The sequence below is a fragment of the Burkholderia semiarida genome (genome assembly GCF_029268935.1).
Classification (GTDB): domain Bacteria; phylum Pseudomonadota; class Gammaproteobacteria; order Burkholderiales; family Burkholderiaceae; genus Burkholderia; species Burkholderia semiarida.
The window spans coordinates 106,422-220,448 of record NZ_JAHLCL010000007.1; the positions used below are offsets into that span (position 1 = coordinate 106,422).

98 protein-coding genes, 8 tRNA genes and 2 pseudogenes (1 of these 108 cut by a window edge) are annotated in these 114,027 nt (G+C 66.2%); 78 read left to right on the forward strand and 30 right to left on the reverse strand.

Features of this window, described 5'->3' with window-relative positions:
- A protein-coding gene (locus KPB06_RS13430) for a rhodanese-like domain-containing protein (protein WP_059583291.1) crosses the window boundary here: on the reverse strand, positions 1-39 show its start. It extends 426 nt beyond the left edge of the window; only the first 39 of its 465 coding nucleotides appear in the window; it begins with the start codon at positions 37-39; its stop codon lies beyond the left edge, outside the window.
- Positions 40-443: 404 nt separating this feature from the next.
- Here KPB06_RS13430 and glnA point away from each other — a divergent pair, with 404 nt between their 5' ends.
- The 4 genes from glnA to KPB06_RS13450 all read left to right on the forward strand — a co-directional run bounded on the left by glnA (position 444) and on the right by KPB06_RS13450 (position 6,923).
- Complete coding sequence (gene glnA, locus KPB06_RS13435) at positions 444-1,859, forward strand: type I glutamate--ammonia ligase (protein ID WP_059583292.1); 1,416 nt, start codon at positions 444-446, stop codon at positions 1,857-1,859.
- 161 nt (positions 1,860-2,020) lie between these two features.
- The gene (gene glnL, locus KPB06_RS13440) at positions 2,021-3,163 is read left to right on the forward strand and encodes a nitrogen regulation protein NR(II) (protein ID WP_059583294.1); all 1,143 of its coding nucleotides are present in this window, start codon (positions 2,021-2,023) and stop codon (positions 3,161-3,163) included.
- 36 nt (positions 3,164-3,199) lie between these two features.
- Positions 3,200-4,726 (forward strand): nitrogen regulation protein NR(I), encoded by a 1,527-nt coding sequence (ntrC, locus tag KPB06_RS13445; RefSeq protein ID WP_059583296.1) that lies wholly within the window; start codon positions 3,200-3,202, stop codon positions 4,724-4,726.
- Between the two features lie 88 nt (positions 4,727-4,814).
- Positions 4,815-6,923 carry a prolyl oligopeptidase family serine peptidase gene (locus KPB06_RS13450; protein WP_059583297.1) on the forward strand — a complete coding sequence of 703 codons (2,109 nt, stop codon included), beginning with the start codon at positions 4,815-4,817 and terminating at the stop codon, positions 6,921-6,923.
- A 22-nt stretch (positions 6,924-6,945) separates the two neighbouring features.
- On the opposite strand, the gene xth is transcribed toward KPB06_RS13450, so the two are convergent.
- On the reverse strand, positions 6,946-7,722 hold the full coding sequence (gene xth, locus KPB06_RS13455) for an exodeoxyribonuclease III (protein ID WP_059583299.1): 777 nt from the start codon (positions 7,720-7,722) through the stop codon (positions 6,946-6,948).
- A 183-nt stretch (positions 7,723-7,905) separates the two neighbouring features.
- On the opposite strand from xth, the gene KPB06_RS13460 reads away from it, so the two are divergent.
- Positions 7,906-7,982: transfer RNA gene (locus tag KPB06_RS13460), tRNA-Met, on the forward strand.
- Between the two features lie 246 nt (positions 7,983-8,228).
- Here KPB06_RS13460 and KPB06_RS13465 read toward each other — a convergent pair.
- Complete coding sequence (locus tag KPB06_RS13465; RefSeq protein ID WP_059583301.1) at positions 8,229-8,921, reverse strand: aspartate/glutamate racemase family protein; 693 nt, start codon at positions 8,919-8,921, stop codon at positions 8,229-8,231.
- A gap of 217 nt (positions 8,922-9,138) precedes the next feature.
- Here KPB06_RS13465 and dinB point away from each other — a divergent pair, with 217 nt between their 5' ends.
- The gene (gene dinB / locus KPB06_RS13470; protein ID WP_059583303.1) at positions 9,139-10,311 is read left to right on the forward strand and encodes a DNA polymerase IV; all 1,173 of its coding nucleotides are present in this window, start codon (positions 9,139-9,141) and stop codon (positions 10,309-10,311) included.
- A 58-nt stretch (positions 10,312-10,369) separates the two neighbouring features.
- Here the strand turns inward: dinB and KPB06_RS13475 are convergent, their stop codons facing one another.
- The 4 genes from KPB06_RS13475 to fixL form a co-directional block, all read right to left on the reverse strand.
- Complete coding sequence (locus KPB06_RS13475) at positions 10,370-12,457, reverse strand: M3 family metallopeptidase (protein ID WP_059583305.1); 2,088 nt, start codon at positions 12,455-12,457, stop codon at positions 10,370-10,372.
- 293 nt (positions 12,458-12,750) lie between these two features.
- On the reverse strand, positions 12,751-13,611 hold the full coding sequence (folD, locus tag KPB06_RS13480; RefSeq protein WP_059583307.1) for a bifunctional methylenetetrahydrofolate dehydrogenase/methenyltetrahydrofolate cyclohydrolase FolD: 861 nt from the start codon (positions 13,609-13,611) through the stop codon (positions 12,751-12,753).
- A gap of 243 nt (positions 13,612-13,854) precedes the next feature.
- Positions 13,855-14,493, reverse strand: coding sequence for an oxygen response regulator transcription factor FixJ (gene fixJ, locus KPB06_RS13485; RefSeq protein ID WP_006493245.1), 639 nt, complete (start codon positions 14,491-14,493; stop codon positions 13,855-13,857).
- On the reverse strand, positions 14,490-17,006 hold the full coding sequence (fixL, locus tag KPB06_RS13490) for an oxygen sensor histidine kinase FixL (RefSeq protein ID WP_275906099.1): 2,517 nt from the start codon (positions 17,004-17,006) through the stop codon (positions 14,490-14,492). The genes fixJ and fixL overlap by 4 nt, the downstream gene beginning before the upstream one ends.
- 273 nt (positions 17,007-17,279) lie before the next feature.
- Here fixL and aceE point away from each other — a divergent pair, with 273 nt between their 5' ends.
- From aceE to lpdA, 3 genes are all read left to right on the forward strand, one after another.
- The gene (gene aceE, locus KPB06_RS13495) at positions 17,280-19,976 is read left to right on the forward strand and encodes a pyruvate dehydrogenase (acetyl-transferring), homodimeric type (protein ID WP_059583310.1); all 2,697 of its coding nucleotides are present in this window, start codon (positions 17,280-17,282) and stop codon (positions 19,974-19,976) included.
- Between the two features lie 69 nt (positions 19,977-20,045).
- A complete protein-coding gene (gene aceF, locus KPB06_RS13500; protein ID WP_059583312.1) occupies positions 20,046-21,692 on the forward strand; it encodes a dihydrolipoyllysine-residue acetyltransferase in 1,647 nt (548 codons plus the stop codon).
- 287 nt (positions 21,693-21,979) lie between these two features.
- On the forward strand, positions 21,980-23,746 hold the full coding sequence (lpdA, locus tag KPB06_RS13505; RefSeq protein WP_059583314.1) for a dihydrolipoyl dehydrogenase: 1,767 nt from the start codon (positions 21,980-21,982) through the stop codon (positions 23,744-23,746).
- Positions 23,747-23,937: 191 nt separating this feature from the next.
- Here lpdA and KPB06_RS13510 read toward each other — a convergent pair whose 3' ends face one another.
- Positions 23,938-24,504 (reverse strand): phasin family protein, encoded by a 567-nt coding sequence (locus tag KPB06_RS13510; RefSeq protein WP_034188948.1) that lies wholly within the window; start codon positions 24,502-24,504, stop codon positions 23,938-23,940.
- A 654-nt stretch (positions 24,505-25,158) separates the two neighbouring features.
- Between KPB06_RS13510 and pbpG the strand changes: the two genes are divergently transcribed.
- Positions 25,159-26,325, forward strand: a complete 1,167-nt coding sequence (gene pbpG, locus KPB06_RS13515; RefSeq protein WP_059583315.1) for a D-alanyl-D-alanine endopeptidase — start codon at positions 25,159-25,161, stop codon at positions 26,323-26,325.
- A 117-nt stretch (positions 26,326-26,442) separates the two neighbouring features.
- On the opposite strand, the gene KPB06_RS13520 is transcribed toward pbpG, so the two are convergent.
- Positions 26,443-27,252 carry an IclR family transcriptional regulator gene (locus KPB06_RS13520; RefSeq protein ID WP_006478384.1) on the reverse strand — a complete coding sequence of 270 codons (810 nt, stop codon included), beginning with the start codon at positions 27,250-27,252 and terminating at the stop codon, positions 26,443-26,445.
- A gap of 183 nt (positions 27,253-27,435) precedes the next feature.
- Here KPB06_RS13520 and KPB06_RS13525 point away from each other — a divergent pair, with 183 nt between their 5' ends.
- The 12 genes from KPB06_RS13525 to iscX all read left to right on the forward strand — a co-directional run bounded on the left by KPB06_RS13525 (position 27,436) and on the right by iscX (position 36,558).
- A complete protein-coding gene (locus KPB06_RS13525) occupies positions 27,436-28,158 on the forward strand; it encodes a (Fe-S)-binding protein (protein ID WP_059583317.1) in 723 nt (240 codons plus the stop codon).
- Positions 28,159-28,191: 33 nt separating this feature from the next.
- Positions 28,192-29,604 carry a lactate utilization protein B gene (locus KPB06_RS13530; protein ID WP_059583318.1) on the forward strand — a complete coding sequence of 471 codons (1,413 nt, stop codon included), beginning with the start codon at positions 28,192-28,194 and terminating at the stop codon, positions 29,602-29,604.
- Between the two features lie 128 nt (positions 29,605-29,732).
- Entirely contained in the window at positions 29,733-29,960 is a 228-nt protein-coding gene (locus tag KPB06_RS13535) for a hypothetical protein (RefSeq protein ID WP_059583320.1), read from the forward strand.
- A 102-nt stretch (positions 29,961-30,062) separates the two neighbouring features.
- Positions 30,063-30,545: a low molecular weight protein-tyrosine-phosphatase gene (locus tag KPB06_RS13540; protein WP_059583321.1), complete on the forward strand. Its 483-nt coding sequence runs from the start codon at positions 30,063-30,065 to the stop codon at positions 30,543-30,545.
- Positions 30,546-30,662: 117 nt separating this feature from the next.
- The gene (gene iscR, locus KPB06_RS13545; protein ID WP_006401955.1) at positions 30,663-31,202 is read left to right on the forward strand and encodes a Fe-S cluster assembly transcriptional regulator IscR; all 540 of its coding nucleotides are present in this window, start codon (positions 30,663-30,665) and stop codon (positions 31,200-31,202) included.
- A 65-nt stretch (positions 31,203-31,267) separates the two neighbouring features.
- Positions 31,268-32,491 (forward strand): IscS subfamily cysteine desulfurase, encoded by a 1,224-nt coding sequence (locus KPB06_RS13550; RefSeq protein WP_059583323.1) that lies wholly within the window; start codon positions 31,268-31,270, stop codon positions 32,489-32,491.
- Between the two features lie 67 nt (positions 32,492-32,558).
- Complete coding sequence (gene iscU, locus KPB06_RS13555) at positions 32,559-32,966, forward strand: Fe-S cluster assembly scaffold IscU (protein WP_006478389.1); 408 nt, start codon at positions 32,559-32,561, stop codon at positions 32,964-32,966.
- 62 nt (positions 32,967-33,028) lie between these two features.
- Positions 33,029-33,352, forward strand: coding sequence for an iron-sulfur cluster assembly protein IscA (gene iscA, locus KPB06_RS13560; protein WP_011885413.1), 324 nt, complete (start codon positions 33,029-33,031; stop codon positions 33,350-33,352).
- Positions 33,353-33,448: 96 nt separating this feature from the next.
- Positions 33,449-33,976, forward strand: a complete 528-nt coding sequence (gene hscB, locus KPB06_RS13565; protein WP_006491598.1) for a Fe-S protein assembly co-chaperone HscB — start codon at positions 33,449-33,451, stop codon at positions 33,974-33,976.
- A 54-nt stretch (positions 33,977-34,030) separates the two neighbouring features.
- Positions 34,031-35,899, forward strand: coding sequence for a Fe-S protein assembly chaperone HscA (gene hscA, locus KPB06_RS13570; RefSeq protein WP_059583395.1), 1,869 nt, complete (start codon positions 34,031-34,033; stop codon positions 35,897-35,899).
- Positions 35,900-35,987: 88 nt separating this feature from the next.
- A complete protein-coding gene (gene fdx / locus KPB06_RS13575; RefSeq protein ID WP_059583325.1) occupies positions 35,988-36,329 on the forward strand; it encodes an ISC system 2Fe-2S type ferredoxin in 342 nt (113 codons plus the stop codon).
- A 19-nt stretch (positions 36,330-36,348) separates the two neighbouring features.
- On the forward strand, positions 36,349-36,558 hold the full coding sequence (gene iscX / locus KPB06_RS13580) for a Fe-S cluster assembly protein IscX (protein WP_059583326.1): 210 nt from the start codon (positions 36,349-36,351) through the stop codon (positions 36,556-36,558).
- Positions 36,559-36,713: 155 nt separating this feature from the next.
- Here iscX and KPB06_RS13585 read toward each other — a convergent pair whose 3' ends face one another.
- The 5 genes from KPB06_RS13585 to KPB06_RS13605 form a co-directional block, all read right to left on the reverse strand.
- Positions 36,714-37,442 (reverse strand): glycine zipper 2TM domain-containing protein, encoded by a 729-nt coding sequence (locus tag KPB06_RS13585; RefSeq protein WP_059583328.1) that lies wholly within the window; start codon positions 37,440-37,442, stop codon positions 36,714-36,716.
- Between the two features lie 347 nt (positions 37,443-37,789).
- Entirely contained in the window at positions 37,790-39,316 is a 1,527-nt protein-coding gene (lysS, locus tag KPB06_RS13590) for a lysine--tRNA ligase (RefSeq protein WP_006478395.1), read from the reverse strand.
- A gap of 74 nt (positions 39,317-39,390) precedes the next feature.
- Positions 39,391-40,495 (reverse strand): peptide chain release factor 2 gene (prfB, locus tag KPB06_RS13595; RefSeq protein ID WP_099316561.1). Its coding sequence is split into 2 segments (ribosomal slippage): positions 39,391-40,413 and positions 40,415-40,495, totalling 1,104 coding nucleotides; the frame shifts between segments, so codons are not numbered across the junction.
- Between the two features lie 151 nt (positions 40,496-40,646).
- Positions 40,647-42,344 (reverse strand): single-stranded-DNA-specific exonuclease RecJ, encoded by a 1,698-nt coding sequence (recJ, locus tag KPB06_RS13600; RefSeq protein ID WP_104012026.1) that lies wholly within the window; start codon positions 42,342-42,344, stop codon positions 40,647-40,649.
- A gap of 13 nt (positions 42,345-42,357) precedes the next feature.
- Complete coding sequence (locus tag KPB06_RS13605; RefSeq protein ID WP_275906101.1) at positions 42,358-43,434, reverse strand: regulator; 1,077 nt, start codon at positions 43,432-43,434, stop codon at positions 42,358-42,360.
- 158 nt (positions 43,435-43,592) lie between these two features.
- Between KPB06_RS13605 and KPB06_RS13610 the strand changes: the two genes are divergently transcribed.
- From KPB06_RS13610 to ftsB, 9 genes are all read left to right on the forward strand, one after another.
- A complete protein-coding gene (locus tag KPB06_RS13610; RefSeq protein ID WP_275906102.1) occupies positions 43,593-44,846 on the forward strand; it encodes a lipoprotein-releasing ABC transporter permease subunit in 1,254 nt (417 codons plus the stop codon).
- Between the two features lie 58 nt (positions 44,847-44,904).
- A complete protein-coding gene (gene lolD / locus KPB06_RS13615; RefSeq protein WP_059583336.1) occupies positions 44,905-45,600 on the forward strand; it encodes a lipoprotein-releasing ABC transporter ATP-binding protein LolD in 696 nt (231 codons plus the stop codon).
- 65 nt (positions 45,601-45,665) lie between these two features.
- Entirely contained in the window at positions 45,666-46,454 is a 789-nt protein-coding gene (locus tag KPB06_RS13620) for a TatD family hydrolase (protein ID WP_059583338.1), read from the forward strand.
- Between the two features lie 57 nt (positions 46,455-46,511).
- Positions 46,512-49,019: a DNA internalization-related competence protein ComEC/Rec2 gene (locus KPB06_RS13625; RefSeq protein WP_059583339.1), complete on the forward strand. Its 2,508-nt coding sequence runs from the start codon at positions 46,512-46,514 to the stop codon at positions 49,017-49,019.
- 163 nt (positions 49,020-49,182) lie between these two features.
- The gene (locus tag KPB06_RS13630; protein ID WP_059583341.1) at positions 49,183-50,040 is read left to right on the forward strand and encodes an alpha/beta fold hydrolase; all 858 of its coding nucleotides are present in this window, start codon (positions 49,183-49,185) and stop codon (positions 50,038-50,040) included.
- A 179-nt stretch (positions 50,041-50,219) separates the two neighbouring features.
- Positions 50,220-51,878: a CTP synthase gene (locus tag KPB06_RS13635; RefSeq protein WP_059583343.1), complete on the forward strand. Its 1,659-nt coding sequence runs from the start codon at positions 50,220-50,222 to the stop codon at positions 51,876-51,878.
- Positions 51,875-52,729 (forward strand): 3-deoxy-8-phosphooctulonate synthase, encoded by an 855-nt coding sequence (kdsA, locus tag KPB06_RS13640; protein ID WP_059583346.1) that lies wholly within the window; start codon positions 51,875-51,877, stop codon positions 52,727-52,729. Before KPB06_RS13635 ends, kdsA begins: the two co-directional genes overlap by 4 nt.
- Before the next feature lie 106 nt (positions 52,730-52,835).
- Positions 52,836-54,119, forward strand: coding sequence for a phosphopyruvate hydratase (gene eno, locus KPB06_RS13645; RefSeq protein WP_006478406.1), 1,284 nt, complete (start codon positions 52,836-52,838; stop codon positions 54,117-54,119).
- A gap of 81 nt (positions 54,120-54,200) precedes the next feature.
- A complete protein-coding gene (gene ftsB / locus KPB06_RS13650; RefSeq protein WP_059583348.1) occupies positions 54,201-54,626 on the forward strand; it encodes a cell division protein FtsB in 426 nt (141 codons plus the stop codon).
- Between the two features lie 89 nt (positions 54,627-54,715).
- Here ftsB and KPB06_RS13655 read toward each other — a convergent pair whose 3' ends face one another.
- The 3 genes from KPB06_RS13655 to KPB06_RS13665 form a co-directional block, all read right to left on the reverse strand.
- The gene (locus KPB06_RS13655) at positions 54,716-55,081 is read right to left on the reverse strand and encodes a hypothetical protein (protein WP_059583350.1); all 366 of its coding nucleotides are present in this window, start codon (positions 55,079-55,081) and stop codon (positions 54,716-54,718) included.
- A 148-nt stretch (positions 55,082-55,229) separates the two neighbouring features.
- Entirely contained in the window at positions 55,230-56,180 is a 951-nt protein-coding gene (gene hslO / locus KPB06_RS13660) for an Hsp33 family molecular chaperone HslO (protein ID WP_059583351.1), read from the reverse strand.
- A gap of 25 nt (positions 56,181-56,205) precedes the next feature.
- Positions 56,206-56,730, reverse strand: a complete 525-nt coding sequence (locus KPB06_RS13665; protein WP_034183575.1) for a gamma carbonic anhydrase family protein — start codon at positions 56,728-56,730, stop codon at positions 56,206-56,208.
- A gap of 145 nt (positions 56,731-56,875) precedes the next feature.
- Between KPB06_RS13665 and KPB06_RS13670 the strand changes: the two genes are divergently transcribed.
- The 10 genes from KPB06_RS13670 to KPB06_RS13715 all read left to right on the forward strand — a co-directional run bounded on the left by KPB06_RS13670 (position 56,876) and on the right by KPB06_RS13715 (position 65,937).
- Complete coding sequence (locus KPB06_RS13670) at positions 56,876-57,733, forward strand: ferritin-like domain-containing protein (protein WP_104012027.1); 858 nt, start codon at positions 56,876-56,878, stop codon at positions 57,731-57,733.
- A gap of 176 nt (positions 57,734-57,909) precedes the next feature.
- On the forward strand, positions 57,910-58,800 hold the full coding sequence (locus tag KPB06_RS13675; protein ID WP_059583355.1) for an alpha/beta fold hydrolase: 891 nt from the start codon (positions 57,910-57,912) through the stop codon (positions 58,798-58,800).
- Positions 58,801-58,882: 82 nt separating this feature from the next.
- Entirely contained in the window at positions 58,883-59,713 is an 831-nt protein-coding gene (locus KPB06_RS13680) for a 3',5'-nucleoside bisphosphate phosphatase (RefSeq protein WP_041492088.1), read from the forward strand.
- A gap of 72 nt (positions 59,714-59,785) precedes the next feature.
- Positions 59,786-60,418 (forward strand): L-threonylcarbamoyladenylate synthase, encoded by a 633-nt coding sequence (locus tag KPB06_RS13685; protein ID WP_059583357.1) that lies wholly within the window; start codon positions 59,786-59,788, stop codon positions 60,416-60,418.
- Positions 60,419-60,465: 47 nt separating this feature from the next.
- Positions 60,466-61,128 carry a site-2 protease family protein gene (locus tag KPB06_RS13690; RefSeq protein ID WP_059583358.1) on the forward strand — a complete coding sequence of 221 codons (663 nt, stop codon included), beginning with the start codon at positions 60,466-60,468 and terminating at the stop codon, positions 61,126-61,128.
- An 8-nt stretch (positions 61,129-61,136) separates the two neighbouring features.
- Positions 61,137-62,339 carry a tryptophan--tRNA ligase gene (locus KPB06_RS13695; protein WP_006487046.1) on the forward strand — a complete coding sequence of 401 codons (1,203 nt, stop codon included), beginning with the start codon at positions 61,137-61,139 and terminating at the stop codon, positions 62,337-62,339.
- A gap of 8 nt (positions 62,340-62,347) precedes the next feature.
- Entirely contained in the window at positions 62,348-62,950 is a 603-nt protein-coding gene (locus KPB06_RS13700; protein ID WP_275906104.1) for a class I SAM-dependent methyltransferase, read from the forward strand.
- A 46-nt stretch (positions 62,951-62,996) separates the two neighbouring features.
- Positions 62,997-63,899: a 4-hydroxy-tetrahydrodipicolinate synthase gene (gene dapA / locus KPB06_RS13705; RefSeq protein ID WP_059583362.1), complete on the forward strand. Its 903-nt coding sequence runs from the start codon at positions 62,997-62,999 to the stop codon at positions 63,897-63,899.
- A 111-nt stretch (positions 63,900-64,010) separates the two neighbouring features.
- Positions 64,011-65,156: an outer membrane protein assembly factor BamC gene (bamC, locus tag KPB06_RS13710; protein WP_275906105.1), complete on the forward strand. Its 1,146-nt coding sequence runs from the start codon at positions 64,011-64,013 to the stop codon at positions 65,154-65,156.
- A 4-nt stretch (positions 65,157-65,160) separates the two neighbouring features.
- Positions 65,161-65,937, forward strand: a complete 777-nt coding sequence (locus KPB06_RS13715) for an MBL fold metallo-hydrolase (protein ID WP_059583365.1) — start codon at positions 65,161-65,163, stop codon at positions 65,935-65,937.
- 114 nt (positions 65,938-66,051) lie between these two features.
- On the opposite strand, the gene KPB06_RS13720 is transcribed toward KPB06_RS13715, so the two are convergent.
- From KPB06_RS13720 to KPB06_RS13725, 3 genes and pseudogenes are all read right to left on the reverse strand, one after another.
- Positions 66,052-66,315, reverse strand: a complete 264-nt coding sequence (locus KPB06_RS13720; RefSeq protein ID WP_021162672.1) for a hypothetical protein — start codon at positions 66,313-66,315, stop codon at positions 66,052-66,054.
- Positions 66,245-66,491 (reverse strand): annotated as a pseudogene (locus tag KPB06_RS34485) (hypothetical protein). Before KPB06_RS34485 ends, KPB06_RS13720 begins: the two are co-directional and overlap by 71 nt.
- Before the next feature lie 56 nt (positions 66,492-66,547).
- Complete coding sequence (locus KPB06_RS13725; RefSeq protein ID WP_104012028.1) at positions 66,548-67,768, reverse strand: cupin domain-containing protein; 1,221 nt, start codon at positions 67,766-67,768, stop codon at positions 66,548-66,550.
- 32 nt (positions 67,769-67,800) lie between these two features.
- On the opposite strand from KPB06_RS13725, the gene KPB06_RS13730 reads away from it, so the two are divergent.
- Complete coding sequence (locus tag KPB06_RS13730; protein WP_059643952.1) at positions 67,801-68,343, forward strand: FKBP-type peptidyl-prolyl cis-trans isomerase; 543 nt, start codon at positions 67,801-67,803, stop codon at positions 68,341-68,343.
- Here the strand turns inward: KPB06_RS13730 and KPB06_RS13735 are convergent.
- Both KPB06_RS13735 and mutS read right to left on the reverse strand, forming a co-directional pair.
- On the reverse strand, positions 68,323-69,594 hold the full coding sequence (locus tag KPB06_RS13735; protein WP_275906106.1) for a hypothetical protein: 1,272 nt from the start codon (positions 69,592-69,594) through the stop codon (positions 68,323-68,325). The genes KPB06_RS13730 and KPB06_RS13735 overlap by 21 nt on opposite strands.
- Positions 69,575-72,232 (reverse strand): DNA mismatch repair protein MutS, encoded by a 2,658-nt coding sequence (gene mutS, locus KPB06_RS13740; RefSeq protein ID WP_059583370.1) that lies wholly within the window; start codon positions 72,230-72,232, stop codon positions 69,575-69,577. Before mutS ends, KPB06_RS13735 begins: the two co-directional genes overlap by 20 nt.
- Before the next feature lie 344 nt (positions 72,233-72,576).
- Here mutS and KPB06_RS13745 point away from each other — a divergent pair, with 344 nt between their 5' ends.
- Together KPB06_RS13745 and KPB06_RS13750 are read left to right on the forward strand one after the other, a co-directional pair.
- Entirely contained in the window at positions 72,577-72,810 is a 234-nt protein-coding gene (locus tag KPB06_RS13745; protein ID WP_059583372.1) for a hypothetical protein, read from the forward strand.
- A gap of 208 nt (positions 72,811-73,018) precedes the next feature.
- Positions 73,019-73,369 carry a hypothetical protein gene (locus KPB06_RS13750; protein ID WP_275906107.1) on the forward strand — a complete coding sequence of 117 codons (351 nt, stop codon included), beginning with the start codon at positions 73,019-73,021 and terminating at the stop codon, positions 73,367-73,369.
- A 407-nt stretch (positions 73,370-73,776) separates the two neighbouring features.
- Here KPB06_RS13750 and KPB06_RS13755 read toward each other — a convergent pair whose 3' ends face one another.
- Both KPB06_RS13755 and KPB06_RS13760 read right to left on the reverse strand, forming a co-directional pair.
- Positions 73,777-75,399: an NAD(P)/FAD-dependent oxidoreductase gene (locus KPB06_RS13755; RefSeq protein WP_060310075.1), complete on the reverse strand. Its 1,623-nt coding sequence runs from the start codon at positions 75,397-75,399 to the stop codon at positions 73,777-73,779.
- 304 nt (positions 75,400-75,703) lie between these two features.
- On the reverse strand, positions 75,704-76,507 hold the full coding sequence (locus tag KPB06_RS13760) for an inositol monophosphatase family protein (RefSeq protein WP_059608913.1): 804 nt from the start codon (positions 76,505-76,507) through the stop codon (positions 75,704-75,706).
- Positions 76,508-76,789: 282 nt separating this feature from the next.
- On the opposite strand from KPB06_RS13760, the gene KPB06_RS13765 reads away from it, so the two are divergent.
- Together KPB06_RS13765 and cysE are read left to right on the forward strand one after the other, a co-directional pair.
- The gene (locus tag KPB06_RS13765) at positions 76,790-77,614 is read left to right on the forward strand and encodes an RNA methyltransferase (RefSeq protein ID WP_104012030.1); all 825 of its coding nucleotides are present in this window, start codon (positions 76,790-76,792) and stop codon (positions 77,612-77,614) included.
- 283 nt (positions 77,615-77,897) lie between these two features.
- Positions 77,898-78,671 (forward strand): serine O-acetyltransferase, encoded by a 774-nt coding sequence (gene cysE, locus KPB06_RS13770; protein WP_059583378.1) that lies wholly within the window; start codon positions 77,898-77,900, stop codon positions 78,669-78,671.
- A 51-nt stretch (positions 78,672-78,722) separates the two neighbouring features.
- Here the strand turns inward: cysE and KPB06_RS13775 are convergent, their stop codons facing one another.
- The 4 genes from KPB06_RS13775 to KPB06_RS13790 all read right to left on the reverse strand — a co-directional run bounded on the left by KPB06_RS13775 (position 78,723) and on the right by KPB06_RS13790 (position 81,468).
- On the reverse strand, positions 78,723-79,523 hold the full coding sequence (locus KPB06_RS13775) for a UDP-2,3-diacylglucosamine diphosphatase (protein ID WP_089464936.1): 801 nt from the start codon (positions 79,521-79,523) through the stop codon (positions 78,723-78,725).
- Positions 79,524-79,550: 27 nt separating this feature from the next.
- Positions 79,551-80,042: a peptidylprolyl isomerase gene (locus KPB06_RS13780; protein WP_059583381.1), complete on the reverse strand. Its 492-nt coding sequence runs from the start codon at positions 80,040-80,042 to the stop codon at positions 79,551-79,553.
- Between the two features lie 88 nt (positions 80,043-80,130).
- Positions 80,131-80,706, reverse strand: coding sequence for a peptidylprolyl isomerase (locus KPB06_RS13785; protein WP_059583382.1), 576 nt, complete (start codon positions 80,704-80,706; stop codon positions 80,131-80,133).
- Between the two features lie 39 nt (positions 80,707-80,745).
- On the reverse strand, positions 80,746-81,468 hold the full coding sequence (locus KPB06_RS13790; RefSeq protein ID WP_059608914.1) for a tetratricopeptide repeat protein: 723 nt from the start codon (positions 81,466-81,468) through the stop codon (positions 80,746-80,748).
- Positions 81,469-81,702: 234 nt separating this feature from the next.
- Here KPB06_RS13790 and cysS point away from each other — a divergent pair, with 234 nt between their 5' ends.
- The 16 genes and pseudogenes from cysS (at position 81,703) to cyoD (ending at position 99,571) form a co-directional block, all read left to right on the forward strand.
- Entirely contained in the window at positions 81,703-83,100 is a 1,398-nt protein-coding gene (cysS, locus tag KPB06_RS13795) for a cysteine--tRNA ligase (RefSeq protein ID WP_059583386.1), read from the forward strand.
- Between the two features lie 43 nt (positions 83,101-83,143).
- Positions 83,144-83,971 carry a DNA-3-methyladenine glycosylase family protein gene (locus KPB06_RS13800; RefSeq protein WP_059583387.1) on the forward strand — a complete coding sequence of 276 codons (828 nt, stop codon included), beginning with the start codon at positions 83,144-83,146 and terminating at the stop codon, positions 83,969-83,971.
- 103 nt (positions 83,972-84,074) lie between these two features.
- Positions 84,075-85,046: an acetyl-CoA carboxylase carboxyltransferase subunit alpha gene (locus KPB06_RS13805; RefSeq protein WP_059583390.1), complete on the forward strand. Its 972-nt coding sequence runs from the start codon at positions 84,075-84,077 to the stop codon at positions 85,044-85,046.
- A 46-nt stretch (positions 85,047-85,092) separates the two neighbouring features.
- A complete protein-coding gene (gene tilS, locus KPB06_RS13810) occupies positions 85,093-86,514 on the forward strand; it encodes a tRNA lysidine(34) synthetase TilS (RefSeq protein ID WP_059583391.1) in 1,422 nt (473 codons plus the stop codon).
- A 342-nt stretch (positions 86,515-86,856) separates the two neighbouring features.
- Positions 86,857-88,110: an aspartate kinase gene (locus KPB06_RS13815; protein ID WP_012492698.1), complete on the forward strand. Its 1,254-nt coding sequence runs from the start codon at positions 86,857-86,859 to the stop codon at positions 88,108-88,110.
- A gap of 110 nt (positions 88,111-88,220) precedes the next feature.
- Positions 88,221-88,314, forward strand: a tRNA-Ser gene (locus tag KPB06_RS13820).
- A 318-nt stretch (positions 88,315-88,632) separates the two neighbouring features.
- Positions 88,633-88,961, forward strand: a pseudogene (locus KPB06_RS13825) (IS30 family transposase); the annotation flags it as partial.
- Positions 88,962-90,200: 1,239 nt separating this feature from the next.
- Positions 90,201-90,671 carry a hypothetical protein gene (locus tag KPB06_RS13830; RefSeq protein ID WP_275906108.1) on the forward strand — a complete coding sequence of 157 codons (471 nt, stop codon included), beginning with the start codon at positions 90,201-90,203 and terminating at the stop codon, positions 90,669-90,671.
- A gap of 257 nt (positions 90,672-90,928) precedes the next feature.
- Positions 90,929-91,204: a DNA/RNA non-specific endonuclease gene (locus KPB06_RS34570; protein ID WP_373453004.1), complete on the forward strand. Its 276-nt coding sequence runs from the start codon at positions 90,929-90,931 to the stop codon at positions 91,202-91,204.
- Positions 91,185-91,505, forward strand: a complete 321-nt coding sequence (locus tag KPB06_RS13835; RefSeq protein WP_081066511.1) for a hypothetical protein — start codon at positions 91,185-91,187, stop codon at positions 91,503-91,505. Before KPB06_RS34570 ends, KPB06_RS13835 begins: the two co-directional genes overlap by 20 nt.
- Positions 91,506-91,570: 65 nt before the next feature.
- Positions 91,571-93,322 (forward strand): ShlB/FhaC/HecB family hemolysin secretion/activation protein, encoded by a 1,752-nt coding sequence (locus tag KPB06_RS13840; RefSeq protein WP_373453008.1) that lies wholly within the window; start codon positions 91,571-91,573, stop codon positions 93,320-93,322.
- Between the two features lie 595 nt (positions 93,323-93,917).
- Entirely contained in the window at positions 93,918-95,447 is a 1,530-nt protein-coding gene (locus KPB06_RS13845) for a complex I subunit 4 family protein (protein WP_059573654.1), read from the forward strand.
- 285 nt (positions 95,448-95,732) lie between these two features.
- Positions 95,733-96,620, forward strand: a complete 888-nt coding sequence (gene cyoA / locus KPB06_RS13850) for a ubiquinol oxidase subunit II (protein ID WP_059608796.1) — start codon at positions 95,733-95,735, stop codon at positions 96,618-96,620.
- Between the two features lie 3 nt (positions 96,621-96,623).
- Positions 96,624-98,630 (forward strand): cytochrome o ubiquinol oxidase subunit I, encoded by a 2,007-nt coding sequence (cyoB, locus tag KPB06_RS13855; RefSeq protein ID WP_060966294.1) that lies wholly within the window; start codon positions 96,624-96,626, stop codon positions 98,628-98,630.
- The gene (gene cyoC, locus KPB06_RS13860; protein WP_059573657.1) at positions 98,630-99,238 is read left to right on the forward strand and encodes a cytochrome o ubiquinol oxidase subunit III; all 609 of its coding nucleotides are present in this window, start codon (positions 98,630-98,632) and stop codon (positions 99,236-99,238) included. Before cyoB ends, cyoC begins: the two co-directional genes overlap by 1 nt.
- Entirely contained in the window at positions 99,239-99,571 is a 333-nt protein-coding gene (gene cyoD, locus KPB06_RS13865; protein WP_059573658.1) for a cytochrome o ubiquinol oxidase subunit IV, read from the forward strand.
- Positions 99,572-99,676: 105 nt separating this feature from the next.
- Here cyoD and KPB06_RS13870 read toward each other — a convergent pair whose 3' ends face one another.
- A complete protein-coding gene (locus KPB06_RS13870; protein WP_059573659.1) occupies positions 99,677-99,976 on the reverse strand; it encodes a DUF4148 domain-containing protein in 300 nt (99 codons plus the stop codon).
- A 218-nt stretch (positions 99,977-100,194) separates the two neighbouring features.
- Here KPB06_RS13870 and KPB06_RS13875 point away from each other — a divergent pair, with 218 nt between their 5' ends.
- From KPB06_RS13875 to KPB06_RS13915, 9 genes are all read left to right on the forward strand, one after another.
- Entirely contained in the window at positions 100,195-100,869 is a 675-nt protein-coding gene (locus KPB06_RS13875; RefSeq protein WP_059573726.1) for a response regulator transcription factor, read from the forward strand.
- 11 nt (positions 100,870-100,880) lie between these two features.
- Positions 100,881-102,272 carry a sensor histidine kinase gene (locus KPB06_RS13880; RefSeq protein ID WP_059573660.1) on the forward strand — a complete coding sequence of 464 codons (1,392 nt, stop codon included), beginning with the start codon at positions 100,881-100,883 and terminating at the stop codon, positions 102,270-102,272.
- A gap of 19 nt (positions 102,273-102,291) precedes the next feature.
- Positions 102,292-102,987, forward strand: coding sequence for a response regulator transcription factor (locus tag KPB06_RS13885; protein ID WP_275906109.1), 696 nt, complete (start codon positions 102,292-102,294; stop codon positions 102,985-102,987).
- 238 nt (positions 102,988-103,225) lie between these two features.
- On the forward strand, positions 103,226-103,582 hold the full coding sequence (locus KPB06_RS13890; RefSeq protein WP_060310064.1) for a hypothetical protein: 357 nt from the start codon (positions 103,226-103,228) through the stop codon (positions 103,580-103,582).
- 141 nt (positions 103,583-103,723) lie between these two features.
- Entirely contained in the window at positions 103,724-105,598 is a 1,875-nt protein-coding gene (locus KPB06_RS13895; protein WP_059573663.1) for an extracellular solute-binding protein, read from the forward strand.
- Between the two features lie 51 nt (positions 105,599-105,649).
- Complete coding sequence (locus KPB06_RS13900) at positions 105,650-106,693, forward strand: microcin C ABC transporter permease YejB (RefSeq protein WP_059573664.1); 1,044 nt, start codon at positions 105,650-105,652, stop codon at positions 106,691-106,693.
- A gap of 48 nt (positions 106,694-106,741) precedes the next feature.
- On the forward strand, positions 106,742-107,839 hold the full coding sequence (locus KPB06_RS13905) for an ABC transporter permease (RefSeq protein ID WP_059573665.1): 1,098 nt from the start codon (positions 106,742-106,744) through the stop codon (positions 107,837-107,839).
- A complete protein-coding gene (locus tag KPB06_RS13910) occupies positions 107,836-109,458 on the forward strand; it encodes an ABC transporter ATP-binding protein (protein ID WP_059573666.1) in 1,623 nt (540 codons plus the stop codon). Before KPB06_RS13905 ends, KPB06_RS13910 begins: the two co-directional genes overlap by 4 nt.
- A gap of 128 nt (positions 109,459-109,586) precedes the next feature.
- A complete protein-coding gene (locus tag KPB06_RS13915; RefSeq protein ID WP_059573667.1) occupies positions 109,587-110,261 on the forward strand; it encodes a C40 family peptidase in 675 nt (224 codons plus the stop codon).
- A 154-nt stretch (positions 110,262-110,415) separates the two neighbouring features.
- On the opposite strand, the gene KPB06_RS13920 is transcribed toward KPB06_RS13915, so the two are convergent.
- Positions 110,416-111,333: a patatin-like phospholipase family protein gene (locus KPB06_RS13920; protein WP_059573727.1), complete on the reverse strand. Its 918-nt coding sequence runs from the start codon at positions 111,331-111,333 to the stop codon at positions 110,416-110,418.
- Positions 111,334-111,612: 279 nt separating this feature from the next.
- On the opposite strand from KPB06_RS13920, the gene gltX reads away from it, so the two are divergent.
- The 7 genes from gltX (at position 111,613) to KPB06_RS13955 (ending at position 114,026) form a co-directional block, all read left to right on the forward strand.
- Positions 111,613-113,022 (forward strand): glutamate--tRNA ligase, encoded by a 1,410-nt coding sequence (gene gltX / locus KPB06_RS13925; RefSeq protein ID WP_059573668.1) that lies wholly within the window; start codon positions 111,613-111,615, stop codon positions 113,020-113,022.
- A 127-nt stretch (positions 113,023-113,149) separates the two neighbouring features.
- A tRNA-Ala gene (locus tag KPB06_RS13930) sits at positions 113,150-113,225 on the forward strand.
- A gap of 137 nt (positions 113,226-113,362) precedes the next feature.
- Positions 113,363-113,438: transfer RNA gene (locus KPB06_RS13935), tRNA-Glu, on the forward strand.
- A 78-nt stretch (positions 113,439-113,516) separates the two neighbouring features.
- Positions 113,517-113,593 (forward strand) — tRNA-Asp (locus tag KPB06_RS13940).
- Positions 113,594-113,656: 63 nt separating this feature from the next.
- A tRNA-Glu gene (locus tag KPB06_RS13945) sits at positions 113,657-113,732 on the forward strand.
- Positions 113,733-113,811: 79 nt separating this feature from the next.
- A tRNA-Asp gene (locus KPB06_RS13950) sits at positions 113,812-113,888 on the forward strand.
- Between the two features lie 65 nt (positions 113,889-113,953).
- Positions 113,954-114,026 (forward strand) — tRNA-Glu (locus KPB06_RS13955).
- The last annotated feature ends 1 nt before the right edge of the window (position 114,027 follow it).

Genomic DNA, 114,027 nt, shown 5'->3' on the forward strand with positions numbered 1-114,027 from the left:
TTCGTCGGCCTTCGCGTAAAGCTGGTCGAGCGTACTCATGGCAGGGTCTCCGTATCGGTCAAACGAGCATTCTAGCGCGGCGGCGTCGCGCGGATGCCGGCGTGAGCGGTGGTGCAGGCACGGACCACGCGTTCACCAAAAAAGTGCAAAATGGCGCGAATGCACCAGGATGATTCGGCTGCGCCGCCGTATCCGCACGAGCGCACCATTTCGGTGCGCCCCCGCCAGCGCCAGTACGGCGGAGAGCCCTGCAATTGCGCAGGCGAGCCCCGCCAGGGCGCGGGCTGGCGTGATCCGCGTCGGTTTTGCGATGGTTGGCACGGAAGCTGCTATATAGAATTCGGTCGAATCGGGGCGCGCTGCGCCAAAGCAAGACCCCGGTCAGCTCGATAAACGAGGCGGTTTCCCAGTCCGCCGGAATTGTTCAATCAGGAGAAGAGGTTATGAGTAAAACCGTCGCCGACGTCATGCAGCTCGTGAAGGACGAGGACGTCAAGTTTGTCGATTTCCGCTTCACGGATACGCGCGGCAAGGAGCAGCACGTGTCGGTGCCGGTTTCGGCGTTTGACGAAGACAAGTTCGAAAGCGGGCATGCATTCGACGGTTCGTCGATCGCGGGCTGGAAGGGCATCGAGGCGTCGGACATGCTGCTCATGCCGGACCCGAACGCAGCGTTCGTCGACCCGTTCTACGAAGAGTCGACCCTCGTGCTGACCTGCGACGTGGTCGAGCCGGCCGACGGCAAGGGCTACGAGCGCGATCCGCGTTCGCTCGCGAAGCGCGGTGAAGCGTACCTGAAGAGCACGGGCATCGGCGACACGGCCTACTTCGGTCCGGAACCGGAATTCTTCATTTTCGACTCGGTCCAGTGGAACACGGACATGTCGGGCTGCTTCGTGAAGATCAACTCGGAAGAAGCGCCGTGGTCGGCAGGCAAGGAATTCGAAGGCGGCAACACGGGCCACCGCCCGGGCACGAAGGGCGGCTACTTCCCGGTCGCGCCGGTCGACACGTTCCAGGACATGCGTTCGGAAATGTGCCTGCTGCTCGAACAGCTCGGCATCCCGGTCGAAGTGCACCACCACGAAGTGGCGGGCCAGGGCCAGAACGAAATCGGCACGAAGTTCTCGACGCTGGTTCAGCGCGCCGACTGGACGCAATGGTCGAAGTACATCATCCATAACGTCGCGCACTCGTACGGCAAGACGGCGACGTTCATGCCGAAGCCGGTCGTCGGCGACAACGGTTCGGGCATGCACGTTCACCAGTCGATCTGGAAGGACGGCCAGAACCTGTTCGCGGGCAACGGCTATGCCGGCCTGTCGGAACTGGCGCTGTTCTACATCGGCGGCATCATCAAGCACGCCCGTGCACTGAACGCGATCACGAACCCGACGACGAACTCGTACAAGCGTCTGGTCCCGCACTTCGAGGCACCGGTCAAGCTCGCGTACTCGGCGCGCAACCGTTCGGCATCGATCCGCATTCCGCACGTGTCGAACCCGAAGGGCCGCCGTATCGAAACGCGCTTCCCGGATCCGATGGCGAACCCGTACCTGTGCTTCACGGCGCTGATGATGGCCGGCCTCGACGGGATCCAGAACAAGATCCATCCGGGCGAAGCAGCGGACAAGAACCTGTACGACCTGCCGCCGGAAGAGGATGCCAAGATCCCGACCGTGTGCGCGGGCCTCGACCAGGCACTCGAAGCGCTCGACAAGGATCGCGAGTTCCTGACGCGCGGCGGCGTGTTCACGGACGGCATGATCGACGCGTACCTCGCGCTGAAGGAGCAGGAGCTGGCGAAGTTCCGCATGACGACGCACCCGATCGAGTTCGAGATGTACTACTCGCTCTAATCGGCGATGGCGCTTCGATTCAGCGCCGTCATGCCGGTTCGTTCCCGTCGCGCGGCTTGCGGCGGGAACGGCGGAGTCTGAAAGGGGACGGCGTCCGGCCGTCCCTTTTTTGTTCCGACGATTTTCATTTTCTGGCCCGGTGAGGCGCGACAAGCACGCAGATGGTTCTGAAGAATCTGATCAAGGCGAAAACGGGGCAGCCCGAACGACTGACGGACGACGAGCGGCTCGCGCGCTCGGGTCTGCTGGCGGGGCTCGAAGCGCTGCCGACGGTCGTGATCGTGCTCGACCGCAAGACGCTGCGGGTCGCGTTCGCGAACCCGTCCGCGGAGGCGATGCTCGACATCTCGCGGCGGCAGCTCGCGCAGCGGCCGTGGGGCGAGATTTTCCCGAACGCGAACGAGCTCGCGTCGACGATCACCGCGATCGGCCAGGAACGCTTTCACGCGACGCACCTCGATACCGTGCTCGACCGGCCCGGCCGCGAACCGCTGCATGTGCATGCGATCGTCGGCTTCCTCGAGAACGCGCCCGATTTCGTGCTCGTCGAGCTGTTCGAGAACGAACGGCAGTCGCGCACCGACCGCGAAGAGCGCATCCACGACCTGACCGCGGTCAACAAGCAACTGATCCGCAACCTCGCGCACGAGATCAAGAACCCGCTCGGTGGCATTCGCGGCGCAGCCCAGCTGCTCGAATTCGAACTGGGCGAGCGCGAGCGCGGCGAGTTGCGCGAATACACGCAGGTGATCATCAAGGAGTCCGACCGCCTGCAGACGCTCGTCGACCGGTTGCTGGAGCCGCACCGGCATCCGCATATCGTCGGCGACGTGAACATTCATGAAGTGTGCGAACGCGTGCGCGCGGTGATGCTCGCGGAATTCCCGCGCGGGCTCACGATCGAGCGCGACTACGACGTGAGCGTGCCGGACCTGCGCGGCGACAAGGAGCAGTTGATCCAGGCGCTGCTGAACATCGTGCGCAACGCCGCGCAGGCGCTGCGCGAACGAATCGCGCAGGGCGACGCGAAGATCGAGCTGCGCACGCGCATCGCGCGCAAGGTGACGATCGCCAAGCGCCTGTACCGGCTGGCACTGGACTTGCACGTGATCGACAACGGGCCCGGCATTCCGGAAGAGATCCGCGACCGGATCTTCTATCCGCTCGTGTCCGGGCGCGACGACGGCAGTGGCCTCGGCCTCACGCTCGCCCAGACGTTCGTGCAGCAGCACGACGGGATGATCGAGGTCGAAAGCCGGCCCGGCCGTACCGAATTTCAGATTCTGTTGCCGCTCGACCATTGAGCGGCGACATGCGATTCACCCATACCTGACCGACCTATGAAGCCGATCTGGATAGTAGACGACGACCAATCGATCCGCTGGGTGCTTGAGAAGGCACTCGCCCGGGACAGCTTCGCGACGAAGAGCTTCGCGAACGTGCGCGACGCGCTGGCCGCGCTCGACCACGAGACGCCGCAGGTGCTCGTGTCCGACATCCGGATGCCGGGCGGCTCGGGCCTCGAGTTGCTGCAGGCGATGCACGAGCGCCTGCCGGGCCTGCCCGTCATCATCATGACGGCGTTCTCCGATCTCGACAGCGCCGTCGCGGCGTTCCAGGGCGGCGCGTTCGAATACCTCGCGAAGCCGTTCGACGTCGACAAGGCCGTCGAGCTGATCCGCCGCGCGGTGGAAGAAAGCCTGCGCGGCGGCGCGCCGCAGGACGAGCGCGTGGCCGAGGCGCCCGAGATGCTCGGGCAGGCGCCCGCGATGCAGGACATGTTTCGCGCGATCGGCCGGCTGTCGCATTCGGCCGCGACCGTGCTGATCACCGGCGAGTCGGGCACCGGCAAGGAGCTCGTCGCCCGGGCGCTGCACCGTCACAGCCCGCGCGCGAACGGGCCGTTCATCGCGCTGAACACGGCGGCGATTCCGAAGGATCTGCTCGAATCCGAACTGTTCGGCCACGAGCGCGGCGCGTTCACCGGCGCGCAGACGACGCGGCAGGGCCGCTTCGAGCAGGCCGAGAACGGCACGCTGTTCCTCGACGAAATCGGCGACATGCCGTTCGACCTGCAGACGCGCCTGTTGCGCGTACTGTCGGACGGGCAGTTCTATCGGGTCGGTGGCCACAACCCGCTGCGCGCGAACGTGCGCGTGATCGCCGCGACGCACCAGAATCTCGAGTCGCGCGTGCGGCAGGGGCTGTTCCGCGAGGACCTTTACCACCGGCTCAACGTGATCCGGCTGCGCCTGCCGCCGCTGCGCGAACGCAGCGAGGACATCGCGCTGCTCACGCGCCACTTCCTGCAGAAAAGCGCGCGCGATCTCGGCGTCGAGCCGAAGCGCGTGTCCGACGACGCGCTCGCGTACCTGAGCTCGCTGCCGTTTCCCGGCAACGTGCGGCAGCTCGAGAACCTCGCGAACTGGCTGACCGTGATGGCGCCCGCGCAGACGGTCGAGATCAAGGATCTGCCGCCCGATCTCGTGCCGGCCGGCGCGCCCGCTGCGCCGGCCGCCGCGACGGGCGACGGCACGGAAGCGCTCGGCAGCGGCGGCCATGCTGCGGCCGTGCCTGCCGCGGTCGGTGCCGCGCCGGCGGCGTCCGCGCCCGTCGCGAGCGCGGCGAACGGCGGTGCGCCTGCCGGCTACCCGGTGTGGGAGCACGGGTTGCGCACCGAAGTCGCGCGGCTGTTGCGCGAGAACTCGGCCGACGTGATGGACGAGCTCGCGCGCCGCTTCGAGGCGGCCGTGATCCGCGAGGCGCTCGACTTCACGCGCGGCCGCAAGGTCGAGGCCGCGGAGCGGCTCGGCATCGGCCGCAACACGATCACGCGCAAGATCCAGGAACTCCATCTGGAGCCCTGAGCTCGATTCATGGCATGCGCGGGCCCGCGCATGCCGCGATCGGACATAATCGCGGTTTGCACGCAGTTTGCCATTCCGCCGCTCCTCCATGTCCGATTCCTTCCGCTGGCCCGCCGGGGCCGACCCGTTCCGTTTCCTCGAAGCGCTCGACAGCAAGCGCGCCCGCACGTGGGTCGACGAGCAGAATGCGCGCACGCGCGCCGCGCTGCGCGACGACGATGCCTATCGCGCGCTGACCGCGCGTCTCGCGAAAGCGTATCTGCCGCGCGAACGCCCGGTGATTCCGACCCGCTGGCGCGACTGGGCGTACGACCTGTGGCAGGACGATCTCCACCCGAAGGGGCTGTGGCGCCGCACGCGCTGGGACGACTGGCGTGCCGGCCGTCCCGACTGGGAAACGCTGCTCGATATCGACGCCCTCGGCGCCGAAGAGGGCGAGTCGTGGGTGTTCGAGCAGGAGGCGATCCTGTATCCGGACGGCGATCGCGCGCTGCTGTCGCTGTCGCCGGGCGGCGCCGACGCGGTCGTCGTGCGCGAATTCGATCTCGTCGAGCGCCGGTTCGTCGATGGCGGCTTCACGATCGACGAACCGGGCCATCACACGGTCGGCTGGATCGATCGCGACACCGTTTACGTGAGCTGGGATCGCGGCGAAGCGCATGCGACCGCGGCCGGTTATCCGTATGAAGCGCGGCGCTGGGTGCGCGGTACGGCGCTCGCCGACGCGCCGGTCGTGTTCAAGGGCGAGCCGGACGACATCAGCGCGGGTGCGTGGTTCGATCCGATCGACGGCCGCCACGTCGCGTGGCGCAGCGTCGATTTCTTCGATGCACACGCGTACCGGCTGACCGACGCGGGCGAATGGGCGCGCTACGACGTGCCGACGCACGTCGAGGTCGGGTTCTGGGAAGGCTGGCTCGTGCTGGAGCCGCGCCTCGACTGGGATTGCGACGGCGCGCGCCACGCGGGCGGCTCGCTGCTCGCGATCCGCGAGCAGGCGTTCCTCGCCGGCGCGCGCGACTTCACGACGCTGTTCGCGCCGCAGCCGACGACGTCCGCCTGTACGTGGACGCACACGCGCACGACGCTGATCGCAAGCTGGCTCGACGACGTGCACAACCGCACGATGCTGTGGCAGCCGCGGCAGCGCGACGACGGGTCGTGGACGTGGGATGCGCGGCCGTTCGAATGGCCGGGCGATGCGCAAATCGACGTCGAGCCCGTCGAAGCGACGCTGAACGACGAGGTGTACGTCGACGTCGATACGTATCTCGATCCGCCCGAATGCTGGCTGGCCGATCTGGCCGACCGCGCGGACGATGCGGGCGCGCGCCGCGTGCTGCTCGACCGGCCGCCGGTGCAGTTCGATGCGGCCGGGCTCGTCGTACGCCGCGCGAGCGCGCGTTCGCGGGACGGCACGGTGGTGCCGTACACGCTGATTGGGCCGCGCGATGCGCTCGACCCGACGGAGGGCATGGCGCGGGTCGCGCGGCCGTGCCTGTTGTCGGGCTACGGCGGCTTCGCGATCCCGAACCTGCCGGGTTACAGCGATGCGTTCGGCATCGGCTGGCTCGAACGCGGCGGCGTGATGGCGTTCGCGCACATCCGCGGCGGCGGCGAATTCGGGCCGCGCTGGCACGTCGACGCGCAGCGCGAACACCGGCAGCGTTCGTTCGACGATTTCATCGCGGTCGCCGAGGATCTGGCCGCGACCGGCGTGACGACCGCCGCGCAGCTCGGAATCGAGGGCGGCAGCAACGGCGGGTTGCTGGTCGCCGCGTGCATGATGCAGCGGCCGGAGCTGTTCGGTGCGGTGCTGTGCCGCGTGCCGCTGCTCGACATGCAGCGCTATCCGAAGCTGCACGCGGGCGCCGCATGGCTCGACGAATACGGCGACCCGGACGATCCGCGCGAGGGCGCGGCTCTGGCCGCGTATTCGCCGTATCACCGCGTGCGCGAAGGTGTCGTGTACCCGCCGTTGTTGCTGACGACGTCGACGCGCGACGACCGCGTGCATCCCGCGCATGCGCGCAAGATGGCCGCGCGCATGCAGGCGCTCGGTCACGAACGGGTGTGGTACTGGGAGAACACCGACGGTGGCCACGGCACTGCGGACGATCTCGAACGTGCGGAAGCCGACGCAGCCGAATTCGGTTTCCTGTGGGCCCATCTCGGGCCGGCGCCCGCGCGGCGCTGATCGCGCGCGGGCGCGTGCGCGATCAGCCGACGATCGCGACGACGGGCGTGTGGTCGGACGGCTGTTCCCACGTGCGCGGCGTGCGATCGACTTCGCACGACGCGCAGGTCGCCGCGAGCGCCGGCGACAGCAGGATGTGGTCGATGCGCAGCCCCGCGTTGCGGCGGAACGCCATCATCCGGTAGTCCCACCACGTGAAGGTTTTTTCCGGCTGTTCGAAGCGGCGGAACGCATCGACGAAGCCGAGTTCGATCAACTGCTTGAAGTGCGCGCGCTCCTGCGGCGACACGAGGTTCTGGCCTTCCCATTTCGCGGGATCGTGCACGTCGCGGTCTTCCGGCGCGATGTTGTAGTCGCCGAGCAGCGCGAGCTTCGGATAGCGTTGCAGCTCGGTGCGCAGCCACGCCTGCAGCGCGTCGAGCCATTGCATCTTGTAGACGAACTTGTCGGAGTCGAGCGCCTGGCCGTTCGGGAAGTACGCGGATACGATGCGCACGCCGTCGACCGTCGCGGCGATCACGCGCTGCTGCGGATCGTCGAAGCCGGGGATGTTGCGCACGACGTCCGATTCGTCGACGGCGAGCGTGTCGCGCACGAGGATCGCGACGCCGTTGTAGGTCTTCTGGCCGGCGAACCAGCTGCGGTAGCCGATCGCCTCGAGATCGGCGCGCGGGAATTTCTCGTCCGGCAGCTTCAGTTCCTGCAGGCACAGTACGTCGGCTCCGCTTTGCGCGAGCCAGTCGAGCACGTGCTGTTTACGGACGTTGAGCGAGTTGACGTTCCAGGTGGCGATTTTCATGAACGGGAGAGTGCGTGCGGCGTGAATGCGAAGGCCGCCATCTTACCGCGAGCATGGGGTGCGAACGCGCGCGTCATGCGATGCGTGCCTGGGGCCGCGCATCGTCGCCCGGGCAGCGGAAGCAGAAACTGTGACAAAGGTATTGACGTGAGTACTTCCTCACCCTATAATTTATTTCTCTGACGCGGGGTGGAGCAGTCTGGCAGCTCGTCGGGCTCATAACCCGAAGGTCACAGGTTCAAATCCTGTCCCCGCAACCAAGCACACCAGACGATGTGCCGCGCAATTGACCGATGCGCACTTCGTCTACGAAAAACCCGGCTCCATGCCGGGTTTTTTGTTTTCCGCGCCCGCCCGTTATTTCGGTGCGCCCGCGTGAAGCGAGTCGCGTGATTCGCGGGCGGGGCGCGCGGCGACGCGCCCGCCGGGAGCGTGAATCCTGCCGCACGGAACAATGCGGCGATGCTCTCGGGCGGCAATTGTCGATCCGCGCCGGCGCGCGTCGTTCAGCGCGCCGCCCACTCGACGGCCGCCTTCGCGTGCAGCGCGGTCGTATCGAAGACCGGCAGCGGCGAGTCGTCCGCGCCGATCAGCAGCGTGATTTCCGTGCAGCCGAGGATCACGGCCTGCGCGCCGCGCTTCGCCAGTGCGTCGATGATCGACACATACGTCGTGCGTGATTCCGCCGAAATGACGCCGTGGCACAGCTCGTCGTAGATGATGCGGTGCACGTCGTCGCGCCCGCGCTCGTCCGGCACGAGCACGTCGAGCCCGAACTTTTCGCGCAGCCGCGCCGCATAGAACGGCAACTCCATCGTGTAGCGCGTGCCGAGCAGCGCGACGCGCTCGACGCCCGCGTCGCGCAGCGCGCTGCCGGTCGGGTCGGCGATGTGCAGGAACGGCAGCGTCACCGCGGCTTCGATCGCGTCGTGCACGCGATGCATCGTATTGGTCGTCAGGACCACGAGATCGGCGCCGGCCGCTTCGAGCTGCCGGGCGGCGTCGGCCATCCGTTCGCCGAGCGCGGCCCAGTCGTGCGTGCGCTGCAGCGCTTCGATTTCGGCGAAGTCGACCGTGACCAGCACGCTCTTCGCGTTGTGATGCCCGCCGTGCAATGCCTTCGAGTGCCGGTTGATCATCCGGTAGTACTCGGCCGACGATTCCCAGCTCATGCCGCCGATCAGTCCGATCGTCTTCATCTGTCACCTTTGCGTTTCGTGTATCGCGGCAGACGAGTATAGGTGCGGCCGCCCGTGCCTGGCCGGTACGATCCGCACAAACCGGGCCGGTACGGCGCAGCCGCTGGCGGAGGGCCGCTGCCGGACGGCCGGTTGAGGCGACGGGCGAGGGGGCCGCTGCCGGACGGCCGGTTCGCGCAGCCGGCCCCGGACGTACGCGGCAGTTGAAACCGGCACTGTGTTTTTGTACAGTATCGGCACCGTGAACCCGACCACCATCCCGCCTGCCGATCCGCACGCACCGTCCGGCGACGCGCCGCCGCGCATGCGCAAGATCATTCATTGCGACTGCGACTGCTTCTACGCGTCGGTCGAGATGCGCGACGACCCGTCGCTGCGCAACCGGCCGCTCGCGGTCGGCGGCCGCCCCGACCAGCGCGGCGTGATCGCGACCTGCAACTACGAGGCGCGGCGCTACGGCGTGCATTCGGCGATGTCGTCGGCGCTGGCGATGCGCAAGTGTCCGGACCTGCTGATCCTGCCGTCCGCGATGGACAAGTATCGCGCGGCGTCGCGACAGATCATGGCGATCTATCGCGACTACACGCCCGACGTCGAGCCGCTGTCGCTCGACGAGGCGTACCTCGACGTCAGCGGGTCGTCGCGTTGCCAGGGCAGTGCGACGCTGATTGCGCGCGAGATCCGCGAACGGGTGCGCGACACGGTCGGCGTGACCGTGTCGGCGGGCGTCGCGCCGAACAAGTTCATCGCGAAGATCGCGTCCGACTGGAACAAGCCCGACGGGCTGTTCGTCGTGCGGCCGCACGAGATCGACGCGTTCGTCGCGGCGCTGCCGGTGCGCAAGCTGCACGGCGTCGGCAAGGTGACGGCCGCGCGGCTCGACCGGCTTGGCATCCAGACCTGCGCGCAATTGCGCGACTGGCCGCTGATCGACCTGCACCGCGAATTCGGCGCGTTCGGGCGGCGCCTGTACGAACTGTCGCGCGGGATCGACGAACGGCCCGTGCAGGCCGACCAGGAGCGCAAGTCGGTCAGTGTCGAGACGACCTACGTGACCGACCTGACGACGCTCGAGCAATGCGCGGACGAAATCCGCCGCCTCGTCGTGCAGCTCGACGCGCGGATCGAGCGCGCGGGCGCCGCGCGATCGATTCGCAAGCTGTACGTGAAGATCCGCTTCGCCGATTTCCAGCGCACGACGGTCGAGTGCGTGGCCGACGCGACGAATGCCGAGACGGCCGTCACGCTGCTCGCGAAGGGGTTGTTGCGGCGCGCGCAGCCGGTGCGGCTGCTCGGCGTCGGCGTGCGCATCGACGAGGACACGGCCGAGCGCCACGGGCAATTCCTGCTGTTCGACGACGAAGTGGGCGACGACACGCCCGCGCCATGAAAAAAGGCACCGCCGAAGCGGTGCCTGTCGATGCAGCCGGACGAAGCGGGCAGCGCGCTCAGTGCGCGGACGCCGCCATCCCGTTGTGGCGCAGCAGCGCGTCGATCTGCGGCTCGCGGCCGCGGAACGCCTTGAACGATTCCATCGCGGGGCGGCTGCCGCCGACCTCGAGGATTTCGCGGCGATAGCGGGTGCCGGTTGCCGCATCGAGCACGCTGCCGCTGGCGGCGGCGGCTTCCTCGAACGCCGCGTACGCATCGGCCGACAGCACCTCGGCCCACTTGTAGCTGTAGTAGCCGGCCGCATAGCCGCCCGCGAAGATATGGCTGAACGTGTTCGGCCAGCGCGAGAACGCCGCCTGCGGGATCACGTGATAGCGCTCGTTGATCTCGCGCGCGAACGCGGTCACGCCGGTGGCGCCGGCCGGGTCGAAATCGACGTGCAGCAGCATGTCGAACATCGAGAACACGATCTGGCGCAGCGTGCCGAGCCCGCTCTGGAAGTTCTTCGCGGCGATCATCTTGTCGAACAGCTCGCGCGGCAGCGCGGCGCCCGTATCGACGTGCGACGACATCGACGACAGCACGTCCCATTCCCAGCAGAAGTTTTCCATGAACTGCGACGGCAGTTCGACCGCATCCCATTCGACGCCGTTGATGCCCGACACGCCGAGCTCGTCGACGCGCGTGAGCATGTGGTGCAGCCCGTGGCCGAATTCATGGAACAGCGTGATGACTTCGTCGTGCGTGAAGCACGCGGGCTTGCCGCCGACCGGCGCGGAGAAGTTGCAGGTCAGGTACGCGACGGGCGTCTGCACGTCGCTGCCGCGCTTCGCGCGCGAGCGCGCGTCGTCCATCCACGCGCCGCCGCGCTTGCCTTCGCGGGCGTACAGGTCGAGATAGAACTGCGCGACGAGCGAGCCGTCGCGGTTCTCGACGCGGAAGAAGCGCACGTCCTTGTGCCACACCGGCGCGTCGTCCGGCTTGATCTTGACGCCGAACAGCGTTTCGGTGACGGTGAACAGGCCCTTCAGCGCGGCCGGTTCCGGGAAGTACTGCTTGACCTCGTTTTCCGAGAACGCATAGCGTTGCTGGCGGAGCTTTTCGGCCGCGTACGCGACGTCCCACGGTGCGAGTTCGGCGAGGCCGAGCTCCTTCGCGGCGAACGTGCGCAGCTCGTCCCAGTCCTTCTCCGCGTGCGGGCGGGCGCGCGTCGCGAGATCCTCGAGGAACGCGATCACCTGCTGCGGCGATTCGGCCATCTTCGGCGCGAGCGACACTTCGGCGAAGTTGCGGTAGCCGAGCATCTGCGCCTCTTCGCGGCGCAGCTTGAGCGCGTCGGCGACGATCGCCGTGTTGTCCCATTCGGCCTTGCCGTCGCCGTATTGCGGCCCGAGTTCCGACGCGCGCGTCGCATAAGCGCGATAGAGCGTCTCGCGCAGCGCGCGGTTGTTCGCGTACTGCAGCACCGGGAAATACGACGGGAAATGCAGCGTGAATTTCCAGCCTTCCTTGCCGTCCTTCTGCGCGGCCTCGCGGGCGGCCTCGATCGCATCGCCGGGCAGGCCGGCCAGTTCGGCTTCGTCCTTCGCGAAGTACGCGTACGCGTTGGTCGCGTCGAGCACGTGATCGGAGAACGCCTTCGACAGCGCGGCCTGTTGTTCCTGCAGCTCCGCGAAGCGCGGCTTCTGCTCCTCGGGCAGCTCGGCGCCCGACAGGCGGAAGTCGCGCAGCGCGTTGTCGAGAATCTTCTTGCGCTCGGCGGACAGCGTCGCGTATTCGGCGCTCGCGGCGATCGCCTTGTACTTTTCGTACAGCGCGAGATTCTGGCCGACGCTCGACCAGAACTCGGTCACGCGCGGCAGGTTTTCGCCGTAGGCAGCGCGCAGTTCGGGCGTGTCGGCGACCGCGTTCAGGTGGCCGACGATGCCCCATGCGCGGCCGAGCGGCTCCGTGGCCTGCTCGACCGTCTCGACGACGGCGGCCCAGGTCGCCGGCGTCTCGCTGGCGCTCGCGGCTTCGACTGCGCGGTTGGCGGCATCGAGCAGCGTATCGAGCGCGGGCGTCACGTGTTCCGGGCGAATCTCGCCGAAACGGGGCAGGCCGGAGAAGTCGAGGAGCGGATTGGTATGGGCGCTGGCGGACATAAGACTCCCTGTCTGTTGCCGGATGAACCGGGATGAAAAGGGTAACGGCGGCTGGGCGCGAGCGCGCCCGGTACCGACATTATTGGGGCGCATCGTGCGCTTTCCAATCGTTAGTTTCTAATGACGCGATTGACGCAGGGTCGGATGCGCAGCGACGGGCGTGGCCGGGAACGGCATTCGGCGGCCGGCGGCCCGACGGTAGGCCGCCGCGGGCCGGGGCGGCGCAGCCGGGGCGAGCGCGGCTGGCGGGACACCGGCGCGCGCAAGCGCGCGCCGGCTGAGCGGGTAGTGCGTCAGGCCGCGGCGGCAGCCGCGCGTTCGGCGGATTCGATCGTGTTGATCAGCAGCATCGTGATGGTCATCGGGCCGACGCCGCCCGGCACCGGCGTAATGTAGCCGGCGACTTCCTTCACGCCCGCGAAATCGACGTCGCCGCACAGCTTGCCTGCGTCGTCACGGTTCATGCCGACGTCGATCACCGTCGCGCCCGGCTTCACCATGTCGGCGGTCAGGATGTTGCGCTTGCCGACCGCGGCGACCACGACGTCGGCCTGGCGCGTATGCGCGGCGAGGTCGCGCGTCTTGCTGTGGCAGATCGTCACGGTCGCGCCGGCGTCGAGCAGCATCATCGCCATCGGCTTGCCGACGATGTTCGAGCGGCCGATCACGACCGCGTTCGCGCCTTGCAGCGCGATGCCGTGCGCTTCGAACATCTTCATCACGCCGTACGGCGTGCACGGGCGGAACAGCGGCTTGCCGGTCATCAGCGCGCCCGCGTTCGCGACGTGAAAACCGTCGACGTCCTTTTCCGGCGCGATCGCCTCGATCACCTTGTGGCTGTCGATATGCGCGGGCAGCGGCAGCTGGACGAGGATGCCGTGGATCTTCGGATCGCGGTTCAGCTCGTCGATGCGCGCGAGCAGGTCGGCTTCCGACAGCGTGTCCGGGTAGGCATCCTTCTGCGAGAAGAAGCCGTTGTCCTCGCACGCCTTGATCTTGTTGCGCACATAGACTTCGCTCGCCGGGTTGGCGCCGACGAGGATCACCGCGAGACCGGGCTGGTGGCCGCGTGCGGTCAGCGCGGCGGCGCGTTCGGCGGCCTGGGCGCGCAGGGTCTTCGAAAGGGCGTTGCCGTCGATGAGGAGGGCTGTCATGGTGGTGGGTTCTGCCGGGAAGTTGGGATGCGGGCGTACGGCGCCCGAAAGCGCCGTAGCAAAGCACGTAATTATACCGTTCGCCTGCTGCCGTCCGACAGCGAATCAACGGGAAGCGTCATGGCCGCGGCGCGCGCGCGCCGGGAAAAACGGCGCGCCGCCGCGCGAGTGGGCCGCATCGCGCGGGGCGGCAAGCGCCGGTTGCGGGCCGGGCGGCGCTGCCGCCGAGGCCCGGGAACACGCTCAGGCCTGTTTCTTCGACAGCGCGAGGCGCAGCAGGTCGGCCACCGTGTTGACGTTGAGCTTTTCCATGATGTTCGCGCGGTGCGCCTCGACCGTCTTGATGCTGATGCCGAGATCGTCGGCGATCTGCTTGTTCAGGCGGCCCGCGATGATCCGCTCGAGCACCTGCTGCTCGCGCGCGGTCAGCTTCGACAGGCGTTCGCTCGCGGCACGCTGCTCCTGCACGCTCTTGCTTTCGCTTCGGGCCTTGTCGAGCATCCGCTCGACGAGCTTGCGCAGCTCGGCTTCGTCGAACGGTTTCTCGATAAAGTCCATCGCACCCTTTTTCATCGTCGACACGGCCATCGGCACGTCGCCGTGACCGGTGACGAAGATGATCGGCAGCGCGGCGTTGTCGGCGATCAGGCGTTCCTGCAGCTCGAGGCCGCTCATGCCCGACATCCGCACGTCGAGAATCAGGCACGCGATCTGGCCTGCCTGCTGCGCCGGCTGGTACGCATCGAGGAACTGCTCGGCGCTCGAGAAGCATTGCACGCGATAGCCGTTCGCCTCCAGCAGCCAGCGCAGCGAGTCCCGTACGGCCTCGTCGTCGTCGACGACAAAGACGGTTTCCTGAGTGGTGGTGACAGGGCTATTCATAGTTCTCCCGTAACGGTATGTGATGCCGATGCCTCGCGCCCCCCTTGGCCGAGATCAGCGGGTTCCCCAATGGGCAGGCTGCAGTGGAACGTCGCGCCGGAAATGCGGCCATCCGGCTCGACGTTGTTGACCACCCACAGACGCCCCCGATGCGATTCGATGATCGAACGGCAGATGTTCAGCCCCATGCCCATGCCGTCGGACTTGGTGCTGTAAAACGGTTCGAACAGGCGCTCGGCGGTCGCTTCGTCGACGCCCGGGCCCTGGTCGATCACACGGATGTCGACGAAGCCCGCATCGATGTCGGCGACGACGCGGATCACGCCGTCCACCGACGCCGGCTTCACGTCGGCCATCGCCTCGGCTGCGTTCTTCATCAGGTTCACCAGCACCTGCTCGATCAGCACGGGGTCGACATAAATAATAGGCATTCTTGCGAGGATTTCCGTGACGATCCGGATCCTGCGCTTTCTGGCCTCGATTTCGGCGAGCCCGACCGCGTCGGCGACGATGTCCGCGACCCGCGCCGGCTGGCGCTTCGGCTCGCTGCGCTTCACGAATTCGCGGATCCGCTTGACGATCATCCCCGCGCGCAGCGCCTGCTGCGCGGTCTTTTCCAGCGCGGGCTGCAGCGTCTCGGGCGTGCCGCGGCCGCTCTTCACGAGCGCGAGCGTGCCCGAGCAGTAGTTGTTGATCGCGGCGAGCGGCTGATTCAATTCGTGAGCAATCGACGACGCCATTTCACCCATCGTCATCAATCGGCTCGTGAACTGCAGCTTTTCTTCCTGCTGGTGCGCGAGCTCCTGCGCCTTCTTGCGGGTCGTGATGTCGGTCGCGATCTGCATCTGCGCGAGGTGGCCGTCCACCCACTGGATGTACTGGCGGCGCACCTCGAACCACTTCTGGATGCTCTCGACGTACACCTCCTGCGCGTCGGCGGTGCTGCTCGTCAGCGCGGCGGCCGGCAGGCCCGCGAACGCGTCGACCATGTCGATCGAGTCGGACGACGCCTGCGCGCGGTCGAAGCCGCCGCCCGACAGCTCCAGATGGCCGTCCGGGCGAATGCCGAACAGGTGGCGGTAGTAGCGGTTCGCGAACAGCAGCTCGGCTTCGTCGGCGGCGAGCACCGACACCGCGGCGTCGAGGCTTTCGAGCACCGTCGTGAAGCGCTCGTGCGCGGCGGCGAGTTCCTCCCGCGCGCGCTTCGGCTCGGTGATGTCGGTCATCGACGACATCCAGCCGGTCTGGCGGCCCGAGCTGTCGATCAGCGGCGATACGTACAGGCGCGCATGGAACAGCGTGCCGTTCTTGCGCCGCACGCGCAGCTCGAAGCCCGAGCTCGGCGCCTTGCCGCGCAGCGTCATGTCGAGCTGGCGCTGCATTTCCGGGTACGCGTCGCGCGGCCAGTAGGGGAACGGCGCGACCTTGCCGACGAGATCGGTTTCGTCCCAGCCCGTCATCCGGCAGAACGCCGGGTTCACGTGCGTGATGCGGCCGTGCATGTCCAGCACCCGCATGCCGATCAGCACCGAGTTTTCCATCGCGCGGCGGAAGAACGCCTCCGCGTACAGCGCCTGCTGTGCCTCGAAGCGCTGGCGTGTGTGCTTCCACAGGCTCCAGAGGCTCCACAGCACGAAGCACGACAGGCCGGCGACGAGCCACACGAGCGTGTTGTTGGTGAGGTTCGTGAGCTGCGGGAACGCATACACACGCACCGTCAGCCCCTGGCCGGGCGGATCGAGCGGCAGGTCGTAGTGCGAGTCGCGCGGCAGGCGCGGGCGCGTCGACGTGGACGATAGCTCGCGGTTGTTGGAATCGGTGATCGAGATCTTGTACTTCGACGACAATTCCTGCGGGATGTCGTGCTTCAGGATCCCTTCGACCGAGAACACCGCGGCGATCGCGCCGAGATATTCGCGGTCGCCGCGCATCACGGGCGTCTGCAACGTGATGAAGCCGTTGCCGAAGTCGTCGTAGATCAGCGGCGAATAGGCCTGGCGGCGCGTGCTGCGCGCCTCCTCGTACGCGCCGCGCACGGCCTCCTGCATCTGCGCGTCGCCGGGCTTCGCGAGCCGCTGGCCGAGCAGCGGCGGATGCACGGTCGGCCAGCGCTGCACGCCGGGCGCGGTGTACCAGTTCAGGTAGAGGATTTCCGGATGCGTCTGCATGACGTCCGCGACGGCCATCTGGAATGCGTTCTGGTCGAGCCGGCCGGATGCGAGGTCGCGCGACAGCGCCTGCAACTGTTCCTGCGCGCCCGTCATCGACAGGCGGATCTGCTGCTGGGCCCACGCGACGTTGCGAAAGAGGGTGTCTTCCTGCTGCTGCTGTTCGCGCCGGTTGAGGCTCCACAGGATGAGGCTCATCACGACGAGGAACACCAGGATCGACAGCAGCGGCGTCAGCAGATAGGAGTTGGACCACCACGGTCCGTGGTGCCAACGGGACGGCTGCGACTCCGCCGGCGGGCCCGGCGGTCGCGCCGAGCGTGCGAAAAGCCGATCGGTCAACATGGCAGGATTGTAGCGCAGCGCAATACATGGAAAACCGCTACCGGATATGTTGAACGGAAACGGTTTTGTTCCGACGAGACGGGCCGCGGAGCCCCGAAACAAGGGTGCAGCGCAGCAATATTCCGCATGGCGAGAAAAGATCTCACAATTCGAAAATTTTGTTGCGCAGGCCCGTCCACGCTCATTACAATCCGTCGGAGCTTGCCCGCAGCCGGTCGCGTCGCGTCGTCTGCACGAGAGCGATCCTCACATTCCAGGACCCAGGAGACGAGAATGTCCGCTGTACCGAACGAAGTGATGAAATATGTCGCCGCCGAACGTGACGACGACCCGCAAGAAACCGTCGAGTGGCTCGAGTCGCTCGATGGCGTGATCTCCTCCGTGGGCACTGGCCGCGCGCACTACCTGATCGAAAAGCAGATCGAATTCGCCCGCATGCACGGCGAACACCTGCCGTTCTCCGCCAATACCCCGTATATCAACACGATTCCGGTCGAAGCCCAGGCGAAGATTCCGGGCGACCAGGACATCGAGCACCGCATCCGTTCGTACACGCGCTGGAACGCGCTCGCGATGGTGCTGCGTGCAGGCAAGGACACGAACGTCGGCGGCCACATCGCATCGTTCGCATCGGCCGCGACGCTCTACGACGTCGGCTACAACCACTTCTGGCACGCGGCGTCCGACCAGCACGGCGGCGATCTCGTGTTCGTGCAGGGCCACTCGTCGCCGGGCGTGTACTCGCGCGCGTTCCTGCTCGGCCGCCTGTCGGAAGAGCAGCTCGACAACTTCCGCCAGGAAGTCGACGGCAAGGGCATCTCGTCGTACCCGCACCCGTGGCTGATGCCGGATTTCTGGCAGTTCCCGACCGTGTCGATGGGCCTCGGCCCGATCATGGCGATCTACCAGGCGCGCTTCATGAAGTACCTCGAGTCGCGCGGCATCGCGAAGACGGAAGGCCGCAAGGTGTGGGCGTTCCTCGGCGACGGCGAGACGGACGAGCCGGAATCGCTCGGCGCGATCGGCATGGCGAGCCGCGAGAAGCTCGACAACCTCGTGTTCGTGATCAACTGCAACCTGCAGCGTCTCGACGGCCCGGTGCGCGGCAACGGCAAGATCATCCAGGAACTGGAATCGGAATTCCGCGGCGCCGGCTGGAACGTGATCAAGGTCATCTGGGGCAGCCGCTGGGATGCGCTGTTCGCGCGCGACAAGTCGGGCGCGCTGATGCGCCGCATGATGGAGTGCGTCGACGGCGAATACCAGACGTACAAGTCGGAGTCGGGCGCGTACGTTCGCGAGCACTTCTTCAACACGCCTGAGTTGAAGGCGCTCGTCGCCGACTGGTCGGACGACGACATCTGGGCGCTGAACCGCGGCGGCCACGATCCGCACAAGATCTACGCGGCGTTCCACGAAGCCACGAACACGAAGGGCGCGCCGACCGTCATCCTCGCGAAGACCATCAAGGGCTACGGGATGGGCGAGTCGGGCCAGGCGATGAACATCACGCACCAGCAGAAGAAGCTGCCGGTCGAGCAACTGAAGAAGTTCCGCGACCAGTTCCGCCTGCCGATCACCGACGAGCAGATCGCCGACGTGCCGTACCTGAAGTTCGAGGAAGGCTCGAAGGAACTCGAATACATGCGCCAGAAGCGCATGGACCTCGGCGGCTACCTGCCGCACCGCCGCGAGAAGGCGACGTCGCTGCCGGTGCCGGCGCTCGACGCGTTCGAGCCGCTCCTGAAGGGCACGGGCGAAGGTCGCGAGATCTCGACGACGATGGCGTTCGTGCGGATCCTGAACATCCTGCTGAAGGACAAGGCGCTCGGCAAGCGCGTCGTGCCGATCGTTCCGGACGAATCGCGTACGTTCGGCATGGAAGGCCTGTTCCGCCAGATCGGTATCTGGAACCAGGAAGGCCAGAAGTACGTGCCGGAAGATTCCGACCAGCTGATGTTCTACAAGGAATCGCAGACCGGCCAGATCCTGCAGGAAGGCATCAACGAAGCGGGCGGCATGTGCGACTGGATCGCGGCGGCGACGTCGTATTCGACGCACGGCGAGATCATGGTGCCGTTCTACATCTTCTACTCGATGTTCGGCTTCCAGCGGATCGGCGACCTCGCCTGGGCCGCGGGCGACATGCGCTCGCGCGGCTTCCTGCTCGGCGGCACGGCGGGCCGCACGACGCTGAACGGCGAAGGCCTGCAGCACGAAGACGGCCACTCGCTGCTGTGGGCGGCATCGGTGCCGAACTGCGTGAGCTACGATCCGACGTTCGGCTACGAACTCGCGGTGATCATCCAGGACGGCCTGCGCCGCATGGTGCAGGACCAGGAAGACGTGTACTACTACATCACGGTGATGAACGAGAACTACGAGCACCCGGCGATTCCGCAGGGCGAGCACGTGGCGGCCGACATCATCAAGGGCATGTACGCGTTCAGGAAGGCCGACGCCGACAAGAAGGCGCCGCGCGTCCAGCTGCTCGGCGCGGGCACGATCTTCAACGAAGTGATCGCCGCCGCCGACCTGCTGAAGAACGACTGGGGTGTCGCCGCCGACCTGTGGAGCGTGCCGAGCTTCACCGAGCTCGCGCGCGAAGGCCACGACGTCGAGCGCTGGAACCTGCTCCATCCGACCGAGGAGCGTCGCCTGTCGCACGTGCAGAAGTGCCTGAAGGACACGCAGGGCCCGGTCATCGCGTCGACCGACTACGTCCGTGCGCTGGTCGACCAGATCCGCGGCCAGATCGACCGCCGCTTCGTCGTGCTGGGCACCGACGGCTTCGGTCGTTCGGACACCCGCGAGAAGCTGCGTCACTTCTTCGAGGTCGACCGTCACTGGGTCACCGTCGCCGCGCTCAACGCGCTGGCCGACGAAGGCACGATCGAGCGCAAGGTGGTCGCGGATGCGATCGCCAAGTACAACCTCGATCCGTCCAAGCCCAACCCGATGACCGTTTAAACGCACACGCCGTGTAATGCCGCGCGCCGCTCCCGCGAGGAGCGCGCGCGGCCATGGAGACAGAAACAGATGAGTCAAGCGATCGAAGTGAAGGTGCCGGATATCGGCGATTACAAGGACGTGCCGGTCATCGAGATCGGCGTGAAGGTCGGCGATACGGTCGAGCCCGAGCAGTCGCTCGTCACGCTCGAGTCCGACAAGGCGACGATGGACGTGCCGAGCCCGGTCGGCGGCGTCGTGAAGGAAATCAAGGTCAAGGTCGGCGATTCCGTGTCGGAAGGTTCGCTGATCGTGCTGCTCGAAGGCGGCGCAGGCGCCCAGGCGAACGGCGCGGCTGCGCCGGCCGCGGCTCCGGCTCCGGCAGCAGCGCCGGCACCGGCCGCCGCGGCGCCCGCCGCCGCCCCGGCAGCCGCCGGCGGTACGCTCGAGGTGAAGGTGCCCGACATCGGCGACTACAAGGACGTTCCGGTGATCGAGATCGGCGTGAAGGTCGGCGACACGGTCGAGAAGGAACAGTCGCTCGTCACGCTCGAATCGGACAAGGCGACGATGGACGTGCCGAGCCCGGCCGCTGGCGTCGTGAAGGACATCAAGGTGAAGGTGGGCGATTCGGTGTCGGAAGGCACGCTGATCGTGCTGCTCGAAACCGCGGGTGCACCGGCTGCCGCCGCGCCGCAGGCCAGCGCGCCGGCTCCGGCCGCGCCGGCGCCCGCGCCTGCTGCCGCACCGGCGCCCGCGCAGGCCGCGCCCGCACCGGCTGCTGCCGCGCCGGCCGCTGCGCCGTCGGGTGAATACCGCGCGAGCCACGCGTCGCCGTCCGTGCGCAAGTTCGCACGCGAACTCGGCGTCGAAGTCGCGCGCGTGCAGGGTAGCGGTCCGAAGGGACGCATCACGAAGGAAGACATCACGGGTTTCGTGAAGGGCGTGATGACCGGCCAGCGCGCGGCACCGGCCGCGGCAGCCGCGCCGGCAGGCGGCGGCGAGCTGAACCTGCTGCCGTGGCCGAAGGTCGACTTCTCGAAGTTCGGCCCGTTCGAGGCGAAGCCGCTGTCGCGCATCAAGAAGATCTCGGGCGCGAACCTGCATCGCAACTGGGTGATGATCCCGCACGTCACGAACAACGACGAAGCGGACATCACCGAGCTCGAAGCGCTGCGCGTCCAGTTGAACAAGGAACACGAGAAGGCGGGCGTGAAGTTCACGATGCTCGCGTTCGTGATCAAGGCAGTCGTCGCCGCGCTGAAGAAGTTCCCGACCTTCAACGCGAGCCTCGACGGCGACAACCTGGTGTTCAAGCAGTACTACCACATCGGGTTTGCAGCCGACACGCCGAACGGTCTCGTCGTGCCGGTGATCCGCGATGCGGACAAGAAGGGGCTCGTCGATATCGCGAAGGAAATGGCCGAGCTGTCGAAGGCCGCGCGCGACGGCAAGCTGAAGCCGGACCAGATGCAGGGCGGCTGCTTCTCGATCTCGTCGCTCGGCGGCATCGGCGGGACGCACTTCACGCCGATCATCAATGCGCCGGAAGTCGCCATCCTCGGGTTGTCGCGCGGCCAGATGAAGCCGGTGTGGGACGGCAAGCAGTTCGTGCCGCGGCTCACGCTGCCGCTGTCGCTGTCGTATGACCATCGCGTGATCGATGGCGCCGAGGCCGCGCGGTTCAATGCGTATCTCGGGGCGTTGCTCGCCGATTTCCGTCGCATCATTCTTTGATGAGCGGGGAGGGGGCTCGCGAGGGCGTGGGTTTGTTTTTGGTGCTCCACGCCCTTTCGTTGAACCTGTTTTGCCAACGGTCTGCTAGCGTCGCCCCTGCGCGGGGCGGCGGTCACTTTTCTTTGTCTTCCAAAGAAAAGTAACCAAAAGAAAGGCGCGTCCTTGGGCGGACGGCAAAGGTGGTCCTGCCCAACGTCCCGTGCTCTTGTCAGGCCGCATGGCGTCAGGATCCGCTTTTTCGCCAGCCCCTCCCTCTCTCTCCGCAGTCAATCAAGAAGGGGACAGTCATGAGTCTCATCGAAGTCAAGGTTCCGGATATCGGCGATTTCAGCGGCGTCGATGTCATCGAAGTCAACGTCAAACCCGGCGACGTGATCGAAAAAGAACAAACCCTCATCACGCTCGAATCCGATAAAGCCTCCATGGAAGTGCCCAGCGACGTCGCCGGCACCGTCAAGGAAGTCAAGGTCAAAGCCGGCGAGAAAGTCTCGCAAGGCACCATCATCGCCATCGTCGAAGCCTCGGCAGGCGCAGCCGCTCCCGCGAAAGCACCCGAAGCGCCGAAGCCCGCAGCCGCCGCACCGGCGCCGGCCGCAGCCGCGCCGGCACCCGCGCCGCAAGCCGGCAGCTACGCAGGTGCCGCCGACATCGAGTGCGACATGCTCGTGCTCGGCGCCGGCCCCGGCGGCTACTCGGCCGCGTTCCGCGCCGCCGATCTCGGCATGAAGACCGTGCTCGTCGAACGCTATTCGACGCTCGGCGGCGTGTGCCTGAACGTCGGCTGCATCCCGTCGAAGGCGCTGCTGCACACGGCACTCGTCATCGACGAAGCCGCGGCGCTCGCGTCGCACGGCATCACGTTCGGCAAGCCGCAAGTCGATCTCGACAAACTGCGCGACTTCAAGGGCGGCGTCGTCAAGAAACTGACGACGGGTCTCGCCGGCATGGCGAAGGCGCGCAAGGTCGAAGTGGTCACCGGCGTCGGCGCGTTCGTCGATCCGTTCCACATGGAAGTGCAGGGCGAAAACGGCAAGAAGGTCGTCAAGTTCAAGCAGGCGATCATCGCCGCCGGCTCGCAAGCGGTGAAACTGCCGTTCATGCCGGAAGACCCGCGCATCGTCGATTCGACGGGCGCGCTCGAACTGCGCCAGTTGCCCAAGCGCATGCTCGTGATCGGCGGCGGCATCATCGGCCTCGAAATGGCCACGGTGTACGCGACGCTCGGCGCGGAGATCGACGTCGTCGAAATGATGGACGGCCTGATGATGGGCGCCGACCGCGATCTCGTGAAGGTCTGGGAAAAGTACAACGCGAAGCGCTTCGGCAACGTGATGCTGAAGACCAAGACGGTCGGCGCGGAAGCGAAGGAAGACGGCATCTACGTGAAGTTCGAGGGCGAGAAGGCGCCCGCGGAAGCGCAGCGCTACGACCTCGTGCTCGTCGCGGTGGGCCGCAGCCCGAACGGCAAGAAGATCGGCGCCGACAAGGCCGGCGTCGCGGTCACGGATCGCGGCTTCATCGACGTCGACAAGCAGATGCGCACGAACGTGCCGCACATCTTCGCGATCGGCGATATCGTCGGCCAGCCGATGCTCGCGCACAAGGCCGTGCACGAAGGCCACGTCGCCGCGGAAGCCGCGCACGGCGAGAAGGCGTATTTCGACGCACTGCAGATCCCGTCGGTGGCGTACACCGATCCGGAAGTGGCGTGGGCCGGCAAGACGGAAGACCAGTGCAAGGCCGAAGGCATCAAGTACGGCAAGGCCGTGTTCCCGTGGGCCGCGTCGGGCCGCGCGATCGCGAACGGCCGCGACGAAGGCTTCACGAAGCTGATCTTCGACGAGGAAACCCATCGCGTGATCGGCGGCGGCATCGTCGGCCTGAACGCGGGCGACCTGATCAGCGAAGTGTGCCTCGCGGTCGAGATGGGCGCGGACGCGGAAGACATCGGCAAGACGATCCATCCGCACCCGACGCTCGGCGAATCGGTCGGCATGGCCGCCGAACTGTACGAAGGCGTCTGTACGGACCTGCCGCCGCAACGCAAGAAGTAACGCGAGCGGTACGGCCGGCCACGCGCCGGCCGTGAAAAAACGCCGTCGCCCGGGTCATCCGGCCGACGGCGTTTTCATTTGCCCGGCGCGCGACAGGCTCGAATGTGGCGGGCAGTTGCCGCCCGCGCACGTTCCGGCGCCGGAAACGAAAAAGCCGCGCTGCGCGCGGCTCTTTCAGGAGCAGGGGACGCTTACGCGGCCGGCTTGCTCGAACGACGTGCGGCAGCGGCGGTGGCAGCCTTCGTGGCGACGGCGGCAGCGGCGTTGAAGTTCGTTTCAGCGATTTCCACTGCTTGCTTCGTGGCCTTCTGAACCGTTTCGTACGTGGTGTTCGCAGCGTTCAGTGCCGACTTCAGTGCGGCGACGGCCGTTTCCGAACCAGCCGGGGCGTTCTTCGCGACGTTGTCGACGAGCGCCTGGACCTTCTTGTTCTGCTCGTCGAATTGCGCTTCGGCAACCTTCGCGAATTCGGCTTGCGTCGACGATGCGATTTCGTACAGGTGACGGCCGTACGACAGCACCTTTTCCGCGACCGGCTGCGACAGGCTCGCCTGCAGCGCGATCAGTTCCTGCGCGTCCTTCACCGACAGCAGGCGCTGTGCATTTTCCTGGCCTTCGGCCAGCGTCGACTTCACGACTTGCAGGTTGAGTTCGATCAGCTTCTCGACGCCTTCGAACGCCTTGGTCGTCAGACCGAACAGGCTTTCGAGGTTGGCTTTTTGGGCGGCGGCGATTTGCTCGGGGGTCAGCAAGGACATGTCAGGCTCCTGAAAAGCGATCGCGTCGATCGCAGGATAAAGGGCACTACGCTGGGGAACTTCGGCGCCGCGTGCTTTGTGCAACGCAGCAATGAGGCCTATTTTAGGGCAGAGAAAGCGGATGTCAAGCATTTTTTGTGCGTTGCACAATCGCGACAAATTATCGATAAAACAACGAGTTATCGCGCCCGTTCGGAATCGGTTTCAGGCGCGTTCCCACATGGTGCGCACGGCGGCGGGGCAAACGCGTCGCACCATGATCATGCACAGGTAAACCTGACAGGCCCATGGAACGTTATCCTTCTGTTCCTGTCGAAAAACGCGCCGTTTCGATGCGCGTGCCGTGGCGACGTGCCGCCGCCACGGTCGAGACCGGCGCCCTTGGCACGCCGAGCCCCGGATACGTAGTTTCCCCGCTTTAAATCGCCTCCAAAGTGACGTTATCTCAATTAACCGTGCGGTAATCGGGAGACGGGCGCTGTCGGGCAGTGCGTCCCATGGATTTTTTCGATGGGAGCGGGAGAGTTGATTGGCCAGAGGTTGGCCGACTCTTACATTCCGGTTTAAAGACGATCGGTAAGTGCCTAATATTGCTCTTTTTTTAAGCTTTAACTACACTTGCGGAAACCTCCCGCCCGCTTTGTCCAGACCCCAATGAAAGCCGAATCGTTTTCACCGCGCAGATTGTTGCAGAGCATGACGCTCGGCACCGCTGTGTCGGTCGCAGTCGCGTTGCTGGCGACCACCGCGTCCGTCACGCCTGCTGACGCCTTCGCCGCCACTGCGAAGACCCAAGCCGCCAAGAAAAAGGCCGTCGCTCCTGCTTCGTCCGCGAAGAAGAAGTCGGCCGGGGCGACCTCCGACAAATCCGCCAAGGTCGCGTCGGCCGATGCGCCGCGCGCGAAGGCGTCGCGAAAGCGCGTGACGCTCGCGGCGAACAGCGTGCACGGCGGCCATCGCGGCGCGGTGCGCAAGGTCGCGTTCCAGCCGCGCCGCCCGACGGTCGGCCAGGCGTTCGGCCTGCACGACACGCCGGACGCGCTCGCGCTGCGCTCGAGCGTCGCGTACGTCGTCGACCAGAATACCGGCGAGCCGCTGTTCGACAAGAATTCGCACGCGGTCGTGCCGATCGCGTCGATCTCGAAGCTGATGACGGCAATGGTCGTGCTCGACTCGAAAGCGCCGATGGCCGATCAGATCGAAGTCACCGACGAAGACCGCGACTACGAGAAGGGCACGGGCTCGCGCCTGTCGGTCGGCTCGGTGCTGTCGCGCGAGGACATGCTGCACATCGCGCTGATGGCGTCGGAAAACCGCGCGGCGGCAGCGCTGTCGCGTTACTACCCGGGCGGCCGTCCGGCGTTCATCGCGGCGATGAACGCGAAGGCGAAGTCGCTCGGCATGACCGACACGCACTTCGAGAATTCCACCGGCCTGTCGAGCTCGAACGTGTCGAGTGCGCGCGACCTCGTGAAGATGGTCAATGCGGCGTACCAGTATCCGATGATCCGTCAGTTCTCGACCGATCGCACCTACGAGGTGTACACGGGCAAGCGCAACCTGGTCTACAACAGCACCAACGCGCTGATCCGCGGCAACGGCTCGTGGGACATCGGCCTGCAGAAGACGGGCTTCATCAACGAAGCGGGTGAATGCCTGGTGATGCAGGCGACGATCCACGGCCGGCCGATGGTGATGGTGCTGCTCGATTCGTTCGGCAAGTACTCGCGCTTCGCCGACGCCTCGCGCCTGCGCAACTGGCTCGATGCCGGCGGCGGCGAGCGCCTGACGGCGGCCAACACGCCGAACGGCGGTACCTGATCGTCCACGGCGGTTCGCCGCCATGCCGATCGCCGCAACGAAGAAGCCCCGCAATCGCGGGGCTTTTTTTGTCCGACGAATCGGGAGCCGGGGCCGGTGCCGGGCCGACGGCGAGGCTTACGCCTGCCGCTGCAGCCCGTCCACGTCTTTCTCGGGCGCCGGCCGGTAGCCGAGCGATTCCGAGATGGTGAGCGCCGTCCGGCTCAACTGGCCGAGCCACGCGTCCTGCAGCCGGTCGGCCGGCGCCGACAGCGACAGGCCGGCAACGAGCTTCCCGGAATCGTCGTAGATGCCGGCCGCGATGCAGCGCACGCCGAGTTCGAGCTCCTCGTTGTCGCGCGCGCACGACTGCTGGCGGACGATCGTCAGCTCGCGCTCGAGCTTCGCGATATCGGTGATGCTGTTCTGCGTATGGCCCGACAGCCCCGTGCGCGTCGCATAGGCACGCACGCGCGACGTCTCGTCGGCCGCGAGGAACAGCTTGCCGACCGACGTGAGATGCAGCGGCGCGCGGCCGCCGATCGCGCGGACGACCTGCATTCCCGAGCGCTCGGAGTACGCGCGCTCGATATAGACGATCTCGTCGCCCTGGCGCACCGACAGGTTCACGGTCTGCCCGGTGAGGCGGTGCAGCTCGCGCATCGGCATCAGCGCCGCGTCGCGCACCGACAGGCGCGCCTTCACGAGATTGCCGAGCTCGAGCAGCCGCATGCCGAGACGGTAGGTGCCGGGATCGGAGCGGTCGACGAGGCGGCAGGTCACCATGTCGTTGAGGATGCGGTGCGCGGTCGACGGGTGCAGTTCCGTACGCTGCGCGAGTTCCTTCAGGCTGACGGGGTCGCTGTGCGCGGCGAGCGCGTCCAGCAACCGCATCATGCGTTCGATCACCTGGATCGACGTTTTTGAATCGGGGGTGGGTTGGCTCATGTCGGGGGAGGAATCGATTGACGCGTCAGGCGGTGTTGGACCGATTGTATCTCGTATCGTGAAAAAAGCGAACGCCGTTCGAGGAAGTCCTCGTTTCGTGCGCCGCGGGCTTGCGCGCGGGCCGGCGTTGGTCTTGCCGGTCAAACGTCGGATAATGAGAGCCGTTTTCTCGAAGGAGCACGTATGCGAGTCGGTTTGTTCGTGACCTGCCTGGTCGACCTGATGCGCCCCGAAATCGGTTTTTCGGCGCTCAAGCTGATTCGCGACGCCGGCTACGAGGTGATCGTGCCGCCCGCGCAGACCTGCTGCGGCCAGCCGGCCTACAACTCGGGCGACCGCGCGCTGGCGCGCGACCTCGCGGAAAAGACCCTGCGCGAGTTCGAGCAGTTCGATTACATCGTCGCGCCGTCGGGTTCGTGCGGCGGGATGATCCGCGCGCACTACGGCGACCTATTTCGCGACGATCCCGAACTGATGGGGCGCTACACGCGGTTCCAGCAGAAAGTCCACGAACTGACCGACTTCCTCGCGAACGTCGCGAAGGTGTCGCTCGCGCCGGGCGAGTTCGCCGGGCCGGTCACCTATCACGATTCGTGCTCGGGCCTGCGCGAGCTCGGCGTGAAGGCGCAGCCGCGCGCGCTGCTCGCGCAGCGCGGCGTCGCGGTGACCGAGATGAAGGATTGCGAGCACTGTTGCGGCTTCGGCGGCACGTTCGCGGTCAAGTACGGCGACATCTCGGCGGCCATCGCGGACGAGAAATGCGCGAACGTGCGCGCGTCGGGCGCGGGCACGGTCGTGCTCGGCGATCTCGGCTGCATGTTGAACATCGAAGGGCGGTTGCGCCGCACCGGCGACCGCGACACGCGCGTGCTGCACGTCGCGCAGGTGCTGGCGGGCGACGTCTGACGCCCGGTTCCGCTCACTTTCCCCGATACCGCGATGCAAGTCCAATCGATGCATTTCAAGGCGCGCGCCGGCCAGAAGCTGGCCGACCAGCGCCTGCAGCAGAACCTGAAGAAACTGTCGACGAAGTTCGTGTCCGCCCGCGCCGACGCGATGACCCTGATCGACTTCCCGGCCACGCGCGCCGCGCTCGAGGCGCGCCGCAACCGCGCGCTGGAGAATCTCGACGTGTGGCTCGAGGCATTCGAGCGCGAGGCGACGCGGCGCGGCACGACGGTGCTGTTCGCCGAAACGACCGCCGACGCCGCGCGGCTCGTGGCCGACATCGCGCGCCGGCACGACGTGAAGAAGGTCATCAAGACCAAGTCGATGGTGTCCGAGGAAATGCGGCTGAACGCGGTGCTCGCCGAGATGGGCGTGCAGTCGATCGAGACGGACCTCGGCGAATACATCCTGCAGATCAACGACAACGAGCCGCCGAGCCACATCATTGCGCCCGTCGTGCACAAGGACAAGGACGAGATCGCCGACCTGTTCGCGCGCACGCACCGGCGCGAGCGGCTCACCGAGATTCCGGACATGACGCGCGAGGCGCGCGAGGTGCTGCGCCCGCATTTCATGTCGGCCGACATGGGCGTGACGGGCGGCAACTTCGTGATCGCCGAGACGGGTTCGGTGGCGATCGTGACGAACGAAGGGAACGAGGGCATGTGCACGGTCATGCCCCGCGTGCATGTCGCGGTGACGGGCATCGAGAAGGTGCTGCCGACGCTCGAGGATCTCGCGACCGCGATGCGGCTGCTGCCGCGTTCCGCGACCGGGCAGAAGACGTCGAACTATTTCTCGCTGCTGACCGGGCCGCGCGGGCCCGGCGACGAGGACGGCCCCGAGCACAACTACGTGGTGCTCGTCGACGGCGGCCGCACGGGCCTGATCGGCGGCGAATTCCAGGAGATGCTGCGCTGCATCCGCTGCGGCGCGTGCATGAACCATTGCCCGGTGTACCAGAAGGTTGGCGGTCATGCGTACGGCTGGGTCTATCCGGGGCCGATGGGATCGGTGCTGACGCCGAGCTACGTCGGGCTCGATCGCGCGCTCGACCTGCCGCAGGCGGCGACGCTGTGCGGCGAATGCGACAGCGTATGTCCGGTCGGGATTCCGTTGTCGCACCTGTTGCGCACGCTGCGCGAGAAGCAGGTCGAGCGCCATCTGCGGCCGTGGCGCGAGCGGGCGGCGCTCGCCGCGTGGGGTTTCCTCGCGCGGCGGCCGATGCTGTATGCGCTGACGACCAAGCTGGCGGTGCGCGTCCTCGAGCGGCTGGGCGGCAACGGCGGCATGCTGCGGCGCCTGCCGTTGATGGGCGGCTGGATGGACACGCGCGACATGCCGACACCGACCGGGCGCACGTTCCGCGAACTGTACGCGGCGTCGCAAAGCCACCTCGGCTGACACTGTTCAGCGAGCAGCAACAGTGCGTTCGCTATTCGCATATTTATCTCGATAGATGCGATCTATAGAATCTCGGCTGTAGTCCCCGGAATCGGGTTTCGGGGTACGAGGTCAAGGAGGTACGCATCATGAAAAAGACAATATCGATGTACTGGCCGCTGGCAATCGTGGTTCCGCTGGCGGCGGCTGCCTATCTGCATGCGATGTCCGATGCGCCGTCGCGCGGCCCGCTCGCGGCTCATCAGGCGTCCGCCGAACTGGCGCGCGCGGTGTCGTTCGGGCTGGTCGACGACGCGGCGAAGCCGCTGCCGGCCGCATCCGGCGACGTCGTGATCGCTGCGCCCAAGGCGCTGTAAGGCACGTCGCCGTCGCTTCGCGCGGCGGCGCGATTTCGGGCGCCTTTGTATAATGGCGCGTTCTTCTTCCCACGCGGTTCGCCGCGGTTTTCCGATAGTGCGATGACCCGCGTAGCGATCTGTTTCGTCTGTCTCGGCAATATCTGCCGTTCGCCCACGGCGGAAGGCGTGATGCGCCACCAGGTGGGCGCGGCCGGGCTGGCCGACCGGATCGCGATCGATTCGGCCGGCACCGGCGATTGGCACGTCGGCGAGCCGCCCGACTCGCGCGCGCAGGCGGCGGCCCGCACCCGCGGCTATGACTTGTCGGCGCTGCGGGCGCGGCAGGTGAGCGCGGCGGATTTCGAGCGTTTCGACCTGCTGCTGGCGATGGACGAAGCCAACCTCGCGGAATTGCGCCGGCGCTGTCCGCCGGCGCATCGCGACAAGGTGCGCCTGCTGATGGAATTCGCGCCGGGCGCCGCCGAGACCGAGGTGGCCGATCCTTATTTCGGCGGCGAGCAGGGCTTCGAACAGGTGCTCGATCAGGTCGAGCGCGCGTGCGCGGGCCTGCTGGACACGCTGCGCAGCCGCGCCGCGCGCTGATCGACACGGGAAATTCAGCGGTCTGCGAATACCCTGTCGAAGACATGGATACTTGACTAAAATCGTCAAATATTTATACTTGACCAAAATCGTCAAGATTGCAGTCCCCTAGACACCATGAGACTCACCACCAAAGGCCGTTTCGCCGTCACGGCGATGATTGACTTGGCACTGCGCCAGGAGCAGGGCCCGGTGACGCTTGCAGGCATCAGCCAGCGCCAGCGGATTTCGCTCTCGTATCTCGAACAGCTGTTCGGCAAGCTGCGCAGGCATGAAATCGTCGAATCCGTGCGCGGCCCGGGCGGCGGCTACAACCTCGCGCGTCGCGCGCAGGACGTCACCGTTGCCGACATCATCATCGCGGTCGATGAACCGCTCGACGCCACGCAGTGCGGCGGCAAAGGCACGTGCGACGGCTCGAAGCAGCCCGACGGCCATTGCATGACGCACGAGCTGTGGTCGACGCTGAACCAGAAAATGGTCGAATACCTCGATTCGGTGTCGCTGCAGGATCTCGTCGATCAGCAGCGCGCACGCGAGGGCGCCCCTGCGGTGCTGCGCGACCGTCGCGCGCCGGAGCCCGTCGCCGCACCGGCCGAGCCCGTGCGCACGATGCCGCTCGGCCCCAATTCGGTGTTCAACATCGCGAGTTCGTGAGCGCGAAGGCGCCCGTCACACCCCATAACGCACATAGTCCCTGCACAGAATACCCGGAGCGACAGATGACCCAAGAGACTCTCCACCTGCCCATCTATATGGATTACAGCGCGACGACGCCCGTCGATCCGCGCGTGGTCGACAAGATGGTGCCGTACCTGCGCGAGCAGTTCGGCAACCCGGCGTCGCGCAGCCACGCTTATGGCTGGGACGCGGAGCGTGCGGTCGAGGAAGCGCGCGAACAGGTGGCCGCACTCGTGAACGCCGATCCGCGCGAGATCATCTGGACGTCCGGCGCCACCGAGTCGGACAACCTCGCGATCAAGGGCGCCGCGAACTTCTACAAGGGCAAGGGCAAGCACATCGTCACGGTGAAGACCGAGCACAAGGCCGTGCTCGACACGTGCCGCGAGCTCGAGCGCGACGGTTTCGAAGTCACCTACCTCGACGTGAAGGAAGACGGCCTGATCGATCTCGACGTGCTCAAGGCCGCGTTGCGCCCGGACACGATCCTCGTGTCGGTGATGCACGTGAACAACGAGATCGGTGTGATCCAGGACATCGAGACGATCGGCGAAATCTGCCGCGAGAAGGGCATCGTGTTCCACGTCGATGCCGCGCAGTCGACCGGCAAGGTCGAAATCGACCTCGCGAAGCTGAAGGTCGACCTGATGTCGTTCTCGGCCCACAAGACGTACGGCCCGAAGGGCATCGGCGCGCTGTACGTGCGCCGCAAGCCGCGCGTGCGCATCGAGGCGCAGATGCACGGCGGCGGCCACGAGCGCGGCATGCGTTCGGGCACGCTGCCGACGCACCAGATCGTCGGCATGGGCGAGGCGTTCCGCATCGCGCGCGAGGAAATGGCGACCGAGAACGAGCGCATCCGCATGCTGCGCGACAAGCTGCTGCGCGGCCTGTCGCAGATCGAGGAAACCTACGTGAACGGCGACATGGACCACCGTGTCCCGCACAACCTGAACATCAGCTTCAACTTCGTCGAAGGCGAGTCGCTGATCATGGCGATCAAGGACGTCGCGGTGTCGTCCGGCTCCGCGTGCACGTCGGCGTCGCTGGAGCCGTCGTACGTGCTGCGCGCGCTCGGCCGCAACGACGAGCTCGCGCACAGCTCGATCCGCTTCACGGTCGGCCGCTTCACGACGGAGCAGGAAGTCGACTTCGTGATCGATCTGCTGAACAGCAAGATCGCGAAGCTGCGCGAACTGTCGCCGCTCTGGGAAATGCACCAGGAAGGCATCGATCTGTCGACGATCGAATGGGCCGCGCACTGATACCGCATTGAATGCAACCGCGGGCGGATTGACGCACGCAGACGTAACGAGTCAAGGAGTCTGAGTCATGTCTTACAGCAACAAGGTTCTGGATCACTACGAAAACCCGCGCAACGTCGGTTCGTTCGCGAAGGACGACGACACGGTCGGCACGGGCATGGTCGGCGCGCCGGCGTGCGGCGACGTGATGAAGCTGCAGATCCGCGTCGGCGCGGACGGCGTGATCGAAGACGCGAAGTTCAAGACCTACGGCTGCGGTTCGGCGATCGCATCGAGCTCGCTCGTCACCGAATGGGTGAAGGGCAAGACGCTCGACGAGGCACTGTCGATCAAGAACACGCAGATCGCCGAGGAACTCGCGCTGCCGCCGGTGAAGATTCACTGCTCGATCCTCGCGGAAGACGCGATCAAGGCAGCCGTGGCCGACTACAAGAAGCGCCACGACACCAAGGAAAGCGATCAGGCAGCAGCCTGAGCGGCATCGAGCGTTGTGAAGGAACGCGGTGCGTCGTCCAGGCGCCCCGCGGCAAGGACATCATGGCAATTACACTGACCGAAAAAGCAGCACAACACGTCCAGAAATACCTCGTCCGCCGCGGCAAGGGTGTGGGCCTGCGGCTTGGCGTTCGCACGACCGGGTGCTCGGGGCTCGCGTACAAGCTCGAGTATGTCGACGAGCTGGCTCCCGAGGATCAGGTGTTCGAGAGCCATGGCGTGAAGGTCGTCGTCGATCCGAAGAGCCTCGCCTATATCGACGGCACCGAGCTCGACTTCGCCCGCGAAGGCCTGAACGAAGGGTTCAAGTTCAACAACCCGAACGTGAAGGACGAGTGCGGGTGCGGGGAATCGTTCCGCGTGTGACGCGGCTCCCTCCGCGCGATGCGGGCAAGAGGCGGCACGGGCCGCCTTTTTAATGTGCGGCGTTTGCCGCGCGACGAACCGGAATTGAACGCGACGATGGTTTCGCTGAAAGACAGCCATTTCGACCTGTTTCACCTGCCGGCGCAATTCGCGCTCGACGAGACGGCGCTCGACGCCGCCTACCGGACGGTGCAGACGCAGGTGCACCCGGACCGCTTCGCGGCGGCCGGCGATGCGCAAAAGCGCATCGCGATGCAATGGGCCACGCGCGCGAACGAGGCGTACCGCACGCTGCGCGATCCGCTGAAGCGCGCGTCCTATCTGCTGTCGCTGCGCGGCGTCGACATCGGCGCGGAAAACAACACGGCGATGGAGCCGGCGTTCCTGATGCAGCAGATGGAGTGGCGCGAGGGCATCGAGGATGCCGCGGCCGCCCGCAATGTCGACGCGCTCGATGCGTTGCTCGCCGAGTTGCGCGACGAGAAGCGCGTGCGCGTCGAGCGCCTCGGCACGCTGCTCGACAGCGGTGCCGACCAGGCCGCCGCGGAAGCCGTGCGTCAGCTGATGTTCATCGAACGGGTCGCGTCGGAAGTGGGCGCGCAGATCGAGCGCCTCGAAACTTAACCGCGTGCCTTGCGGCACGCGCAGCAAACGGGCCGAGCGCCCGAACGAACCAAGATGGCTTTACTGCAAATTTCCGAACCGGGCATGGCGCCGGCGCCGCACCAGCGGCGACTCGCCGTCGGGATCGATCTCGGCACGACGAACTCGCTCGTCGCCGCCGTGCGCAACAGCGTGCCCGAAGTCCTGCCGGACGAAGCCGGCCGCTTGCTGCTGCCGTCGGTGGTCCGTTACCTCGAGAAGGGCGGCCGCCGCATCGGCCACGAAGCGAAGGAGCAGGCCGCGACCGATCCGCGCAATACGATCGTGTCGGTCAAGCGCTTCATGGGCCGCGGCAAGGCCGAGGTCGAAGGCGCGGCGAACGCGCCGTACGAATTCGTCGACGCGCCGGGCATGGTGCAGATCCGCACGATCGACGGCGTGAAGAGCCCGGTCGAAGTGTCGGCCGAGATTCTCGCGACGCTGCGCTATCGCGCGGAAGACACGCTCGGCGACGAGCTGGTCGGCGCGGTGATCACGGTGCCCGCCTACTTCGACGACGCGCAGCGCCAGGCGACCAAGGACGCCGCGCGCCTCGCCGGCCTCAACGTGCTGCGCCTGCTGAACGAACCGACCGCCGCGGCGATCGCCTACGGTCTCGACAACGCGGCCGAAGGCCTGTACGCGGTGTACGACCTCGGCGGCGGCACGTTCGACCTGTCGATCCTGAAGCTGACGAAGGGCGTGTTCGAAGTGCTGGCCGCGGGCGGCGATTCCGCGCTCGGCGGTGACGATTTCGACCACGCGCTGTTCGATCACGTGCTCGCGCAGGCCGGTATCGACGCGAAGACGCTCGCGCCCGAGGACGTGCGCTTGCTGCTCGATCGCGTGCGCGTGCTGAAGGAAGCGCTGTCGTCCGCGCCCGAGGCGGCGCTCGACGTGACGCTGTCGAGCGGCGCACGCCTCGTGCAGACGATTTCGCACGACACGTTCGCGTCGCTCGTCGAGCCGCTCGTGCAGCGTACGCTCACGCCGACCCGCAAGGCGCTGCGCGATGCACAGGTCACGCCGGCCGACATTAAGGGCGTCGTGCTCGTCGGCGGCGCGACGCGCATGCCGGTGATCCGCGACGCGGTCGCCAAATACTTTGGCCAGCCGCCGCTCGTGAATCTCGATCCGGATCAGGTCGTCGCGCTCGGCGCGGCGATCCAGGCCGATCTGCTCGCGGGCAATCGCGGCACCGGCGACGACTGGCTGCTGCTCGACGTGATTCCGCTGTCGCTCGGTGTCGAGACGATGGGCGGCCTCGTCGAGAAGATCATTCCGCGCAACTCGACGATTCCGATCGCGCGTGCGCAGGAATTCACGACCTTCAAGGACGGCCAGACCGCGATGGCGATCCACGTCGTGCAGGGCGAGCGCGAGCTCGTCGCCGACTGCCGGTCGCTCGCGCGCTTCGAGCTGCGCGGCATTCCGCCGATGACGGCGGGCGCCGCACGCATTCGCGTGACCTATCAGGTCGACGCGGACGGCCTGTTGTCGGTGTTTGCGCGCGAGCAGTTGTCGGGCGTCGAGGCATCGGTCGTCGTGAAGCCGTCGTACGGCCTCGCCGACGACGACATCGCGAAGATGCTGGAAGACAGTTTCAAGACCGCCGAAATCGACATGCGCGCTCGTGCGCTGCGCGAAGCGCAGGTCGAGGCCGAGCGGATGCTCGAGGCGACGCAGGCCGCGCTGGCGGCCGACGGCGAACTGCTCGATGCCGGCGAGCGCGCGCAGGTCGACGCGCTGGCTGCCGCGCTGCGCGCGGTCGCGCAGGGCGACGATACGAATGCGATCGAAGAGGCAACCAAGGCGCTGGCCGACGGTACCGACGAATTCGCGGCGCGCCGGATGGACAAGAGCATCAAGCGCGCGCTGTCGGGCCGCCGGCTCGACGAGATCTGAACCCACGAACCGCGCATCGGCCGGCCACGGCCCGCGCGCTAATGAACCACGCGGCGCCTGGCGCCGCACCCTGACTGACGGAACGGACATGCCTCAACTGGTGGTGCTGCCTCACGTCGAACTGTGCCCGGATGGCGCGGTGATCGACGCGACGCCCGGCAAGAGTATCTGCGACAACCTGCTCGACAACGGGATCGAGATCGAGCACGCATGCGAGAAGTCGTGCGCATGCACGACGTGCCACGTGGTGATCCGCGAAGGCTTCAACGATCTCGCGCCGTCCGAGGAGGACGAGGACGATCTGCTGGACAAGGCGTGGGGCCTCGAGCCGACGTCGCGCCTGTCGTGCCAGGCGATCGTGAAGGAAGATTCGGACCTGGTGGTCGAGATTCCGAAGTACTCGATCAACCACGCGAAGGAAAATCACTGACCGAAACCGGAGGCAGGCGATGAAATGGACCGATTCGCGTGAAATAGCCATTGCACTGGCGGACAAGCACCCGGACATCGACCCGCAGCGGATCAACTTCGTCGACCTGCGCCAATGGGTGCTGGAGCTCGACGGCTTCGACGACGATCCGGCGCACTCGGGCGAGAAGATCCTCGAGGCGATCCAGGCGCACTGGATCGACGAATCCGACTTCGACGACGAGGACTGACCGACCCGGCCGGCCACGGCGTACGCTGCAATGGTGTACGCCGCGCCAATGAAAAAACGGCTCGTGAGCGCCTGCTCGCGAGCCGTTTTCGTTTTGGGCGAAGTGCCCGCGCGCGACGCGTGGGCAGCGACGCCGGCGATGACGCGATCGGGAGCTTACGCGCCGACCAGCGTGCCGTTCTCGATCCGTACGCGCTGGCCCTGGCCGAACGGCGGCGGGTTGCGATACGTGAACGTGCGCATCGCGCCGCTTTCCATCTGCACTTGCACCTGATAGTCGGTTTCCGCGCGGACCTGTTTCTCGACCTGGTTGCCGGCGAGACCGCCGCCCAGCGCGCCGATGATCGTCATCGCGGTGCGACCGTTGCCGTGGCCGAACTGGTTACCGAGCAGGCCGCCGGCCGCCGCGCCGCCCACGGCGCCGATGCCCGAGCTCTGGCCCGGCGTGCGCGTTTGCGTGATCGAGACGACCGTGCCGCAACTCTGGCAGTAGGCTTGCGCAGGCGCCGACGGCTGCTGCGCATATTGCGGCGGCTGCGGGGCGGTCGTGTGACGGCGGTGCGGCGCAGCCGGGCGCGGCGCGGGCTTCGGCTCGGCCTGCGCGACGGCGGCTTTCTGCTGCGCGGCGGCCTGTTCCGCGGCCTGTCGCTGCGCTTGCGCGGCCAGCGCGGCGCTGGCGGCCGCGGCCGTATCGACCGCCGGCTGCGACGCGATCAGCGCGGCCTGGGTCTGGCCGTTCTGTTCGCTGCTGCTGGTGGCTTTCGGGAAGACGCCCGTGATCGCTGCCGTCGCCGCGAGGCTGGCGACGATGACGGCGCCCGCCGCGGTGGCGATCAGCGGGTGGAGGCGTTGCTTTTGCGGCGTGGTCTGATTCTGGTTGTCCATTTTTTTCTCCAATGTCGATCCGGATCGGCGCGTGGCGCCGGAGCTGGATCCCACGCTCGGGAGCGATCAGACTCGGCGTTCCTGCGCCTCGTTCTGGTCCCGTGGTCATGCGTGGTGACGCAACAGGAGTGTCGTCCACGGCCCCGGGGCACGCCGTATCAAGGTGTAACGAATTGCAGCGGGGCGTCGGCGGCGGTTTCCGGGAAAACCCGCAGAAGGGCGTCGCGACGAGGGAATAAAACGGGGGAGGATCGAAGGCCGGCGGACGCCGGCTGGCGGGATTTACGCGTCGTTACAAAGGCGACGCGTGCGCGCCACGGGGCGCGGCGCACACGCGGTTGCGGCTGTCAGTCCTCGCGGCGCAGATGCGGGAACAGCAGCACGTCGCGGATCGTCGGGCTGTCGGTCAGCAGCATCACGAGACGGTCGATGCCGATCCCGCAGCCGCCGGTCGGCGGCATCCCGTATTCGAGCGCGCGGATGTAGTCGGCGTCGAAGAACATCGCTTCCTCGTCGCCTGCATCCTTCTGCTCGACCTGCTTCTTGAAGCGCGCGGCCTGGTCTTCCGGATCGTTCAGCTCCGAGAAGCCGTTCGCGATCTCGCGGCCGGTCATGAACAGCTCGAAACGCTCGGTGATGCCCGGCACCGTATCCGATGCGCGTGCGAGCGGCGACACCTCGACCGGGTAGTCGATGATGAACGTCGGTTCCCACAGCTGCGCTTCGGCCGTTTCCTCGAACAGCGCGAGCTGCAGCGCGCCGATGCCCGCGTTCAGGAACGCCGGCTGCGACACGTCGACGCCGAAGCGCTTCAGCTCGGTGCGCAGGAACGCGTCGTCCGACAACTGGCCGTCGGTGTAGTCCGGTGCGTACTTCTGGATCGCCTGCGTGATCGTCAGGCGATGGAACGGCTTCGCGAGGTCGAGTTCGCGGCCCTGATACTGGATCGTCGCGGTGCCGAGCGCGTCGATCGCCGCCTGGCGGATCAGTTGCTCGGTGAAGTCCATCAGCCAGCGGTAGTCGGTGTACGCGGCGTAGAACTCCATCATCGTGAATTCCGGGTTGTGCCGCGGCGACACGCCTTCATTCCGGAAATTGCGGTTGATCTCGAACACGCGCTCGAAGCCGCCGACGATCAGGCGCTTCAGGTACAGCTCCGGCGCGATGCGCAGGAACATCTGCATGTCGAGCGCATTGTGATGCGTGACGAACGGCTTCGCGGCCGCGCCGCCCGGGATCGGGTGCAGCATCGGCGTCTCGACTTCCATGAAGTCGGCGTTGTCCATGAACTTGCGGATCGACGCGATCGTCTTCGTGCGGGCGCGGAACGTGTCGCGCGTTTCCGGCGTGACGATCAGGTCGACGTAGCGCTGGCGGTAGCGCATTTCCTGGTCGGACAGGCCGTGGAACTTGTCCGGCAGCGGACGCAGCGCCTTCGACAGCAGGCGCAGCTCCTTGCACTGGACCGACAGCTCGCCCTTGTTGGTGCGGAACAGCACGCCGCGCGCGGCGACGATGTCGCCGAGGTCCCACTTCTTGAACGCGTCGTAGGTGTCGGCGCCGACGTCGTTCGGCGTCACGAAGAACTGGATCTGGCCCGAGCCGTCCTGCACCGTCGCGAAGCTCGCCTTGCCCATCACGCGCTTGAGCATCATGCGGCCGGCCACCGACACCTCGACCGGGTTCGCTTCGAGCGCGGCCTTGTCCGAATCGGCGAATTTCGCCTGCAGGTCGGCTGCGTGGTGCTCGGGCCGGAAGTCGTTCGGATAGGCGACGCCTTGCTCGCGCAACGCGCGCAGCTTCTCGCGGCGCTCGGCGATGATCTGGTTTTCGTCCGCCGTGACGGCGGGCTGCGTTTGGGTCGGTTCGGTCATGATGGTCGGAATTCGGAGTGGGGTGCGGCAACGCAAACGGAAAGGGCGGCGCGGGGCAGGCCGCGCCGCGGCGCTTACACGCCCTGTTTGAGGCTCGCGCTGATGAAGTCGTCGAGGTCGCCGTCGAGCACCGCACGCGTGTTGCTCATTTCGACGTTCGTACGCAGGTCCTTCACGCGGCTCTGGTCGAGCACGTACGAGCGGATCTGGTGGCCCCAGCCCACATCGGTCTTGCTCGATTCGAGCTTGTCCTGCTCGGCCTGGCGCTTGCGCATTTCGACTTCGTACAGGCGCGACTTCAGCATCGCCATCGCTTCCGCGCGGTTGCGGTGCTGCGAGCGGTCGTTCTGGCACTGCACGACGATGCCGGTCGGCATGTGCGTGATCCGCACCGCGGAGTCGGTCTTGTTGATGTGCTGGCCGCCCGCGCCCGATGCGCGGTACGTGTCGATGCGCAGGTCGGCCGGGTTGATCTCGACTTCGATCGAGTCGTCGATTTCCGGATAGACGAACACCGACGAGAACGACGTATGGCGGCCGCCCGACGAGTCGAACGGCGACTTGCGCACGAGGCGGTGGATGCCCGTTTCGGTGCGCAGGAAGCCGTACGCGTATTCGCCCGTGACCTTGACCGTCGCGTTCTTGATGCCGGCGACGTCGCCGTCGGACTCTTCGAGCACTTCGGCCTTGAAGCCCTTGCGTTCGCAGTAGCGCAGGTACTGGCGCAGCAGCATCGACGCCCAGTCGCACGCCTCGGTGCCGCCGGCGCCGGCCTGGATGTCGATGAAGCAGTTGTTCGGATCGGCCGGGTTCGAGAACATCCGGCGGAACTCGATGTCGCCGACGCGCGCCTCGAGCTTCGCGGCGTCTTCTTCCGACGCGAGAAGCGTGTCCTCGTCGCCTTCCTCGCGTGCCAGCTCGAACAGGTCGAGCGCGTCGCGCAGGTCGCTATCGAGCGCGGTGAGCGTCATGACGACGCCTTCGAGCAGTTTCTTCTCGCGGCCGAGCGCCTGGGCGTTCTTCGAATCGTTCCAGACGTTCGGGTCTTCGAGTGCCTTGTTGACTTCGGTCAGACGCGCGGCTTTGGCGTCGTAGTCAAAGATACCCCCGAAGCTCGCCCGCGCGATTGCGCAGGTCGAGCAGGGAGCTTTCGATCGCGTTGAGACGTTCCGCTTCCATGATCGTTCGCTGTTCCGGCTTCGTAAAAAAGCGGAATTATAGCCGATCGGCAAACTTGCCCGGTGACGCAAACGGTGCTCGCGCATGCGTGGAGGGCCCGTCCAACGCGGCGCGCGAGCGTGCGGCGGCGCGTCGCGGGACGGTCGCCGGCTCAGCCGGCCGCGTGTTCGACGATCAGCTGCACGCGCGTGACGCCGTTCCACGTATCGGCGACGAGCCGGTACGCGACCAGCGCGCGCGCCGGTAGCGGCTCGGTGTGGTTGAACCAGATCGCGTTGAAGCGCTGGCGGCTGCGCGCGAGCTGCAGCTTCAGGTGCTTTTCCTTCACGAGCGACTGCGACACGACGTCGAATTCGCCCGAGAAAAGCGGGGCCGGAAACCCTTGCCCCCACACGGCTTCGTCCAGCAGGCCGACGAACTGCGGCGTGAAGTACGCATCCTCGAGCTCGCCGTCGGTCTCGATCACGCGGGCCAGCGCGTCGTCGGACAGCCATTCGCGCGCGACGGCCTCGAACGCGGCCGCGAAGCGCGGCACGTTTTCGGTGTCGAGCGTGAGGCCGGCCGCCATCGCATGGCCGCCGAACGCGACGATCAGGTCCGGTTCGCGTTTCGACACGAGGTCGAGCGCGTCGCGCAGGTGGAAGCCGGCGATCGAACGACCGGAACCCTTGACGCGCCGGCCTTCGTCGTCGGCGTGCGCGAACGTGAACGACGGACGGTGGAATTTCTCCTTGAGCCGGCCGGCGACGATGCCGATCACGCCCTGGTGCCACGCGGGATTGAACAGCGTGATCGTGCACGCGTCGGCCGGATCGACGTCGGCGAGATCGGCGAGCGCCTGCTGCTGCATGCCGGCCTCGATCTCGCGGCGTTCGCGGTTCATCACGTCGAGCTGCTGCGCGAGATCCCACGCGCGGCCGATGTCGTCGGTGATCAGGCACTCGATGCCGAGCGACATGTCGGACAGCCGGCCGGCCGCGTTCAGGCGCGGACCGAGGCCGAAGCCGAGATCGAACCCCGACGCGGTGCGCGCTTCGCGCGCGGCGGCGCGGAACAGCGCGGCGACGCCTGGCTGCATGCGGCCGTTGCGGATGCGCTGCAGGCCCTGCGCCACGAGCACGCGGTTGTTGCCGTCGAGCCGCACGACGTCGGCGACGGTGCCGAGCGCGACGAGGTCGAGCAGGCCGTCGAGACGCGGCTCGGCTTCCTTGCTCGCGAACGCGCCGCGGCGGCGCAGCTCGGCGCGCAGCGCGAGCAGCACGTAGAACATCACGCCGACGCCGGCGAGATGCTTGCTCGGGAACGCGCAGCCGGGCTGGTTCGGGTTGACGATCGCGCGCGCGGCGGGCAGCGCGTCGCCGGGCAGGTGGTGGTCGGTCACGAGCACGTCGATGCCGCGCGCGTTCGCGGCTTCGACGCCGGCGACGCTCGCGATCCCGTTGTCAACGGTGATCAGCAGGTCGGGCTTGCACGCGGCCGCGAGTTCGACGATCTCCGGCGTGAGGCCGTAGCCGTATTCGAAGCGGTTCGGCACCAGGTAGTCGATCTGCGCGCCGAACATGCGCAGGCCGCGCACCGCGACCGCGCAGGCGGTCGCGCCGTCGCAGTCGTAGTCGGCGACGACGAGCAGGCGCCGCTTGTCGGCAATCGCGTCGGCGAGCAGCGACGCCGCATCGGCGCAGCCTTTCAGCTCGGTGGGCGGAACGAGGCGCGCGAGCGCGGTCTCGATGTCGGCGGGCGACTGCACGCCGCGCGACGCGTACAGGCGCGCGAGGACGGGGTGCAGGCCGTGGCGCGCGAGTACTTCGGCGTCGGCGGGCGCGACGGGGCGGGTAACGATCCGGGTCATACGGGGTGGCTGGTTATTCGAACAGGGAGGCGAGCGCGCGGCGGCGCCAGAACTTGCGCAGGTCGCCGCGCGTCGCGTGCAGCGTCACGGAGCTCGTGTCGCCGCACAGCGTGAAATCGACGCTCGCCAGCTCGCCGTTGTGCAGCGCGGCGAGCGCCGGCGCGAACCAGTCGCGCTCGAGCGCGGCGAGGCCGTCGTGCCACCGCGCCCAGTCCTGCTCGATGAACGGGGTGGTCAGCGCCGGCAGATCGACGAGCGTCGCGCCGTCGGCGGCGGGCAGCGCGCCGAACGTCGCGGGCGGGCTGCCGGCTTCGGTTTGCGCGGCGCGCGCGAGGCCGAGCGCGGCGGGCGACGCGGACAGCACGCGCGCGAATGGCTTGCCGACCGGCTTCAGCGTACCCTGCGCATGGAACCAGATCGAATTGACGGCCGGCAGGCCGCGCGCCTCGCGGGCTTCGTTGACCGGATGCTGGAACCACGCCATCTGCACTTCGTTCTGCAGTTTCATCCACATCCGCGAGCGCTCGCCCGTATGGGCCTCGTGCGGCAGCCAGATCTCGATGTTGCGGCCGCTGGCGCGCAGTGGCGCGGCGCCGGCGAGGCGCGCGAGCTGGTCGCTCGACAGGTACCAGCGCGCCGGGTTCGGCGCTTCGAGCCGCACGCCGAGCTCCTCGATCAGCGGCCGCGCGACCGCGAGCAGCGCGGCCGCGTCGCCGTCGTCGAGCGCGAGGGCGGCCGGATCGACGAGCACCAGGTGATCGTGCGCGATTTCGACGTGCACGGGCTCGACGCATGCCCACGCGTGCGTGCCGGGGTCGCCGCCGTCGGCCAGCAGCATGTAGGGCGCGAGCGGCGCCTCGTCCGCGGCGTTGCCCTGCGTGGCGCCGAACCGGCTTGCCAGCCAGCGCTCGTGCGGCAGCGTGCGCTGGAAGTCCTCGCCGGCCACGCGCTCGACGAGGCTTGCGCGGGCGAGCAACTTTTGAAGCGCGGGGCTGTCCAGCGTGTGCAGGGACGAGGCCGCATCGGCCGCCGACGGCAGCGCGAACGGAACGAGAAAATGGAGGCGTCGGTCGTGCATGATGGTGCGCATTGTATGGCAAACTGCGCGCGTGATCGGGCCGGCTGACGGCCCGTTCGCGTCCGGCGGCCGTTTTTCGACCGTGCCGGGGGCCGGCCGCTACCGGCCACGACCCGGCGGCGGTCCGGCCGCCGCGCACCTGTCCGCCGTAACCAGCAGAAAGGATTCGCTTGAAACTTCCGTACGAATGGCAGATCGGCTGGCGCTACACGCGCGCCGGCAAACGCACGACCGGCAACGGCTTCATTTCCTTCATCGCGCTCGTATCGATGCTCGGGATCGCGCTCGGCGTCGCGGCGCTGATCGTCGTGCTGTCGGTGATGAACGGCTTCCAGAAGGAGGTGCGCGACCGCATGCTGTCGGTGCTCGCGCACGTCGAGGTGTTCTCGCCGACGGGCTCGATGCCCGACTGGCAACTGACCGCGCAGGAAGCGCGCCGCAATCCGTCGGTGATCGGCGCCGCGCCGTACGTCGACGCGCAGGCGTTGCTCGCGCGCCAGGATGCGGTGAGCGGGGTGATGCTGCGCGGCGTCGAGCCGTCGCTCGAGCCGCAGGTGTCGGACATCGGCAAGGACATGAAGGCGGGGCAGCTGGCCGCGCTCGTGCCCGGCCAGTTCGGCATCGTGCTCGGCGACGCGCTCGCCGGCAACCTCGGCGTGACGGTCGGCGACAAGATCACGCTGGTCGCGCCCGAAGGCTCGATCACGCCGGCCGGCATGATGCCGCGGCTCAAGCAGTTCACGGTCGTCGGCGTGTTCGAGTCCGGCCACTACGAATACGACAGCACGCTCGCGATGATCAACATCCGCGACGCCGAGGCGCTGTTCCGGATGAGCGCGCCGACCGGCGTGCGGCTGCGGCTCACCGACATGCAGAAGGCGCCGCAGGTCGCGCTCGAGCTGTCGCATACGCTGTCGGGCAGCCTGTACATCCGCGACTGGACGCAGCAGAACAAGACGTGGTTCTCGGCCGTGCAGATCGAGAAGCGGATGATGTTCATCATCCTCACGCTGATCATCGCGGTGGCCGCGTTCAACCTCGTGTCGTCGCTCGTGATGACGGTGACCAACAAGCAGGCGGACATCGCGATCCTGCGCACGCTCGGCGCGCAGCCGGGGTCGATCATGAAGATCTTCGTCGTGCAGGGCGTGACGATCGGCTTCGTCGGCACCGCGTCCGGCGTCGCGCTCGGCTGCCTGATCGCGTGGAGCATCCCGTGGCTGATTCCGATGATCGAGCACCTGTTCGGCGTGCAGTTCCTGCCGCCGTCGGTGTACTTCATCAGCGAGCTGCCGTCCGAACTCGTCGCGAGCGACGTGATCCGGATCGGGCTGATCGCGTTCGCGCTGTCGGCCGTCGCGACGCTTTATCCAAGCTGGCGCGGCGCGAAGGTGAAGCCGGCGGAGGCGCTCCGCTATGAATGACCGCGCGGCCGCATTCGCGGATTCACGACAACAACACAACGGACAGGATTCGGCAGGTATGCAGGAATACGTGCTTCAGGCGCGCGGGATCACGAAGGCGTTCGTGCAGGGCGGCTTCAACGTGCAGGTGCTCAACAACACCGAGCTGACGGTGCGGCGCGGCGAGAAGCTCGCGGTCGTCGGGGCGTCGGGCTCCGGCAAGAGCACGCTGCTGCACGTGCTGGGCGGGCTCGACGAGCCGAGCGCCGGCGAAGTGTCGCTGCTCGGCAAGCCGTTTACGCAGCTCGCGGAGCGCGAGCGCAACGAGTTGCGCAACCGCGCGCTTGGCTTCGTCTACCAGTTCCATCACCTGCTGCCCGAGTTCACGGCGCTCGACAACGTCGCGATGCCGCTGCGCATCCGCCGGATGACGACCGAGGACGCACGCGGGCAGGCACAGGCGATGCTCGAACGCGTCGGTCTCGGCCCGCGTGCGAAGCACCGGCCGGGCGAATTGTCGGGCGGCGAACGGCAGCGCGTCGCGATCGCGCGTGCGTTGGTCACGAAGCCCGCGTGCGTGCTCGCCGACGAGCCGACCGGCAACCTCGACGGCACGACGGCCGACACGGTGTTCAACCTGATGCTCGAACTGTCCGAGACGCTCGAAACGAGTTTCGTGATCGTCACGCACGACCCCGATCTCGCCGCGCGCTGCGACCGCATCATGCGGCTGCGCGACGGCGTGTTGCACGAGGAGCCGGCGCTGCCGGTGTAAAAAAGCCACGCCATTGGCCGTGCCGGGTTCGCCCCGGCACGATACAACGGTGCAGGACCGCTGCCATGTGGATCGACACGCATTGCCATCTCGATGCCGCCGAATTCGACGCCGACCGCGACGCGGTCGCGCACGCCGCGCGCGCGGCCGGCGTGTCGCGCATCGTGATCCCGAGCATCGGGCGCGACAACTTCACGACGGTGCGCGAACTCGCGCAGCGCACGCCCGGCGCGGCGTATGCGCTCGGCATCCATCCGATGTATACGCCGCAGGCGCGCGACGCCGATCTCGACCGGCTGCGCATGGAGATCGAGGCGAGTCTCGACGATCCGCGTTTCGTCGCGATCGGCGAAATCGGGCTCGACTATTTCGTGCCGGGTCTCGATGAAGAGCGCCAACAGTTCTTCTACCAGGGCCAGCTCAGGCTCGCGCGGGAACTCGACTTGCCCGTGCTGTGTCACGTGCGCAAGTCGCAGGACCGCGTGCTGGCCGGGCTGCGCCGTTTCGGCGTGCGGCGCGGCATCGCGCATGCGTTCAACGGCAGTTTCCAGCAGGCCGAAGCGTATCTGGCGCAAGGCCTGCATCTCGGCTTCGGCGGCAACGTGACCTTCACGCGCGCGCGGCAGATCCGCCGGCTCGCCACCGAGTTGCCGCTCGACGCGCTCGTCGTCGAAACCGACGCGCCCGACATCGCGCCCGAATGGGCATACAAATCCCGCAACACACCCGACCAGGTGCCGCGCATCGGCGGCGTGCTCGCCGAATTGCGCGGGCTCGATACTGGCGAACTGGCCGTATGCACTTCGGCTAACGCGCTCGCCGCGCTGCCGCGACTCGCACTTTCGTCCGCATAATCGTTGCCGGAAGGCGCCGCCCGGGCAGGGCTGGCGCCGGGTCGACGAGGAGGCGGAATGCGCGTGTGGTGGATCGCGTTCGCGCTCGGCGTCGTCGTGCTGCAGCGGCAGGCGGCGTTGCCGGGGGCGATCGCATGGACGGTCGGAGCAGCCGTGCTCGCGGGCTGCGCGGCGCTGGGCGCGTGGTGCATGCGTCGACGGCGCACGCGTGCGGTCGTGGCATGCGGCTGGATGCTGTGTGTGTTCGCGGCCTGCGTCGCGGGGTTCGGCTATGCGGCCGCGCGGGCCGAGTGGCGGCTCGGCGACAGCCTCCCGCCGGAGTGGGAAGGGCGCGACATCGTCGTCACGGGTGTGATCCGCGGATTGCCGGTCGTCGACGAGACGGGGGCGCGGCTGCTGTTCGCGGTCGAATCGAACGATGCGGGGCTCGCCCGTTTTCCGCCATTGATCCGCTTGTCGTGGCGCGCATACGGCGCACCCGCGACACGCGATGCGCTTCCCGATTTGCGGGCGGCCCAGCGCTGGCGTTTCGTCGTGCGTCTCAAGCGTCCGCATGCCGAGGCCAATCCCGGCGTGCGCGACAGCGAGGCGGCGTGGCTCGCGGCGGGCATTCGCGCGATCGGCTATGTCAGTGCGCCGCGTCGGGCCGTATTGCTCGATGCGCGCGCGGCGGGATGGCGTGCATCGATCGACCGGGTGCGCGACGCGCTGCGGGCACGCATCGGCGAGGTGCTCGGCACCGATGCGGCGCACCGCGGCATCGTCGCCGCGCTGGCGATCGGCGACCAGTCGGGCATCGGCGACGACGACTGGCGCGTGCTGCGCAATACGGGCACGAGCCATCTGGTCGCGATTTCGGGTCTCCATGTCGGGCTGGTCGGCGCGATCGCCGGCTGGCTCGTGTCGATGGTCTGGCGCCGCATGCGCTGGCGCGCGCGGGCCGCGACGCTCGTGTTGCCGGCGCCGTACGCGGCCGCGCTTGCCGCGCTGGTCGCTGCTGCGGGCTACGCCGCGCTCGCCGGCTTCAACGTGCCGGCACAGCGCGCGTGGTGGATGATCGCGGGCGGCGGCGTCGCGTATCTGGCCGGCCGCAGTGTGCCGACCTCCGCGGTGCTGTGCGCGGCGCTCGGCGGCGTGCTGCTCGCCGATCCGTGGGCCGTGCTGTCGGCCGGATTCTGGCTGTCGTTCGGCGCGGTCGCCGTGATCCTGCAGGCCGTCGCCGGCTGGCGCGCGGTGCGCGAACTCGATGAGAACGACGGGATCGACGAGAACGACGAAACGGGCGCGGAAAGCCGCACGGCCGGCTTGCGGAGGCGATTGCGCGGGTGGGCGACGCGCTGCCGGCGCCGCATCGCCGAGGCCACGCGCGTGCAGTACGCGGTGACGATCGGTCTCGCGCCGCTCACCGCCGCATGGTTCGCTCAGGTTTCCCTGTCGGGCCCGTTCGGCAATGCGTTCGCGATTCCGTGGGTCAGCTCGGTCGTCACGCCCGTCGTGCTGGCCGGCATCGCGTTGCCGGCGCCGTTCGATGCCGGTGCGTTCATGCTCGCCCATACGGCGCTCGCACCGATGATGACGCTGCTCGGGCACTTGGCCGACTGGCCGGCCGGCGTGCTGTGGCTGCGCATGCCCGAGTGGCCGGTACTGGCGCTGGCATGCGTGGGCGTCGCCTGGGCGCTGATGCCGCGCGGCTGGCCGTTGCGCTGGGCGGCGCCGCTCACGTGGCTGCCGCTCGTCGCGCCGGCGCCCGACGCGCCGCCGGCGGGCGGCTTCCGGCTGACCGTGCTCGACGTCGGGCAGGGCGCGGCGGTGCTGGTCGAAACCGCGCGGCGGACCTTGCTGTTCGATGCGGGGCCCGGCGCGGAATCGACGCATGCCGGTACGCGGATCGTCGCGCCGGCGTTGCGGGCGCGCGGCATCGCGGCGATCGATTCGCTCGTGCTCAGTCATGCGGATGCCGATCATGCAGGCGGTGCTTCGGCCGTCTATGCGGCGACCGACGTGCGCCAGCTGCTGGCCGGCATTGCGCCGCGGCACCGGTTGTGGCGCGAGGCGCAGGCGGCCGGCGTGGCCGATCGGCTGCCTTGCGCGGCCGGGCAGCGCTGGACCTGGGACGGTGTCGTCTTTACGATGCTGTGGCCGCCGGACGGGGTGGGCACGGGTTCGTCGAACGGGCAATCGTGCGTGCTGCGCATCGACGCGGGCGGCACGTCGGCCCTGTTGACGGGCGACATCGAGGCGGCCGCCGAGCGCCGGCTGGTGGCCGATGCGCGCGATGCGCTGCCCGCGCAGATCCTGGTCGTTCCGCATCACGGCAGCCGCACGTCGTCGGTCGAGCCTTTCCTCGATTCGGTCGGGCCGCGCGTCGCGGTATTTCCTGTAGGCTATCGCAATCGTTTCGGGCATCCGCACCGGACCGTGCTCGCCCGCTACGAGGCGCGCGGGATTCCGCTGCCGCGCACCGATCGCGACGGCGCCGTGCGGTTCGACGTCGCGCCGGCCGGCGGCGGGTTCGCATTCGCGCGCTATCGCGACGAACGGCGCCGGTACTGGATGGACCGGTAAGCGTGGCGACGGCCGGCGTGCCGTGCCGAAGCCCGGTTCCGACAGAAATATGACGCATGGGAATGGCACAAGCGCTGACGCACCCCCTCCCGTCGACCGCGAAGCATGGGACGAGAGTAGGCGCTAAAGCGCTAACTCTCGTCGACAAAGGAGACACCGGCATTTGAAGGACATCCTCCACTTCTCGCACGCGAACGGCTTCCCGGCGTCGACGTACCGGACGATCTTCGCCGAACTCGCCGACGACTACGAGCTGCGCTACATCGAACGGATCGGCCACGACCGCCGCTACCCGGTGACGCGCGACTGGCCGCATCTCGTCGAACAACTGCTCGACGATATCGGCAGCCGCTACGAGCGCCCGGTCTGGCTCGTCGGCCATTCGCTCGGCGGCTACCTGTCGCTGATGGCCGCGCTGAAGAAGCCGCAGTGGGTGCGCGGCGTCGTGATGATCGATTCGCCGATCATCGCGGGCTGGCGTGCCGGCGCGTTGCGCGCGAGCCAGTGGGCGGGGCTCGACGAGCGGCTGTCGCCCGCCGCGGCGACGCGCAACCGGCGCACGCGCTGGATGAGCCGCGACGAAGTCTGGCGGCACTTCCGCGAGAAGCCCGCGTTCGCGCGCTGGGACGAACGGATGCTCGCCGACTATATCGACTACGGCATCCCGCAGGCCGGCCCCGACGGCGCACGCGCGCTCGCGTTCGACCGGCAGGTCGAATACCTGATCTACCGGACGCTGCCGCACACGCTCGGCCCGCGGCTCGCGCACGGCGCGCCGGTGCCGCTCGGCTTTCTCGCCGGCACGCGCTCGCGCGAGGTGCGGCAGGTCGGGCTCGACGCGACGCGCCGTGCGACGCGCGGGCGCATCGAATGGCTGGAAGGCAGTCACCTGTTCCCGATGGAGCGGCCGATCGAGACCGCCCGCGCATTGCAGCGGATGCTGAATTCGCTGAAGGCGGAAGAGGGCGGCGTTTCGGGCGGCATTTCGCAGGCCGGCGCGCCGCTCGCGAGGCGCGCCTGACGTTTCGTCCCGTGCGCCGAGCGCCCGCCGGCGCATGCGCGTGGCGCCGACCGGCCGGCCGGTTCGCGCCGGCGCGCACCGCCGCGCGGGGCGGTACGAAAGGGCGCGATCATCGCGTCAATTGCTGAGAAAAGGGCGGGCTTTACGGTATAATCCGTTTTTCCCGCGAGCATCCAGCGATGACCAAATATGTTTTCGTCACCGGCGGCGTAGTTTCTTCCCTCGGCAAGGGTATTGCCGCCGCCTCTCTCGCCGCGATCCTCGAATCGCGCGGTCTGAAAGTCACCCTCCTCAAGCTCGATCCCTACATCAACGTCGACCCCGGCACGATGAGCCCGTTCCAGCACGGCGAAGTGTTCGTGACGGAAGACGGAGCGGAGACCGACCTCGACCTCGGCCACTATGAGCGCTTCATCAGCACGAAGATGCGCAAGGCCAACAACTTCACGACCGGCCAGATCTACGAATCGGTGATCCGCAAGGAGCGCCGCGGCGACTATCTCGGCAAGACCGTGCAGGTCATTCCGCACATCACGAACGAAATCCAGGCGTTCATCGAGCGCGGGGCGGCATCGGCCACCTGCGGCGAGCCGGACGTCGCGATCGTCGAGATCGGCGGCACGGTCGGCGACATCGAGTCGCTGCCGTTCCTCGAGGCCGCACGCCAGATGAGCCTGCGCCTCGGCCGCAACAGCGCGTGCTTCGTGCACCTGACGCTCGTGCCGTACGTCGCGACGGCCGGCGAGCTGAAGACGAAGCCGACCCAGCACAGCGTGCAGAAGCTGCGCGAGATCGGCATCCTGCCGCACGTGCTGCTGTGCCGTGCCGACCGCCGCATTCCCGACGACGAATCGAAGAAGATCTCGATGTTCTCGAACGTGCCGGAAGACGCCGTGATCTCGGTGTGGGACGCCGACAGCATCTACAAGATTCCGCAGATGCTGCACGACCAGGGCCTCGACCGGATCATCTGCGAGGAGCTGAAGCTGTCGCCGAAGGACGCCGACCTGAGCATGTGGTCGACGCTCGTCGAGAAGCTCGAAAACCCGGAGCACGAAGTGACGATCGGCATGGTCGGCAAGTACGTCGACCTGACCGAGTCGTACAAGTCGCTGATCGAGGCGCTGCGCCATGCGTCGATCCACACGTCGACCAAGGTCAACATCGAATACATCGACTCGGAAGAGCTCGAGACGAACGGCGTCGACAGCCTCAAGCATCTCGACGCCGTGCTGGTGCCGGGCGGTTTCGGCCGTCGCGGCACGGAAGGCAAGATCGCCGCGGTTCGCTACGCGCGCGAGTCGAAGGTGCCGTATCTCGGCATCTGTCTCGGCATGCAGCTCGCGGTGATCGAATTCGCGCGCGACGTCGTCGGCCTGAAGCAGGCGAACAGCACGGAATTCGATCCGGACACGCCCGAGCGCGTGGTCGCGCTGATCACCGAATGGTACGACCGCGAAGGCAAGGTCGAGACGCGCACCGAGGAATCCGACCTCGGCGGCACGATGCGTCTGGGTTCGCAGCGCTGCCCGATCAAGCCGGGCACGATGGCCGAGGAAATCTACGGCAAGGACGTGAACGAGCGCCATCGCCACCGTTATGAAGTCAATAACCGCTTCGTGCCCCAGCTCGAAGCCGGCGGCCTTATCATCAGCGCCCGTACCCCGAGCGAGGATCTGCCGGAGATGATGGAGCTGCCGCGTTCGATGCACCCGTGGTTCGTCGGCGTCCAGTTCCACCCGGAATTCACGTCCACGCCGCGTGACGGTCATCCGCTGTTCAAGTCGTTCGTCGAAGCCGCGCTCGCCAACAAGCAAGCGCGCGGAGTGCAAGCATGAAGCTGTGCGATTTCGAGGTCGGTCTCGATCAACCGTTCTTCCTGATCGCGGGTACCTGCGTCGTCGAATCGGAGCAAATGACGATCGACACGGCCGGCCGCCTGAAGGAAATCTGCGAGAAGCTGAACGTTCCGTTCATCTACAAGTCGTCCTACGACAAGGCGAACCGCAGCTCGGGCAAGTCGTTTCGCGGTCTCGGAATGGACGAGGGGCTGCGGATCCTCGGCGAGGTGAAGCGCCAGCTCGGCCTGCCGGTGCTGACCGACGTGCATTCGATCGACGAGATCGAGCAGGTCGCGTCGGTCGTCGACGTGCTGCAGACGCCGGCGTTCCTGTGCCGCCAGACCGATTTCATCCATGCGTGCGCGCGCTCGGGCAAGCCCGTGAACATCAAGAAGGGCCAGTTCCTCGCGCCGCACGACATGAAGAACGTGATCGACAAGGCGCGCGACGCGGCGCGTGAAGCCGGGCTGTCGGAAGACCGCTTCATGGCGTGCGAGCGCGGCGTCTCGTTCGGCTACAACAACCTCGTGTCGGACATGCGTTCGCTCGCGATCATGCGCGAGACGAACGCGCCGGTCGTGTTCGATGCGACCCACTCGGTGCAGTTGCCGGGCGGGCAGGGCACGAGCTCGGGCGGCCAGCGCGAATTCGTGCCGGTGCTCGCCCGTGCGGCGGTCGCGACGGGCGTCGCGGGCCTCTTCATGGAAACGCACCCGAATCCGGCCGAGGCGAAATCGGACGGCCCGAACGCGGTGCCGCTGAACCGGATGAGCGCGCTGCTGGAGACCCTCGTCACGCTCGACCAGGCGGTGAAGCGCAATCCGTTCCTGGAAAACGATTTCAATTAAAGATCGAATGAACCTTGCGACGGCTTCGCGCGTCTGTAGCGAAAGCGGTTCCGGCACGCACGCCGTCGCAGTTTGAAGAATCCATCGTCATTCTCAGAGGAAACCCATGAGTGCAATCGTAGATATCATCGGCCGCGAGATTCTGGATTCGCGCGGCAACCCCACCGTCGAATGCGACGTGCTGCTCGAATCGGGCACGATGGGCCGCGCGGCGGTGCCGTCGGGCGCGTCCACCGGCTCGCGTGAAGCGATCGAGCTGCGCGACGGCGAAGCCGGCCGCTACAACGGCAAGGGCGTGCTGAAGGCGGTCGAGCACATCAACACCGAAATCTCCGAAGCCATCATGGGCCTCGACGCGTCGGAACAGGCGTTCCTCGACAAGACGCTGCTCGAGCTGGACGGCACCGACAACAAGTCGCGCCTCGGCGCGAACGCGATGCTGGCCGTGTCGATGGCCGTCGCGAAGGCCGCCGCCGAAGAGGCCGGCCTGCCGCTGTACCGCTACTTCGGTGGCTCGGGCGCGATGCAACTGCCGGTGCCGATGATGAACATCGTCAACGGCGGCGCGCACGCGAACAACAGCCTGGACATCCAGGAATTCATGATCGTCCCGGTCAGCCAGCCGACGTTCCGTGAAGCGCTGCGTTGCGGCGCCGAAGTGTTCCACGCGCTGAAGAAGATCCTCAGCGACCGCGGCATGAGCACGGCGGTCGGCGACGAAGGCGGTTTCGCGCCGAACTTCGGCAGCAACGACGAGTGCCTGTCGACGATCCTGCAGGCGATCGAGAAGGCCGGCTACCGTGCGGGCGAAGACGTGCTGCTCGCGCTCGACTGCGCGGCATCCGAGTTCTACCACGACGGCAAGTACCAGCTCGCGGGCGAAGGCCTGCAACTGTCGTCGGCCGAATTCACCGACTACCTCGCGACGCTCGCCGACAAGTTCCCGATCGTGTCGATCGAGGACGGCATGCACGAAAGCGACTGGGACGGCTGGAAGCTGCTGACCGACCGCCTCGGCAAGAAGGTGCAGCTCGTTGGCGACGATCTCTTCGTCACGAACACGCGCATCCTGAAGGAAGGCATCGAGAAGGGCATCGCGAACTCGATCCTGATCAAGATCAACCAGATTGGTACGCTGACCGAAACGTTCGCGGCGATCGAAATGGCGAAGCGCGCGGGCTACACGGCCGTGATCTCGCACCGCTCGGGCGAAACCGAAGATTCGACGATCGCGGACATCGCGGTCGGCCTGAATGCCGGCCAGATCAAGACGGGTTCGCTGTCGCGCAGCGACCGTATCTCGAAGTACAACCAGCTGCTGCGCATCGAGGAAGACCTCGGCGACATCGCGAGCTACCCGGGTAAATCGGCTTTCTATAACCTGCGCTAACGCGCTACTATCGGGTTCGTCATCTCGACGCCGCTCTGTGCCTGTGCGCGGAGCGGCGCTTCTTATATCTGCGTCTCTTACATGCGGCTTGTCACTGTCGTCCTGATTGCCTTGCTGGCGCTCATTCAGTACCCCCTATGGTGGGGACACGGCGGCTGGCTGCGGGTGCATGAATTGCGTCAGCAGCTCGACGACCAGCTCCGGAAGAACGCGGACGAGAAGCTGCGCAACGAGCGCACCGCCGGCGAAGTGCAGGATCTGCAGAGCGGCACCGCGGCGATCGAGGAGCGTGCACGCTACGAGATGGGCATGGTCAAGGACGGCGAAGTATTCGTGCAGTTCGTATCGCCGAATGCGCCTGCGGGGCCGACGAACAACACGCCGGCGAATACGTCGACGCGCGGTACCGTCTCGGCGGCGCCCGTGCGGGTCGTGCCGAATCCGCAGTCGATCGCGAAGCCGTCGCGGCATCATGGCGGCGACAAGGGCAAGGCCGCGCATCACTGAGCGCGATACCTCGAACCCATTGAAAAAGCGCGGGAAATGCCGCGCTTTTTTATTTCCTGCCAGTCGTCAATCGATCGGGCGATGCCTGCTCACCACCACCAGCCCGGGTAGCCGTAGCTGATGCCCGAGCCCCAGCGATTGCCCCATCCGCCGCCGTAATATCCGCCGTAGACCGTCACGGGCGGCGGCGAGTAATAAGCCCACGCGCGCGCGGCCGCTTCCGCCGCCATCGCGCTGTTCTGCTCGCGCAGGACTTGCCGATCGATCTCGTCGTAGCGCTTGCGTTCGGCGCTCGACAGCACGGGCGGCTGACCACCCGACGCGCCCGGTTCGGGCAGGCGGCTCAGGATCGTGGAAGTCGGCGGCGGCATCGCGCAGCCGGCAAGCGCGAGCGTGCCGGCGGCCATGCTCGTCAGGACGATGGTGCGGATGGCGCAAAAGGGGCGGCGATTCATGTGTTTCTCCTGCGGTGCGCCGACCGTGGAAAGCGGCTTGTGCCGAAGGCCGAACCTCCGGCGCCTGAGCCGCGCATGCGGCGCTCGTGCGTCATTATGCGCCCGTGCCGCGCCGGTGGCGGGCACGGGCGCTCGGCCCACGCGCGGCTCAGTGACGCTGGTCGGTCGCGGGCGCGATACCGGTTTCGACACCGGGCGCCGCGAACAGTTGCGCGACGTCGACCGGATCGAATTCATAGCGCTGGTTGCAGAATTCGCAGTGGATCTCGACGTGGCCGCGCTCGACGATCACGCTGTCGACTTCTTCACGACCGAGCATGCGCAGCATCGCACCGACCTTCTCGCGCGAACACGAGCACTGGAAGCGCGTGCCGGCCGGTTCGAAGTGCTGGACGTTTTCCTGCCAGAACAGCCGCCGGAACACCACTTCCGGTTCGACCTCCAGCAGTTCCTTCGCGGACAGCGTGCCGCCGAGGGTGCACACGCGTTCCCACGTGTCGATATCGGTTTCGGCGTTGCGCGGCACGATGCCGCCGTCGCCCGGCAGCTTCTGCAGCAGCATGCCGACCGCGCGGTCGCGATCGGCGGCGAGCCACAGCCGCGTGTCGAGCTGTTCCGAGTGGCGCATGTACTGCTCGAGCACTTGCGACACCGATTCGAGCGGGCCGTCGACGCCGTTCAGCGGCACGATGCCCTGATACGGCTGCTGACCCGGCAGCTTGTCGGCCGGGTCGAGCGTGATCACGCAGCGGCCGTGGCCGCTCGCGTTGACGAGCGACGCGAAGCGCGTGTCGTCGCCGATCGTCTGCGCGGCGTCACCCGAGAACTTCGCGGTCGCACGCATCGACAGATCGGACCCGCACTGGACGACCAGCATCTGGACCGGCCCGTCGCCGAAGATCTGCATGATCAGGGTGCCGTGAAATTTCAGGTTCGCGGACAGCAGCGCGCACGCGGCCATCATCTCGCCGAGCACTGTGCGCACGGGGGCAGGGTAGTCGCGGCGGGCGAGCACCTCCTGCCACGTGTTGCGCAGCGAAACGATCTCGCCGCGCACGGGCGCCGCATTGAACATGAATTTCTGTAACTGGTCGCTCACTCTTCTTCCTTGAAATCCGTGCGAATCACCCGATCCGCACGAGTTGCTCCTTGAAATGCGCGCGCCGCTCGACATACGTCTTCGCGTTTGCGCGCAGCCGCGCGATGTCTTCTGCCGACAGCTCGCGCACGACTTTCGCCGGTGCGCCGAGGATCAGCGAGTTGTCCGGGAACGTCTTGCCTTCCGTCACGACCGCGCCGGCACCAACCAGACAGTTGCGGCCGATGACCGCGCCATTCAAGACCACCGCCTGAATCCCGATCAGCGAACCTTCGCCGATCGTGCAGCCGTGCAGCATCGCCTGGTGCCCGATCGTCACGTTCTCGGCGATCGTCAGCGGAAAGCCCGGGTCGGTATGCAAAACGGCGCCTTCCTGGACGTTGCTGCCGGCGCCGACCGCAATCGTCTCGTTGTCGCCGCGAATCGTCGCGCCGAACCATACGCTCGCGTTTTCCTCGAGCACGACCTTGCCGATGATGGCCGCCGTATCGGCGACGAATACGCTTTCGTGGATCGTCGGGGCCGTATCGCCCAGCTTGTAGATCGTCACGGAGTCTCCTTGGTGATCTTCGATGACGGGCGCCGGTAGAATGGCGCGTCCGGTTTGCCCGGCGCCTGGCGCCGCGGAACAAACGCATATTGTAAACCGTCGCGTGCCTGTGCTCCCACGCCGCGTACGCAAGGTGTCCCTGTTTATGAGCATCGCGTCTTCTTCTTTCGGCACGGCGCCCGCCTGCGTGCGCAGCGTGGCGCTCGATGCGCTGCGAGCTGCCGAGCCGGCGGCGAAAGCCGCGCAGGTACGCGCGCTGCACGATGCGCTGCGGGCCGGGCAGGCCGCGATCGTGCCGTTGCTTCAACTGCGCGAACCGGCCGATCTGCCGGGGCGCCCGGCGCGGCCGCCGCTCGTCGAGCCGCGCGAGTTGCAGCGGCGCAGCATGCGATCGCCCGAAGGGCGCGTCGTGCTGCTGCACGCGCTCGCCCATATCGAGTTCAATGCGATCAACCTGGCGCTCGACGCGGTCTGGCGCTTCGCGGGCATGCCCGACGCGTTCTACGCGGACTGGCTGAAGGTCGCGGCCGAGGAGGCCTATCACTTCACGCTGCTGTCCGATCGTCTCGCGGCATTCGGGCATGCATACGGCGATTTTCCCGCGCACAACGGGCTGTGGGAGATGTGCGAGCGGACCAAGGGCGACGTGCTGGCGCGCATGGCGCTCGTGCCGCGCACGCTCGAGGCCCGCGGGCTCGACGCGTCGCCGCCGATCCGCGCGCGGCTCGTGCAGGCGGGCGACGATGCGTCGGCCGCGATTCTCGACGTGATCCTGCGCGACGAAATCGGCCATGTCGCGATCGGCAACCGCTGGTTCCGCCATCTGTGCGACGCAGCCGGGCGCGACCCCGTGCCGACCTATCGGCAGCTCGCCGAGCAGTACCACGCGCCGCGGCTGCGTGGCCCGTTCAATTTCGATGCGCGGCGCGATGCCGGCTTCGAGCAGGCCGAACTCGACGAACTGGCCGCGCAGGACGCGGTGGACGGGCGCCCCGCGCATTAGCCGGATCGCGTTGGCCGCGTCCGGGTGGGCGTGGGCCGGCTCGCGTGTCTCGCCGATGGTGTCTGCCGCCCGGCCCTCGAACGACCTCGCCGCTAGAGCGGCACCTCGATTGCCGGCCGCCGGAACCGGAGCGTCGCCGTTATAATCGAACGACCATTCTTTTTTTGGCGGCTGCGATGAGTGCCTCGAGTTCTGTTTCCGATTTCGTCACGGTGCGCGGCGTCCGGCTGCATGTGCGGCGCTGGGGCCGGCCCGACGCGCCGACGCTGTTCATGCTGCACGGCTGGATGGACGTCGCGGCGTCGTTCCAGTTCGTCGTCGATGCGCTCGCCGGCGACTGGCAGGTGATCGCGCCCGACGCGCGCGGCTTCGGGCTGTCCGACTGGCCGGTCGCGCGACAGGGCGGCGGTCACTACTGGTTCCACGAATACCTGGGCGACCTCGATGCGCTCGTCGACCGCTACGCACCGACCGGAGAGATCAACCTGGTCGGACACAGCATGGGCGCGAACGTCGTGTGCCTGTATGCCGGCGCGCGGCCGGAACGCGTGCGGCGCGTCGTCGACCTCGAAGGTTTCGGGCTCGCGCCGGCGCGAGCCGACCAGGCGCCGCGCCGACTGCGCGGCTGGCTCGACGAACTGCGCGAGCCGCCCGCGCTGCGGCCGTACGCCTCGCTCGACGACGTGGCGGCGCGCCTGATCAAGACCAATCCGCGGCTCGACCCGCGCCGCGCCGCGTTTCTGGCCGCCCACTGGTCGAAACGCGGCGACGACGGCCTCTACCATCTGCTGGCGGACCCGGCGCACAAGATGCCGGGCCCGCTGCTGTACCGGCTCGACGAAGTCATGGCGATCTGGAAGCAGGTGCGTGCGAAGGTGCTGCACGTCGAGGCCGTCAATTCGCCGACGCTTGCGCACCTTGCCGGCGACATCCCGTTGCCCGAATTCAAGGCGCGCTTCAATGCATTCCCCGACTGGCGCGAGAAGCTCGTCGAGGATGCCGGCCACATGGTGCATCACGACCAGCCCGAGCAGATCGCGGCGCTGATCGAGGCGTTCTGCGCATAGGCGCGTGGCGCCGGCGGCAGGGCACGCGGGCGGCGCAATTGCGGCGTTGCAGTAGAATGAGGCCTTACCTGCGATGCTGATAATGAACGCCGATCTCCACTGCCATTCCAATGTTTCCGACGGGTTGCTGTCGCCTGCCGACGTCGCGCGCCGCGCGCATGCGGGCGGCGTGACCCTGTGGGCGCTGACCGACCACGACGAGATCGGCGGCCAGGCGGCGGCGCGCAGCGAGGCGGAAGCGCTCGGCATGCGCTACCTGAGCGGCGTCGAGATTTCGGTCACGTGGGCGTCGCGCACCGTGCACATCGTCGGTCTGAACATCGATCCCGCCCATCCGGCGCTGGTCGACGGCCTGTACCGCACGCGCCACGGCCGCGCGGCGCGCGCGCTGGCGATCGCGGAGCAGCTCGCGACGCTCGGCATTCCCGGCGCCTACGAAGGCGCGCTGAAATACGTGTCCAATCCCGACCTGATCTCGCGCACGCACTTCGCCCGCTTTCTCGTCGAAAACGGCCATGCCGAGTCGACGTCCGACGTGTTCGACCGCCTGCTGGGCGACGGCAAGCCCGGCTTCGTCCCGCATCGCTGGGCGTCGCTGTCCGACGCGGTCGGCTGGATCCGCGCGGCAGGCGGCGAAGCGGTGGTCGCGCATCCGGGCCGCTATCGCTATACGCCGGTCGAATTCGACGCGTTCTTCGGCGAGTTCATCGATCTCGGCGGCCGCGCGATCGAGGTCATCACGGGCAGCCACACGCCCGACCAGTACCGCGAATACGCGGACGTCGCGCGCCGCTTCGGCTTCGAAGTATCGCGCGGCTCGGATTTCCATGCGCCGGGCGAGGGCCGCATCGAGCTCGGCAGCCTGCCGCCGCTGCCGCCCGACCTGACGCCGGTCTGGGAGCGCTGGCTCTGACGCCGGGCGGCTTCGGGCCGCCCGTGTCGCCGCCGTTGCGCGCATCCGACTTCTCCCTCTTTACGTGTCCCCATGTCCCAGTTCTTCAGGATTCATCCGGATAATCCGCAGCCGCGCCTGATCAAGCAGGCGGTGGAGATCGTCAGCAAGGGCGGCGTGATCGCGATGCCGACCGATTCGAGCTATGCGCTCGCGTGCCATCTCGACGACAAGGACGCGGTCGAGCGCGTGCGCCGGATTCGCGGCCTCGACGAAAAGCAGCATCTGTCGCTGCTCGTGCGCGACCTGTCGGAGCTCGCCAATTTCGCGATGGTCGACAACCGCCAGTACCGGCAGATCAAGTCGGTGACGCCGGGCCCGTACGTGTTCATCCTGCAGGCGACGAAGGAAGTGCCGCGCCGGCTGTCGCACCCGTCGCGCAAGACGATCGGGCTGCGCGTGCCCGATCACGCGATCACGCTCGCGCTGCTGGAGTCGCTCGGCCAGCCGCTGCTCGGCACGACGCTGATCCTGCCGCCGGACGACGAACCGCTGAACGATCCCGAGGAAATCCGCACGCGGCTCGAGAAACAGGTCGACCTCGTGATCGACGGCGGCGCGTGCCCGCGCGAGCCGTCGACGGTGATCGACCTGACCGGCGATGCGCCCGAACTCATCCGCGCGGGGCGCGGCTCCCTCGAACCCTTCGGGCTCTCGGCCGCATGACGCGCCGTGCCATTTTTGCGCGAGTGCGCTTGTTACAATAACGCGATATGGATGCTTCCCTGATACAGACCATCGCCGTCTACGCGCTACCCGTGATCTTCGCGATCACGCTGCACGAGGCCGCGCATGGCTATGCCGCGCGTCTGCTCGGCGACAATACCGCCTATGCGATGGGGCGCGTGTCGTTCAATCCGATGCGTCACATCGATCCGCTCGGCACGATCGCCATTCCGCTCGCGATGTACTTCCTCACCGGCGGCGCGTTCCTGTTCGGCTATGCGAAGCCGGTGCCGGTGTCGTTCGGCAACCTGCGCAATCCGCGCTGGGGCAGCCTGTGGGTCGCGCTCGCGGGCCCGGCCTGCAACTTCGTGCAGGCGCTCGTCTGGGGCGTGCTGACCCTCGTGCTGCCGGCCGTCGGCGTCGACGAGCCGTTCTTCACGCGCATGGCGTTGGCCGGCGTCAGCGCGAACCTCGTGCTCGGCGTGCTGAACCTGTTTCCGCTGCCGCCGCTCGACGGCGGCCGCATCCTGGCGGCGCTGCTGCCGACCCGGCAATCGATCGCGCTGTCGCGCATCGAGCCGTACGGTTTCATCATCGTCCTCGTGCTCGTCACGACGGGCGTGCTGACGAACTTCTGGCTGCGTCCGCTCGTCAATGTCGGCTATGCCGTGCTGAGCGCCATCCTGTCTCCCTTCGCCTCGCTTTTCTAACGACAATCATGTTCCCAGAACGTATTTTCTCCGGCATGCGACCCACCGGATCGCTGCACCTCGGTCATTACCACGGCGTGCTGAAAAACTGGGTGAAGCTGCAGTCCGAGTACCCGTGCTTCTTCTGCGTCGTCGACTGGCATGCGCTGACGACGCACTACGAGACGCCCGAGGTCATCGAGAAGAACGTATGGGACGTGCTGATCGACTGGCTCGCGTCCGGCATCGATCCGGCGCAGGCGACGCTGTTCATCCAGAGCAAGGTGCCCGAGCACGCGGAACTCGCGCTGCTGCTCGGCATGAGCACGCCGCTCGGCTGGCTCGAACGCGTGCCGACCTACAAGGAGCAGATGGAGAAGCTGAAGGACAAGGACCTGTCCACCTACGGCTTCCTCGGCTACCCGGTGCTGATGGCCGCCGACATCCTGCTGTATCGCGGCTCGCTCGTGCCGGTCGGCGAGGATCAAGTGCCGCACGTCGAGATGACGCGCGAGATCGCGCGCCGCTTCAACTACCTGTACGGCCGCGAGCCCGGTTTCGAGGAGAAGGCGCTCGAAGCCGCGAAGAAGCTCGGCGGCAAGCGCGCGAAGCTCTATCACGAGCTGCGCAACGCGTATCAGCAGGAAGGCGACGACGAGGCGCTCGAACAGGCGCGCGCGATGCTGCAGGAATCGCAAAGCCTGTCGATGAGCGATCGCGAGCGCCTGTTCGGCTATCTCGAAGGCGCGCGCAAGATCATCCTGGTCGAGCCGCAGGCGCTGCTGACCGAGGCGTCGCGGATGCCGGGCCTCGACGGGCAGAAGATGTCGAAGTCGTACGGCAACACGATCGGCCTGCGCGAAGACGCCGAGACGATCACGAAGAAGGTCCGCACGATGCCGACCGATCCCGCGCGCGTGCGCCGCACCGATCCGGGCGATCCCGACAAGTGCCCGGTGTGGCAGCTTCACCAGGTCTACACGGACGAAGCGACGCACGAGTGGGTGCAGAAGGGCTGCCGCTCGGCGGGCATCGGCTGTCTCGACTGCAAGCAGCCGGTCGTCGAGGGCATCCTGCGCGAACAGCAGCCGATGCTCGAGCGCGCGCAGAAGTACATGGACGACCCGTCGCTGCTGCGTGCGATCGTCGCGGACGGTTGCGACAAGGCGCGCAAGTACGCGACGGAAACGATGCGCGACGTGCGCGACGCGATGGGCCTGTCGTACAACTGATCCGGCGCATGAGCGAATCCGTCATCGCCGCCGCGGGCGGCCACGTCGGCCAGGCCGAGCCGTCGCGCTGGGTCGCGCAATGGGCGCGGCTCGTGCCGGCCGGCGGTGCGGTGCTCGACGTTGCCGCCGGCGGCGGCCGCCATGCACGCTGGTTCGCGTCGCGCGGCCATCCGGTCGTCGCGCTCGACCGCGATCCGGTCGCACTGGCCGCGTTGCGCGCGATTGCCGGCGTCGACGCCCGCGTGGCCGATCTCGAAGGCGCGCCATGGCCGCTGTCGGCCGACGAGCGGTTCGCGGCCGTGATCGTTACGAACTATCTGCATCGCCCGCTCTGGCCCCATCTATTCGATGCCGTGGCGCCGGGCGGTGTGCTGGTCTACGAAACCTTCGCGCAAGGAAACGAAACGGTCGGGAAGCCGTCCAACCCCGCGTTCCTGCTCGCTCCGGGCGAGTTGCTGGACGCCGTGCGCGGGCGCCTGCGGGTGGTCGCATACGAGGACGGTTTCGTCGCCGCGCCGCGCGAGGCGTTCGTCCAGCGTCTTTGCGCGGTGCGCGAGGGCGCGACCCCGAAGGCGGGGGCGGGAATTCCACGTTACGAACTGCCCGGCTAATCCGCTACAATCTCAACGTTTACCGGTACACAATCAATCGCGTTTCATGGCTAACGGCACCCAAGACGGCATTCAAATCCGCGGCAGCATCCCCGCGATCGTCACCCCGATGCTCGAAGACGGCAGTCTCGACCTGCCGGCGTTTCGCAAACTGATCGACTGGCACATCGCGGAAGGCACCGATGCGCTCGTCGTCGTCGGTACGAGCGGCGAGTCGGCAACGCTCAACGTCGAAGAGCACATCCTGATGATCCGCACGGCGGTCGAGCATGCGGCGAAACGCATCCCGATCATCGCGGGCGCGGGCGGCAATTCGACCGCCGAGGCGATCGAGCTGACGAAGCACGCGAAGGCCGTCGGCGCGGACGCGACGCTGCAGGTCGTGCCGTACTACAACAAGCCGACGCAGGAAGGCATGTACCGCCACTTCCGGACGATCGCCGAAGCGGTCGACCTGCCGGTGATCCTGTACAACGTGCCGGGCCGGACGGTCGCGGACATGGCGCACGAGACGACGCTGCGCCTCGCGGAAGTCCCGGGCATCATCGGCGTGAAGGAAGCGACCGGCAACATCGATCGCGCCGCGCACCTGATCAAGGCCGCGCCGAAGCATTTCGCGATCTACAGCGGCGACGATCCGACCGCGATCGCGCTGATGCTGCTCGGCGGCCACGGCAACATCTCGGTGACCGCGAACGTCGCGCCGCGCGCGATGAGCGAGCTGTGCCGCGCGGCGCTGGCCGGCGACGTGCAGACGGCCCGCACGCTGCACATGAAGCTGCTGTCGCTGCACAAGAACCTGTTCATCGAAGCGAACCCGATCCCGGTGAAGTGGGCGCTGCAGGCGATGGGCAAGATGCAGGGCGGTATCCGGCTGCCGCTCACGGCGCTCGACGAGCGCTGCCACGATGCCGTGCGTTCGGCCCTCGTCGAGGCCGGCGTTCTCTGATGGCAAGGCGGCCGCGTCCTGCGGCCGCCGGCTCGACCCCTGATCAACCCGCACCGGCCGGCTCCGTCCGGCGCCGCTCCTGACGAGCGTTCTAGCAAGACGAAGGATTTCATGAAACGTTTCGCCTTTTCCTCTCGCGCCATCCAGTTGTCGGTGGTGGCGCTGGCGCTGGGCGCGCTCGCTGGCTGCGATACGCTGAACGATTACCTGGCCCCCGACCGGGTCAACTACAAGAACACCGGTTCGGCGCCGCCGCTCGCGGTGCCGAGCGACCTGAAGCCGGTGCCGACGACGCAGCAGTTCGTCGCGCCGCCGACCAACGCCGGGCTCGGCACGCTGCCGCCGCGGGCCACGACGAAGGCCGGCAACGCGACCGACGGCATCCCGAGCGCGCAGGATCCGCTCGGCATGCACATCGAGCGCGACGGCGACCGCCGCTGGCTCGTCGTCGACGGCCGCACGCCCGAGCAGCTGTGGCCGATCCTGAAGGAGTTCTGGCAGGAGAACGGCTTCTCGCTGAAGACCGATGCGCCGTCGACGGGCATCATGGCCACCGACTGGGCCGAGAACCGCGCGAACATTCCGGACGACTGGTTCCGCCGCACGATCGGCAAGGTCATCGATTTCGCGTATTCGTCGGGTACGCGCGACCGCTTCCGCACGCTCGTGAACCGCACGCCGGACGGCAACACCGACATCTCGATCACGCACAGCGCGATGGAAGAAATGATGGTCGGCCCGCAGGGCGGCACGTCGTCGCGCTGGGAAGAGCGGCCGCGCAACCCGGTGCTCGAAGCCGTGTTCCTGTCGAAGCTGATGCAGAAGTTCGGGCTGACCGACGCGCAGGCAAAGCAGTTGCTGACCGATGCGCGCCCCGCGACGGCGCCGGCGCAGGTCAGCGACACGAGCGGCGGCGCGGCGACGCTGCAACTGGCCGAGTCGTTCGATCGCGCCTGGCTGCGCGTGGGCCTCGCGCTCGACCGGACCAACTTCACGGTCGACAATCGCGACCGCGAGAAGGGCGTGTACACCGTGCGCTATGCGAATTCGATGGAAGAGCTCAAGCGTGACGGCCTGTTCGGCAAGCTGTTCTACGGCGGCCCGTCGGCGGCGAAGCCGGGCAAGGAGTTCCTCGTCAACGTGCGCGCCCAAGGCGCCGGCGGCACGCAGGTCGCGGTGATCGGCGCGAATGGCCAGATCGACAACTCGTCGGACGCGCAGCGGATCATCTCGCTGCTGCACGCGCAACTGAACTGAACGCGTGCGATTCGCCAGCCTCGGAAGCGGCAGCGAAGGCAACGCGCTGGTCGTCGAGGCCTCGAGCGGCACGACGACCACCCGCGTGCTGCTCGACTGCGGCTTTTCCGCCAAGGAGGTCGAGCGCCGGCTCGGCCGACTGAATCTCTGCATCGCCGATCTCGATGCGATCCTCATTACCCACGAACACAGCGACCACGTCGGCAGCGCGCTGACGCTCGCGCGCCGCGCGTCGCTGCCGCTCTACATGAGCTGGGGCACCGCGCGCGCGGTCGGCGCGGACGAGGCCGATGTCGATCTGCACGTGCTGTGGGGCGACGAGACGGCCGCGATACGCGATCTGGCCGTGATGCCCTATACGGTTCCCCACGATGCGCGGGAACCGCTCCAGTTCGTGTTCATGGACGGAAGCCGACGGCTCGGCGTGCTGACGGACGTCGGGATGGCCACGCCGCACATCACGGCCGTCCTGAGCGGCTGTGACGCGCTGGTGCTCGAATCCAACCACGATACCGCGATGCTGGCCGCCAGCCGCTATCCGCAGTCGCTGAAGGCGCGGATCGGCGGCAACCACGGCCACCTAAGCAACGACGCGGCGGCCGACATCCTCGCGTCGCTCGAACGCAGCCGTCTCCAGCACCTGGTCGCGGCCCATCTGAGCCAGCAGAACAATCTGCCGGAACTGGCTCGCCAGGCGTTTGGCGGCGTGCTCGGGACGGACGGGGAAGACGTGATCGTGGCCTCGCAGGACGCGGGTTTCGACTGGTTGACGCTCGGATGAGCAGCGCGGGGCCGCCGCGGCGGCCCGAAGCGACTGCTGGGCGCTCGATTCCAAAGCGGCAGACGTAAAAAAACCGGCCCTCGGGCCGGTTTTTTTTCAGCTGACGCTGAAGGCTTACTGGCTTGCGCCCGAAGCCGGAGCAGCCGTCGCTGCCGAAGCAGCCGACGCCACTGCAGCAGCAGCGTCGCTCGCAGCAGCCGTTGCCGACGAAGCAGCAGCCGAAGCGTCGCTCGCAGCACCAGCAACTGCCGAAGCAGCCGACGAAGCAGCAGCAGCCGCGTCGCTTGCAGCCGACGAAGCAGCTTGATCAGCGCTCTTGTTGCAAGCAGCCAGTGCAACAGCAGCCAACAGGGAAGCTACGAGGAGGGATTTCTTCATGATCACGTCCTTTTATGGTTAAAGGTAAGCAACAGCGCGAAACAATACCGGTAATGTGCTCCAACACCGACCTGGGCCGCTGGTGGAGATGCACTTCTTAGAGCGTGAATCTTCCCTACGGCTTGGGCGGAAATTATATGCACTTTCCTATCGACCGTCGACAAATGCGGGGTCAATACGTTGTCTTTCCCATACAGAATTTGATCTGTACGGGCATACGGGGCGACTCACACTAATTCCGGCATCCGACCCGTATCCAGCCCGCACGATACCACTCGTGCAACAAGGCTGTCATCGAGGGAACCCGGGATAGTGTTACAAACCGTTTCGCCTCCATCTGGCGTTGATTGGCCAGTTCGGGCAGCCATTCACCGGCTTGCTCGAGTGGTCCTTCCTCGCCATTAATGAAGTACGAGCGCGCGTTATACATCAATGCGGCCCTTCTGTCGAGACGCACGCCACGGCGTGATGCCTGCGTGACGAACGCCGCCTCGGACAGCGGGCGCTCGGGCGGGTCGAAAACGACGTTCGATTTGGGCTCGCTCAGGTAGCAGCCGAGGAATTCGGCGACGTCGCGCTTGCGCCAGCGGATCGCGTCGACGATCTCGGCGACACGTTCGACCATGGCCGGCGGCAGTTGCGCGGGCGCATCGACGGCCGGCTGCTTCGGATCGCGGTAGAGATCGTCGCCGCCCGCGTCGCGCAGGCCGCCGCGCTCCGCAAGGTAGTACAGGAACTGGGCGCCCAGCTCGCCCGCGGACGGGGCCCGGAAGCCGATCGAGCAGGTCATGCACTCGCCCTCGGCGACGCCGTCATGCGCGATGTGCGGCGGCAAATACAGCATGTCGCCGGGCTCCAGCACCCATTCGTCGCTCGGCTCGAAGTTTTCGAGGATCTTCAGCGGCACGTCCGGCTGCAGCGACAGATCCTTCTGCGCGCCGACCCGCCAGCGGCGCCGGCCCTCGACCTGCAGCAGGAATACGTCATACGAATCGAAGTGCGGGCCGACGCCGCCGCCGTCCGTCGCGTACGAGATCATCAGGTCGTCCAGCCGCGCGTCGGGGATGAAGCGGAAGCGGTCGAGCAGCGCGCGCGCCGCGTCGACGTGCAGATCGAGCCCCTGCACGAGCAGGGTCCAGGATTTGCGCGTAACGGCGGGCAGCGCGTCGGGCTCGAACGGACCGTGCGCCAGTTGCCACTTGTTACGAAAATGGGTGATCAATCGCGATTCCGCGTCATAGTCGGCGGCGAGCTCGAACAATGCATCGCGCGTGACCGGCGACGCGACGCCGGGAATCGCCTGGCGGATCAGCAGCGGCTTCTTTTGCCAGTAGCCGCGCATGAATTGCGCCGGCGTAAGGCCGCCGAGCAGCGGCGTGGGAAGATCGGTGGGCGGCGCGCCGAGCGGGGCGGCAGCGGCTTGCCGCGGTTCGGCTTGAGACCGGTTGCGCATCGTATAATGAGACTTGTATTTGGGAGAATTGGATGAAAATCGCAAAAAACACCGTCGTGTCGGTCACTTACAAGCTGTCGGACACACAGGGCAACCTGATCGAGGAAAGCGACGAGCCGATGGTCTATCTGCACGGCGGCTATGATGGCACGTTCCCCAAGATCGAGGAACAGCTCGACGGCCACGAGGCGGGCTACCAGGCGCAGATCCAGCTCGAGCCGCAGGACGCGTTCGGCGACTACGATCCCGAACTCGTGAAGATCGAGCCGCGCGACCGTTTTCCCGAGCCGCTCGAAGTGGGCATGCAGTTCGAAGGCACGCCGGAAGACGGTGACGAGGAAGTCGACTCGCTGATCTATACGGTCACCGATATCGCCGAAGACAAGGTCGTGCTCGACGGCAACCACCCGCTGGCGGGCATGGCGCTGCGTTTCGCGCTGACCGTGAAGGACGTGCGCGAAGCCACCGAAGACGAAATCGAGCACGAGCACGCGCATGGCGCGGAAGGGCTCGAGATCCTCGACGAGGACGACGACGAAGACGGCGAAGCGCCGTCAGGGCGCACCCTGCACTGAGCTTGCCGGCAGGCCCGGCACCGGCCCCGATGCAGGGGGCGGTGCCGGCCACGACGCGCCGCCCGGTGCGGCGCCGTCGCCCTGCAACGGCGGCGCGACCGACGACGCATCGGGCAGCGCCGGCAGCGCGGGGATTTCCGGCATCTGCGGCAGCGGCACGTCGTCGCGCGGCACGAGCGGCAGCGTGGGCGGCACCGGCAGATTCTTCGGTACTTCCTGCAGGCTCACGTTGAAGATCGTCTGCCGTGCCGGCGATACGCTTACCTTCACCCACTGATTCCCCGGATGGCGCGGTCCGATCGCGACGCGCGTCACGTTTCCTACCAGCTCACCGTCGTCGCCATGCAGCGGACGGTCGATCAGAAAGCCGTTCGCCAGCGGTTCGCCGCTCGCGTGCACCACCAGTATCGGGCCCCGGAACGCCCCCGCGGCCTTCACCAGCGTTCGTTTCAGCTCGCGGAAGCCGTCGCGCACGCGCGGCCGGTTGAAGCGCAGCCACGCGAAGCGCTCCGAGCGTTCATAGCGTTCGAACTGCGGATCGCCTTCGAAAATCACGACCATCGCGCGCGCTTCGCGCCGCTTCGCATATTCGGCCGCGTGGTCGATCCAGAAGCTGTTCGCGATCACGCGGTCCTCGAATTCGCCGTTGCGGCCGCCCGCCGTCAAATAATGGTTGTTCGGCGCCGGCACGTTGAGCGCGACGTAGACGATGTCGTCGCGCATCCAGCGTGCGTTCTCGCGATACGGCCGAAACCGTGCGACTTCGCTCTCCCGCGTAATCTGCAGCGCACGCGGGTCGGGCAGCGCGGAATCGGCGAGCAGCGTCTGCCGGAGGAAATCGAGCCGCTCGACCGGGTCGTAGCCGCCTCCCGCCGCGGTGTTGCAGGCGATCCAGTCGTCGTGGCCGGGAATGAACACGAGCGGCACGCGCGCCGAATCCAGGATCGCGCCGCGCTGCGAATACAGCGTGTCGCGGCATGCTTCCTTCGAGCCTTTGAGATCGCCCGCATAGACGACGAACGCGAGGTTGCGCTCCCGTGCGATCGCATCGAGCAGCCGCTGCGCGGCCGGTTCGTCCGCCGGGGCGTTGATGACGCCCGACACGACCGCGAACGAATAGGGCGCGGCGCTGCGCTTGGGCGGCGCGGCCAGCGCACCGGCCTGCGCGAACGCAAGAACCGCCGCGACGAGCGCGGCGGCGGCGCGGGCCGGCAGGCCCCGCGCAATGCGCTTACGCGTGCCCGTCGGCATCGTGCGACCGGACCAGCGTGCGCAGTTCGTACAGCAGGTCGAGCGCCTCGCGCGGCTTGAGATCGTCGGGATCGATGTCGCGCAGTTTTTCGAGCGCCGGGTGCGGCGTGTCGGGCAGCGCCGGCGCATCCGCGCATTCGAGATCGTCGACGGCCGCCGGCGGCGCGCTGAAGAGATCGAGTTGCGGCGTGTGCTGGGAGGCCGACTGCTGTTCGAGATACGCGAGGTGCTTGCGTGCGGCGCGGATCACCGGCGCCGGGACGCCCGCGAGCTGCGCGACCTGAAGACCGTAGCTCTGGTTCGCCGGGCCTTCGTTGACCGCGTGCAGGAACACGATGCCGTGGCCGTGCTCGACCGCCGACAGATGGACGTTGGCCGCTTGCGGGAATTCGGCCGGCAGTTGCGTCAGCTCGAAGTAGTGCGTCGCGAACAGCGTGTAGCACGCGTTGTGCGCCAGCAGGTGGCGCGCGATGGCCCAGGCGAGCGCGAGGCCGTCGAAGGTCGACGTGCCGCGGCCGATCTCGTCCATCAGCACCAGGCTTTGCGGCGTCGCGTCGTTGAGAATCGCCGCGGCCTCGGTCATCTCGACCATGAAGGTCGAGCGGCCGCCCGCGAGATCGTCGGCCGCGCCGATGCGCGTGAAGATCCGGTCGATCGGGCCGAAGCACGCGGACTTCGCCGGCACGTAGCTGCCGACGTACGCCATCAGCGCGATCAGTGCGGTCTGCCGCATGAACGTCGACTTACCGCCCATGTTCGGCCCGGTGATCAACAACAGCTTGCGCTCGGGGCCGAACCGGCAGTCGTTCGCGATGAACTGCTCGACCTGCGCTTCGACGACCGGATGGCGCCCCTGTTCGATTTCGATGCCGATCTCGTCGGTGAAGGTGGGCGCGACCCAGTCGAGCGCGCGTGCACGTTCGGCGAAGGCGGCGAGCAGGTCGAGCTCGGCGAGGGCCGAGGCGACGCGCTGGCATTCGGGGATGAACGGCAGCAGCGCCTGCAGCACCGAGTCGTACAGCGCGCGCTCGCGCGCCAATGCGCGTTCCTGCGCGGACAGCGCCTTGTCCTCGAAGGTCTTCAGTTCCGGCGTGATGTAGCGCTCCGCGTTCTTCAGCGTCTGGCGGCGACGGTAGTCGTCGGGCACCTTGTCGGTCTGGCCGCGCGTGACCTCGATGTAGAAGCCGTGCACCTTGTTGTATTCGACGCGCAGGTTCGCGATGCCGGTGCGCGCGCGCTCGCGCGCTTCGAGGTCGATCAGGAACTGCCCGCAGTTCTCCGAAATGTCGCGCAGCTCGTCGAGCTCGGCATCGTAGCCGCGCGCGATCACGCCGCCGTCGCGCACCATCGCGGCCGGCTCGGTGGCGATCGCGCTCGTCAGCAGGTCGAGGCATTCGGCGGGCGGCGCGAGCGCCGCATCGACGCGTGCGAGCGCATCCGCGTTCGCGACGATCGCGCCGATGCGCTCGCGCAGCGCCGGCAGCGCGGCGAACGTGTCGCGCAGGCTCGACAGGTCGCGCGGGCGCGCGGACAGCAGCGCGAGCCGCCCGGTGATCCGTTCGACGTCGGCGATCTGGCGCAGTGCGCTGCGCAGCGCATCGAGGCTCGCGCTGGCCGGCGCATCGAGCAGCGCGCCGATTGCCTGCTGGCGCGACTGCGCGGCGACCGATGCGCGCGGCGGATGATGCAGCCAGTGACGCAGCAGGCGGCTGCCCATCGTCGTGCAGCAGGTGTCGAGCAGCGAATACAGCGTGGGCGACTCGGTGCCGCGCAGCGTCTCGGTCAGTTCGAGATTGCGGCGCGTGGCCGGATCGAGCCCGATGTATTCGGTTTCGTTCTCGACCTTCAGGCTGCGCACGTGCCGCAGTTGCTGGCCTTGCGTGGCCGCGGCATAAAGCAGCAGCGCGCCGGCCGCGCCGCACGCACTCGTCAGCGAATGCGCGCCGAAACCGTCGAGGCTCGCGACGTCGAGCTGGTCGCACAGACGCTGCGTGCCCGATGCGATGTCGAAGTGCCAGGCCGGCACGCGCTTGGTTGCGCCCGCGCCGGCGGGAATGGCGTCGGTTGCCCCGTCAGGCGTCAGGATTTCGGCCGGCCGGATGCGTTCGAGCGCGGCGGCGAGCTGCTCGGGCTCGATTTCGGCGAGCCGCAGCGCACCGCTCGCGAGGTTCAGCCACGCGAGGCCGATGTTGACCGCGACGCCGCGCTTGTTGTGGCCGGTGCACATCGCGAGCAGGTAGACGTCGTTCTTGTCGGACAGCAGCGCGGCATCGGTCAGCGTGCCGGGCGTGACGACGCGCACGACCTTGCGCTCCACCGGGCCCTTCGACGTGGCCGGATCGCCGATCTGCTCGCAGATCGCGACCGATTCGCCCATCTTCACGAGCTTCGCCAGATATTGCTCGACCGCGTGATGCGGGACGCCGGCCATCTTGATCGGCGTGCCGGCCGACGCGCCGCGCTGCGTGAGGGTCAGGTCGAGCAGGCGTGCCGCTTTTTCCGCATCCTCGAAGAACAGCTCGTAGAAGTCGCCCATCCGGTAGAAGACGAGCGTGTCCGGATGATCGGCCTTGATGCGCAGGTACTGCTGCATCATTGGAGTGTGGCCTGCGAAGGCTTCGGGCGACAGCGTGGTCATAGGTCAGGCATGAAGTTGTTGCTTGGGTTGCCCGAGTTTACCAGTGGCTTCGACGTGAACGCGCGAAGTTGGCCGTTTGGCCAGCTGTAGGGGGACTCGGCAGCGTCAGGGGCCTGTCCTGCCTCACGCGCGTAGCGCTGCGGGCACAACCCGCCACATAGTGCTAACCCCGACACGCCAGTTGCGGTCGACAGTCTAGATTGTGACTGTAGGGGTTCATTGATCGAGCATCGGACGTTCTGTCCATTTCCTCGATATGTCGACCGGAGACCGCTACGTGAACGAATCGATCTACCGCGTCATTTTCGGCTTTGTCGTGATCTGCTGACCGTGACGGAGGATATATGACGCATCCTTTGTACGAATTGCTTAGCAACCTGGACGAACGCCGCCTCTTTTATACATTGGGCCGGCATCGCCCGGACACCATTCTGATTTCCATAACTGTGCCAGGCGAGCGTATCGAGATCGACGTGTTCGACGATGGACATATGGAAATGTCCCGCTTTTCCGGAGATGAGAGTGTAATTGACGAGCAGCAAATAATTTTGAAGGCTATCGAGGAAGCGTCCGAGTGAAAGGGGGGCGACAACGCGCAACGCGACCACTTCCCGTTGGACGACTCTGCTAGATCGCCTAGATTATGACTGTTTGGGTTCGTCGATAGCCAGGGACGCATCAGGGGGCGGTGTGCTTCTTGAAATTATCAATCACGGTTCAGTGAGGCTACAAATGAGACCAGAGTCACGCGCAAATGCTTACGCGATCATGGGCCTGGGATCTACCTTGCTGGGTAGCTATGCATTGGAGCGCACTATTGCGTACTTTGGCATCACTGGTGATTCAGTAGGAGGAGTAGCGTTTGGGGGCGCGGGTATTTGCTTATTCGTTGTCGCGGTTGCCCACTTCTACATGGCAATTGGATACAGATTTGGTCGCCTTGAAGCAGTCGAAGGAAGCCCGGAAAGTGCAACCCTGAAAGCAGAGGTGGGTGTTGTTGCTAAGGCGGTTAAAATTCGTTTCTTGCGAAGGCCGGATGCTAGAAATTCGATTTCAGAACGAGGCACTCGCTACATCTTCTTCATCGGTAATGGCCGGCCGTGGGTTTGTCCAGAATCTAGATTCTTGATGGACTGAGCTAATGGCTTCTCAAAACAGCAGGCGTAAGTCTTGGCGTAGGTTTTTTTCGCTGACCCGCGTCAGATAAGGCGCAGGTACTGCTGCATCATCGGAGTGTGGCCTGCGAAGGCTTCGGGCGACAGCGTGGTCATAGGTCAGGCATGAAGTTGTTGCTTGGGTTGCCCGAGTTTACCAGTGGCATCGACGTGAACGCGCGAAGTTGGCCGTTTGGTCGACTGCCGGCGCTGTCTTGCAGCGGCAGCCGAGTTCGCGCGGTCGCTCGCGAGCGCTTCCCACGAGGCACCGAAGAAGGGCGCATGGCCGTGGGCGGCGCGTCTTTCGCCCTTCCGAAGCGTTGCAACGAGCGGGGCGGGCCCGGCGGCGCTCGGCTGGCGAGCCTGCGCGCGCCGACCCCGTGCCGCTAATCAGGACGCGTGCCCCGACGTCAGGCTGAGCGCGACCGCTTGCGCGACTTCGATACCGTCGATCGCCGCCGAATAGATGCCGCCGGCATAGCCGGCGCCTTCGCCGGCCGGATACAGGCCTTCGACGTTCATGCTCTGGTAGTCGTCCTTGCGCCGAATCCGGATCGGCGACGACGTACGCGTCTCCACGCCGGTGAGCACGGCATCGTGCATCGCGAAGCCGGCGATCTTCTTGTCGATCTCGGGCAGCGCTTCGCGGATCGCTTCGATCACGTAGTCCGGCAGCGCGGTACTGAGATCGGTCGGCGTCACGCCGGGCTTGTACGACGGCTCCACCGCACCGAGCGACGTCGACGGCCGGCCCGCGATGAAGTCGCCGACCAGCTGGCCGGGCGCGCGGTAATCGCCGCCGCCGAGTTCGAACGCGCGCGTTTCCCATTTACGCTGGAACGCGATGCCGGCGAGCGGGCCGCCCGGATAGTCGTCCGGCGTGATGCCGACGACGATGCCCGCGTTCGCATTGCGCTCGGCGCGGGAATACTGGCTCATTCCGTTGGTGACCACGCGGCCGGGCTCCGAGGTCGCGGCGACCACCGTGCCGCCCGGGCACATGCAGAAGCTGTAGACCGCGCGCCCGTTGCTTGCGTGGTGGACCACCTTGTAGTCGGCTGCGCCGAGCTGCTTGTGGCCCGCGAACTTGCCGAAGCGGCTGCGATCGATCACGCCTTGCGGATGCTCGATCCGGAACCCGAGCGAGAACGGCTTGGCTTCGATATAGACGCCGCGGTCGTGCAGCATCTGGAACGTATCGCGCGCGCTGTGGCCCACGGCCAGCACCACGCGGTCGCACCGCAATGTTTCCCCGTTCGACAGCTTGAGCGCGCGCACCTTGCCCTGGTCGATTTCGATGTCGTCGACACGGGTTTCGAAGCGCACTTCGCCGCCGAGTTCGTGGATCGACGCGCGCATTTTTTCCACCATGCTGACGAGGCGGAACGTGCCGATGTGCGGGCGGCTCAGGTACAGGATGTCGTCGGGTGCGCCGGCCTTGACGAATTCGTCCAGCACCTTGCGGCCATAGTGGTTCGGATCCTTGATCTGGCTGTACAGCTTGCCGTCGGAAAACGTTCCCGCGCCGCCTTCGCCGAACTGCACGTTGGATTCGGGATTGAGCACGCTCTTGCGCCACAGGCCGAAGGTGTCCTTGGTGCGCTCGCGCACGGCCTTGCCGCGTTCGAGGATGATCGGACGGAACCCCATCTGCGCGAGGATCAGCCCTGCGAACAGCCCGCACGGGCCCATGCCGATGACGACCGGGCGCAGGAAATCGGCGTGCTCGGGCGCCTTGGTGACGAAGTGGTACGTCATGTCGGGCGTCACGCCGCAATGCGGCTTGCCGGCGATGCGCTCGAGCGCGGCCGCCTCGTCCTTGACTTCGACGTCGACGATATACGTGAGCTTGATGTCGGCACGCTTGCGCGCGTCGTGCGCGCGGCGGAACACGGTGTAACGGAGCAACCCGTCTGGCGCCACGCCGAGCTCAGCGAGGCGCGCGCGAATCGCGGCCTCGAGTGCGCTCTCGGGGTGGTCGAGGGGGAGTTTGATTTCGCTTAGCCGTAACATGGGGACTCGGATGCGATTGCCACGGCGCCGTGGCGGTGTTGATACAGGCGGGGCCGGCATGCTGGCGGCCTCGTTCGCCGCGCGCGCATGCCGGACGCAAACCATTCGCCGTCGTTGCGGCAGAAGCGGAGCGAGCGGCAATACGCCGACCCGCACGCGCCGCGCGAGCAACTTCAGGATAGGCGCACGAAGCGATCCGTGTGCACGGAAGATTTATCCGTGCGCCAGACGATCGGCGCGCCATCGTGACGATGCCGCGCGAGCGGTTTGCGCGAAAGCCGCGCCACGCGGGCGCGGCCCGGGCTTACTCCGCTGCCGGATGCACGCGGCTGTAGCGGTTCAGGATCGGGATCATCTGCGCGTAGATCTTCGGGTTCGCGGCGACGATCTCGTGGCGGTGCAGGAAATCGGCGTCGCCCGTGTAGTTGCCGACGAGGCCGCCGGCCTCCGTGATCAGCAGGCTGCCCGCCGCCATGTCCCACACGTTGATGCCTTGCTCGAAGAACGCGTCGAGGCGGCCGGCCGCGACGTTCGCGAGATCGAGCGCCGCCGCGCCCGGGCGGCGCAGGCCCGTGCAGGCCTGCGTCATTTCGGTGAAGAGGCGCGCGTAGGCGTCGAGGCCGTCCTTCTCGCGGAACGGGAAGCCCGTGCCGACCAGCGCGTCCGACAGGCGGTCGCGGCGGCCGACGCGGATGCGGCGGTCGTTCAGGTACGCGCCGCGGCCGCGGGTGGCCGTGAACAGGTCGTTCTTGTTCGGATCGTAGACGACGGCCTGCGTGACGACGCCCTTGTGCTCGAGCGCGATCGAGACGCAGTAGTACGGGAAGCCGTGGATGAAGTTGGTCGTGCCGTCGAGCGGATCGATGATCCACTTGAATTCGGATTCGTTCTCCGATTCGCCCGATTCCTCCGCGAGGATCGCGTGATCGGGGTAGGCGGTCTTCAGCGTCTCGATGATCGCGTCTTCGGCGGCCTTGTCCACTTCGGTGACGAAGTCGTTCTGCTGCTTCTTGCGGATCTCGATCAGGTCGAGATCGAGGGACGCGCGATTGATGATCTGTCCGGCGCGGCGCGCAGCCTTGACAGCAATGTTGAGCATGGGATGCATGAGCCTGGATCCTGTAGCCGGCGGCACGGGGCCGCCACGAAGTGGGACAACCGCCCGGAACGGCGCAAGCGTGCCGGGGCGAGGTGAGACGCGAATTGACAAAGAGCGGGGTACGACCCGCGCTGCGCCGGGCGCAACGCGTAAAGGCATGATTTTACCCGATTTTCGGCGGTTTCAGGCGACCGGCATGCGGGGAAACCCCCACTGGCCGTCCGGACGAGTGGGTTTGCGCGGGCGATGGCGATACCATACGGCCATTCTGATGAACCGAGTCGTATCGTAGTGGAAACCCCGCAGAACACCGCCGCGCCGTCCGAATCGGGCGCAGCCTCGTCCGCGCCGCCGTCCGGCGGCTTCACGTCCACCCGCTTCGTGCTCGTCGAGCCGAGCCATCCCGGCAACGTCGGGGCGGCTGCCCGCGCGCTGAAGACGATGGGCTTCTCGCGCCTCGTGCTGGTCGCGCCGCGCGTGCCGCACGTGCAGCGCGACCCCGAGGCGATCGCGATGGCCAGCGGCGCGGACGACGTCCTCGCGTCCGCGCATGTCGTGCCGACGCTCGGCGAAGCGCTGTCCGGCGTTCACTGGTCGATCGCGTTGACCGCGCGCACGCGCGAATACGGGCCGCCGCGTCTTGCACCGCGCGCGGCCGCCGCGCAGGCGAGCGCGCAGGTCGGCGCGGGCGACATCGCGCTCGTGTTCGGCAACGAGCGCACCGGTCTCGCGAACGAGCATGTCGACCAATGCAGCGCGCTCGCGCATATTCCGGCCAACCCGGCCTACAGTTCGCTGAACCTCGCGCAGGCCGTGCAGGTGCTCGCGTACGAGTTGCGCGTCGCGTTTCTCGAGCAGGCGAGCGAGCCGTCGGCGCAGCCGCCGGCCGAAGCCGGCACGCTCGCGCAGAGCGACGAGATCGAGCGGATGTACGTGCACCTCGAGAACGCATTGATCGCGCTCGACTTCCTCGATCCGCGCAATCCGAAGAAGCTGATGCCGCGGCTGCGGCGCCTGTTCGCGCGCACCGGCCTCGAGCGCGAGGAGGTCAATATCCTGCGCGGCATCGCGAAGCACATCCTGCTGAAGTCGGGCAAGCCGGGCGGCGACGCGTAAGCGGCCGACGCTCCGATTGCCGGGCGCGGGGAATCCGGTGGCAGGCCGTGCCTCGACCCACCGGAAGCGTCGAAGCTTCTATTTCTCCGACCGACCCACCCTGCAAACGCCGCCACGGCAAGCGTCCCGGTCGAATACCCGCGCCGACGGCGGGGTGAACGCGCGGCCGCGTGCGGCCGCGCGCGACTGGCCCTACAATCGCCGGACATCATAAGCAAATGACCCGGTGCGATAACGGCCGGCATTGCCGGCGATGCGCGCCGGCCTTTTCCCAGACCACATCATGTTCACGAGACTGCGCGAAGACGTTGCAACGATTCGCGAGCGGGATCCCGCCGCTCGCAGTGCGTGGGAAGTGCTGACCTGTTATCCGGGGCTGCACGCGCTCGTGCTGCACCGATTCGCGCACGCATGCTGGCGCGCGAAACGCTACTGGCTCGCGCGGTTCGTGTCGCAGGCCGGCCGGTTCCTGACCGGAATCGAGATCCATCCCGGCGCGACGATTGGCCGGCGCGTGTTCATCGATCACGGCATGGGTGTCGTGATCGGCGAGACGGCGATCATCGGCGACGACTGCACGATCTATCAGGGCGTGACGCTGGGCGGTACGTCGCTCACGCGCGGCGCGAAGCGCCACCCGACGCTCGAGGCCGGCGTGATCGTCGGTGCCGGCGCGAAGGTGCTTGGCGGTTTCACGGTCGGCGCGGGCGCGAAGATCGGCTCGAACGCGGTGGTCGTCAAGCCGGTGCCGGCGGGGGGCACGGCGGTGGGCAACCCGGCGCGCATCGTGATGCCGGCGCAGCCGAAGCCGCAGGCCGAGCGTGCGGCGTTCAGCGCATACGGGATCACGCCGAACGCCGACGATCCGATGTCGCTCGCGATTCACGGTCTGATCGATCACGCGGCGAAGGAAAGCCGCCGCGTCGACGAGATCGTCGCGGCGCTCGAGCGGCTCGGCACGCATCTGGAAACGCTGCAGGGCGCCGACGCGGCGCGCCTCGACCTGCGCAGGCTGTCGGCGGTGCTCGAAGGCAAGACGGTCGAACGCCAGACGTAACGAACGCGATCGACACCGATCGCTGCCGTCAGTGCGATAGCAGCGGCGGCGTCAGTCGAGCGGCATCGGGTGGATGCCTTCCGCGTCGACGCGCAGGTAGCCGCCGCGCGGCGTGCCGTGATCGAGATCCCAGTCGGGCAGCACCCAGCGGATCCCGCCCGGCTCCGCGTGGCGCGCGGGGCGGTGCGTGTGGCCGTGAATGATCACGCTCGCGCGGCTCTTCCGGAACAGCGCGGCCACGCCTTCTTGCGTGACGTCGTAGATGGCCGACGCAGGGCGCATGCGGCCCGCTTCGCTGCTCGAGCGCATGCGCTGCGCCAGCGCGCGGCGCCACCGGAACGGCCACGCGAGAAACAGCCATTGCGCGACGCGGTTGCGCGCGAAGCGACGGAACACCTGGTAGCCGCGGTCGGCCGTGCATTGCGCGTCGCCGTGCGCGAGCACGATGCGCTGGCCGAACGCCATGATCAGCGAAGGGTCGGGCAGCAGCATCGCGCCGGCGGCCTTCATGAAGCGCCGGCCGAGCAGGAAATCGCGGTTGCCGTGCATCACGTAGAGCGCGATGCCGCGTTCCGAGAACGTGTGCATCAGCGCGGCCATGCGTGCGGCGAACGGATCGTCGTCGAGGACGTCGTCGCCGATCCAGTATTCGAACAGGTCGCCGAGGATGAACACCGAATCGGCGCTGTCGGCGGTGTATTTGACGAAATGCTCGAACGCGGCGACCGTCTTCGGAATCGCCTCGCTCAGGTGCAGATCGGACAGAAACAGGAACGGGCGTGCGGCTTGCGCGTACTCGCGCTCGCCCGGCACGCCCGCGGAGACGCTTCGCGGCGGACTCTCCTGCAACATCGAAGTGCCTCCGTAACGGCGGGTGCGTCAGACCACCACGGCCTTTTCGATCACGACGTCGTCGGTCGGCACGTCCTGATGGAAGCCGGCGTTGCCCGTCTTGACGCCCTTGATCTTGTCGACCACGTCCTGGCCTTCGACGACCTTGCCGAACACCGCGTAGCCCCAGCCCTGCGGCGTCGGCGACGAGTGGTTCAGGAAGTCGTTGTCGTTCACGTTGATGAAGAACTGGGCGGTCGCCGAGTGCGGATCGTTCGTGCGCGCCATCGCGATCGTGTAGTTGTTGTTCTTCAGGCCGTTGTTCGCCTCGTTGTCGATCGGCGCGTCGGTCGGCTTCTGCTTCAGGCCCGGCTCGAAGCCGCCGCCCTGGATCATGAAGCCGTTGATCACGCGATGGAACACGGTGCCGTCGTAATGGCCCTTCTTCACGTAGTTCAGGAAGTTCTCGACCGTCTTCGGTGCCTTCGCGGCGTCGAGCTCGAGCTTGATCACGCCGTGGTTCGTGTGCAGTTCAACCATGATGAATTCCTTCGGTGAGGCAGTTTAAATGGCACGCGGCCGGTCGTGCGACGCGGCCGCGTGAGGCGCCGGACGTGCCGGCAGGTGCTTACTTCGAGACGATGCTCGCCGATTCGATCACGACCGGTTGCGCCGGTACGTCCTGCATCGGGCCGCGCGAGGTCGTCGCCACGCCTTCGATCTTCTTCACGACGTCGAGTCCCGACACGACCTTGCCGAACACCGCATAGCCGTTGCCGTCCGGGTTCGGGTAGTCGAGGCCGCCGTTGTCGACAGTATTGATGAAGAACTGCGCGGTGGCCGAATTCGGGTCGCTCGTGCGGGCCATCGCGATCGTGCCCGTCAGGTTCTTCAGACCATTGCGGCTCTCCAGCGGGATCGGCGCGCGGGTCGGCTTTTCCTCGAAGTTGGTCTTGTAGCCGCCGCCCTGGATCATGAAGCCCTTGATCACGCGATGGAAGATCGTGCCGTTGTACTGGCCGGCCTTCACGTAATCGAGGAAGTTGGCGACCGACTTCGGCGCCTTCTCCGGGTAGAGCTCGACGCGGATGTCGCCCTGCGAGGTCTTCAGCTGCACGACGGGGTGCGCGGTGGCCGATTGCGCGAATGCGGGCGCGGTCGCGAGAAGGGCGGCGCCGCCAAGCGCCAGCAACAGACGTTTCATTGCGATCCTCAGGTTGGGAGGGAAGGAAGGCCGCGCCGCTTAGCGCGACGGCGCGACGTACGGCGCCGCCAGTGCGCCCGACGGACCGCTGAACTGGAACGTCGGCGACATCGGCAGCGTGGTGGTGCTCACGTTCGCGGCGGCGCGCTCGGTGTAATCGCGCGTGGCGGGCGTCGTCGCGCGCGCGTTCGGCGCGGCTTTCGACGGCGACACGATTTTCTGCAGATCGGCGAGGCGCTGCGCGGTCGCGCCGCTCGTGCGGCCGAGCGATTGCGCGCGCTTGTACGATTCGGCCGCGAGGCGCAGGTAGAGATCGCCGAGGTTCTCGTACGCGAGCGTGTAGCTCGGGTTCGACTGCGTCGCGGTGACGAGCGCGGTGCGCGCTTCGTCATAGCGGCCGTGCTTCGCGTAGAGCGCCGCGAGGTTGTTGTACGGCTCGGGCAGCTCGGGGTACGCCTGCGTGATCGCGACGAACTGCTGGATCGCGTCGTCGTCGCGGTTCAGGCGGGCCAGCACGGTGCCGCGCTTGAACTGCGCCTGCACGTCGTGCGGGTTCGACGCGATGCGCGCGTCGAGCTGCGCGAGCGCCTGCTTCCACTGCTTGCCGCCGATCGACGCGTCGATTTCGGGCGTGCCGTCGGCGACCGCCGGGGCTTTCTGCGCATGCGCCGCGGGTGCCGCGAAAAGCGTCAGCGCGACGCCCATGACGGTGGTCGCAACGAGGGTCGCAGCGCTCGGCGCGCGGCCGCGATGAGGTTTCATAGGCGTAAATCGGAATGTTATACTCCGAGCCATTCTAACAAAACGTCTGCGCGTTCCGGCGAGCGGCAGACAGTCTTTCTTAGCCTCTCGTGGCCGTCACCGCTGTGCTTGCAGCCTGACCGCCCCATGTGATAACGAGGACGCGCGGCCCGGCGCCGCAGCAGATGGTCCGTCCGTTTCACATGCTGGGCGAGCTTCGCCAGGGCGGTTTCCTTCGGCTCACGGTTCATCTCTATGGAATCACTGCGCATCTACAACACGCTCGCGCGTGACAAGCAAGTCTTCGTGCCGCGCCAGTCCGGCGAAGTGCGGATGTACGTATGCGGGATCACCGTCTACGACTATTGTCACGTGGGCCACGCGCGCATGCTGGTCGTGTTCGACCTCGTCCAGCGCTGGCTGCGTGCGATCGGCTACCGGGTCACGTACGTGCGCAACATCACCGACATCGACGACAAGATCATCCGCCGCGCGGTCGAGAACGGCGAGACGATCAAGTCGCTGACCGATCGCTTCATCGGCGCGATGCACGAGGATGAAGCCGCGCTCGGCATCCAGCGGCCCGACATCGAGCCGCGCGCGACGCAGTTCATTGCGCAGATGCTCGGCATGATCGAGACGCTCGAGACGAACGGCTACGCGTATCAGGCGGCCGATGGCGACGTCAATTACTCGGTGCGCAAGTTCGCGAGCTACGGGAAGCTGTCGGGCAAGTCGCTCGACGATCTCCGCGCGGGCGAGCGCGTCGCCGCGAACGATGCGAAGCAGGATCCGCTCGACTTCGTGCTGTGGAAGCGCGCGAAGCGGGAAGATCCGGAAGGCGCGTCGTGGGCGTCGAAGTACGGGATGGGCCGCCCGGGCTGGCACATCGAATGCTCGGCGATGGGCTGCTCGCTGCTCGGCGATCATTTCGACATCCACGGCGGCGGGCAGGATCTGCAATTCCCGCACCACGAGAACGAGATCGCGCAGAGCGAGGGCGCGACCGGCGAGACGTTCGTCAATTACTGGATGCACAACGGCTTCGTGCAGGTCGACAACGAGAAGATGTCGAAATCGCTCGGCAACTTCTTCACGATCCGGGAAGTACTCGAGCGTTACGACGCGGAAGTCATGCGCTTCTTCATCGTGCGCACGCATTACCGTTCGCCGCTCAATTACAGCGACGTGCATCTCGACGATGCACGCGCATCGCTCACGCGTCTGTACACCGCGCTGAAGGACGTCGAGCCCGACACGCTCGCGCTCGACTGGAACGAGGCGCACGCACAGCGTTTCGCGGCCGCGATGAACGACGATTTCAACACGCCGGTCGCGGTGGCGACGCTGTTCGAGCTGGCGGGTGAAGTCAACCGCACGCGCGACGCGTCGCTCGCACGGCAACTGAAACAGCTGGCGGGCCTGCTCGGCCTGCTGGGCCGCGAACCGCGCGCGTTCCTGCAGCAGGCGTCTGGCGCCGCGCAGGCGGGCGGGCTCGCGGCCGACGAGATCGAAGCGAAGATCGCCGCGCGCGTCGCGGCGAAGCAAGCGAAGGACTATGCCGAAGCGGACCGGATCCGGGCGGAATTGCTCGAAGCCGGCATCGCACTTGAAGACAAACCGGGCGGATCGACCGAATGGCGTCGCGTATGAGCGCGGTGCGTTCCACTGACCGATCCGTCAGGTAGGAGGCAAGATGGCAACGGCCAGAAAAGCGCCGGTCAGGCGCGCGACCCCGGTCGCCGCGCGTCCGGCAGCCAAGCGCGTACCGGCGGCGAAGGCGGACGCGACGCGCGCCGTGCCGAACGGCGCGCTGAACGGTCATGCGCAGCCGGCGGCCGCGCCGCCGGCCGCCGACGCGGCCCGCAAGACACGTGCGTCCGAAGCGGAGGGCGAGGAGGTCGTCGTGCGTCCCGCCTATTGGGACAAGGCATGCGCGGACCTCGTCAAGCGCGACCGGATCCTGAAGAAGCTGATTCCGAAGTTCGGTCCCGCGCATCTCGTGAAACGCGGCGACCCGTTCGTCACGCTCGCGCGCTCGGTCGTCGGCCAGCAGATTTCGGTGCCGTCCGCGCAGTCGCTGTGGGCGCGCATCGAGGACGCCTGCCCGAAGCTCGCGCCGCAACCGGTGATCCGGCTCGGCGCGGACAAGCTGATCGCGTGCGGGCTGTCGAAGCGCAAGACGGAATACATCCTCGATCTTGCGCAACATTTCGTGTCGGGGGCGCTGCACGTCGACAAATGGACGTCGATGGACGACGAGGACGTGATCGCGGAACTCACGCAGATCCGCGGCATCAGCCGCTGGACCGCCGAGATGTTCCTGATCTTCAACCTGTCGCGGCCGGACGTGCTGCCGCTCGACGACCCGGGTCTGATCCGTGCGATCAGCGTCAATTACTTCAGCGGCGAACCCGTCACGCGCAGCGAGGCGCGCGAGGTCGCGGCCAACTGGGAGCCGTGGCGCACCGTCGCGACCTGGTACATGTGGCGCAGCCTCGATGCGCCCGACGCCGACGCCTGAGTGCAGGCTATCGAATTTTGAACATCAATAGTTGAGAGCCGGTTTTGCGCGCCGCCCGCGCGGGTAGAATACGCGCTGCCGCAAGACCCAAGGATTCGAACACATGAAGACCACGTTTCTGGATTTCGAACAGCCGATCGCCGAACTCGAGGCCAAGATCGAAGAGCTGCGATTCGTGCAGGACGACTCGGCTGTCGATATTTCGGAAGAAATCGAGCGGCTGTCGAAGAAAAGCCAGCAACTGACGAAGGACCTCTACGCGAACCTGACGCCGTGGCAGGTTTCGCAGATCGCGCGGCACCCGCAGCGTCCGTACACGCTCGATTACGTCGCGGAACTGTTTACCGATTTTCACGAACTGCATGGCGATCGCGCGTTCGCGGACGACCTGTCGATCGTCGGCGGTCTCGCGCGCTTCGGCGGCCATCCGTGCATGGTGATCGGTCACCAGAAGGGCCGCGACACGAAGGAGCGCGCCGCGCGCAACTTCGGGATGCCGCGTCCGGAAGGCTATCGGAAGGCCGAGCGCCTGATGCGTCTGGCCGAGAAGTTCGGGCTGCCGATCTTCACGTTCGTCGACACGCCGGGCGCGTACCCGGGCATCGGCGCGGAAGAGCGCGGCCAGTCGGAGGCGATCGGTCGCAACCTGTACGTGATGGCCGAGCTGAAGACGCCGATCATCACGACGGTGATCGGCGAGGGCGGTTCGGGCGGCGCGCTGGCGATCGCCGTGGCCGATACCGTGATGATGCTGCAGTTCTCGACCTACTCGGTGATCTCGCCGGAAGGCTGCGCGTCGATCCTGTGGAAGAGCGCTGCGAAGGCGCCCGAAGCCGCGGAAGCGCTGGGCCTGACCGCGCACCGCCTGAAGGCGCTCGGCCTGATCGACAAGATCATCAACGAGCCGCTCGGCGGCGCGCATCGCGATCCGAAGGGCATGGCCGCGCTGCTGCGCCGTGCGCTGGCCGATTCGCTGCGCCAGTTCCAGGGCATGAGCATCGATGCGCTGCGCGAGCGCCGCTTCGAGCGCCTGATGGCCTACGGCAAGTTCAAGGAAACCACGCCGAGCGCATGACCGGCCGTGTATTCAATGCGCGCGCCGCGGCGCGCGCGTCCCGCTCGTGATCCCGCCCACCGAATTCTCCGCCGACCGTGTCGTCCTCGACGCGGTCGGCGTTGCGCTTTCCGGCCTGCGGCCGGATGCGCGCATCGCGATCGCCTACAGCGGCGGCCTCGATTCGACGGTGCTGCTCGATGCGGCCGTGCGCGTCGCGGGCGCATCGCGCTGCGTCGCGTTGCACGTGCATCACGGCCTGAGCGCGAATGCCGACGCATGGGTCGCGCATGCCGAAGCGGAGGCGGCGCGGCTCGGCGTCGCATTCGAATCGATGCGCGTCGACGTGCCGCGCGACAGCGGGCTCGGTATCGAGGCGACGGCGCGCGAGCGTCGCTACGCGGCGCTCGACGCGATGGGCGAACGCCACGGCGTGGCGGCGCTGTGGCTCGCGCAACATGCGGACGATCAGGCCGAGACGGTGCTGCTGCAACTGTTGCGCGGTGCGGGAATCGCGGGGCTTGCCGCGATGGCGCCGCGTTATCGCCCCGACGGCGTGAGCATCGAGCGCGTGCGCCCATTGCTGCGATTGTTGCGCGCGCAACTCGAGCGCTATGCGGAGCAGCACGCGCTCGCCTGGATCGACGACGAATCGAACGGTGACACGCGCTATGCGCGCAATGCGCTGCGCGTCGACGTGCTGCCGGCGCTGGCCGTGCATTTCCCGGGCTTTCGCGATGCGCTCGGTCGCGCGGCGCAGCACGCGGCGGCGGCTCAGCGGCTGCTCGACGATCTGGCCGAGCTGGATTTCGCCGTCGCCGCGCGCGATGACGGGCAGGCGCTGTCGCGCGACGCGCTGATCGGATTCGACGACACGCGCGGCGCGAACCTGCTGCGCTTCTGGATGCGCCGGCTCGGTTTGCCGGGCGCGTCGGCCGCCCGGCTCGCCAACATGATGCGACAACTGCGCGCGGCGCACGACGCGCATGCGCTGCGCGTCGATCACGCGGGGCAGTGCCTGCGGCTCTATCGCGATGTCGTCTACTGGGAAGCCGGCGACAGCAGCGAACCGGCCGACGACGGTACGGGTACGCTGCAACCGGAGGCGGCGCTCGCATGGGACGGACAGCAAGTGTGGCACCTGCCGGGATGGCGCGGCACGTTCGTGTTTGCGCCCGCCGACGCGGGCAGCGCCGACGCGGTGCCGGAGGAGCTGCTGCGCGGTGCGCGGCTGGCGGTGCGCCCCCGGGCCGGTGGCGAACGGATGCGGACGTCGCCGGGCGGCCCGGGCCGAACGCTGAAGAACCTGTTCCAGGAGCGCGGGGTGCCGGCCTGGCAACGCGACGTGCCGCTGCTGTTCGCGGGCGACCGGCTGATCTACGTGCCGCGGCTGGGTGTCAATCGCGACATCGGCATGCCTGACGGGGCGGCGCCCGGCGCCGCCGCATGGCGCCGGATCGAGTGGCGTCCCGACCTGCTGATCGCGTAACGGCGGCAGGCTTCCGGCGGCGCGATGGCGCGCCCATTTTCACCATTTGGTAAACAGCGCCGGAACGGTCGCCGCCACGGCGCGCGGCTTGTCAAGCGGGCTTCTATCGGGTACGCTCGGTCGTTTGCTCGGCTCGATTTTTGAGCGTTTTGTGCAGGTTTTCCGCGTGACGTACCCGGTTTGCGCGGCCTGATCGGCCTTCCGGGCAAAATCCGTCACGCTTGCGTGTTGCGTCCCAGCCGTTCCCCTTGTCGTCCGTCCACAGCCACAAGCCGCGTGACCGAACGGCTATGCGGCCTGCCCAGCGCGCCCGTGCGGCTTCTCCTCCAGTTCAGAACGACAATGGCACTCATCGTACACAAATACGGCGGCACTTCGATGGGCTCGGTCGAGCGCATCAAGAACGTCGCGAAACGCGTCGCAAAATGGCATCAGGCCGGGCACCAGATGGTGGTCGTGCCTTCGGCGATGTCCGGCGAAACCAACCGTCTGCTCGGTCTTGCGAAAGAGATTTCGAGCCAGCCGAGCCCGCGTGAGCTCGACATGATCGCGTCGACCGGCGAGCAGGTCAGCGTCGGCCTGCTGTCGATCGCGCTGCAGGAAATCGGTGTCGAGGCCGTGAGCTATGCCGGCTGGCAAGTGCCGATCAAGACCGACAGCGCGTTTACGAAAGCACGCATCCACTCGATCGACGACGAGCGCGTGAAGGACGACCTGAACGCGGGCAAGGTCGTGATCATCACGGGCTTCCAGGGTGTGGATCCGGACGGTCACATCACGACGCTGGGCCGTGGCGGCTCGGACACGTCGGCGGTGGCGGTGGCGGCTGCGCTCGGTGCCGAAGAGTGTCTGATCTATACCGACGTCGACGGCGTCTACACGACCGATCCGCGTGTCGTCGAAGAGGCGCGCCGCCTCGACCGCGTGACGTTCGAGGAGATGCTGGAAATGGCCAGCCTCGGCTCGAAGGTCCTGCAGATCCGCTCGGTCGAATTCGCCGGCAAATACCAGGTGAAGACACGTGTGCTGTCGAGCCTGACCGATCCGCTGATTGCGCTCGACGAAGAAATGCGCTCGGGCACCCTGATTACTTTTGAAGAAGACGAGACCATGGAAAAGGCAGTCATTTCCGGCATCGCGTTCCAGCGCGACGAAGCACGCATTGCGGTGATGGGCGTGCCCGACAAGCCGGGTATCGCATATCAGATCCTCGGCCCGGTGGCCGATGCGAACGTCGACGTCGACATGATCATCCAGAACCAGAGCGTCGAAGGCAAAACCGACTTCACGTTCACGGTCGGTCGCGGCGACTACCAGAAGGCGATGGACATCCTAACCAACCAGGTGCAGGGCCATGTGAGCGCCGAGCGCGTGCAGGGCGATCCGAAGGTGTCGAAGGTATCGGTCGTCGGCGTCGGCATGCGTTCGCACGTGGGCGTCGCGAGCAAGATGTTCCGTACGCTCTCGGAAGAGGGCATCAACATCCAGATGATCTCGACGTCCGAAATCAAGATCTCGGTGCTGATCGACGAGAAATACATGGAGCTGGCCGTCCGCGCGCTGCACAAGGCTTTCGAACTCGACCAGGCATCGTGAATTTTTCGTGATGCATTGAAGAAAATGCATCACGGAATTTGACGTACGGTTCGAAACCCTATATTATCTCGTTCTCGTCGCACTGCCTCCCTGGTGCGAGCGAAAGTTTGGGAGACGTGGCCGAGAGGTCGAAGGCACTCCCCTGCTAAGGGAGCATCTGGGCCAAAACCTGGATCGAGGGTTCGAATCCCTCCGTCTCCGCCAAAAGCGGTGACAAAGCCCCGCAAGTTCTCGGACTTGCGGGGCTTTTTCTTTTTCAGCCCCTCACTAGGCCCATCAGCAAGAATGTGCTGGGCGGAGCTGATCGTTGGCGCCGCATGGTGTTGCGCGCTGTCTCCGAGCGTGAAGGCAACGCTCGATGATTGCTCGTCCCGTATACTCCCGGGAAAAGACGGATCGTCCAACGAGGTCCAAGCGCAAGTCCGCGTAAAACTTCCATCCGATTCACTGCTCGAATTTTGGCACTTCTGCAACGCAATTGCGGAAACCTGGGGCCATGTGTCGTCCGGGAACTACTGCTGAAAGCTCCCGGCCTTTCTGCGTGAGAGCCTGACGTACGATCGTGGATCGGAAATGACTTGCCATGTCGAGTTGGCTGAACGACTGAATCCGGACATCTGGTTCGCAGATCCCTACGCTCCTTGGCAACGGGGCGGCAACGAAAATACCAACGGCCTGCTGCGCCAGTTTCTGCCCAAGGGGGCCGACCTGTCAGGCGTCACCCAGATGCAATTGAACGACATTGCCAAACGGATGAACGGCCGCCCCGTCAAACCCTCAACTGGAAAACCCCTGAAGAGGCTATGGCGATGGAATTGGCTGCCGCCGGATTGGCTAAACGTTGCACTTGATTCTTGAGACCGTCCAGGGTATGAGGGCGAGACAGCAGGCAAGGGCGATGGTGTGATTGCTGATTCGGCCACGGAGCTCGATCCGAGTATCAAACCGGGTTCGTTGATTTCGCCGTTGCCTGATGCCAAGAAGATCAGTGACTGGATCGCGGAAATCATTCCGGATCAGGCAAAGGCCTCGTGGACTATATTCTTCATTCGAATGGATCATCGCCATCGGGTAAGGAAGGATTGAATTTTGACACGAAAGTTGAAGCCAAGGATGGCGGTTATGTAGATGTCGAGTTATCCGCGAGATAGAAGTTTGATAAAAATGGCTCTGTTGTGGATAGCAAGTTTGCGCAAAGTGATCTGATTGGTCGTTACTCTCCAGATGGGAATTTTCACATAGACTGGTACGGGACTACGGTGTCTGGGCGAGGTGTTGGAACAGATATGATTTCTAAGGCAATAGAATCCGTCGGAGCAGACAAGGTGAAAACTGTGTCTGCTCAGTTGGGTAATGCAAACCGTGATGCTTACAATTCGGCGACCTCTTCTGGGATTTCGCCGGTTCAAGCAGTTTGGGCTACTCCACTAGGGAAATCGATGAGCTCTCTCGGATTTAAGGGTGTTGACGTCAATGGGTATAACGTTAAATTCTATCGGTAGATGATCATGGGGAAAGTTGAAATTATAAGGCTAATGCTGAGCGCTGGAAGGGCGAAGGATCTGTTGGACTTCGTTGAGGGCGAGTCGCGTTATCTTTCGGAGGCGTCAGGCGGCGTGCCGCAGGATCCTGAACTCAAGCGAATTTGGATTATGGTGGTACATCATTTGCGTTTTCTAGCGGAATTTGGGAGTGATGTATCGGTTCAATCGTCTGGGGGGAGGGTGTATAGGTCATATCCTGACGAATTCGATAGGTGGTTAAGCGCGGGTGCGCCTGGAATTTCAGAAAGTGATATTAAAAGATATATGAAGGAAAATCCTTTTGATGAGAGTGAGTAGAGCGTTAGACGAGGTAAATGATGGCGGGGTGCCTTGCCCGTAGAAGATGATTTGAAGATCATGTTTGTATTTTCGGGGTCTCTGCTTCAATAGAGGTGGTGGAGAGAGAGCCAATCGATGTCTTGAATGACATTCCGATCGAACTGAGTCACGAACCCGTCCCGGTCCATGATGGTGGCAAGGAATTCGTGCCTCGGTGGCCGCAAGACCATGCAACGGTAGATCGGTATCGAAGACCCGGATATTTACATGACGAACATCTCATTAGCGCAGCGCTTCCAAGAAGCTAGAGCCCCCAAAATCGTGGTTGACGGCCGGGAAATATACGGTTTGTATGAGATCGACGTATCTTCGGGGGAAGCAGTACTGTTCCCTGATTTTGTATCATTTAAAAAGTCGACAGTCCAAGGCGTTAACATAAAGGCGGTGAATTGCAATGTTGAGGTTAATAATCAGATTTTGACGGATTTTCTTATATGGTCGGATCATGGTCCGAAACATATTCCGCTGAATGTCGCGATTAAGAAGGGTGGGAGGGCCGCCCTTAAAGTTTGGAATGTTTGGAAATATGATGGCGTTTCGCATGCATGGATTGGAAATGCCGGCATGTTGGTGAAAAAAGACGATCGTCATATCTCATTCCATTGCAGCGACGGCATGGGTAATCCAGATTTCGAAGATCTTGTGTTTACGATTGAGGTCGGCAAAGTGGCTAAATAGCCACGCGGTATCGGGCCAGCATAAGAACTAACCATCAAATGACAATAACCAAACAACTGGCGGCCCTGCCGTTCGCCGCGTTGATTTCGGTCGGGCCGCCGAAGCGGTCGCGAGCACCAATCGCGATACGTCGAACACCGGCGTGCACTCGCGCCGATCTTCGACAAGGCCAAGATCCAGGCCGGCTTTGACATCACAAGCCAGTTCATCAATCCAAGGCGGGGCGCGAAGGAGATAGTGGAGATGATGGCGGTCATTTGATCGCGTCCATATTGAACGGGCCTGGAGAGAAGCTAAACATAGTTCCAATGGATTCAAACTTGAATCGCGGAGCATGGAAGCAATTGGAGAATAGTTGGGCCGACGCGCTGAATGCGGGAAAGCAAGTGAAGGTTTCGATCGAACCGCAATACCAAGGGGATAGTCGAAGACCTGAAGGGTTTAACATCACGTACGTAGTGGCAATGGTCGACCGGCGCAGCAGTATTTTAGGAATTCGCCTGGAGAAAGGTAATGGACAGCCGAGATGTTGATATATGCAAGGAGGTTGGCCAGCTGCTTTATGACGCCGCTCCGGCGGGATCGCATTCGATCGTTATGCGAGCGCAACTTGCGGATGACGACGATCAGGCGAAATTCGAGTTTGATGCCGTCGCGGAAAATGGAGATTCTTCATGGTTTTTGGGTAGTGCTAGTCTTAACAGTAGGCTATTGGAATTGTTGGTTGAGCATCGTCGATTTTTTGTCTCACAAAATCAACCAAAATGGAAATTGTTCATCCTTGTTGTTGATGTGAATAAAGGAAGATTTTCATTGGAATTGAAATACGACTAGAGCAGAATGCCCGTATAGGTTGTATGGAGATTAGGCAGAATCAGGGATAGATACAAATGAAGATAATGAAGGGCCTGCCGGCGCTGTCGATCACAACGTTGATGTCGGTTGCTGTGTCGGCTCAGCAGGCCCCGCTGCCTGCTGATCAGGCCGCCGCCGCGCGGGCGAACGCGGAGCAGGATCGGCAAGCACAGCAGCAACGCGATGCGCAGCAACGCGACGCGGCGGTGCGCGCGCCTTCAATTCGTTCTGAATTGCCGCGCACTGAAGCATATCCAGCACTTCCTACCGAAACGCCATGTTTCCCGATCGACCGCTTTACGCTCGACGTGCCTGGCTCATTGTCCGATGCAGCGAAGGCCCAAGGGGCATCCGCCTTACCGATGGATCGCTTTGCGTTCGCACGCGAATGGCTGAACCACTACGCAGGGCAATGCGTCGGCAAACAAGGTATTGACGTACTGATCAAGGGACCGTCGCAGGCGATTTTGGCGAAGGGCTACGTCACTACGCGGGTGCTCGTTCCAGAGCAAGACTTATCGACCGGTACGCTCAAACTCTCGCTGATCCCCGGCATGATCCGCCACGTCCGCTTCGCCGACGAAAAGCTCCGTGGCACCTGGAAAACCGCGTTCCCGACCCGCGACGGCAACCTGCTGAACCTGCGCGACCTCGAACAAGGCCTTGAGCAAATGAAACGCGTATCGAGTCAGGATGTCTCGATGCAACTTGTTCCGGGTGATCTTCCCGGCGAAAGCGACGTCGTGCTCGACGTGAAGCGCGGCAAGCCGGGGACAGTCGTCGCGTCGATCGACAATTCCGGCACGCGTGCCACCAGCAAACTGCAAGGCAACCTGTCGCTCGGCATCGACAACCCGCTCGGCCTGAGCGACGTGTTCAACGTCGGCGTCAGCCAGGATCTCGAATTCGGCGACAAGCGCCTCGGCTCGCACGGCTGGAACGGTTTCTATTCGATTCCGTGGGGCTACTGGACGGCAACGCTCTCGGCTTACACGAACACGTACTACCAGCAGATCGCCGGCGTGAACCAGACGTTCATCGCAAGCGGCAACTCCAAGACGGTCGATTTCAAGCTGGCCCGCGTGCTGTCGCGTAATCAAAATGATGTGTTCGGCGCCTACGTTCGCCTGTCGCGTCGTTTCGGACAAAGCTTTATCGAAGACACCGAGATCTCGCAGCAGCGCCGCAACAACACGATGATCGAACTGGGCCTGACCGATCGCCACTACTTCGGCGGCGCACAGTTCGACGGCTCGCTTGCATATCGTCAAGGCGTCGGTGGGTTGGGTGCTCAGGACGATACGATGGCAGCGGGTGGTGGACCGACCTATCGCTTCAAGATGGCGGTAGTCGACGCGAACCTGTCGGTGCCCTTTGCGATCGGTAAGCAGCCATTCCGCTATGTCGGCACATTCCACGGCCAGTACACCGGAAACACGCTTTACTACATCGACGATTTGACGATTGGCAGTCGCTACACAGTGCGCGGTTTCGATGGCGAAACGATGCTCGCCGCGGCACGCGGCTTCTACTGGCGCAACGAACTGCAGGCGCCGATCGGGCAGACGGGGCAGGCAATTTATGCGGGGCTCGACTACGGTCGCGTATGGGGCCCGCAGCCTGTCGCTCTCGTCGGGACGCAATTGGCCGGCGCCGTGATCGGCATAAAAGGTAGCGTGGGCACGCGATTCGGAGCCTATGCGTACGATCTCTTCGCGGGTACGCCTGTCTACAAGCCATCGGGTTTTCCGACTGTGCGAGTGACGCTCGGTTTTCAGGTGACTGCTCAGTTCTGAAGACAATGAGCCAAGGTACTTCTTCGACACGCACACGTCGCAGGCCCGATGTGGCATATGTTCGTCTGATGGAGATTGCCGCCGAGCGGGGGCTTATGGGACCGCTTGAGTTATTAGGGCGCGGCCGCACGAGAAGGGGCGGGCGAGGGCACCTCATCGCCCGATATGCGCTGCACCAAATCGAATGAAATAAGAATGAAAGCATTTCTGTAAGGCAGGGAGTGCCGGGCGATCGCAAGATCGCGGAATGCCGACCTTGTCATTCCGGCCCTTCGAAACGAACGGTCGACATCAAAAATGCGGCGCTGCGTCTATTCTTGCCGTGCAGAGTGCCCGGCAATACAAAAAATTACTCATAAAAATCAGCGAACTACGCCGACGCCAAGAAACAACATTCTGCTGCGCTGCAGAAAATATTCAATCGCCTTATGCTGGTTAACCCGATCGCGTTTGAGCGGCATCAAGTTTTTCGCTGATGTCGCTTTACATTTAGCCAACATTGGCGATTCACGAAATCTACCTGTCGATTTTATTTCGTTCCTTTCGTCGCGCCTGTCCCCGATGCAGGGTGCGACTTCCTCAAGGCGTTGTTGACATGCATGATTTTCCCTTCCTGAGCCTGGCCATCTGGGTTCCGATACTGTTCGGCGCGGGCCTGCTGCGCGCCGGTTCCGATCAGCATTCACGGCGAATACGGCTGATCGCGCTGGTCGGCGCGATCGCCGGACTGGCGCCCGTCGTGCCGCTGGTTGCCGGCTTCGACGCGCATTCGGCTGCGATGCAGTTCGTCGAAAGACGCGACTGGCTCGCGGCATTCAATGCCGGATGGCGGGTCGGCATCGATGGCGCGTCGCTGTGGCTCGTCGTGCTGACCGCGTTCACGACGCTCGTGGTGGTGGTCGCGTCGTGGGAATCGGTCACGGTGCGCGTCGCGCAGTACTACGCGTCGTTCCTGATCCTGTCGGGGCTGATGGTCGGCGTGTTCGTCGCGCAGGACGGGCTGCTGTTCTTCATCTTCTTCGAGGCGACGCTGATCCCGCTGTACCTGCTGATCGGCACGTGGGGGCGCGAGCGCCGCGTGTATGCGGCCGTGAAGTTCTTCTTCATCTCGTTCGCCGGCTCGCTGTTGTTGCTGATGGCGATGCTGTACCTGTACGCGCAGTCGCATACGTTCGACATGGCCGTGTGGCGCACGCTGCAGCTCGGCTTCGCGCCGCAGTTGCTGGTGTTCGTCGGCTTTTTCGCCGCGTTTGCGGTCAAGGTGCCGATGTGGCCGGTCCACACGTGGCTGAGCGACGTGTACACCGACGGCCCGACGGGCGCCGCGCTGATGCTCGCGATGCTCAAGCTCGGCGGGTACGGGTTCCTGCGCTTCGCGCTGCCGATCACGCCCGACGCGAGTCATTTCTTCGCGCCGGCCGTGATCGCGCTGTCCCTGTTCGCGATCGTCTATGCGAGCCTGATCGCGCTCGCGCAGACCGATCTCGGCAAGCTGCTCGCGTATTCGACGGTCGCGCACATGGGAATCGTCACGCTCGGGCTGTTCCTGTTCAACCGGATCGGCGTCGAAGGCGCGATCGTGCAGCTCGTGTCGTACGGCTTCGTCGCGGGCGCGATGCTGTTGTGCGTGAACGTGCTCGTGGACCGTACCCGGCAGCGCGAGATCGCCGCGTACGGCGGCGTGGCGGGCGTGATGCCGCGTTTCGCGACCTTCACGCTGCTGTTCGCGATGGCCAACGTCGGCCTGCCGGGCACGTCGGGGTTCGTCGGCGAGTTCATGGTGATCATGGGCGCGATCCGCTTCAACTTCTGGATTGGCGCGATCGCGGCGCTCACGCTGATCCTCAGCGCGTCGTACACGCTGTGGATGCTCAAGCGCGTCGTGTTCGGCAAGGTCGCGAGCCAGCAGATCGCGAAGCTCGCCGACCTGAACCGTCGCGAGATCGTGATGTTCGCGTCGCTCGCGCTGATCGTGCTGGCGGTCGGCATCGATCCGAAGCCGTTCACCGATGCGATCGATCCGACCGTCGGCAAGCTGATCCAGGAAGCGAGCCATTCGAAGGTGCCGGCAGGGGACGCTCCCGCGCCGGCGCTGCCGTCGTACATGGCGTCGACGCACGACTGATCGCGGCACGTCGAGCCGCGCCACGCCGCGCAAGCCCGCCGCATCGCGCGGCGCGCATGGTTGCGCGCGCATCGATCCGCAGCCCGGCACGGCAAGTGCCGGGCCCGCTTCCGGCTGCGTGAAATTGCCCCGCGACAATGTGACTCACGGCAGATTTTGCAATGATGATTTGCCGCATGCACCGGTTTTTCATCGCACTCGCGCGACGTATGATTCGGCCAATTTCGTGAATCGAATGCGCATCGGGCATACGCAAACGGATTCAATGACCCGCGGGGCTGTGTGATGAGAAGAAGAGCTTCAAGAGGCTGGGCGGCGCTGATGTCAATCGGCGCGGCGTTGAGCCTGTCAGGTTGTAATTTAGATGTACTAAATCCGAAAGGAAGCGTGGGCGCGGCAGAAAAGGCGCTGATCGCGACGTCCACCTGGGCGATGCTGATCGTCGTCGTGCCGGTGATTCTGCTCACGTTGTGGTTCGCGTGGCGTTACCGCGCGTCGAACCGCAACGCCGCGTACGCGCCGAACTGGTCGCACTCGACCGCGATCGAGGTCGTGATCTGGACGGTGCCGACGCTGATCATCCTGTTCCTGGGCGTGCTCACGTGGAAGACCACGCACGAGCTCGATCCGTACAAGCCGCTCGAATCGGCCGTGAAGCCGATCGACGTCGAGGTGGTCGCGCTCGACTGGAAGTGGCTGTTCATCTATCCGGAACTCGGCATCGCGTCGGTGAACCAGCTCGCGATTCCGGTCGGCACGCCGGTGAACTTCCGCATCACGTCGGATTCGGTGATGAATTCGTTCTTCATCCCGCAGCTCGGCGGCCAGGTCTACGCGATGGCCGGCATGCAGACGCGCCTGCACCTGATCGCCGACGAGCCGGGCAACTACGCGGGCACGTCCGCCAACTTCAGCGGCCGCGGTTTCTCCGACATGAAGTTCCGCACGCTCGCCGAGCCGCGCGAGCAGTTCGATGCGTGGGTGCAGAAGGTGAAGGCGTCGCCGGAACGGCTCGACGCGACGGTGTACGGCACCGTCGCGCAGCCGAGCGAGAAGGCGCCGGTGCGCTATTTCTCGTCGGTCGATCCGCGGCTCTTCCACAACATCATCGCGAAATACAACGATGGCCACGTCCTCGACCTGAAGGACGCCGCCTGCGGCACGAAGGGGTAACGCATGTTCGGCAAACTCACACTTTCGGCGATCCCGTTCGATCAGCCCATCATCATGGGGGCCGGCGCCTTCATGGGGCTGGTCGTGCTGGGCATTCTCGCCGCGCTGACGATCACCGGCCGCTGGAAATGGCTGTGGACGGAATGGCTGACCACGGTCGACCACAAGAGACTCGGCGTGATGTACATCATCGTCGCGCTGATCATGCTGCTGCGCGGCTTCGCCGACGCGATCATGATGCGCATGCAGCTCGCGCTCGCGTACAACGCGCCCGGCTACCTGCCGCCGCACCACTATGACCAGATCTTCACGGCACACGGCGTGATCATGATCTTCTTCATGGCGATGGTGTTCATGGTCGGCCTGATGAACCTGGTCGTGCCGCTGCAGATCGGTGCGCGCGACGTCGCGTTCCCGTTCATCAACTCGCTGTCGTTCTGGATGACGGCGGTCAGCGCGATCCTGATCAACGTGTCGCTCGTGATCGGCGAGTTTGCGCAGACGGGCTGGCTCGCGTACCCGCCGCTGTCGGAGCTGCAGTTCAGCCCGGGGGTAGGGGTCGACTACTACCTGTGGGCGCTGCAGATCTCCGGCGTCGGCACGCTGCTGACCGGCGTGAACTTCTTCGTGACGATCATCAAGATGCGCGCGCCGGGCATGACGCTGATGAAGATGCCGGTGTTCACGTGGACGGCCCTCTGCACGAACGTGCTGATCATGGCATCGTTCCCGATCCTGACCGCGACGCTCGCGCTGCTCGGCCTCGACCGTTACCTCGGCATGCACTTCTTCACGAACGAAGCCGGCGGCAACGCGATGCTGTACCTGAACCTGATCTGGGCGTGGGGCCATCCGGAGGTGTACATCCTGATCCTGCCGGCGTTCGGGATCTTCTCGGAGGTCATCGCGACGTTCGCGAAGAAGCCGCTGTTCGGCTACAAGACGATGGTGTACGCGACCTGCGCGATCATGGTGCTGTCGTTCCTCGTGTGGCTGCATCACTTCTTCACGATGGGCTCGGGCGCGAACGTGAACGCGTTCTTCGGGATCATGACGATGATCATCGCGATCCCGACCGGCGTGAAGGTATTCAACTGGCTGTTCACGATGTATCGCGGCCGGATCGAGTTCACGACGCCCGTGCTGTGGACGATCGGCTTCATGGTCACGTTCACGCTCGGCGGCATGACCGGCGTGATGATGGCGATTCCGGGCGCGGACTTCGTGCTGCACAACAGCCTGTTCCTGATCGCGCACTTCCACAACGTGATCATCGGCGGCGTGCTGTTCGGCTATCTCGCGGGCTTCAACTACTGGTTCCCGAAGGCGTTCGGCTTCAAGCTGAACGAGAAGCTCGGCAAGGCCGCGTTCTGGTTCTGGCAGGTCGGCTTCTACGTCGCGTTCGTGCCGCTCTACGTGCTCGGTTTCATGGGCATGACGCGCCGCCTGAACCACTACGACAACCCGGCATGGCATCCGTGGCTGCTGGTCGCCGCGTTCGGCGCCGTGCTGATCGCGATCGGCATCGCGTGCCAGCTGCTGCAACTGGTGGTCAGCATCCGCAATCGCAACCTGCCCGCGTACCGCGACACGACGGGCGACCCGTGGGGCGGCCGCACGCTGGAGTGGGCGACGTCGTCGCCGCCGGCCGACTACAACTTCGCGGTGATCCCGCAGGTGCGCACGCTCGACGCGTACGCGGACATGAAGGCGCGCGGCGAAGGCCGGCCGAACCCGGCGGCGATTCGCGACATCCACATGCCGTCGAATACGTGTGCGGGCCTCGTGATCGCGATCTTCAGCCTGGTGCTCGGCTTCGCGCTGGTGTGGCACATCTGGTGGATGGCGATCGGCGGGCTCGTGGGCATCATCGCGACGCTCGTGATCTACAGCTCGCGCGATAACGACGGCTATTACATCCCTGCGTCGACGGTACGCAAGACCGAAGACAAGCAGCCGACGCGGCGCACGGCCGCGCGCGTCGACGACGTGGAACTGGAGGCCAACTGATGTTGCAGAAAACCTTGAGCGCGACCCTGCTCGAGCACGACGACCATCCGCCGTCGCATTCGGTGTTCGGGTTCTGGCTGTACCTGATGACCGACTGCGTGATCTTCGCGGCGCTGTTCGCGACGTTCGCGGTGCTGGGCAATCAGTACGCGGGCGGTCCGACCGCGAAGGACCTGTTCGACATTCCGGGCGTCGCGGTGGAAACCGCCGCGCTGCTGCTGTCGAGCATCACGTACGGTTTCGCGATGCTCGCGGCGTACAAGCAGCGGCGCGGCGCGCTGCTCGCCTGGCTCGCGGTGACGTTCGTGCTCGGCGCGGCGTTTCTCGCGATGGAGCTGCGCGAGTTCTCGCACCTGATCGCGGAAGGCGCCGGCCCGCAGCGCAGCGCGTTCCTGTCGGCGTTCTTCACGCTGGTCGGCACGCACGGGCTGCACGTGACGGCGGGCCTGTTGTGGATGATCGTGCTCGCCGCGCAGATCATGTCGCGCGGCGGCGACCTGACCGATCGCGACCTGCGGCGCCTGACGTGCCTGAGCCTGTTCTGGCACTTCCTCGACATCGTGTGGATCTGCGTGTTTTCCTTTGTCTATCTCGCGAGCGTGATCTAAATGGCCCATTCGCATTCGTCTCAACTCGAAGAAGGGCACGGCAGCGTCGGCGGCTACGTCGCCGGTTTCATCCTGTCGGTGCTGCTCACGGCCGCGTCGTTCGGCCTCGTGATGGGCGGCGTGCTGTCGCCGCATGCGTCGCTGATCGGGCTCGCCGTGCTCGCGTTCGTGCAGATCGTCGTGCATCTCGTGTACTTCCTGCACATGAACGGCTCGTCCGGCCAGCGCTGGAACGTGATGGCGTTCAGCTATACGGTGCTGACCGCGGCGATCCTGATCGTCGGCACGCTGTGGGTGATGCACAACGTGAGCATGAACATGATGTCGCGTTGAGCGCCGGCGTGGCGCGTCGCGTCCACGTCGATGCGCGTTCACGAAGAAAGGCGGCACGCGCGTGCCGCCTTTTTGCTTTCCGGCTGCGTTGCGCCGGCCGTGCGGTCAGTGGTGCGCGCCCGCGTCGGCCGTCAGCGCGTGCGTGCAGTCGGCGCGGTATTCGGCGGCGAGCCGATGCTTCGCATCGGCGAGATCGTCGGGGTAATACGGGCTGGCGTGCGCCGGCTCGTAGCCGACCTGCTCGAGTTCGGTCAGCTCGCGCACGAGGTCCGCGCGCGTGACGCCGCTGCCCGTGTGCACGAACGGGTACGCGTTGCATTGCTGCGGGGTGAGGTGGGGCCCCGCGAACGCGGCGGTGCTGGCGCATGCGAGCAGCATGCAGGCGAGGGTGGTCGACAGTTTCATCCGGTAGCTCCTGGTTTCGCGGCCCGTTGCCGCACGATGTCAGCGTAGACGGCCGCGGTCGCGGGGCAGGCGACGGACGGATGAAACATTTTTCACGCACGCTTGCCGCGATGCCGGATGAAGCTATTTTCATCTTGCGCCGCACGGCGATCGCGGCGCTTACGATAGTGGCGGGCGCGTGGTATGCGCCCGTCTCGAAGTTCATTGCGAGGGCAACCATGCGAGTACTGACGGTCGAGGACGATGCGGTGACCGCGAACGAAATCGTCGGCGAACTGACCGCACGCGGCTTCGCGGTCGACTGGATCGACAACGGCCGCGAAGGGATGATGCGCGCGATGAGCGCATCGTACGACGCGATCACGCTCGACAGGATGCTGCCGGGCGCGGACGGTCTCGCGATCGTGACCGCGATGCGCACGGTCGGCATCGACACGCCGGTGCTGATGCTGAGCGCGCTCGGCGACGTCGACGAGCGCATTCGCGGGCTGCGCGCGGGCGGCGACGATTATCTGACGAAGCCGTTCGATTCCGGCGAACTGAGCGCGCGCATCGAAGTGCTGCTGCGCCGCCGGCAGGCATCGGGCGTGCCGCAGCAGACGCTGCTGAAGGTCGGCGCGCTCGAGCTCGACCTCATTTCGCGCCGCGCGCGCCGCGGCGCCGACGAGATCGCGCTGCTGCCGACCGAGTTCCGCGTACTCGAATTCATGATGCGCAACGCAGGCCAGACGATCACGCGCACGATGCTGTTCGAGGCCGTGTGGGGCTATCACTTCGATCCCGGCACCAACCTGATCGACGTCCACATGGGCCGGCTGCGCAAGAAGATCGATCCGCCCGGCGCGAACCCGATGATCCAGACGGTACGCGGATCGGGCTACATGCTCGCTTGACGGAGGCACGGATGGACGCAGCCCGCGCGGCGAACTTCACGCGCCGCTGGCATACGACGACGTTTCGCTGGCTGTGCGCGTACGCGGCGATCTTCTCGGTGTCGCTGCTGCTGCTCGCGGGCGTGATCAGCGTGGCCGCGACCCACACGATGACGCGCGACACCGACGAGGTGCTCGCGTGGCAACTGATCTATTTCGATTCGATTCCCGATGCCGAGCTGCCGCTCGCAATCCATCGGCGGCTCGAGCACGAGCACATGCACACGAATTTCTACGGGCTGTTCGATGCGAGCGGGCGCCGCGTGGCGGGCGACATCACGACACCGCCCGCGCTACGCACCGATCGCCACGGCCGTACGCTGGACCACACACTCGTGCTGCTCGACGGCCAATCGTCGCCGATCGCGCGCGCGATGGCCGTGCGCCGCGACAACGGGATGACGCTGGTGGTCGCGCGCGACCTGTCGCATTTCATCCAGATCCGCGACGTCGCGATTCGCGGGCTCGTGATCGGCGGCGTGATGATCCTGATCGCGGGCGTCGCGGGCGGCAGCATGCTCGGCATGCGGCAGATGCGCCGCGTCGCCGCGATCCGGCGCGTCACGCGGCAGATCGCCGAAGGCGATCTCGGCAAGCGGCTGCCGGTGGGCGGCTACGACGAACTCGATCTGCTCGCGCATCTCGTGAACCACATGCTCGACGAAGTCGAGCGGTTGATGGGCGAGGTGCGGCATACCTGCGACGGGATCGCGCACGACCTGCGCACGCCGCTCGCACGCGTGCATACGATGCTGGCGCGGCTCTCGGGCCAGCCGTTCTGCGCACACGATCCCGCGTCGGCGGCGCTGCTGGCGTCGGCGCGCGACGAGACCGACCGGCTGCTCGAGCGTTTTCGCGCGATGCTGCGCATCTCCGAGATCGGCACGCTGAGCCGGCGCGGCGGTTTTGCGGCGGTCGACGTCGCGACCTTGCTGCGCGATGTGTGCGAGCTTTACGAACCGCTGGCCGAGGCCGTCGACGTGTCGTTCGCGCTCGAGGCGGCCGCGGTCGACGGCATCCATGGCGACCGCGCGTTGTTGTTCGAGGCGTTCAGCAATCTCGCGGACAACGCGATCAAGTTCACGCCGCCGGGCGGCCGTGTGCGCGTCGTGCTCCAGGCGACGCCGCACGGTCCGCTCGTCCGGTTCGAGGACACCGGGCCCGGTATCCCGCCCGCCGAGCGCAATGCAGTGCTCGAACGCTTCTATCGCGGCGAACGCACGCGTCATGTGAACGGCTCCGGGCTCGGGTTGAGCGTCGTGTCGGCGGTGATGCGCGTGCACGATTTCGCGCTGCGAATCGGCGATGCGCGGCCGGCCGGTGCGGCGATCACGGTCGAATGCTGGCCGCGCTCGCTCGCGTGACGGCGCAGGAACCCGATCGATGCGCATCCTGCTGATTGCGCCGCCGAACCCGGGCGCGTCGCGGCTCGACAAGGCGTTTCGGGAAAGCATGCACGGCGTCGAGCGCGTCGACGAATGGCGCGATGGCTGTTTTGCGGCGACGCAGGGCCGGTTCGACGCGATCGTGATCGTCGCGACCGATGCCGCCGCGCGCCCGGCGATCCTCGAAGGATTACCGCGGCTCGCCGCGTCGGCCGGCGGCGCGACGATTGCCGCGATCGTCGCCGGCGCCACGCCCGTCCGGCGCGCGCAAATGCTGAAGGCCGGCTGCGACGTATGTCTTGCCCATCCCTGTTCGTTCGTCGAACTGCACGAGCGGTTGCGCGCGCTGTGGCGCCGCGCGGGCGTCGTCGCCACGCGTGAATCGGTTCGACTCGATACGGCCACGCGCGCGCTCGAGGAGCATGGCCGGCGGCTCGCGCTCACCGCGCGGGAATTTCGCGTGGTCGAATGCCTGCTGCGTGAAGCGGGGCGGCCGGTCGGCCGCGACGCCGTGCTGCGTTATGCGTGGGACGATGCCGACATCGAACCCGAGACGGTCAATGCGCTGGTCGTGCGGTTGCGGCGCAAGCTGGTTGCACACGCGTTCTCCGCCCGGATCGAAACGGTTGCGAGATTCGGTTTCCGGTTCGATACGGGGGGGACGGATATCGGCGCTCGGCAAGAAGGGGGTTGACGGGCCGGTCCGGCCCGCCCGCAGGGCGTGGGGCCGCTTGACGCCGGGCGCGACGCGGGATGAAGGATGTTCAAGGGAGGAAAGAGCGGGGGACGGGGGCGGGCGCCGATTGTTACAAGACGTTAGCGCGGGCTTCCCGTTGCGATGCCGCGCATCAGTTCTTACAAACTTGAAATATGCGGCCGCGGCGCTTGCCGCTATAGTCGAATCACACATGACACAACCAGAAGAGGAATCCATGAAGACTTTGCGTGTTGCCTCGCTCCTGACCGGTATGACGGCCTTGCTCGTGTCGGGCGCAGCAATGGCGGGAGTCAATGTCGGGATCAACGTCGGCGTGCCGGCACCGGTCTACGTCGCGCCCGCGCCCGTGTATGCGCCGCCGCCTCCGCCGCCGGTCGTCTACCAGCCGGCGCCGGTCTATGCGCCGGCGCCCGTGTACGGGCCGGCGCCGGCAATCGTGATCGGCTGGCACGGCGACCGCTACTGGGACGGCCGCCGCTACTGGGGCCGCGACGAATGGTATCGCCACCATGGTCGCGGCTGGGGCGATCGCGGTCACTGGGATCACGGCCGCCACAACGGCTGGCGCTGACGGGCGGCTCGCGCATGCGTGCCGCGTGCGCGACAACTGCTCGCGAAGAAGACCGCCCGCGTCGGCGGTTTTCTTTTGGCTCGACGGATGAATGGGTAGAATCGCTCCACGTTACTACCCTCATTCGACGACAGGGCCTCTATGACGAAGGGTTCGCCCCGGGCCGCCGCCACGCGCGCCCGCTTCGGCGTGCTGCGGGCTGCCGGCCGCGTGGCCGCGGTGCTGGCGCTGCACGCGGCGCTCGCCGCGCCGGCCGCGCACGCGGCCTATGCGATTGCGCAGTACGGCGAGCCGAAGTATCCGCCGGGCTTCAAGCATTTCGACTACGTGAATCCCGACGCGCCGAAGGGCGGCACGCTGGTGCTGGCGAACCCGAACCGGCTGACGTCGTTCGACAAGTTCAATCCGTTCACGATGCGCGGCAACGCCGCGCCCGGCATCGACATGCTGTTCGAGAGCCTCACGACGGGCAGCTCCGACGAACCGGCGTCCGCATACGGGCTGTTGGCCGACGACATCGACGTCGCGCCGGACCGCCGTTCGGTCACGTTCCACCTGAATCCGCGCGCACGCTTCTCGAACGGCGATCGCGTGAGCGCCGACGACGTCAAGTTTTCGTTCGATACGCTGAAGAGCAAGCAGGCCGCGCCGCAGTTCGGCGCGTATTTCGCGGAGATCGCGAAAGCCGTGGTCGTCGATCCGGCGACCGTGCGTTTCGAGTTCCGCAGCGCGAATCGCGAGCTCCCGCTGATCGCCGGCGGCGTGCCGGTGTTCTCGCGCAAGTGGGGATTGCGCGCGGACGGCTCGCGCATCCCGTTCGACCAGCTCGCGTTCGAGCAGCCGATCGGCAGCGGCCCGTACGTGATCGACCATTACGACAACGGCCGCACGATCACCTACCGGCGCAACCCCGCGTACTGGGGCGCCGACCTGCCGGTGCGGGTCGGCACCCACAACTTCGAGCGGATCGTCTACAAGCTGTACGGCGACGGCGTCGCGCGGCTCGAGGCGTTCAAGGCTGGCGAATACGACGTGCTCGTCGAGTACATCGCGCGCAACTGGGCGCGGCGCGACGTCGGCAAGCGCTTCGACAGCGGCGAACTGATCAAGCGCGAATTCCGCCAGCATAACGGCGCCGGCATGCAGGGCTTCTTCATGAACCTGCGCCGGCCGCTGTTCCGCGATGTGCGCGTGCGCCAGGCGCTCGACCTCGCGTTCGACTTCGAATGGCTGAACCGCCAGCTGTTCTACAGCGCGTACACGCGCCTCAACAGTTATTTCGCCGATACCGACCTGCAGGCGACCGGTACGCCTGGCGAAGGCGAGCTGAAGCTGCTGGAGCCGCTGCGCGCGCAGCTCGATCCGGCCGTGTTCGGCCCGATGGTCACGCAGCCGGACACGAACCCGCCGGGCTCGCTGCGCGCGAACCTGCTGAAGGCGCGTGCGCTGCTCGCGCAGGCCGGCTGGACCTATCGCGACGGTGCGCTGCGCAATGCGAAGGGCGAGCCGTTCGCGTTCGAGATCCTCGACGACGCGGGCGGCGCGATGGAGGGCATCGTGACGGCCTACCAGCGCAACCTGGCGAAGCTCGGCATCGACGTGCGGTTTCGCACGGCCGATTACGCGCTGCTGCAAAAGCGCCTCGATGCGTTCGACTACGACATGACGACGATCCGCCTGCCGGGCGTGCAGGTGCCGGGCGCCGAGCAGTACTCGCGTTACGCGAGCAAGTTCGCCGACGAGCCGGGTTCCGACAACTTCATCGGGCTGAAATCGCCGGCCGTCGACGCGCTGCTGCACGCGCTCGGCGCCGCGCAGACGCGCGAGGAGCTGCTCGACGCGACGCACGCGCTCGACCGCGTGCTGATGCACGGCTACTACGCGGTCCCGCAGTGGTACAGCACGACGCACCGCATCGCGTACAAGCGCACGCTCGCCTATCCGCAGACGCTGCCGCTGTACTATTCGGCCGAGGGCTGGGTCGTGTCGACCTGGTGGGCGAAGCCCGATCACTGACCCGCGCCGGCCCTTCGTCCAACCCACCACCCGATCACGAGTCGACGCCCTATGTGGAGCTACATCCTCAAACGCCTGCTGCTGATGATCCCGACGCTCGTCGGCGTGCTGACGCTCACGTTCGCGGTGATCCAGTTCGTGCCGGGCGGCCCGGTCGAGCAGGCCGTGCAGGAGTTGCGCAAGGGCGCGACGGAGCAGGGCGCGACGCCGTTCGGGATGCGTGCGCACACCGGCGTCGACGCGCAGCAGCTCGCGCAACTGAAGGCGCTGTACGGCTTCGACAAGCCGCCGCTCGAACGCTACTGGCTGATGCTGAAGCGCTTCGCGCGCTTCGATCTGGGCGACAGCTACTTCCGCCACCAGAGCGTGTGGGCGTTGGTCGTGCAGAAGCTGCCCGTGTCGATCAGCATCGGGCTGTGGACGTTCTTCCTCACGTACCTGATCTCGGTGCCGCTCGGCATCGCGAAGGCCGTGCGCAACGGTTCGCCGTTCGACGTCGCGACGAGCCTCGTCGTGCTCGTCGGGTACGCGATTCCGGGCTTCGTGCTCGGCGTGCTGCTGCTCGTGCTGTTCGGCGGCGGCTCGTTCTGGCAGCTCTTTCCGCTGCGCGGCCTCACGTCGGACAACTTCGCGCAGCTGTCGCTCGCCGGCAAGGTGCTCGACTACCTGTGGCACATCGCGCTGCCGATCACCGCGTCGGTCGTCGGCAGTTTCGCGGTCGTCACGATGCTCACGAAGAACGCGTTCCTCGACCAGATCCGCCGGCAATACGTGCTGACCGCGCGCGCGAAGGGGCTCTCCGAGCGCAGCGTGCTGTGGAAGCACGTGTTCCGCAATGCGATGCTGCCGCTGATCGTCGGCTTTCCGGCCGCGTTCATCGGCGCGTTCTTCACCGGCAGCCTGCTGATCGAGACGCTGTTCTCGCTCGACGGCCTGGGCCTGCTGTCGTACGAGTCGGTCGTGCGGCGCGATTACCCGGTCGTGCTCGGCACGCTGTACCTGTTCACGCTGATCGGGCTCGCGACCAAGCTGATCTCCGATCTTTGCTATGTGTGGGTCGATCCGCGCATTCAATTCGACAACCTGGAGCGCTGACATGAAACGAGCCGTTCGCATGCCCGGCGTCATCGGGCGAGGCGCGCGATGAACCGGGCCGTCGCATCCCCCCGCATCGATGCCGCGCGCGCGCGCGTGTCGCCGTCGCCCGCGCGCCGCGTGTGGCAGCGCTTCAGGCAGCAGCGCCTCGGCTACTGGAGCTTCGTGATCTTCGTCGTGGCCTTTGCCGCGAGCCTTGCGGCGCCGCTGTGGTCGAACGACAAGCCGCTCGTCGTGCGCTACGACGGCCAGACCTATTTCCCGATGTTCCATGCGTACCCGGAGACGACCTTCGGCGGCGATTTCCCGACGCCGGCCGACTATCTCGATCCGTACGTGCGCAAGCGGCTCGAGGCGCCCGGCAACTTCGTCGTCTATCCGCCGAACCGCTATTACTACGACACGCTGAACTACTTCTCGAACGTGCCGAATCCGGCGCCGCCGTCGCGCGAGAACTGGCTCGGCACCGATGCGCAGGGCCGCGACCTGCTCGCGCGGCTCGTGTACGGGTTCCGCGTGTCGGTCGAGTTCGGGTTGATCCTGACCGCGATCGGCACGCTGCTCGGGATCGCCGCGGGCGCGGTGCAGGGCTTCTTCGGCGGGCGCATCGACATCGTCGGGCAGCGGCTGATCGAGATCTGGAGCTCGCTGCCGGAGCTGTACCTGCTGATCATCTTCGCGTCGATCTTCGAGCCGAGCTTCCTGCTGCTGATCGTGCTGCTGTCGCTGTTCGGCTGGATCGGGCTCGCCGACTACGTGCGCGCGGAATTCCTGCGCAACCGCACGCAGGACTACGTGCGCGCGGCCCGCGCGATGGGGCTGACGAACTGGCAGATCATCTGGCGCCACGTGCTGCCGAACAGTCTGACGCCGGTGATCACGTTCCTGCCGTTCCGGATGAGCGGCTCGATCCTCGCGCTCACCAGCCTCGATTTCCTCGGCCTCGGCGTACCGCCGCCGACGCCGAGCCTGGGCGAGCTGCTCGCGCAGGGCAAGGGCAATCTCGATGCGTGGTGGATCTCGCTGTCGACGTTCGGCGTGCTGGTCGCGACGCTGCTGCTGCTGACCTTCATGGGCGATGCGCTGCGCAACGCGCTCGACACGCGGATCGCCGATTCGGTGCGCGCGGCGGGAGGGCAGCGATGAGCGAGTCGACCGTATCGACGCAACACGAGCCGCTGCTGTCGCTCGAGCGTCTGCACGTCCGTTTCGGCGACACGGTCGCGGTCGACGACGTGACGCTCGCGATCGGGCGCGGCGAGCGCGTCGCGCTCGTCGGCGAGTCGGGGTCCGGCAAGAGCGTGACCGCGCTGTCGATCCTGCGGTTGCTGCGCGACGCCGAGGTCACGGGCGCGATCCGCTTCGCGGGGCAGGATCTGGCGGCCAGGAGCGAGCGCGAGATGCGCGGGCTGCGCGGCTCGGACATCGCGATGATCTTCCAGGAGCCGATGACGGCGCTCAATCCGCTGTACACGATCGGCGTGCAGATCGGCGAGACGATCGTGCTGCACGACGGCGTATCGGCCGTGGAGGCGCGCAAGCGGGCGATCGCGCTGCTCGCGCGCACCGGCATCGCGGAGCCGGACAAGCGCGTCGACAGCTACCCGCACCAGTTGTCGGGCGGCCAGCGGCAGCGCGCGATGATCGCGATGGCGCTCGCGTGCCGGCCGCGCCTGCTGCTCGCCGACGAGCCGACCACCGCGCTCGACGTGACGATCCGCGCGCAGATCGTCGATCTGCTGCTGGAACTGCAGCGCGAGGAAGCGGAAAAGCGCGGGATGGCGATCCTGCTGATCACGCACGACCTGAATCTCGTGCGGCACTTCGCGCAGCGCGTCGCGGTGATGGAGCACGGCCGGCTGGTCGAGAGCGGGCCCGTCGAGCGGATCTTCGCGGCGCCCGAGCATCCGTATACGCAGCGGCTGCTGAACAGCCGGCCGCAGCGGGCGGTCACGCCGGTGATGCCGATCGCGCCCGTCGTGCTCGACGCGCGCCACGTGAGCGTGCAGTTCGCGCGCAAGCGGCCGGGCTTCGCGGGTTGGTTCGGCACGGTGCCGGTGACGGCCGTGGCCGACGTGTCGGTGTCGGTGCGGCAGGGCGAAACGCTCGGGATCGTCGGCGAATCGGGATCGGGGAAGTCGACGCTCGCGATGGCGCTGCTCGGGCTGCAGAAGACGGCCGGCGGCGAGATCGAATTCCAGGGACGCGCGCTGTCGACCTATCGCGGCCGCGAGCAGACCGCGCTGCGCTCGAACATGCAGGTGGTCTTTCAGGATCCGTTCAGTTCGCTTTCGCCGCGTCACACGATCGAGCGGATCGTCGGCGAGGGGCTCGAGCTGCACCGCCCGGACATGACGCCGGATGCGCGCCGCGCGAAATCGCTCGCGGTGCTGCGCGAAGTCGGCCTCGACCGCACGGTGCTGCACCGTTATCCGCACGAATTCTCGGGCGGCCAGCGCCAGCGGATCGCGATCGCGCGCGCGCTGGTGCTGGAGCCGCGCATCCTGATCCTCGACGAGCCGACCTCGGCGCTCGACGTGTCGATCCAGCAGCAGGTGCTGAAGCTGCTCGCGAATTTGCAACAGAAATACAACCTCGGCTACGTCTTCATCAGCCACGACCTGGAGGTGATCGGCGCGATGGCGCACCGCGTCGCGGTGATGCAGGACGGCGCCGTCGTCGAGTCGGGGGAGGTGGCCGACGTCTTCACGAGACCGTCACATCCTTACACACAAAAGCTGTTGAAAGCGGTCTGGAAAGCGTGATAGGCGTCCAATGGTCTGACCATCTCGATTGTATTTTTTAATTTGTTTTGACAAACGATTACGCGCTGGCTAGTATCGACCGAAATTTTCCGCCAATCAGCTGATTTTTAAGCACATTCCATCGACCAATGCAGCATCGATCCCTGACCCAGGCATGCGCGCGCACCATCGCCGGGCTATTCATCGGCGCCCTGTTCGCAGCAGCTCCCGGCGCGTTCGCCGACGAAGTCAGCAGTTTTAACCAGAATGTCACCAATTCGACTCAGATCGGGTCGAGTTCCTCCCTCCAGCAGACCAGCGCGCAGCCGTCCGGCGGCGGCGCGAAGTCGTTCCTTGCCGGCATGGCGGGCAAGGCAGGCGACGTGGTGGTCGGCGCGCTGAACATGATCGGCGTGCGGTATCGCTGGGGCGGCAACTCGCCGGATTCGGGCCTCGACTGCAGCGGTTTCGTGCGCTACGTGTTCCAGGACACGCTCGGCATGTCGCTGCCGCGTCGCGCGGAAGAAATGAGCCGTGTCGGCGAAAAGGTGAGCATGAGCAACCTGAAGCCGGGCGATCTCGTGTTCTTCAACACGATGCGCCGCACGTTCTCGCACGTCGGCATCTACATCGGCGACAACAAGTTCGTGCATTCGCCGTCGACGGGCAGCACCGTCCGCGTCGACGATCTCGACAGCGGCTACTGGGAAAAGCGTTTCACCGGCGCGCGCCGGATCGAATCGGAATTCCCGATGAAGCCCGAAGACCTGCGTCAGCGCGTGCGCGCGACGCTCGGCGACGATTCGGCGAACGGCGGCAACTGACGTTGGCCGGTCGGTCAGGCCGGACAATAAAAAACCCTGTCGCCGGGAGGCGGCAGGGTTTTTTGTTTTGAGGCCGGCACGGACGACGGACGAGGCGGAAATCGTTCCGTCGGCCACCGGCAGGCGCGCGTGCCGCGGCCTCCCGCCCGCCGTGTTATGCGGCGGCAGTCACGCCACGTGCCGCCGCGAGCTTGCGCTGCAGTTCCGGCATGATGCGCGCGACTGCTTCCTCGCCCGCGAGGATCGCCGCGTTGCGCTGGTTGAAGTCGCTGCCGCCCATCGCCGCGAGGTTCGGGCGAATCACGACGTCCGCGTACTTGTCGAGTTCGTAGGTCTTGATCGTCTGGCCCATGATCGTGAAGGTCTGCAGCAGCATCTCGATCGGGTTGTTGGTCGCCGCGCCGTCGGGCCGGGCCGAGATGTCGACCGCGATCACGAAGCTCGCGCCCATCTTGCGCGCGAACGATGCGGGCACCGGGCTCACGAGGCCGCCGTCCACATATTCGCGGCTGCCGATCCTCACCGGCTCGAACACCGACGGCACGCTGCACGACGCGCGCACCGCGAGCCCCGTGTTGCCTTGCTGGAACAGGATCGGCTGGCCGCTTTGCAGGTCCGTCGCGACGATGCCGAGCGGTTTCGCCATCTTCTCGATCGGCCGGTTGTTGAGCGTCTTGTTCAGGAAATTCTGCAGCGCCACGCCTTGCAGCAGGCCGCGCGAGCGGAACGGCAACGCCCAGTCGCTGATCGACGCCTGGTCCATGTCGAGGGCGATCTTGTTGATCTGCAGCGCGTTCATGCCCGACGCGTAGAGCGCGCCGACCACCGAGCCCGCGCTCGTTCCGGCGACGATCTCGATCGGGATGCCGCGCGCCTCGAGCGCCTTCAGCACGCCGATGTGCGAGAAGCCGCGCGCGGCGCCGCCGCCGAGCGCGATGCCGATCTTCACCGGCTTCTCCTGCGGCAATGCCGTGCCGGGGCGGGACTTGTCGCCGAAGGACGTACAGGCGGCGAGGCTGGCGGACGCGCACGCGATCGTGAAGCGGCGGCGCGACAGGCGAGGGGACGACATCGAATGGTTCTCCGGCGGCTTGGCGCGGCGGGTCATGCGGCCCGCGGCTGCGATGGTTTCCGAGGCCGCGCGGCGGGTTCCGTGCGGCCGGCGCCGCGCCGGCTGGCGGCCGCGGCGCGCACATCATAAAGCAAGCGGCGCGCTTGGCGCGATGTCCGGCGCGAGTATAATTCCGGCTTCTTTCCCGTTCCGGGCGTCGCCGGCTCCGTTGCTGTCCAGGCTGCCGCCACCGTCCCGCGTCGAATCATTCATGCGCCCCAGGCGTTCGAGTTACCGTTTATGACCCGTCCTGTCCGTACCCGCTTCGCGCCGAGTCCCACCGGCTTCATCCACCTCGGCAACATCCGCTCCGCACTCTATCCGTGGGCGTTCGCCCGCAAGATGAAAGGCACGTTCGTGCTGCGCATCGAGGATACCGACGTCGAGCGCTCGTCGCAGGAAGCGGTCGATGCGATCCTCGAAGGGATGCAATGGCTCGGGCTGGACTTTGACGAAGGTCCGATCTACCAGATGCAGCGGATGGACCGCTATCGCGAAGTGCTCGCGCAGATGCTCGAGAAGGGCCTCGCGTATCCGTGCTACATGTCGGCCGAGGAACTCGACGCGCTGCGCGAACGCCAGCGCGAGGCCGGCCTGAAGCCGCGCTACGACGGTACGTGGCGTCCGGAGCCCGGCAAGGTGCTGCCGGAGCCGCCGGCCGGCGTGAAGCCGGTGCTGCGCTTTCGCAATCCGCTGACGGGTACGGTCGTGTGGGACGACGCGGTGAAGGGGCGTGTCGAGATCTCGAACGAGGAACTCGACGACCTCGTGATCGCGCGCCCGGACGGCACGCCGATCTACAACTTCTGCGTGGTGGTGGACGACATGGACATGGGCATCACGCACGTGATCCGTGGCGACGACCACGTGAACAACACGCCGCGCCAGATCAACATCCTGAAGGCGCTCGGCGGCGAGCCGCCCGTCTATGCGCACCTGCCGACCGTGCTGAACGAGCAGGGCGAGAAGATGAGCAAGCGGCATGGCGCGATGAGCGTGATGGCGTACCGCGATGCGGGCTTCCTGCCTGAAGCCGTGGTCAACTATCTCGCGCGTCTCGGCTGGTCGCACGGCGATGCGGAAATCTTCTCGCGCGAGCAGTTCGTCGAATGGTTCGATCTCGAGCATCTCGGCAAGTCGCCCGCGCAGTACGACCACAGCAAGCTGAGCTGGCTGAACGCGCACTACATCAAGGAAGCGGACAACGCACGCCTTGCGGAACTCGCGAAGCCGTTCCTCGACGCGCTCGGCATCGACGACGCGGCGATCGCGACGGGCCCGGCGCTCGATGCGGTGGTCGGCCTGATGAAGGACCGTGCGACGACGGTCAAGGAGATCGCGGAAGGCGCGGCGATGTTCTATCGTGTGCCGGCGCCCGACGCGGACGCGCTCGCGCAGCACGTGACCGATGCGGTACGGCCGGCGCTGGCCGATCTCGTCGCCGCGCTGAAGGCGGCCGAGTGGACGAAGGAGGCGGTGTCCGCCGCGCTGAAGGCGACGCTCGCCGCGCACAAGCTGAAGATGCCGCAGCTCGCGATGCCGGTGCGTCTGCTGGTGGCGGGCACGACGCATACGCCGTCGATCGACGCGGTGCTCGTGCTGTTCGGGCGCGACGTCGTGGTGTCGCGCATCGAGGCCGCGCTGGCCTGAGTTCGTGCGTCATTGAAGCTGTCTGCGTGTGAGCGCGCGGCAGCTTCGCAAAAAATTTCGCACGAATCGCAAAAAGGGTATTTACAAGATCAAAGTAGGTCCATATAATCTCATTTCTGTTCTGCAAGGGGGTATAGCTCAGCTGGGAGAGCGCTTGCATGGCATGCAAGAGGTCAGCGGTTCGATCCCGCTTACCTCCACCATCAGAACAAACCGAATTGATTGGCGAAGCAGCGGTAGTAATAAATGCTTCACAAAATAATTCAAAGCAGTTAGAATTTCGGCCTTCGCTGTTGACTGAAAGTAAATAGCGAAAGTCAGACAAATCTGAAAAGATTTTGTCCCCTTCGTCTAGAGGCCTAGGACATCACCCTTTCACGGTGAGTACAGGGGTTCGAATCCCCTAGGGGACGCCAGATTAAGCGGCGTTTCATGGAAGTGTCGCGAGGCTTGCGGGAACGTAACCGACGTCCCGCGGGTTGGGTAAGAAAGCTGGAGCGGTAGTTCAGTCGGTTAGAATACCGGCCTGTCACGCCGGGGGTCGCGGGTTCGAGTCCCGTCCGCTCCGCCAGAACGAAGCCCGTTCAAGACGTTTTTGAGCGGGCTTTTGTATTAAAGATGTAAGCAGTACGTTGTCCCCTTCGTCTAGAGGCCTAGGACATCACCCTTTCACGGTGAGTACAGGGGTTCGAATCCCCTAGGGGACGCCAGATTCAGCGGCGTTTCATGGAAGTGTCGCAGCGCCCGCAGGAACGTGACGAGATCCTGCAGGCGGTAGTGCAGAAAGCTGGAGCGGTAGTTCAGTTGGTTAGAATACCGGCCTGTCACGCCGGGGGTCGCGGGTTCGAGCCCCGTCCGCTCCGCCAGAACGAAGCCCGTTCAAAAGCGTTTTTTGAACGGGCTTTCTCGTTAAGGATGTAAGCAGTACGTTGTCCCCTTCGTCTAGAGGCCTAGGACATCACCCTTTCACGGTGAGTACAGGGGTTCGAATCCCCTAGGGGACGC

Excerpts from the sequence above, each read along its gene's own strand:
- glnA (WP_059583292.1), top strand. The coding sequence starts at position 444 with ATGAGTAAAACCGTCGCCGACGTCATGCAGCTCGTGAAGGACGAGGAC.
- glnL (WP_059583294.1), top strand. The coding sequence starts at position 2,021 with ATGGTTCTGAAGAATCTGATCAAGGCGAAAACGGGGCAGCCCGAACGA.
- ntrC (WP_059583296.1), top strand. The coding sequence starts at position 3,200 with ATGAAGCCGATCTGGATAGTAGACGACGACCAATCGATCCGCTGGGTG.
- KPB06_RS13450 (WP_059583297.1), top strand. The coding sequence starts at position 4,815 with ATGTCCGATTCCTTCCGCTGGCCCGCCGGGGCCGACCCGTTCCGTTTC.
- xth (WP_059583299.1), bottom strand. The coding sequence starts at position 7,722 with ATGAAAATCGCCACCTGGAACGTCAACTCGCTCAACGTCCGTAAACAG.
- KPB06_RS13465 (WP_059583301.1), bottom strand. The coding sequence starts at position 8,921 with ATGAAGACGATCGGACTGATCGGCGGCATGAGCTGGGAATCGTCGGCC.
- KPB06_RS13475 (WP_059583305.1), bottom strand. The coding sequence starts at position 12,457 with ATGTCCGCCAGCGCCCATACCAATCCGCTCCTCGACTTCTCCGGCCTG.
- folD (WP_059583307.1), bottom strand. The coding sequence starts at position 13,611 with ATGACAGCCCTCCTCATCGACGGCAACGCCCTTTCGAAGACCCTGCGC.
- fixJ (WP_006493245.1), bottom strand. The coding sequence starts at position 14,493 with ATGAATAGCCCTGTCACCACCACTCAGGAAACCGTCTTTGTCGTCGAC.
- fixL (WP_275906099.1), bottom strand. The coding sequence starts at position 17,006 with ATGTTGACCGATCGGCTTTTCGCACGCTCGGCGCGACCGCCGGGCCCG.
- aceE (WP_059583310.1), top strand. The coding sequence starts at position 17,280 with ATGTCCGCTGTACCGAACGAAGTGATGAAATATGTCGCCGCCGAACGT.
- aceF (WP_059583312.1), top strand. The coding sequence starts at position 20,046 with ATGAGTCAAGCGATCGAAGTGAAGGTGCCGGATATCGGCGATTACAAG.
- lpdA (WP_059583314.1), top strand. The coding sequence starts at position 21,980 with ATGAGTCTCATCGAAGTCAAGGTTCCGGATATCGGCGATTTCAGCGGC.
- KPB06_RS13510 (WP_034188948.1), bottom strand. The coding sequence starts at position 24,504 with ATGTCCTTGCTGACCCCCGAGCAAATCGCCGCCGCCCAAAAAGCCAAC.
- pbpG (WP_059583315.1), top strand. The coding sequence starts at position 25,159 with ATGAAAGCCGAATCGTTTTCACCGCGCAGATTGTTGCAGAGCATGACG.
- KPB06_RS13520 (WP_006478384.1), bottom strand. The coding sequence starts at position 27,252 with ATGAGCCAACCCACCCCCGATTCAAAAACGTCGATCCAGGTGATCGAA.
- KPB06_RS13525 (WP_059583317.1), top strand. The coding sequence starts at position 27,436 with ATGCGAGTCGGTTTGTTCGTGACCTGCCTGGTCGACCTGATGCGCCCC.
- KPB06_RS13530 (WP_059583318.1), top strand. The coding sequence starts at position 28,192 with ATGCAAGTCCAATCGATGCATTTCAAGGCGCGCGCCGGCCAGAAGCTG.
- KPB06_RS13535 (WP_059583320.1), top strand. The coding sequence starts at position 29,733 with ATGAAAAAGACAATATCGATGTACTGGCCGCTGGCAATCGTGGTTCCG.
- KPB06_RS13540 (WP_059583321.1), top strand. The coding sequence starts at position 30,063 with ATGACCCGCGTAGCGATCTGTTTCGTCTGTCTCGGCAATATCTGCCGT.
- iscR (WP_006401955.1), top strand. The coding sequence starts at position 30,663 with ATGAGACTCACCACCAAAGGCCGTTTCGCCGTCACGGCGATGATTGAC.
- KPB06_RS13550 (WP_059583323.1), top strand. The coding sequence starts at position 31,268 with ATGACCCAAGAGACTCTCCACCTGCCCATCTATATGGATTACAGCGCG.
- iscU (WP_006478389.1), top strand. The coding sequence starts at position 32,559 with ATGTCTTACAGCAACAAGGTTCTGGATCACTACGAAAACCCGCGCAAC.
- iscA (WP_011885413.1), top strand. The coding sequence starts at position 33,029 with ATGGCAATTACACTGACCGAAAAAGCAGCACAACACGTCCAGAAATAC.
- hscB (WP_006491598.1), top strand. The coding sequence starts at position 33,449 with ATGGTTTCGCTGAAAGACAGCCATTTCGACCTGTTTCACCTGCCGGCG.
- hscA (WP_059583395.1), top strand. The coding sequence starts at position 34,031 with ATGGCTTTACTGCAAATTTCCGAACCGGGCATGGCGCCGGCGCCGCAC.
- fdx (WP_059583325.1), top strand. The coding sequence starts at position 35,988 with ATGCCTCAACTGGTGGTGCTGCCTCACGTCGAACTGTGCCCGGATGGC.
- iscX (WP_059583326.1), top strand. The coding sequence starts at position 36,349 with ATGAAATGGACCGATTCGCGTGAAATAGCCATTGCACTGGCGGACAAG.
- KPB06_RS13585 (WP_059583328.1), bottom strand. The coding sequence starts at position 37,442 with ATGGACAACCAGAATCAGACCACGCCGCAAAAGCAACGCCTCCACCCG.
- lysS (WP_006478395.1), bottom strand. The coding sequence starts at position 39,316 with ATGACCGAACCGACCCAAACGCAGCCCGCCGTCACGGCGGACGAAAAC.
- recJ (WP_104012026.1), bottom strand. The coding sequence starts at position 42,344 with ATGACCCGGATCGTTACCCGCCCCGTCGCGCCCGCCGACGCCGAAGTA.
- KPB06_RS13605 (WP_275906101.1), bottom strand. The coding sequence starts at position 43,434 with ATGCGCACCATCATGCACGACCGACGCCTCCATTTTCTCGTTCCGTTC.
- lolD (WP_059583336.1), top strand. The coding sequence starts at position 44,905 with ATGCAGGAATACGTGCTTCAGGCGCGCGGGATCACGAAGGCGTTCGTG.
- KPB06_RS13620 (WP_059583338.1), top strand. The coding sequence starts at position 45,666 with ATGTGGATCGACACGCATTGCCATCTCGATGCCGCCGAATTCGACGCC.
- KPB06_RS13625 (WP_059583339.1), top strand. The coding sequence starts at position 46,512 with ATGCGCGTGTGGTGGATCGCGTTCGCGCTCGGCGTCGTCGTGCTGCAG.
- KPB06_RS13635 (WP_059583343.1), top strand. The coding sequence starts at position 50,220 with ATGACCAAATATGTTTTCGTCACCGGCGGCGTAGTTTCTTCCCTCGGC.
- kdsA (WP_059583346.1), top strand. The coding sequence starts at position 51,875 with ATGAAGCTGTGCGATTTCGAGGTCGGTCTCGATCAACCGTTCTTCCTG.
- eno (WP_006478406.1), top strand. The coding sequence starts at position 52,836 with ATGAGTGCAATCGTAGATATCATCGGCCGCGAGATTCTGGATTCGCGC.
- ftsB (WP_059583348.1), top strand. The coding sequence starts at position 54,201 with ATGCGGCTTGTCACTGTCGTCCTGATTGCCTTGCTGGCGCTCATTCAG.
- KPB06_RS13655 (WP_059583350.1), bottom strand. The coding sequence starts at position 55,081 with ATGAATCGCCGCCCCTTTTGCGCCATCCGCACCATCGTCCTGACGAGC.
- KPB06_RS13670 (WP_104012027.1), top strand. The coding sequence starts at position 56,876 with ATGAGCATCGCGTCTTCTTCTTTCGGCACGGCGCCCGCCTGCGTGCGC.
- KPB06_RS13675 (WP_059583355.1), top strand. The coding sequence starts at position 57,910 with ATGAGTGCCTCGAGTTCTGTTTCCGATTTCGTCACGGTGCGCGGCGTC.
- KPB06_RS13680 (WP_041492088.1), top strand. The coding sequence starts at position 58,883 with ATGAACGCCGATCTCCACTGCCATTCCAATGTTTCCGACGGGTTGCTG.
- KPB06_RS13685 (WP_059583357.1), top strand. The coding sequence starts at position 59,786 with ATGTCCCAGTTCTTCAGGATTCATCCGGATAATCCGCAGCCGCGCCTG.
- KPB06_RS13690 (WP_059583358.1), top strand. The coding sequence starts at position 60,466 with ATGGATGCTTCCCTGATACAGACCATCGCCGTCTACGCGCTACCCGTG.
- KPB06_RS13695 (WP_006487046.1), top strand. The coding sequence starts at position 61,137 with ATGTTCCCAGAACGTATTTTCTCCGGCATGCGACCCACCGGATCGCTG.
- KPB06_RS13700 (WP_275906104.1), top strand. The coding sequence starts at position 62,348 with ATGAGCGAATCCGTCATCGCCGCCGCGGGCGGCCACGTCGGCCAGGCC.
- dapA (WP_059583362.1), top strand. The coding sequence starts at position 62,997 with ATGGCTAACGGCACCCAAGACGGCATTCAAATCCGCGGCAGCATCCCC.
- bamC (WP_275906105.1), top strand. The coding sequence starts at position 64,011 with ATGAAACGTTTCGCCTTTTCCTCTCGCGCCATCCAGTTGTCGGTGGTG.
- KPB06_RS13720 (WP_021162672.1), bottom strand. The coding sequence starts at position 66,315 with ATGAAGAAATCCCTCCTCGTAGCTTCCCTGTTGGCTGCTGTTGCACTG.
- KPB06_RS13725 (WP_104012028.1), bottom strand. The coding sequence starts at position 67,768 with ATGCGCAACCGGTCTCAAGCCGAACCGCGGCAAGCCGCTGCCGCCCCG.
- KPB06_RS13730 (WP_059643952.1), top strand. The coding sequence starts at position 67,801 with ATGAAAATCGCAAAAAACACCGTCGTGTCGGTCACTTACAAGCTGTCG.
- KPB06_RS13735 (WP_275906106.1), bottom strand. The coding sequence starts at position 69,594 with ATGCCGACGGGCACGCGTAAGCGCATTGCGCGGGGCCTGCCGGCCCGC.
- mutS (WP_059583370.1), bottom strand. The coding sequence starts at position 72,232 with ATGACCACGCTGTCGCCCGAAGCCTTCGCAGGCCACACTCCAATGATG.
- KPB06_RS13745 (WP_059583372.1), top strand. The coding sequence starts at position 72,577 with ATGACGCATCCTTTGTACGAATTGCTTAGCAACCTGGACGAACGCCGC.
- KPB06_RS13755 (WP_060310075.1), bottom strand. The coding sequence starts at position 75,399 with ATGTTACGGCTAAGCGAAATCAAACTCCCCCTCGACCACCCCGAGAGC.
- KPB06_RS13760 (WP_059608913.1), bottom strand. The coding sequence starts at position 76,507 with ATGCATCCCATGCTCAACATTGCTGTCAAGGCTGCGCGCCGCGCCGGA.
- cysE (WP_059583378.1), top strand. The coding sequence starts at position 77,898 with ATGTTCACGAGACTGCGCGAAGACGTTGCAACGATTCGCGAGCGGGAT.
- KPB06_RS13775 (WP_089464936.1), bottom strand. The coding sequence starts at position 79,523 with ATGTTGCAGGAGAGTCCGCCGCGAAGCGTCTCCGCGGGCGTGCCGGGC.
- KPB06_RS13780 (WP_059583381.1), bottom strand. The coding sequence starts at position 80,042 with ATGGTTGAACTGCACACGAACCACGGCGTGATCAAGCTCGAGCTCGAC.
- KPB06_RS13785 (WP_059583382.1), bottom strand. The coding sequence starts at position 80,706 with ATGAAACGTCTGTTGCTGGCGCTTGGCGGCGCCGCCCTTCTCGCGACC.
- KPB06_RS13790 (WP_059608914.1), bottom strand. The coding sequence starts at position 81,468 with ATGAAACCTCATCGCGGCCGCGCGCCGAGCGCTGCGACCCTCGTTGCG.
- cysS (WP_059583386.1), top strand. The coding sequence starts at position 81,703 with ATGGAATCACTGCGCATCTACAACACGCTCGCGCGTGACAAGCAAGTC.
- KPB06_RS13800 (WP_059583387.1), top strand. The coding sequence starts at position 83,144 with ATGGCAACGGCCAGAAAAGCGCCGGTCAGGCGCGCGACCCCGGTCGCC.
- KPB06_RS13805 (WP_059583390.1), top strand. The coding sequence starts at position 84,075 with ATGAAGACCACGTTTCTGGATTTCGAACAGCCGATCGCCGAACTCGAG.
- KPB06_RS13815 (WP_012492698.1), top strand. The coding sequence starts at position 86,857 with ATGGCACTCATCGTACACAAATACGGCGGCACTTCGATGGGCTCGGTC.
- KPB06_RS13830 (WP_275906108.1), top strand. The coding sequence starts at position 90,201 with ATGACGAACATCTCATTAGCGCAGCGCTTCCAAGAAGCTAGAGCCCCC.
- KPB06_RS13835 (WP_081066511.1), top strand. The coding sequence starts at position 91,185 with ATGGACAGCCGAGATGTTGATATATGCAAGGAGGTTGGCCAGCTGCTT.
- KPB06_RS13840 (WP_373453008.1), top strand. The coding sequence starts at position 91,571 with ATGAAGGGCCTGCCGGCGCTGTCGATCACAACGTTGATGTCGGTTGCT.
- KPB06_RS13845 (WP_059573654.1), top strand. The coding sequence starts at position 93,918 with ATGCATGATTTTCCCTTCCTGAGCCTGGCCATCTGGGTTCCGATACTG.
- cyoA (WP_059608796.1), top strand. The coding sequence starts at position 95,733 with ATGAGAAGAAGAGCTTCAAGAGGCTGGGCGGCGCTGATGTCAATCGGC.
- cyoB (WP_060966294.1), top strand. The coding sequence starts at position 96,624 with ATGTTCGGCAAACTCACACTTTCGGCGATCCCGTTCGATCAGCCCATC.
- cyoC (WP_059573657.1), top strand. The coding sequence starts at position 98,630 with ATGTTGCAGAAAACCTTGAGCGCGACCCTGCTCGAGCACGACGACCAT.
- cyoD (WP_059573658.1), top strand. The coding sequence starts at position 99,239 with ATGGCCCATTCGCATTCGTCTCAACTCGAAGAAGGGCACGGCAGCGTC.
- KPB06_RS13870 (WP_059573659.1), bottom strand. The coding sequence starts at position 99,976 with ATGAAACTGTCGACCACCCTCGCCTGCATGCTGCTCGCATGCGCCAGC.
- KPB06_RS13875 (WP_059573726.1), top strand. The coding sequence starts at position 100,195 with ATGCGAGTACTGACGGTCGAGGACGATGCGGTGACCGCGAACGAAATC.
- KPB06_RS13880 (WP_059573660.1), top strand. The coding sequence starts at position 100,881 with ATGGACGCAGCCCGCGCGGCGAACTTCACGCGCCGCTGGCATACGACG.
- KPB06_RS13885 (WP_275906109.1), top strand. The coding sequence starts at position 102,292 with ATGCGCATCCTGCTGATTGCGCCGCCGAACCCGGGCGCGTCGCGGCTC.
- KPB06_RS13890 (WP_060310064.1), top strand. The coding sequence starts at position 103,226 with ATGAAGACTTTGCGTGTTGCCTCGCTCCTGACCGGTATGACGGCCTTG.
- KPB06_RS13895 (WP_059573663.1), top strand. The coding sequence starts at position 103,724 with ATGACGAAGGGTTCGCCCCGGGCCGCCGCCACGCGCGCCCGCTTCGGC.
- KPB06_RS13900 (WP_059573664.1), top strand. The coding sequence starts at position 105,650 with ATGTGGAGCTACATCCTCAAACGCCTGCTGCTGATGATCCCGACGCTC.
- KPB06_RS13905 (WP_059573665.1), top strand. The coding sequence starts at position 106,742 with ATGAACCGGGCCGTCGCATCCCCCCGCATCGATGCCGCGCGCGCGCGC.
- KPB06_RS13910 (WP_059573666.1), top strand. The coding sequence starts at position 107,836 with ATGAGCGAGTCGACCGTATCGACGCAACACGAGCCGCTGCTGTCGCTC.
- KPB06_RS13915 (WP_059573667.1), top strand. The coding sequence starts at position 109,587 with ATGCAGCATCGATCCCTGACCCAGGCATGCGCGCGCACCATCGCCGGG.
- KPB06_RS13920 (WP_059573727.1), bottom strand. The coding sequence starts at position 111,333 with ATGTCGTCCCCTCGCCTGTCGCGCCGCCGCTTCACGATCGCGTGCGCG.
- gltX (WP_059573668.1), top strand. The coding sequence starts at position 111,613 with ATGACCCGTCCTGTCCGTACCCGCTTCGCGCCGAGTCCCACCGGCTTC.